This window comes from Streptomyces sp. NBC_00523 (assembly GCF_036346615.1).
Lineage (GTDB): Bacteria > Actinomycetota > Actinomycetes > Streptomycetales > Streptomycetaceae > Streptomyces.
This window is the reverse complement of record NZ_CP107836.1, coordinates 4203598-4318940: the sequence shown is the minus strand read 5'-3', so window position 1 is coordinate 4318940 and position 115343 is coordinate 4203598. Positions and strand designations below refer to the sequence as shown.

The 115343-nt window shown below is 72.3% G+C and carries 102 protein-coding genes and 1 pseudogene; 47 read left to right on the top strand and 56 right to left on the bottom strand.

What is annotated here, in order from left to right; translation table 11 throughout:
• Positions 1-44 precede the first annotated feature (44 nt).
• The 3 genes from OHS17_RS19640 to OHS17_RS19630 are packed head-to-tail and all read left to right on the top strand — an operon-like array spanning position 45 to position 1311.
• Positions 45-872 carry a helix-turn-helix domain-containing protein gene (locus tag OHS17_RS19640; protein ID WP_330313242.1) on the top strand — a complete coding sequence of 276 codons (828 nt, stop codon included), beginning with the start codon at positions 45-47 and terminating at the stop codon, positions 870-872.
• A complete protein-coding gene (locus OHS17_RS19635) occupies positions 869-1078 on the top strand; it encodes a DUF397 domain-containing protein (protein WP_330313241.1) in 210 nt (69 codons plus the stop codon). Before OHS17_RS19640 ends, OHS17_RS19635 begins: the two co-directional genes overlap by 4 nt.
• 23 nt (positions 1079-1101) lie before the next feature.
• Positions 1102-1311 carry a DUF397 domain-containing protein gene (locus OHS17_RS19630; protein ID WP_330313240.1) on the top strand — a complete coding sequence of 70 codons (210 nt, stop codon included), beginning with the start codon at positions 1102-1104 and terminating at the stop codon, positions 1309-1311.
• Here the strand turns inward: OHS17_RS19630 and OHS17_RS19625 are convergent.
• Complete coding sequence (locus OHS17_RS19625) at positions 1308-1772, bottom strand: MarR family winged helix-turn-helix transcriptional regulator (protein WP_330313239.1); 465 nt, start codon at positions 1770-1772, stop codon at positions 1308-1310. The two genes, OHS17_RS19630 and OHS17_RS19625, sit on opposite strands and share 4 nt — an antisense overlap.
• An 88-nt stretch (positions 1773-1860) precedes the next feature.
• Between OHS17_RS19625 and OHS17_RS19620 the strand changes: the two genes are divergently transcribed.
• From OHS17_RS19620 to OHS17_RS19595, 6 genes are all read left to right on the top strand, one after another.
• Positions 1861-2787 carry a quinone oxidoreductase family protein gene (locus tag OHS17_RS19620; RefSeq protein WP_330313238.1) on the top strand — a complete coding sequence of 309 codons (927 nt, stop codon included), beginning with the start codon at positions 1861-1863 and terminating at the stop codon, positions 2785-2787.
• Positions 2788-2860: 73 nt separating this feature from the next.
• Positions 2861-3667 (top strand): HAD family hydrolase, encoded by an 807-nt coding sequence (locus OHS17_RS19615; protein ID WP_330313237.1) that lies wholly within the window; start codon positions 2861-2863, stop codon positions 3665-3667.
• Between the two features lie 224 nt (positions 3668-3891).
• Positions 3892-4446: a hypothetical protein gene (locus OHS17_RS19610; protein ID WP_330313236.1), complete on the top strand. Its 555-nt coding sequence runs from the start codon at positions 3892-3894 to the stop codon at positions 4444-4446.
• Positions 4437-4979 (top strand): hypothetical protein, encoded by a 543-nt coding sequence (locus OHS17_RS19605; RefSeq protein ID WP_330313235.1) that lies wholly within the window; start codon positions 4437-4439, stop codon positions 4977-4979. The genes OHS17_RS19610 and OHS17_RS19605 overlap by 10 nt, the downstream gene beginning before the upstream one ends.
• 220 nt (positions 4980-5199) lie before the next feature.
• Positions 5200-9660, top strand: coding sequence for a golvesin C-terminal-like domain-containing protein (locus OHS17_RS19600; RefSeq protein WP_330313234.1), 4461 nt, complete (start codon positions 5200-5202; stop codon positions 9658-9660).
• Between the two features lie 83 nt (positions 9661-9743).
• A complete protein-coding gene (locus OHS17_RS19595; RefSeq protein ID WP_330313233.1) occupies positions 9744-10565 on the top strand; it encodes a hypothetical protein in 822 nt (273 codons plus the stop codon).
• A 16-nt stretch (positions 10566-10581) separates the two neighbouring features.
• On the opposite strand, the gene OHS17_RS19590 is transcribed toward OHS17_RS19595, so the two are convergent.
• From OHS17_RS19590 to OHS17_RS19570, 5 genes are all read right to left on the bottom strand, one after another.
• The gene (locus tag OHS17_RS19590; RefSeq protein ID WP_018101320.1) at positions 10582-11172 is read right to left on the bottom strand and encodes a TetR/AcrR family transcriptional regulator; all 591 of its coding nucleotides are present in this window, start codon (positions 11170-11172) and stop codon (positions 10582-10584) included.
• Between the two features lie 193 nt (positions 11173-11365).
• Positions 11366-12292 carry an ABC transporter permease gene (locus OHS17_RS19585; protein WP_330313232.1) on the bottom strand — a complete coding sequence of 309 codons (927 nt, stop codon included), beginning with the start codon at positions 12290-12292 and terminating at the stop codon, positions 11366-11368.
• Entirely contained in the window at positions 12279-13259 is a 981-nt protein-coding gene (locus tag OHS17_RS19580; protein WP_330313231.1) for an ABC transporter ATP-binding protein, read from the bottom strand. The genes OHS17_RS19585 and OHS17_RS19580 overlap by 14 nt, the downstream gene beginning before the upstream one ends.
• A 74-nt stretch (positions 13260-13333) precedes the next feature.
• A complete protein-coding gene (locus OHS17_RS19575) occupies positions 13334-14587 on the bottom strand; it encodes a LolA family protein (RefSeq protein WP_330313230.1) in 1254 nt (417 codons plus the stop codon).
• A gap of 227 nt (positions 14588-14814) precedes the next feature.
• On the bottom strand, positions 14815-15825 hold the full coding sequence (locus tag OHS17_RS19570; RefSeq protein WP_161206734.1) for a polyprenyl synthetase family protein: 1011 nt from the start codon (positions 15823-15825) through the stop codon (positions 14815-14817).
• 156 nt (positions 15826-15981) lie between these two features.
• Between OHS17_RS19570 and OHS17_RS19565 the strand changes: the two genes are divergently transcribed.
• The 10 genes from OHS17_RS19565 to OHS17_RS19520 all read left to right on the top strand — a co-directional run bounded on the left by OHS17_RS19565 (position 15982) and on the right by OHS17_RS19520 (position 28627).
• Positions 15982-17481, top strand: coding sequence for a peptide MFS transporter (locus OHS17_RS19565; protein ID WP_330313229.1), 1500 nt, complete (start codon positions 15982-15984; stop codon positions 17479-17481).
• Positions 17482-17490: 9 nt separating this feature from the next.
• A complete protein-coding gene (locus OHS17_RS19560) occupies positions 17491-19485 on the top strand; it encodes a CocE/NonD family hydrolase (protein ID WP_330313228.1) in 1995 nt (664 codons plus the stop codon).
• A 278-nt stretch (positions 19486-19763) separates the two neighbouring features.
• On the top strand, positions 19764-20996 hold the full coding sequence (gene fahA / locus OHS17_RS19555) for a fumarylacetoacetase (RefSeq protein ID WP_330313227.1): 1233 nt from the start codon (positions 19764-19766) through the stop codon (positions 20994-20996).
• Between the two features lie 165 nt (positions 20997-21161).
• Positions 21162-21932 (top strand): GntR family transcriptional regulator, encoded by a 771-nt coding sequence (locus tag OHS17_RS19550; protein ID WP_330313226.1) that lies wholly within the window; start codon positions 21162-21164, stop codon positions 21930-21932.
• Positions 21933-21974: 42 nt separating this feature from the next.
• The gene (locus OHS17_RS19545; RefSeq protein WP_018101329.1) at positions 21975-22202 is read left to right on the top strand and encodes a 4Fe-4S dicluster domain-containing protein; all 228 of its coding nucleotides are present in this window, start codon (positions 21975-21977) and stop codon (positions 22200-22202) included.
• Positions 22203-22217: 15 nt separating this feature from the next.
• Positions 22218-23585 carry an ABC transporter substrate-binding protein gene (locus tag OHS17_RS19540; protein ID WP_330313225.1) on the top strand — a complete coding sequence of 456 codons (1368 nt, stop codon included), beginning with the start codon at positions 22218-22220 and terminating at the stop codon, positions 23583-23585.
• Entirely contained in the window at positions 23582-24442 is an 861-nt protein-coding gene (locus OHS17_RS19535) for an ABC transporter permease (RefSeq protein WP_330313224.1), read from the top strand. The genes OHS17_RS19540 and OHS17_RS19535 overlap by 4 nt, the downstream gene beginning before the upstream one ends.
• Positions 24439-25182, top strand: a complete 744-nt coding sequence (locus OHS17_RS19530) for an ABC transporter ATP-binding protein (RefSeq protein WP_330313223.1) — start codon at positions 24439-24441, stop codon at positions 25180-25182. The genes OHS17_RS19535 and OHS17_RS19530 overlap by 4 nt, the downstream gene beginning before the upstream one ends.
• Before the next feature lie 36 nt (positions 25183-25218).
• The gene (locus tag OHS17_RS19525) at positions 25219-27933 is read left to right on the top strand and encodes a fumarate reductase/succinate dehydrogenase flavoprotein subunit (protein ID WP_330313222.1); all 2715 of its coding nucleotides are present in this window, start codon (positions 25219-25221) and stop codon (positions 27931-27933) included.
• 85 nt (positions 27934-28018) lie between these two features.
• Entirely contained in the window at positions 28019-28627 is a 609-nt protein-coding gene (locus tag OHS17_RS19520) for a Uma2 family endonuclease (RefSeq protein WP_330313221.1), read from the top strand.
• A gap of 21 nt (positions 28628-28648) precedes the next feature.
• Here OHS17_RS19520 and recQ read toward each other — a convergent pair whose 3' ends face one another.
• The 15 genes from recQ to OHS17_RS19445 form a co-directional block, all read right to left on the bottom strand.
• Positions 28649-30706, bottom strand: a complete 2058-nt coding sequence (gene recQ, locus OHS17_RS19515) for a DNA helicase RecQ (protein ID WP_443066142.1) — start codon at positions 30704-30706, stop codon at positions 28649-28651.
• 142 nt (positions 30707-30848) lie between these two features.
• Positions 30849-32513, bottom strand: a complete 1665-nt coding sequence (gene nuoN, locus OHS17_RS19510; RefSeq protein ID WP_086021880.1) for an NADH-quinone oxidoreductase subunit NuoN — start codon at positions 32511-32513, stop codon at positions 30849-30851.
• Positions 32510-34081, bottom strand: coding sequence for an NADH-quinone oxidoreductase subunit M (locus OHS17_RS19505; protein ID WP_161206674.1), 1572 nt, complete (start codon positions 34079-34081; stop codon positions 32510-32512). Before OHS17_RS19505 ends, nuoN begins: the two co-directional genes overlap by 4 nt.
• A gap of 4 nt (positions 34082-34085) precedes the next feature.
• Positions 34086-35981 (bottom strand): NADH-quinone oxidoreductase subunit L, encoded by a 1896-nt coding sequence (gene nuoL / locus OHS17_RS19500; RefSeq protein ID WP_330313220.1) that lies wholly within the window; start codon positions 35979-35981, stop codon positions 34086-34088.
• Between the two features lie 14 nt (positions 35982-35995).
• On the bottom strand, positions 35996-36295 hold the full coding sequence (gene nuoK / locus OHS17_RS19495) for an NADH-quinone oxidoreductase subunit NuoK (protein ID WP_018101339.1): 300 nt from the start codon (positions 36293-36295) through the stop codon (positions 35996-35998).
• Positions 36292-37119, bottom strand: a complete 828-nt coding sequence (locus OHS17_RS19490; protein ID WP_330313219.1) for an NADH-quinone oxidoreductase subunit J — start codon at positions 37117-37119, stop codon at positions 36292-36294. The genes nuoK and OHS17_RS19490 overlap by 4 nt, the downstream gene beginning before the upstream one ends.
• Positions 37116-37811: an NADH-quinone oxidoreductase subunit NuoI gene (gene nuoI, locus OHS17_RS19485; protein ID WP_330313218.1), complete on the bottom strand. Its 696-nt coding sequence runs from the start codon at positions 37809-37811 to the stop codon at positions 37116-37118. The genes OHS17_RS19490 and nuoI overlap by 4 nt, the downstream gene beginning before the upstream one ends.
• A complete protein-coding gene (gene nuoH / locus OHS17_RS19480; RefSeq protein ID WP_330313217.1) occupies positions 37804-39207 on the bottom strand; it encodes an NADH-quinone oxidoreductase subunit NuoH in 1404 nt (467 codons plus the stop codon). The genes nuoI and nuoH overlap by 8 nt, the downstream gene beginning before the upstream one ends.
• The gene (locus OHS17_RS19475; protein ID WP_330313216.1) at positions 39204-41711 is read right to left on the bottom strand and encodes an NADH-quinone oxidoreductase subunit G; all 2508 of its coding nucleotides are present in this window, start codon (positions 41709-41711) and stop codon (positions 39204-39206) included. Before OHS17_RS19475 ends, nuoH begins: the two co-directional genes overlap by 4 nt.
• Complete coding sequence (nuoF, locus tag OHS17_RS19470) at positions 41708-43072, bottom strand: NADH-quinone oxidoreductase subunit NuoF (RefSeq protein ID WP_383167719.1); 1365 nt, start codon at positions 43070-43072, stop codon at positions 41708-41710. Before nuoF ends, OHS17_RS19475 begins: the two co-directional genes overlap by 4 nt.
• Positions 43072-43887 carry an NADH-quinone oxidoreductase subunit NuoE gene (gene nuoE / locus OHS17_RS19465; protein ID WP_330315300.1) on the bottom strand — a complete coding sequence of 272 codons (816 nt, stop codon included), beginning with the start codon at positions 43885-43887 and terminating at the stop codon, positions 43072-43074. The genes nuoF and nuoE overlap by 1 nt, the downstream gene beginning before the upstream one ends.
• Positions 43888-43916: 29 nt before the next feature.
• Positions 43917-45239, bottom strand: coding sequence for an NADH-quinone oxidoreductase subunit D (locus tag OHS17_RS19460; protein WP_018101346.1), 1323 nt, complete (start codon positions 45237-45239; stop codon positions 43917-43919).
• On the bottom strand, positions 45239-45949 hold the full coding sequence (locus tag OHS17_RS19455) for an NADH-quinone oxidoreductase subunit C (protein ID WP_330313214.1): 711 nt from the start codon (positions 45947-45949) through the stop codon (positions 45239-45241). Before OHS17_RS19455 ends, OHS17_RS19460 begins: the two co-directional genes overlap by 1 nt.
• Positions 45946-46500 carry a NuoB/complex I 20 kDa subunit family protein gene (locus OHS17_RS19450; protein ID WP_018101348.1) on the bottom strand — a complete coding sequence of 185 codons (555 nt, stop codon included), beginning with the start codon at positions 46498-46500 and terminating at the stop codon, positions 45946-45948. The genes OHS17_RS19455 and OHS17_RS19450 overlap by 4 nt, the downstream gene beginning before the upstream one ends.
• 18 nt (positions 46501-46518) lie before the next feature.
• On the bottom strand, positions 46519-46878 hold the full coding sequence (locus OHS17_RS19445; protein WP_003967084.1) for an NADH-quinone oxidoreductase subunit A: 360 nt from the start codon (positions 46876-46878) through the stop codon (positions 46519-46521).
• A gap of 761 nt (positions 46879-47639) precedes the next feature.
• On the opposite strand from OHS17_RS19445, the gene OHS17_RS19440 reads away from it, so the two are divergent.
• On the top strand, positions 47640-48473 hold the full coding sequence (locus OHS17_RS19440; RefSeq protein WP_330313213.1) for a C40 family peptidase: 834 nt from the start codon (positions 47640-47642) through the stop codon (positions 48471-48473).
• A 108-nt stretch (positions 48474-48581) separates the two neighbouring features.
• Here OHS17_RS19440 and OHS17_RS19435 read toward each other — a convergent pair whose 3' ends face one another.
• On the bottom strand, positions 48582-49865 hold the full coding sequence (locus OHS17_RS19435) for a geranylgeranyl reductase family protein (RefSeq protein WP_073862554.1): 1284 nt from the start codon (positions 49863-49865) through the stop codon (positions 48582-48584).
• A gap of 97 nt (positions 49866-49962) precedes the next feature.
• Here OHS17_RS19435 and OHS17_RS19430 point away from each other — a divergent pair, with 97 nt between their 5' ends.
• Complete coding sequence (locus tag OHS17_RS19430) at positions 49963-50481, top strand: GNAT family N-acetyltransferase (RefSeq protein ID WP_330313212.1); 519 nt, start codon at positions 49963-49965, stop codon at positions 50479-50481.
• A gap of 9 nt (positions 50482-50490) precedes the next feature.
• Here OHS17_RS19430 and OHS17_RS19425 read toward each other — a convergent pair whose 3' ends face one another.
• Together OHS17_RS19425 and OHS17_RS33905 are read right to left on the bottom strand one after the other, a co-directional pair.
• Positions 50491-52797 (bottom strand): hypothetical protein, encoded by a 2307-nt coding sequence (locus tag OHS17_RS19425; protein WP_330313211.1) that lies wholly within the window; start codon positions 52795-52797, stop codon positions 50491-50493.
• 99 nt (positions 52798-52896) lie between these two features.
• Positions 52897-52965, bottom strand: a pseudogene (locus OHS17_RS33905) (zinc-ribbon domain-containing protein); the annotation flags it as partial.
• A 191-nt stretch (positions 52966-53156) separates the two neighbouring features.
• Here OHS17_RS33905 and OHS17_RS19420 point away from each other — a divergent pair.
• On the top strand, positions 53157-53897 hold the full coding sequence (locus OHS17_RS19420; RefSeq protein WP_330313210.1) for a peptidase inhibitor family I36 protein: 741 nt from the start codon (positions 53157-53159) through the stop codon (positions 53895-53897).
• Positions 53898-53899: 2 nt separating this feature from the next.
• Entirely contained in the window at positions 53900-55351 is a 1452-nt protein-coding gene (locus OHS17_RS19415) for a phosphodiester glycosidase family protein (RefSeq protein ID WP_330313209.1), read from the top strand.
• A gap of 2 nt (positions 55352-55353) precedes the next feature.
• Here the strand turns inward: OHS17_RS19415 and OHS17_RS19410 are convergent, their stop codons facing one another.
• Positions 55354-56049, bottom strand: coding sequence for a demethylmenaquinone methyltransferase (locus tag OHS17_RS19410; RefSeq protein ID WP_330313208.1), 696 nt, complete (start codon positions 56047-56049; stop codon positions 55354-55356).
• Between the two features lie 134 nt (positions 56050-56183).
• Here OHS17_RS19410 and OHS17_RS19405 point away from each other — a divergent pair, with 134 nt between their 5' ends.
• The 4 genes from OHS17_RS19405 (at position 56184) to OHS17_RS19390 (ending at position 59238) form a co-directional block, all read left to right on the top strand.
• Positions 56184-56693: a SigE family RNA polymerase sigma factor gene (locus tag OHS17_RS19405; protein WP_330313207.1), complete on the top strand. Its 510-nt coding sequence runs from the start codon at positions 56184-56186 to the stop codon at positions 56691-56693.
• 11 nt (positions 56694-56704) lie between these two features.
• Positions 56705-57601 carry a hypothetical protein gene (locus OHS17_RS19400; protein WP_330313206.1) on the top strand — a complete coding sequence of 299 codons (897 nt, stop codon included), beginning with the start codon at positions 56705-56707 and terminating at the stop codon, positions 57599-57601.
• A gap of 121 nt (positions 57602-57722) precedes the next feature.
• A complete protein-coding gene (locus OHS17_RS19395) occupies positions 57723-58439 on the top strand; it encodes a DUF3152 domain-containing protein (protein ID WP_443066174.1) in 717 nt (238 codons plus the stop codon).
• Between the two features lie 124 nt (positions 58440-58563).
• On the top strand, positions 58564-59238 hold the full coding sequence (locus OHS17_RS19390; RefSeq protein WP_330313204.1) for a DUF3152 domain-containing protein: 675 nt from the start codon (positions 58564-58566) through the stop codon (positions 59236-59238).
• A 3-nt stretch (positions 59239-59241) separates the two neighbouring features.
• Here the strand turns inward: OHS17_RS19390 and OHS17_RS19385 are convergent, their stop codons facing one another.
• The 4 genes from OHS17_RS19385 to OHS17_RS19370 all read right to left on the bottom strand — a co-directional run bounded on the left by OHS17_RS19385 (position 59242) and on the right by OHS17_RS19370 (position 64048).
• Positions 59242-59886: a hypothetical protein gene (locus OHS17_RS19385; protein WP_330313203.1), complete on the bottom strand. Its 645-nt coding sequence runs from the start codon at positions 59884-59886 to the stop codon at positions 59242-59244.
• Positions 59887-59893: 7 nt separating this feature from the next.
• Complete coding sequence (mqnC, locus tag OHS17_RS19380; protein ID WP_018101360.1) at positions 59894-61093, bottom strand: cyclic dehypoxanthinyl futalosine synthase; 1200 nt, start codon at positions 61091-61093, stop codon at positions 59894-59896.
• 72 nt (positions 61094-61165) lie between these two features.
• On the bottom strand, positions 61166-62929 hold the full coding sequence (locus tag OHS17_RS19375) for a serine/threonine-protein kinase (protein WP_330313202.1): 1764 nt from the start codon (positions 62927-62929) through the stop codon (positions 61166-61168).
• Positions 62930-63169: 240 nt separating this feature from the next.
• The gene (locus tag OHS17_RS19370; protein WP_018101362.1) at positions 63170-64048 is read right to left on the bottom strand and encodes a menaquinone biosynthetic enzyme MqnA/MqnD family protein; all 879 of its coding nucleotides are present in this window, start codon (positions 64046-64048) and stop codon (positions 63170-63172) included.
• Positions 64049-64332: 284 nt separating this feature from the next.
• On the opposite strand from OHS17_RS19370, the gene OHS17_RS19365 reads away from it, so the two are divergent.
• From OHS17_RS19365 to OHS17_RS19355, 3 genes are all read left to right on the top strand, one after another.
• Positions 64333-64536: a cold-shock protein gene (locus tag OHS17_RS19365; protein ID WP_003967102.1), complete on the top strand. Its 204-nt coding sequence runs from the start codon at positions 64333-64335 to the stop codon at positions 64534-64536.
• Positions 64537-64811: 275 nt separating this feature from the next.
• On the top strand, positions 64812-67778 hold the full coding sequence (locus OHS17_RS19360) for an AfsR/SARP family transcriptional regulator (protein ID WP_330313201.1): 2967 nt from the start codon (positions 64812-64814) through the stop codon (positions 67776-67778).
• A 195-nt stretch (positions 67779-67973) separates the two neighbouring features.
• Positions 67974-68153 (top strand): hypothetical protein, encoded by a 180-nt coding sequence (locus tag OHS17_RS19355; protein ID WP_330313200.1) that lies wholly within the window; start codon positions 67974-67976, stop codon positions 68151-68153.
• Between the two features lie 90 nt (positions 68154-68243).
• Here the strand turns inward: OHS17_RS19355 and OHS17_RS19350 are convergent, their stop codons facing one another.
• Positions 68244-68780, bottom strand: coding sequence for a hypothetical protein (locus OHS17_RS19350; RefSeq protein ID WP_330313199.1), 537 nt, complete (start codon positions 68778-68780; stop codon positions 68244-68246).
• 195 nt (positions 68781-68975) lie between these two features.
• Between OHS17_RS19350 and OHS17_RS19345 the strand changes: the two genes are divergently transcribed.
• Complete coding sequence (locus tag OHS17_RS19345) at positions 68976-69593, top strand: hypothetical protein (RefSeq protein ID WP_330313198.1); 618 nt, start codon at positions 68976-68978, stop codon at positions 69591-69593.
• A 126-nt stretch (positions 69594-69719) separates the two neighbouring features.
• Here the strand turns inward: OHS17_RS19345 and OHS17_RS19340 are convergent, their stop codons facing one another.
• Positions 69720-72104: an outer membrane protein assembly factor BamB family protein gene (locus OHS17_RS19340; RefSeq protein ID WP_330313197.1), complete on the bottom strand. Its 2385-nt coding sequence runs from the start codon at positions 72102-72104 to the stop codon at positions 69720-69722.
• A gap of 174 nt (positions 72105-72278) precedes the next feature.
• The gene (locus OHS17_RS19335; protein ID WP_330313196.1) at positions 72279-73079 is read right to left on the bottom strand and encodes a VOC family protein; all 801 of its coding nucleotides are present in this window, start codon (positions 73077-73079) and stop codon (positions 72279-72281) included.
• A gap of 240 nt (positions 73080-73319) precedes the next feature.
• Here OHS17_RS19335 and OHS17_RS19330 point away from each other — a divergent pair, with 240 nt between their 5' ends.
• Positions 73320-73967 (top strand): TetR family transcriptional regulator, encoded by a 648-nt coding sequence (locus OHS17_RS19330; RefSeq protein WP_330313195.1) that lies wholly within the window; start codon positions 73320-73322, stop codon positions 73965-73967.
• A 95-nt stretch (positions 73968-74062) separates the two neighbouring features.
• On the opposite strand, the gene OHS17_RS19325 is transcribed toward OHS17_RS19330, so the two are convergent.
• The 4 genes from OHS17_RS19325 to OHS17_RS19310 are packed head-to-tail and all read right to left on the bottom strand — an operon-like array spanning position 74063 to position 76214.
• Positions 74063-74467, bottom strand: coding sequence for a type II toxin-antitoxin system VapC family toxin (locus tag OHS17_RS19325; RefSeq protein ID WP_330313194.1), 405 nt, complete (start codon positions 74465-74467; stop codon positions 74063-74065).
• Positions 74460-74738 (bottom strand): type II toxin-antitoxin system Phd/YefM family antitoxin, encoded by a 279-nt coding sequence (locus tag OHS17_RS19320; protein WP_330313193.1) that lies wholly within the window; start codon positions 74736-74738, stop codon positions 74460-74462. Before OHS17_RS19320 ends, OHS17_RS19325 begins: the two co-directional genes overlap by 8 nt.
• A 46-nt stretch (positions 74739-74784) precedes the next feature.
• On the bottom strand, positions 74785-74979 hold the full coding sequence (locus tag OHS17_RS19315) for a ferredoxin (protein WP_330313192.1): 195 nt from the start codon (positions 74977-74979) through the stop codon (positions 74785-74787).
• Between the two features lie 14 nt (positions 74980-74993).
• Positions 74994-76214, bottom strand: coding sequence for a cytochrome P450 (locus tag OHS17_RS19310; RefSeq protein WP_330313191.1), 1221 nt, complete (start codon positions 76212-76214; stop codon positions 74994-74996).
• 173 nt (positions 76215-76387) lie between these two features.
• Here OHS17_RS19310 and htpX point away from each other — a divergent pair, with 173 nt between their 5' ends.
• From htpX to OHS17_RS19280, 6 genes are all read left to right on the top strand, one after another.
• A complete protein-coding gene (gene htpX, locus OHS17_RS19305; RefSeq protein ID WP_330313190.1) occupies positions 76388-77299 on the top strand; it encodes a zinc metalloprotease HtpX in 912 nt (303 codons plus the stop codon).
• A gap of 9 nt (positions 77300-77308) precedes the next feature.
• Positions 77309-77893: a PspA-associated protein PspAB gene (pspAB, locus tag OHS17_RS19300; RefSeq protein WP_330313189.1), complete on the top strand. Its 585-nt coding sequence runs from the start codon at positions 77309-77311 to the stop codon at positions 77891-77893.
• A 108-nt stretch (positions 77894-78001) separates the two neighbouring features.
• Positions 78002-78439 (top strand): hypothetical protein, encoded by a 438-nt coding sequence (locus OHS17_RS19295; protein ID WP_330313188.1) that lies wholly within the window; start codon positions 78002-78004, stop codon positions 78437-78439.
• 59 nt (positions 78440-78498) lie between these two features.
• Positions 78499-78852, top strand: a complete 354-nt coding sequence (locus tag OHS17_RS19290) for a hypothetical protein (RefSeq protein ID WP_330313187.1) — start codon at positions 78499-78501, stop codon at positions 78850-78852.
• Positions 78836-81265 (top strand): tetratricopeptide repeat protein, encoded by a 2430-nt coding sequence (locus OHS17_RS19285; protein WP_330313186.1) that lies wholly within the window; start codon positions 78836-78838, stop codon positions 81263-81265. Before OHS17_RS19290 ends, OHS17_RS19285 begins: the two co-directional genes overlap by 17 nt.
• A gap of 70 nt (positions 81266-81335) precedes the next feature.
• Positions 81336-81746: a GNAT family N-acetyltransferase gene (locus tag OHS17_RS19280; RefSeq protein WP_330313185.1), complete on the top strand. Its 411-nt coding sequence runs from the start codon at positions 81336-81338 to the stop codon at positions 81744-81746.
• A 12-nt stretch (positions 81747-81758) separates the two neighbouring features.
• Here OHS17_RS19280 and OHS17_RS19275 read toward each other — a convergent pair whose 3' ends face one another.
• The gene (locus tag OHS17_RS19275) at positions 81759-82619 is read right to left on the bottom strand and encodes a hypothetical protein (protein ID WP_330313184.1); all 861 of its coding nucleotides are present in this window, start codon (positions 82617-82619) and stop codon (positions 81759-81761) included.
• 65 nt (positions 82620-82684) lie between these two features.
• Between OHS17_RS19275 and glsA the strand changes: the two genes are divergently transcribed.
• Positions 82685-83713, top strand: a complete 1029-nt coding sequence (gene glsA / locus OHS17_RS19270; protein WP_330313183.1) for a glutaminase A — start codon at positions 82685-82687, stop codon at positions 83711-83713.
• 84 nt (positions 83714-83797) lie between these two features.
• Complete coding sequence (locus OHS17_RS19265; RefSeq protein WP_330313182.1) at positions 83798-84013, top strand: hypothetical protein; 216 nt, start codon at positions 83798-83800, stop codon at positions 84011-84013.
• Between the two features lie 19 nt (positions 84014-84032).
• Here the strand turns inward: OHS17_RS19265 and OHS17_RS19260 are convergent, their stop codons facing one another.
• The 14 genes from OHS17_RS19260 to OHS17_RS19195 all read right to left on the bottom strand — a co-directional run bounded on the left by OHS17_RS19260 (position 84033) and on the right by OHS17_RS19195 (position 98947).
• Positions 84033-85166: a zinc ribbon domain-containing protein gene (locus tag OHS17_RS19260; protein WP_330313181.1), complete on the bottom strand. Its 1134-nt coding sequence runs from the start codon at positions 85164-85166 to the stop codon at positions 84033-84035.
• On the bottom strand, positions 85163-85705 hold the full coding sequence (locus tag OHS17_RS19255; RefSeq protein ID WP_330313180.1) for a phage tail protein: 543 nt from the start codon (positions 85703-85705) through the stop codon (positions 85163-85165). The genes OHS17_RS19260 and OHS17_RS19255 overlap by 4 nt, the downstream gene beginning before the upstream one ends.
• Before the next feature lie 49 nt (positions 85706-85754).
• Positions 85755-87710 carry a putative baseplate assembly protein gene (locus OHS17_RS19250; protein WP_330313179.1) on the bottom strand — a complete coding sequence of 652 codons (1956 nt, stop codon included), beginning with the start codon at positions 87708-87710 and terminating at the stop codon, positions 85755-85757.
• On the bottom strand, positions 87710-88117 hold the full coding sequence (locus OHS17_RS19245) for a GPW/gp25 family protein (protein WP_018101386.1): 408 nt from the start codon (positions 88115-88117) through the stop codon (positions 87710-87712). Before OHS17_RS19245 ends, OHS17_RS19250 begins: the two co-directional genes overlap by 1 nt.
• Positions 88114-88428 (bottom strand): PAAR domain-containing protein, encoded by a 315-nt coding sequence (locus tag OHS17_RS19240; RefSeq protein WP_330313178.1) that lies wholly within the window; start codon positions 88426-88428, stop codon positions 88114-88116. The genes OHS17_RS19245 and OHS17_RS19240 overlap by 4 nt, the downstream gene beginning before the upstream one ends.
• Before the next feature lie 27 nt (positions 88429-88455).
• The gene (locus OHS17_RS19235; RefSeq protein WP_330313177.1) at positions 88456-90225 is read right to left on the bottom strand and encodes a VgrG-related protein; all 1770 of its coding nucleotides are present in this window, start codon (positions 90223-90225) and stop codon (positions 88456-88458) included.
• Positions 90222-90911, bottom strand: coding sequence for a CIS tube protein (locus tag OHS17_RS19230; protein ID WP_330315299.1), 690 nt, complete (start codon positions 90909-90911; stop codon positions 90222-90224). Before OHS17_RS19230 ends, OHS17_RS19235 begins: the two co-directional genes overlap by 4 nt.
• An 85-nt stretch (positions 90912-90996) precedes the next feature.
• Positions 90997-91422 carry a phage tail protein gene (locus OHS17_RS19225; protein WP_018101390.1) on the bottom strand — a complete coding sequence of 142 codons (426 nt, stop codon included), beginning with the start codon at positions 91420-91422 and terminating at the stop codon, positions 90997-90999.
• A 15-nt stretch (positions 91423-91437) separates the two neighbouring features.
• Positions 91438-94491 carry a hypothetical protein gene (locus OHS17_RS19220; RefSeq protein WP_330313176.1) on the bottom strand — a complete coding sequence of 1018 codons (3054 nt, stop codon included), beginning with the start codon at positions 94489-94491 and terminating at the stop codon, positions 91438-91440.
• A gap of 4 nt (positions 94492-94495) precedes the next feature.
• On the bottom strand, positions 94496-94654 hold the full coding sequence (locus OHS17_RS19215) for a DUF6760 family protein (protein WP_018101391.1): 159 nt from the start codon (positions 94652-94654) through the stop codon (positions 94496-94498).
• Entirely contained in the window at positions 94651-95145 is a 495-nt protein-coding gene (locus OHS17_RS19210) for a hypothetical protein (RefSeq protein ID WP_330313175.1), read from the bottom strand. The genes OHS17_RS19215 and OHS17_RS19210 overlap by 4 nt, the downstream gene beginning before the upstream one ends.
• Entirely contained in the window at positions 95142-95582 is a 441-nt protein-coding gene (locus OHS17_RS19205) for a phage tail protein (RefSeq protein ID WP_018101393.1), read from the bottom strand. The genes OHS17_RS19210 and OHS17_RS19205 overlap by 4 nt, the downstream gene beginning before the upstream one ends.
• A 65-nt stretch (positions 95583-95647) precedes the next feature.
• Positions 95648-97174, bottom strand: coding sequence for a phage tail sheath family protein (locus tag OHS17_RS19200; protein ID WP_161206926.1), 1527 nt, complete (start codon positions 97172-97174; stop codon positions 95648-95650).
• Between the two features lie 468 nt (positions 97175-97642).
• Positions 97643-98947, bottom strand: a complete 1305-nt coding sequence (locus OHS17_RS19195; protein WP_330315298.1) for a COG1470 family protein — start codon at positions 98945-98947, stop codon at positions 97643-97645.
• A gap of 224 nt (positions 98948-99171) precedes the next feature.
• On the opposite strand from OHS17_RS19195, the gene OHS17_RS19190 reads away from it, so the two are divergent.
• The 5 genes from OHS17_RS19190 to OHS17_RS19170 all read left to right on the top strand — a co-directional run bounded on the left by OHS17_RS19190 (position 99172) and on the right by OHS17_RS19170 (position 107549).
• Complete coding sequence (locus tag OHS17_RS19190; protein WP_330313174.1) at positions 99172-99894, top strand: helix-turn-helix transcriptional regulator; 723 nt, start codon at positions 99172-99174, stop codon at positions 99892-99894.
• A 162-nt stretch (positions 99895-100056) separates the two neighbouring features.
• Positions 100057-101457: an eCIS core domain-containing protein gene (locus OHS17_RS19185; RefSeq protein WP_443066141.1), complete on the top strand. Its 1401-nt coding sequence runs from the start codon at positions 100057-100059 to the stop codon at positions 101455-101457.
• Positions 101458-101629: 172 nt separating this feature from the next.
• Complete coding sequence (locus OHS17_RS19180; RefSeq protein WP_330315296.1) at positions 101630-104764, top strand: hypothetical protein; 3135 nt, start codon at positions 101630-101632, stop codon at positions 104762-104764.
• Positions 104761-105471: a DUF4255 domain-containing protein gene (locus tag OHS17_RS19175; RefSeq protein ID WP_330313173.1), complete on the top strand. Its 711-nt coding sequence runs from the start codon at positions 104761-104763 to the stop codon at positions 105469-105471. The genes OHS17_RS19180 and OHS17_RS19175 overlap by 4 nt, the downstream gene beginning before the upstream one ends.
• Positions 105468-107549, top strand: coding sequence for an ATP-binding protein (locus OHS17_RS19170; protein WP_330313172.1), 2082 nt, complete (start codon positions 105468-105470; stop codon positions 107547-107549). Before OHS17_RS19175 ends, OHS17_RS19170 begins: the two co-directional genes overlap by 4 nt.
• Before the next feature lie 6 nt (positions 107550-107555).
• Here OHS17_RS19170 and OHS17_RS19165 read toward each other — a convergent pair whose 3' ends face one another.
• Positions 107556-108338 carry a thioesterase family protein gene (locus tag OHS17_RS19165; RefSeq protein ID WP_330313171.1) on the bottom strand — a complete coding sequence of 261 codons (783 nt, stop codon included), beginning with the start codon at positions 108336-108338 and terminating at the stop codon, positions 107556-107558.
• A gap of 175 nt (positions 108339-108513) precedes the next feature.
• Between OHS17_RS19165 and OHS17_RS19160 the strand changes: the two genes are divergently transcribed.
• Positions 108514-109704 carry a flavin-containing monooxygenase gene (locus tag OHS17_RS19160; protein ID WP_330313170.1) on the top strand — a complete coding sequence of 397 codons (1191 nt, stop codon included), beginning with the start codon at positions 108514-108516 and terminating at the stop codon, positions 109702-109704.
• Between the two features lie 3 nt (positions 109705-109707).
• On the opposite strand, the gene OHS17_RS19155 is transcribed toward OHS17_RS19160, so the two are convergent.
• The 3 genes from OHS17_RS19155 to OHS17_RS19145 all read right to left on the bottom strand — a co-directional run bounded on the left by OHS17_RS19155 (position 109708) and on the right by OHS17_RS19145 (position 113495).
• Positions 109708-110685 (bottom strand): hypothetical protein, encoded by a 978-nt coding sequence (locus OHS17_RS19155; protein ID WP_330313169.1) that lies wholly within the window; start codon positions 110683-110685, stop codon positions 109708-109710.
• A 23-nt stretch (positions 110686-110708) separates the two neighbouring features.
• A complete protein-coding gene (locus OHS17_RS19150) occupies positions 110709-112025 on the bottom strand; it encodes an MFS transporter (protein ID WP_330313168.1) in 1317 nt (438 codons plus the stop codon).
• A gap of 189 nt (positions 112026-112214) precedes the next feature.
• Positions 112215-113495, bottom strand: coding sequence for an MFS transporter (locus OHS17_RS19145; protein ID WP_330313167.1), 1281 nt, complete (start codon positions 113493-113495; stop codon positions 112215-112217).
• A 103-nt stretch (positions 113496-113598) separates the two neighbouring features.
• Between OHS17_RS19145 and OHS17_RS19140 the strand changes: the two genes are divergently transcribed.
• Positions 113599-114591 carry a GlxA family transcriptional regulator gene (locus tag OHS17_RS19140; protein WP_330313166.1) on the top strand — a complete coding sequence of 331 codons (993 nt, stop codon included), beginning with the start codon at positions 113599-113601 and terminating at the stop codon, positions 114589-114591.
• Between the two features lie 3 nt (positions 114592-114594).
• Here the strand turns inward: OHS17_RS19140 and OHS17_RS19135 are convergent, their stop codons facing one another.
• Positions 114595-115065, bottom strand: coding sequence for an ATP-binding protein (locus OHS17_RS19135; protein ID WP_026171298.1), 471 nt, complete (start codon positions 115063-115065; stop codon positions 114595-114597).
• Between the last annotated feature and the right edge of the window lie 278 nt (positions 115066-115343).

The window sequence follows — 115343 nt, the reverse complement described above, 5'->3', positions numbered from 1 at the left end:
GTCCTCAACTTGCACGATTCGCACGGAGAGTTGGGCGGTGGGTCATGAACCGCAAGCAGCTGAATCCCGAGGATTCACCGGTCGCCGCCTTCGGCGAGCGTCTTCGCAGGTTACGAGACGAGCGCGGGTGGACCCAGGATGAACTGGGGGAGATCATGGGGTACTCGGGGACCCATATTTCCGCCGCCGAAACTGGTCGCCGATCCCCAACTCCCCGCTTCGCGAACAGAGCTGACAGGGCCTTCGGGACCGGAGACATGTTCGAGCGCCACGCGCGCACGGCACGGGACACAGCCCTTCTGGAGGGCTTCCCGGAGTACATGGGGCACGAGGCCCGGGCCGCCGAGATCCGGCTCTACGAGGTGGGCGTCATGCCCGGCCTGCTTCAGACCCCGGAGTATGCGACGGCCCTGGCGGAGAGCGCCGTAAAGCGAGGCACGATCACACCCGACCAGGCGCTTCAGCGAGTGGAGCTCGTGGCGCAGAGGCAGGCATCCTTGCTGCGCCCAAATCCGCCACTGGTGCTGGTGGTTCTCGACGAGAGCTGCCTCCGACGCCCCGTCGGCGGACCAGACACCATGAACGCCCAGCTGGACCGCCTTCTGGAGTTCGCGGAGCTGCCGAACACCGTCTTCCAGATCGCCCCGTTCACCATGGGGGTCCGCCGCCCGTTCGACCTGCCGCTCTACATACTGACGATGCCTGATCGGTCACTGGTGTCCTACGCCGAGTCGGCGCAGCAGGGCCACCTTGAGCGGGAAAGCACGTTAGTGCTACCGCTGCTGACGGCCTACCATCAACTTCAGGCCGAGTCGGACTCTCAGTCAGCGTCCGTGGCCATGATCGAGCAGTTGCGAAAGGGCACTCCGTGACGACCGAATCACCCCGCTGGCACACCTCCTCGCACAGCAACAACGGCGGCGCCTGCGTCCAGGTCGCCACCAACCTGGTTCCGGCCACCGGCACCGTCCCGGTCCGGGACTCCAAGAACCCGACCGGCCCCGCCCTCGGCCTCAGCGCCGACGCATACGCGGCCTTCGTTACGGGCATCAAGGACGGCGGGTTCAACACCCTCTGATCCGCCCTACGAAGGGAAGCCCCGTGGCCGCCGAAACCCCCCGCTGGTACACCTCCTCGTACAGCGACAACGGCGGCGCGTGCGTCGCGGTCGCCACCAACCTCGTCGCCTCCACCGGCACCGTCCCCGTCCGGGACTCCAAACTCCCGGACGGGCCCGCCCTCGGGCCCCGGGCCGACGTCTTCGCCGCCTTCGTCGCGGGCGTCAAGCGCGACGCGTTCGGCACGGCCTAGTCGAGCCCGGCCCCGCTGATCCGGCGCAGCATGTCCAGGAACCGGACCCGCTCGTCGGGGCCCAGGCGGGCCAGCAGTTCCGCGTTGGCGCGGTCGCCCGCCGCCGTGCACTCCTCCAGGCGGCGGCGCCCCGCCGCCGTCACGCTCACCGCGTTCTTGCGGCGGTCGTTCGGGTCCGGGGCGCGGACGATCAGGGACTCTTCCTGAAGGTCGTTCAGGATGCCGACCAGGTCCTTCGGGTCGAGCGCGACCGCGCGGCCCAGGTCGGCCTGGGCGACCGGTTCCAGGTCCTCGGCCGCCGCGAGCACCACGTGGTGCCACATCTTCATGCCGTGCGCGGCCAGCGCATCCGCCACCAGGGACCGGCCCCGCGCCGCCGCCCGGCCCAGGAGCCAGCTCGGGAGCGGGCGGATGCGGCTCGGGGCCGTCGTCGCTGCTGCCTTGTCTGCCATGCCTCGCATCGTAGCGAGTAATCGTTGGACTTCCCTACGACTTTCCTCCTATCGTTGGTGCTCCCAATGAAAGCCCTCTCGGTCGGAGGTCCTCGCCATGCGGCGCATTCGGTACGAACACAGCGGCGGGCCCGAGGTGTTGTTCGAGGAGGACGTGCCCGTTCCCACGCCCGGCCCCGGCGAACTCCTCGTCAAGGTGGAGGCGGTCGGCGTCACCCTCCCGGTGGTGCGGAAGGTGCGCGAGAACCGGGAGCCCGTCCCACTCGGCGGCGAGGTCGCCGGGGAGGTGGTCGCGCTCGGGGACGGGGTGGACGCGCACGCCGTCGGCGACCGGGTCACCGGTCTCTGCTTCGGGCACGGGTACGCCGAATACGCCGTGCTCCACCAGGCCATGGCGTCGGCCGTCCCCGCCGGGGCCACCGCCCAGGACGCCGTCGCGCTCGTCCGCAGCGGGGTCGTCGCGCTGGGGGCGCTGGAGTCCGCGCGGCCGGAGAAGGGCGAGTCGGTCCTCGTCACAGCAGCCGCGAGCGGCGTCGGGCACCTGGCCCTCCAGCTCGCCCGGATCCGGGGCGCGCCCCGGGTCGTCGCGGCCGTGGGCGATCCGGCGAAGGCGGACTTCGTGCGGTCGCTCGGGGCCGACGAGGTGGTGACGTACAAGGACGAGAGCTGGGGCGAGCCCTGCGACATCGTGCTGGACGCGGTCGGCGGCGACCTCCTCCCCCGCGCCGTCCTCGCACTCACCCCCGGCGGCCGCCTCGTCGCGTACAGCTCGGGCGGCGGCACGATCGACGCGTACGACCTCCTCGTCGGCGGCAAGTCGGTCATCGGCTTCCAGGTGGCCCACATCGCCCGGACCCGGCCCGCGCGCTACGCCGCCTGGATCGCCGAGCTGTGGGCGCTGCACGCGGAGGGCACCCTGCGCCCCGCCGTTCACGCGGCCCACCCGCTGGCGGACGCGGCCCTCGCCCACGCGACGATCGAGAACCGCCTCAACCGCGGCAAGGTCGTCCTGACGGTCCCGTAGCCGCTCTACCCCACGCCCCCGCCCCGCCACAACTCCGCCGGGGCTCCGGAAGCGGGCGCCTACGCTTGCTGCCATGCCCATCCCACCCGCATATGCCCTCGTCGCGACCGACCTGGACGGCACCCTGCTGCGCGGCGACGACACCGTCAGCCCTCGCACCCGCGCCTCGCTCGCCCTGGCCCGCGCTGCGGGCGCCCGCCACCTCGTCGTCACCGGGCGGCCCGTGCCCGGCGTGCGGGAGCTGCTGGACGGACTCGGGTACGAGGGGCTGGCCGTCTGCGGTCAGGGGACGCAGGTGTACGACGCCGGGGCGCGGCGCACCGTGCGGGCCGTCACGCTCGACCGGGAGGCGGCCGGGGCCGCGCTCGGGAAGATCGAGGCCCAGGTGGGACAGGTCTTCGCCGCCGTCGACCAGGACGGGGCCGCGGGGCGCACGCTCATCGAGCCCGGCTACCGGCTGCCGCACGCCACGCTCCCCGCACAGCGCACCCGGCACCGGGACGAGCTGTGGGCCGAGCCCGTCATCAAGGTGCTCATCCGGCACCCCGAGCTGAGCGACGAGGCGCTGACCGCCGAGGCCCGCGCGGTCGTCGGAGACCTCGCCACGGTGACGCACTCGGGCCCCGGAACCGTCGAGCTCCAGCCGTACGGCATCGACAAGGGCGCCGGAATCGCGCTCGCCGCCGAGGAGCTGGGCGTCGACCCGCGCACCGCCATCGCCTTCGGCGACATGCCCAACGACCTGCCGATGTTCCGCAGCTGCGGCTACGGCGTCGCCATGGGCAACGCCCACCCGGAGCTCCGCGCGGCGGCCGACGAGGTGACGCTCTCCAACGAGGAGGACGGGATAGCGGTCGTCCTGGAACGCCTCTTCGGCTGAAGCGCCGGCCGGCCCCGGCGGCGACCCCGTCGCCTTCGTGGTGACCAACGTCCCCTTTGTCCTCCCATATGGCATCTTGCAATTGATATCCAACGGAATGTCAAATGCAATGCCAAATACCCATTCCTGCGCAGTGGCCGAAAGGAAAGGCCTGGCAAAGTGTGTACGGGTTGGGATACTCTCCACACGCCAAGGTCACTTGGTGCTTACACCTAGGGGGGGGAATGAAGATTTCCATAGGACTTGTCGGCGTCAGCGCCGCCCTTCTCGTCGCAACCGTGGCTGCGCCCACGGCATCGGCGAGCGAAGGAACCGCTTCGGCAGGCAGTGCGCCGGTCGCGACCGTGAACATTCAGGGGGTCACGGTCGACAAGCAGGCGAACGACGCGACAAAGGAAATCATTGCGGCCGACGCAAAGGTTGCCGCGGCTTCCGCCAATGTGTGCGGAGCGGGCTACACCATCTCCGTCAGCGCGGCCCGCTACGGAACGTACGGCACGACGTACACGTGGACGAACGGGAAGACCACGGGGAGCAGCTACTACGACAAGCCGATCTGTGCCGTGTTCTTCAACGACACCGGGGTCGCGCACTCGATGCGGCTCAAGCTGTCGGACAACTACACCGCCACTCCGGACGTCGAGGACTCGGGAACCTTCAGCAGCTACGCCGGTCCCCTCTATCAGGACCGTGGATACTGCGGGCAGACGTACTCCTACATGAAGGTCGGCACCAAGGTAGTGGTTGACAACTACCTCGGCATCGGCGCGTGCAACTGACGCCATTGCGCCGGGATCTGCTGCGCCCCGCAGTCTGGGGCGCAGCAGCGCTCGTTGCCGCGCTGACCACGGGGTGCTCGAATTCCAGTCCCCCCTCTGCCCCGCCGCCCTCCATGAGCCCGCCGGTTTCCGCCGGGCCGAGCGACGCGCAGAGCGCCCCAGTCGCGGAGGCGGGTCCGGAGGACGATCCGGAGCAGGACCCGCGGGAAAGCCCGGAGCCGTCGCCGGTTATCAGTCATGCGGGGAGGACGAAGGTCGTCACCGTTGGCGACGTGGAGGTCCGGGCCACTCGCAGCGAACTCGGATTCAACGTCGCCTGCAACATCACCAATCATCGAAGTTCGACACTCAATCTCAAGGTCACCGTCAGCATAGGCGATGGCAAGGAGTGGGTGAGGACCACGAATTTCGACTTCCCGAACCTGGCCCCCGGCCGGACGGGAAGAGAAACCACGACCGTCATGGGCGATTTCCCTGACGGCGAATCTCCGGACGACCCAAAGATTTACATCGATTCGGTCATAGGGTACTGACCCTGCCCACGCGGAGTCGGCCGGATTTCTATGCGGAGCAGATACGCGTTGCCCAGTGCACGCGCCGCTCCTTTTCGCGATGGAGATATGAGAATCCCTGGTCGGATAACCGGCCGGGTCGGTGCGGGGACCCCATTCGGGGCCCCGCGAGCGCGACGGCCCGGCGGTGTCACTGAGGTCGTCGCGCAGAATCAGTGATGAGGAATCCTTGACGGTGCGCATGAAACGCCGAAAAAGCGTGGTGGTGATAGCGGCGGCGACGGCGATGTTCGGCTCGTTGCTGTCCGCCTCCGCGCAGGCCCAGGGGCCCAAGGTCCCCGCCGACGCCGTACAGGGGGGTGAGAGCCTGCCGAAGGCCGGTCATCAGCCCCGCGAGGTGAGCGGGAAGGACCGTGCCGCGGTCCTGGGCGACGCCTACGCCTCCTCCAAGGACGTGGCCCTGTCCACCTCCGGTGACGGCACCGGCTTCCATCTCCTGGCCGGAAAGGAGAAGGACGGCTACGCGTTCACCACGGTGGCCACGCTGCGTGAGACCGGATTCGATTCGGACACCTGGATAGGCAACACGTGTGTCACCGGGTCCGGTGCGTACGCGGCCGTCGCCTACGCGCCCCGGACGTTCACGAACAACCCGGAACTGATGGTGCGCGGCGCGTTCACCGCCGTCGTCGACCTGGGCAGCGGCAAGGTCACCAAGCTGCCGTTCACGGCGTCGCTCGCCTACTTCTCCCCGGGCTGCGGTACGGGGGACGACGTGGTGTTCACCCAGCTGAGCCACGACGGGGACACCGCGCAGCGGACCCGCCTGATCACCGTGGACGCGGCGACCGGCAAGCAGTCCGCGCCGGTGGCCTTCCCGGGGCAGGTCACCTCCGCCGTCCCGACCCGGCACGGCATCGTGGCGGGTCACGGAAACAAGCTCGTCCGGATCAACGGGCGGAAGGAAACCGTCCTCGCCACGACGAAGCACGTGCCGTTCCAGATCGCGGCCGACAGCGGCGACGGCGTGACCTTCATCGACCGGGAAGCCGACGCCGGGAAGAAGGCGACGGCGAAGTCCTGGGCCAAGCACCTGGACTCCGGACAGGTCAAGGGCGGCCGGACCAGCCCCAGGACGGTGGCCGAAGGAAAGCTGGCCGACTGGGACCTGTCGGCCACCCCCGGCGGCACGGTCTTCCTCACCGGGAAGGCCAAGAGCAAGGGGAAGCTCCCCCGCTCGGTGCGGAACCCGGGGCAACTCGCCAAGGGCGCCCGCATGTCGAGCCTCGGCCACGCGGGCGTCTCCACGTCCTGGGCCGACGGCAGAACCAGCATGATCACGCCCGACGAGGCCCAGCAGGCCCGCGACGCGCGCATCACCCTGGACGTCGTCGCCACCGGCAAGCACACCGAACTGGACGCCACCCCCCGGCTATCGGCGGAGAAGGCAGCGGCCGGCGCCGAGCCCTCCCCGGCCCTCGGCGTCCCCTCCGGGAAGAAGCCGTCGGCCGGTCCCGGCAACGACGGCATGTCCGCCCAGAGCTTCCGTACGCAAGCACTGGCCGCGTCGCCGACCGGGCCCAGCGAGGGCACCGATGAGCGCTACTGCGCGGTGGCCCGCAACGACGTACGCAAGCAGGCGTTCCAGCCGACCCCGCGCCAGGTGGAATGGGCCGTGGACCAGGCCGTCGTCGGTGAGCTGCACGTGAACCGGCCGGCGAACTGGAAGAACACCGGCATGGACAGCTACACCCCGCAGGGGCTGTTCCCGCCGATCACCCTGGCCGGCGACCCCAACGGCACCCTCGACAACGAGGACCCGGACGTCACCGACCGGTGGCACATACCCTCGCAGGTGATGCTCGGCGTCACCGCGCAGGAATCCAACATGTGGCAGGCGACCCGCTTCGCCGTCCCCGGCGTCACCTCCAACAGCCTCATCGGCAACTACTACGGCACCCAGTACACCGCCGACGGCGACCAGGCCGACCCCTGGCGCATCAACTTCTCCGAGGCGGACTGCGGTTACGGCATCACCCAGGCCACCGACGGCATGCGGCTCGCGGGCAAGACCAAGGAGGGCGAGACCGCCCTGCCGCCGGCCACGCAGGAAGCGGTCGCTCTGGACTACGCCGCGAACATCGCCTACGGCGTGACCATCCTCTCCCGCAAGTGGAACGATCTCCACGGCCAGGAGATGGCGGTCAACGACGGCCACCCGCAGTGGATCGAGAACTGGTTCTTCGCGCTGTGGGCGTACAACTCCGGCTTCTACCCGGCCGCCGACTCCGGCGGCCACAAGGGCCTCGGCTGGACCAACAACCCCGCCAACCCGCTGTGGAAGGCCAACCGGGTCCCCTTCCTCCAGCACGCGGTGGACCCGCACCTGGACGACTACTCCCACGCCGCGCACCCGCAGGACTGGCCGTACGAGGAGAAGGTGCTCGGCTGGGCCGCGCGTCCGATCTCCGCGATGTTCGGACCCGGTGACTTCAAGCCCGGCTATCTGGCCGCCTGGTGGAACAGCGACCTCCAGCGCGCGGCCGTGAAGCCGCCGCTGGACACCTTCTGCGACGCGTCCAACTCCTGCGATCCGTCGAAGATCTCCGACGGCGACTCCAACGACCCCGGCATGGGCGCCTGCTCTCTGGACGCCGGTGACAGCGACACCAACCCGCACTGGCTGCACTGCTGGTGGGCCAAGTCCGCCGAGTGGAAGGACTGCGACAAGCAGGCCGAGTGCGGCCACCAGGTGCACCGGTTCAACACCAGCTACCCGGAGCAGCCCGACGCCGCCTCGTACCCGCCGAAGTGCAGTAGCGGCCTGCCGTCGAACGCACTGGTGGTGGACGACATCCCGAACGGCACCACGCCGGCGGGCTCGGCCTCACGCGGCTGCGGAGCCGCGCAATCGGACGGCACCTTCACGCTCACGTACCAGGGCTCCGACATCATCGACTCGGAGACCGGGCAGACCGTCACCACCTACCCCGGCAAGATCGACACCCACCAGATCGGCGCGGGCTACGGCAACCACTTCTGGTTCACCCACACCCGGTCCCCCGAGTCGTACCCGCCGCCGGGCGACCGGATGAAGGTGACCGGGACCTGGAAACTGGGCAAGAAGATCACCGCCTACAGCGGCCAGGCCAAGGTCTATGCCTTCATCCCCGACCACGGGGCGCAGACCTCCAAGGCCGAGTACCGCATCAAGCACTCCGCCGGCGAGACCGTGAAGGCGATCGACCAGAGCTCCAACCAGTCCAACAAGTGGGTGGATCTCGGCGCGTACTTCTTCAACGACATGACCCCCGAGGTCAGCCTGCACAACTTCAACGGGGGTGACGGTTCCGCGGACATCGCCTTCGACGCCCTCGCGTTCGTGCCCGGCGACTACTCCGGCATCCCCGAGGACCTGACCTTCGGCGACCCGGACATCACGGCCCCGGACCCGGCCCCGGTCGAGCCGCCCCAGAGCATCTCGGGCGACTACTTCAGTGTGCTTCCCACCGTCTCCGGTCTCCCCGGCGCGGCGCGCTCCGTGACCGGCTCGGAGGGGCTGCACCTGTCGTCCACGCCGGCGACGGACCTCAAGTCCGCCAAGACGTCGAGCGGTTCGGCGTCCACCCTGTCCGCTCTGAGCTGCTCCATCGGTACGAGGTCCCTGGACTACACCCGCACCGACGCGTGCCTCGGGGACGACCTGCAGTTCAGGGGGACCACGACCGGCACGCCGAAGGCGAGCTTCGACCTCCGGCACGAGTTCACGCTCGACCCGGACAGCGACACCTTCACCCAGACCGTGTCGGTCAAGCTGACGTCGATGTCCATTCCCACGCTGACCCTGGACATCGACTTCGGCTGCCGCGGCTACTGCGAGAAGCAGTCTCCGGTGTGGAGCGGTTCGCCCACCTTCGTCGCGGGCGACCTCCACACGGCCACGGTCACCCAGAAGATCAAGTGGAACAACACCACCGATGACCAGGGCCGGATCAGCCCGTACCTGACGGTCAAGGGAACCGCGGCCGGTGACACCAGCAACCCGATGACGGCTGAGAAGTCGGAGCTGGACGTCCGGTGCGACCGTGACGTGAAGGCCACTCCGGGCTGCGTCTTCAGCGCGTACAAGCCGACGTACGTCATGAACGAGAAGAAGTTCCCGGCGGCGGCCGCGCACGCCTGGCTGATCCAGAACAAGCTGCCCGGCCACTACGGGCTGCGGGGCAACAACCCGTTGACCTTCCTGACCGACGACGTCCTCGTGCCCGATCCGCCGACGAGCAAGAAGAGCATCGTCAGCCACAACCGCGACGTGATCTGCCCGACGGCATGGGAGCGCAACAAACTGGCGACGCTGTCACCCGAACTCGGCGCGAACGACAAGCCCAGTTGCGACGAGTTCCCCTTCGCGGCGAGCTGGCAGAGCGCCGCGACACCGAAGAACTGGGGCGGGAAGAACCTGAAGCAGGTCACCTCGGGCGAGGAGTGCCTGAACACGATCGCCATCCGCGGTACGGACGGACGGTGGAGGCTCCAGCCCGACCCGCGGTCCCACGTGCCGACCTGGACCGAGCCCTGTGGACGTTCCAGCATGTCGAACAACCAGAACACCCAGTCCATGAGCTACATGCCGGGCTGGCGCAAGCAGAACCGAGTCCTCGAAGGAGACAACTACTGGCTGGAGGCCAAGCGCCCCTCGTGACCGCTTGACCCGGACCGAAGCAGGGGCCCGGCCGCCATGGCCGGGCCCCTGTGGCGTACGAACGCCAGGCTAGGGTGCCAGCCATGGACGATGGAATCGCGTGGCTGGACGACGAACTGGGCCGGGACGGCTACTCCCTCACCCTGGTGAAGGGTGTCACCCCCGAAACTCTCGCGGGGTACCTGGGCGCACGGCCGGGCACGCTCCTCGATCCGGACTCCACCCCGGGGGTCCTGGAGTTCTTCCACGGAGCCGGGTCCTCGAAGCTGCCGGACTGGGCGATGGTGGGCGAGGCGGCGGGCGCCTGGTCGTTCGCCCTGGAGACACCCGAGGCGGGGCACCGCGACGACCGGCTGGCCCCCGGCCGGGACCTCAGGGCCCGCCACACGGTCGTGGACATCCTGGACACCACCATGGACCCCCCGGCCGTCACGGTGACCGTGAACGGCGAGACCGAGTGGATGATGCGGGAGTACGGCACGGACGACATCGATCATCCGGTGAGCCGGCGCCTGGTCGCGGAGGCCGGTTTCCTCGCCCACCCGCACGGCGTCTTCCGGGACGACGCGTCCGAGGACACCGGAATGCCGGACGTCTACCGCATCCTGGGCGACCACTACGGCCTGTCCCTGCCCCGGGCCGCCGTGACGCGGAACCGCCTGCCTCACGTCTTCACGGAGCCCAGGACCCTCCTCCACACGGACGCCCGCTGCCCGGCCTGCGGCGAGACCCGGATGCTCCCCTACGGCGACGGTACGGAGGAGCCCCGGCTGGTCTGCGTCTACTACAAGGTCCGCGACGTCCCCGGCCACCCGCCGCAGGGGTGCCCGGGCGAGGTCACGGGCGCGGTGCGCGGGGAGCCCAACCCGAAGTACGAGAACCTTCGCCTGCCCGGAGCCTCCTGAGGAACCGCCGCCCGCCTCAGTCCGCCGTCGCCCCCAGCGCCCGCAGCACGTGGTCCACCAGCTTCCCCACGTCCTCCGCGTCCTGCATCGGCTTGCGGAGCACATGGCGGTAGTACAGCGGGCCGTAGAGCATCTCGACCGCGAGATCCAGGTCCGCGTCCGGGGGGATCTGGCCCCGTTCCTGGGCGCTCCGCAGCCGGCCGACCGCCTCCTGGAAGCGGGGGTCGATGAGCTGCGTGCGAACCGTTTCGGCCAGCTGGTCGTCGTGGTGGAGCTCCGAGAGGATGCCCGCGTAGGCCGGGCCGAAGGGGGGTACGGCGAGGACGTTCACCGCGCCCGTGAGGTGGGTGCGCAGGTCCTTCGCGATGTCGCCGGTGTCCACGAACGGGGTCGCCGAGACCAGCATCTCCGTAAAGGCTTCCAACAGGACCGCGCTCTTCGACGGCCACCAGCGGTAGATCGTCTTCTTGCTCACGCCCGCCCGCGCCGCGATCGCCTCGACCGTGACCCGCCCGTAGCCCCTCTCCGTACAGAGGTCGAGGGCGGCTTGCAGGGTCGCCCTGCGTGAGCTCTCGCTCCTGCGCAGTGAACTCGGCGATGTGTTCATTCGGTGAGCATAGGACTGTTTGAGCCAAACCTTATTGACAGTGCGTCGCTACAAGTCGAACAATGCTCTGGCGGAAACGGAACGTACCGTGTCGGCTCGTTCCCTCTGTTTTCCGCGCCGTTCGTGCCGTTCGTGCCGCGACGAGCCGATCGGGGGACGGCTCGCCGGCCGACGGTACGGGCGCCGGTCCCCGTCACGCCGTGATGTCCTTCGTGGTGAACCGGGCCCAGGCCGCAGAGCCGAACACCGCCACGTACAGGCCCTGGAGTTCGAGGTTCTTCAGCAGCTCGTCCCAGTAGACGGGCTCCCGCAGCAGGTCCGCGAAGGACAGCCAGTAGTGCGGGAAGAGGTAGGGGTGCACCCCGCTCAGCTGGGGGATGGTGTCCACGATCTGGACGGTGATCAGCACGCCGACCGTCGCCGCCATCGCCGCGATGCCACTGTTCGTGAGCGTCGAGACGAACAGTCCGAGCGCCGCGAAGCCGGTCAGGGACGCCGCCACGAAAACCGCGACGACCCCCGCCCGCACCAGGCCCTCACCGAAGCCGATCGTCGTCCCCGAGATCGTCGTGACGTCGCCCACCGGGAACAGCAGCGCGCCCACCGCCAGCGCCGACGCGGCCACCACGAGGGTCGCGACCAGGCAGAAGCCGAGTGTCGCGGCGTACTTCGCGAGCAGCAGCCGTGTCCGGCCGGCCGGGGCGACCAGCAGATAGCGCAGGGTCCCCGCGTTGGCCTCGCCCGCGATCGCGTCGCCCGCGATGACGCCGACCGCCATCGGCAGGAAGACGGGGAGCGTCGCGGCGAGCGCGGCGAAGACCAGGAAGAGCCCGTTGTTGGTCACCTGGGACAGGAAAGCCGGTCCGCCGCCGCCTCCCCCGGCCCCCGCCGATGAGCCGTCCGCCGTCTCGATGCGCACGGCGATCCCGATCAGGACGGGAACGGCCGCCAGCACACCGACCAGCGCGAGGGTGCGCCAGCGGCGCAGGGTGGTGACCAGCTCGGAGCGGAGGATGCCGAGGGTCCGGAGGGGGTTTCGGGCGGCGTCCGCGCGGACGGGGCTCTCGGCCTCCGCGTCCGGCTCCTCGGCAGCCCCGGCCGCCCCCTCAGCTTGCGACATCGAATCCCTCTCCCGTCAGGGCCACGAACGCGTCCTCCAGCGAAGCCCGCTCCACGCCGAACGCGCGCACCCGGACGCCCGCCCGCACCAGCGCCGCGTTGAGATCGGCCGGATCGACCGTGCCCGGCGGGGCGTCGGCGCGGATCCGGTCGCCGTCCACCGTGATGCCCGTGACGCCCTGCTCCTTCAGCACCCGCGCCGCGTCCGCCGGGTCCGGCGTGGTGACCGCCAGGCGGCCGCCCGTGGCCAGGCCCGCGACCGGCCCCTGCGTGAGGAGGCGGCCCCGGGCCATCACCGCCGCGTGCGTGCAGACCTGCTCGATCTCGTCCAGGAGATGGGAGGACAGGAAGACCGTGGTGCCGTCCGCCGCCAGCTCCCGGACCAGGGCGCGGATCTCGCGCATGCCCTGCGGGTCCAGGCCGTTGGTCGGCTCGTCCAGCACGAGGAGCCGGCGCGGCCGGAGCAGGGCGGCGGCGAGGCCGAGGCGCTGCTTCATGCCCAGCGAGTACGCGCGCGCCTTCTTGCCGGCCGCCGGGGCGAGCCCGACCCGGTCCAGCGCGTCCCCGACCCGGGCGGCGCGGGTGCGCGGGTCGGCGGTGGGGTCGGCCCGGTCGAACCGCAGGAGGTTGTCCCGGCCGCTCAGGAACCCGTACAGCGCCGGGCCCTCGATCAGCGCGCCGACCTCGGGGAGCACGGTGCGCGCGGCGGCCGGCATGGGGCGGCCGAGGACGCTCGCGGTGCCGGAGGTCGGGGCGATCAGGCCCATGAGTATCCGGATGGTGGTGGTCTTGCCGGAGCCGTTGGGCCCGAGGAAGCCGAAGACGCTGCCGCCGGGCACGGTGAGGTCCAGCCCGTCCACGGCGAGCTGGCCGCCCCGGTAGCGCTTGGTCAGGCCGCGCGTCTCGATGACGGGTGCGGTGCCGGGCGCCCCGGGCTGCCCGAGGGGCTCGGCGTCGGACCCTGCCATGCGTGCTCCCCACTGGTCGTACGGTCGCGCCCGCCCCGCCGCGCGGCACGCACGGCGGGGCGGGCGCAGGAGCGTCAGCCCGCGTTGGCGGCGGCGACCAGCGCGTCCTTGGTGACCGCGCCCACGTAGACGCGGCCGTCGTCCGTCATCAGCGCGTTGATCAGGCGGGTCTTGAAGACCGTGCCCGAGCCGAACTTCCCGCTGACCTTGTCGCCGAACGCGTCCAGGAACTGCTGGGCCTCGGCCGGGACGCCCTTCGACGCCTTGGACGGCAGCGCCGCGCCGCCGGGCGTCTTGAACTCGGCGATGCTGTTCCAGCCCTTGCCGATGATCTTCGGGGCGCCCTCGCCCTCGAACTTGCCCAGGTCGCCCTGGGCCTTCTCGGCGGCCTTGCGGGCCTCCTTCTGGTGGCCCTCGGCCTTGGCGTCGTCGGCCTCGGTGACCTTCGCGCCCTTGGGCGGGGTGAAGGCGAACGAGGACGCGGCGGGCTTCCCGAAGTCGACGGAGGTGAACCCGGCGTCCACGACCGCCTTGCCGCCGCTGCTGGGCTGCAGCGTGAACTTCAGCGGCACGCCGTTCTCCGCATCCACTGCGACGGTGATGGAGCCGACCGTGGAGCCCTTCTGCTCGGGCTTGAGGACCAGGCGGTACGCGTCGCGCCCGGCGACCCGCGCGGTGCCGTCGACCGAGACGGACGTGGTGCCGTCGGCGGCCTTCAGCGCCTCCTCGGCGAGCGCCTTCGGGGTGGTCGGGACGCCCTCGGGGGCGGCCTGCTCCTTGCCGTGCGGCGCCTTGCCCTTGCCCTTGCCGTCCGCGTGGTAGACCTCGTTGGAGCCGCTGTCGTAGGCCCAGACGTCGTCGCCGTTGTGGATGAGGCTGTACTCGGACGCCTGGTCCAGGACGGACAGGCGCTGCTTGTCGGGGCCGTCGGCGGCCACCCGGAGGGTGTGCGTACCGGAGGCCAGCTCGGTGAGCTTGGACTGCGGGTCGGCGCTCGATCCGCCCTTGCCGCCGTCGCCGCCCTCGGCCGCGCCGGACAGGAAGGAGCCGGCCAGGCCGCCCATGGAGGGGATGCCCAGGTCCGTGCTGATCTTCACCGTGCCGGAGAACCGCTCGGTGTCCGAGGCGGCGATCTTCTCGATGAGTTCCTGAGCGGTGATCTTCGGCAGATCGGGGTCGCCCGAGCTGGCGAGCGCCGGGACCAGGCCGATCGTCGCGGCCGCCACCCCCGCCACCGCTACGGGGACGATGTAACGCGCGGCCTTGCGGCGGCCGGCGGGCCTCCGGGCGGCCGTGCCGTTGGTCTCCGCGCTGTCGTTCGGTGCCATGTGTGCCCTACCTCCGTGGTCGGCGGCTTCCGTCGGGATGCACTCGTCCACTCCGTGCCGCCATTCTCACCCGTTTTGGTCAGGAGTGGTTGTTCTCCATCTGACCAAATCGGGCGGCCCGAAGCGTCAGCCCCCGGGAGCAACCTCGCGTACCTCTTCGGTATGACGGTGGAGGGCCATTTCTCCGCCGTCCAGTAGGGGTTGGGCGGTCACCGGCTCCGGGTCCGTCAGCCGGCGCGGTGGACCACCGCGTCGCACATCTCTTCCAGGGCGAGCTTCGCGTAGCACTCGGGCAGCGGCTTCAGCGCGGCCCGCGCCTCCTGGGCGTACCGGACGGTGTCCTGCCGGGCCCGGGCCAGCGCCGGGTGGGCGCGCAGCAGGCGCAGCGCCTCCGCGAGCCGGTCCGGGTCGCCGAGGTCGCCGTCGAGCAGCTCCACGAGGGCCAGGTCGTCGGGCTTGCCGTCCGCCGCGGCCTGCGCCCGGAGGTGGAGGACGGGGAGGGTCGGAATGCCCTCCAGGAGGTCCGTGCCGGGGGTCTTGCCGGACTCGTGGGAGTCCGACGCGATGTCCAGGACGTCGTCGGCGAGCTGGAAGGCCACGCCGAGCCGTTCACCGTACTGGGTGAGGATGTCCACCGCGGAGTCGTCGGCGCCGGACATCAGCGCGCCGAAGCGGCAGGCGACGGCGATCAGGGAGCCGGTCTTGCCGCGCATCACTTCGAGGTAGTGGTCGACCGGGTCGCGGCCGTCGCGCGGGCCCGCGGTCTCCAGGATCTGGCCGGTGACCAGGCGCTCGAACGCCTCCGCCTGGATGCGGACGGCCTCCGGGCCGAGGTCGGCCAGGATGTGCGAGGCGCGGGCGAAGAGGAAGTCGCCGGTCAGCACGGCGACCGAGTTGCCCCAGCGGGAATTGGCGCTGTCGACCCCGCGCCGTACATCTGCCTCGTCCATGACGTCGTCGTGGTACAGCGTCGCGAGGTGGGTCAGCTCGACCACGACGGCCGCGGGCACCACGCCCGGCGCCTCGGCGTCGCCGAACTGGGCGGCGAGCATCGCGAGGAGCGGCCGGAACCGCTTGCCGCCCGCGCGCACCAGGTGCTGGGCGGCTTCGGTGATGAAGGGCACGTCGCTCTTGGTGGCATCGAGCAGGCCCGACTCGACAGCAGCCAAACCGGCCTGGACACCGGCTTCAAGAGCCTGGTCCCGCACGCTCAGTCCGAACGGCCCGACGACGGTCACGAGGGGATCTCCTGTCTGCTGACGATCACACGGAATGTCGATGTGTCGTTGTCACCACTCAAGTCAGCGTATCCGGTCCCCTTTGGATCACCGTGGGCGCCTTCCCGCCACCGCCGGTATGTTCGGGATCAGCTCATACGATCAGGAGTTGCCGCTTTGTCCCACACAGCAGCAGACACCGAACCGGCGCAGCCGCCCCCGGCCGACGACCACGCCTTCTTCGGCCAGCCACGGGGTCTGATGACCCTGTCCGGCCTGGAGGTATGGGAGCGGTTCTCGTTCCTCGGCATGCAGGCGATCCTGGTCCTCTACTTCGCGGACACGGTCGCCAACGGCGGCATGGGCATGGAGGCCGGTACCGCCGCCTCCGTCTCGGCCGCGTACGGCACGCTCGTCTATCTGGTCTCGGTGGCGGGCGGCTGGCTGGCCGACCGCATCCTCGGCTCGTACCGGGCGGTGCTGTACGGCGGCATCCTGATCGCCTGCGGGCACTACGCCATGGCGGTGCCCACCGACGCGATGACCTGGGTCGGCCTCGGCCTGATCAGCGCCGGTACGGGGCTGCTGAAGCCCAATGTGGCGACGATGGTCGGCAAGCTCTACCGCACGGACGACGAGCGCCGGGACGCGGGCTTCGCCCTCTATTACATGGGCATCAACATCGGCGCGCTCCTCGGTCCGCTGATCACCGGCTGGCTCGGTGACCACGCCAGCTGGCACTGGGGCTTCTCGGCCGCCGCCTTCGGCATGACGCTGGGCCTCATCCAGTACGTGGCGGGCCGCCGTCACCTGGCCGGGCGAAAGCACGCCGCCGAATACGCGCTGGCCCCCGGACCCATGCGCCGGGCGGTCCTGCTCATCGCCGTCGGGGCGGTCGTGGTGGCGGCCGTGGCGACCGCGCTGGCCCTGGCGGGCTGGCTGACCATGGACCGCTTCGTGGACCTGCTCACCCTGATCTCCGTGATCGCACCCGTCGTCTACTTCGTGGTGATGTTCCGCAGCCCCCGGGTCACCGCCGAGGAGCGCGGCAGGCTGCGCCCGTACGTGGTGCTGTTCCTGGCGTCCGTGGTGTTCAACTTCATCCTCTTCCAGGCGTACTCGACGATGATGCTGCTCGCGTCGACCAACGCCCGTACGGAGATCTTCGGCTTCCACTTCCCGGCGAGCTGGTACGCCTCCGCGCTCGGCGCCTTCGAGGTGCTGCTCGCCCCGGTGGTCGCGGCCGTCTGGGCGAGGATGGGGCCGCGCCAGCCGCACGCGTCCAACAAGATCGCGATCGGGGTCATCCTCGGCGGTCTCTCCTTTCTGCTGATGGTCCTGCCCACCTCCGGGCACTCCGGCGACACCTACAAGATGGCCGCCTGGTGGATCGTCGGCTCCTATCTGCTGCTCGGGCTCGGCGACATCCTGCTGGAGACCTCCGGCATGTCGGCGACCACCAAGCTCGCCCCGAAGGCGTTCGCCAGCCAGACCATGGCCCTCTGGTTCCTCTCGCTGGCCCTCGCCAACGGCATCCAGGCCCAGATCGTGAAGCTGTACGGCGAGGTGTCCAACCCCGCCTACTTCGGTGTCAACGGCGCCGTCGCGGTGGTGGCCGGCGTGGCCGTCATCGCCGCCGCACCCTGGCTCAGGCGCACGATGCACCCCGTCCACTGAGGTACGCCCATGCACATCCAGACCGCGTTCCCGTACGAGACGACCCACGAGGACCTCTACATCCCGCTGCCGGACGGCACCCAGCTGTACGCCCGGATCTGGCGGCCGGTCACGGACGAACCCGTGCCCGCGCTGCTGGAGTACCTGCCGTACCGGCTGAGCGACTGGACCGCGCCGCGCGACTGGCAGCGCCACCCCTGGTACGCCGGACACGGCTACGCCTCCGTCCGGGTGGACGTGCGCGGGCACGGCAACAGCGAGGGCATGCCGGGCGACGAGTACGACGCGACGGAGCTGGCCGACGGGGTCGCGGTCGTCCACTGGCTGGCCCGGCAGGAGTGGTGCTCGGGCCGGGTCGGCATGTTCGGGATCTCCTGGGGCGGCTTCAACTCGCTCCAGATCGCCGCGCTGGCCCCGGAACCGCTGAAGGCGATCGTCACGGTGTGCTCGGCGGACGACCGCTACGACAACGACGTCCACTACATGGGCGGCTCGGTCCTCGCCGTGGACATGCACGCCTGGGCAGCCACCATGCTGGCCTTCGTCTGCCGCCCGCCCGACCCGGCGGACGTCGGCGACGACTGGCGGCAGATGTGGCTGGACCGGCTCGAAGCGGTGGACCCCTTCATCCACACCTGGCTCTCGCACCAGACCCGGGACGCCTACTGGAAGCACGGCAGCGTCTGCGAGGACTACTCCGCGATCAAGGCGAACGTCCTCGCGGTCGGCGGCTGGCACGACCCGTACCGCGACACCGTCCTGCGGCTGGTCGAGCACCTGGACCCGGCGAAGGTGCGCGGGATCATCGGCCCCTGGTCGCACCAGTACCCCGACCGGGGGCTGCCGCCCGGACCGGGTATCGGCTTCCTCCAGGAGACCCTGCGCTGGTGGGACCAGCACCTGAAGGACGAGGACACCGGGGTGATGGAGGAGCCGCTGCTGCGGTCCTGGATCAGCGAGTCGCACCCGCCCGCCACGGTGTACGAGACGCTGCCCGGCCGCTGGGTCGGCGAGACCAGCTGGCCCTCGGAGAACGTCACCCCGGTGGCGTACGCCCTCCAGGGCGGGCCGCAGATCGTCCACTCGCCGCAGCAGACCGGGCTGGACGCCGGGCGGTTCTTCCCCTTCGGCAACGACGCCGACCTGCCGCCGGACCAGCGCGACGAGGACGCCAAGTCGGTCTGCTTCGAATTCCCGGTGGCCGAGGCGCCGATCGAGATCCTGGGCCGCCCCCGGGTGAGCCTCCGCATCACAATGGACGCGCCGCGCGGCCAGGCCGTCGCCCGGCTCTGCGACGTCGCCCCCGACGGCTCCTCCACCCTCGTCACCCGCGGCGCGCTCAACCTCGCCGCCCGGAAGGGCCGGGACCGCACCGAGGACTGGACGCCCGGCGCCACCGAGGACGTCACCTTCGAGCTGAACGGCATCGGGCACACCTTCCCACCCGGCCACCGCATCCGGCTCGCCGTCTCGTCCTCGTACTGGCCCTGGATCTGGCCGCAGGCGGGCTCGGCGGGCTTCACCCTGGAGGCGGACGGCAGCCTGGTCGAGCTCCCGGTGCGGCGGCACACCGAGGACCCCGCCATCCGCTTCGAGGAGCCCGAGCAGTCCGAGCCGCTGGGCGTGGTCTACCCGGAGACACTGGACGAGCCGCGCCCCGAACGGCTCGTCGTCCGCGATGTCGCCAAGGGCGAGTGGCGGATGGAGGTGGACCCCCGCTACGGCGGCACGCGGGTCTACCCGGACGGGCTGGAGTTCACCGAGAACGCGGTGGAGAAGTACACCATCCAGGAGGGCGACCCGCTCTCCGCACGGACCCGGTCCGACTGGACGATCCGGCTGCACCGGCCCGAAATGGCCTGGGACGTGCAGATCGACACCCGCTCCGAGATCACCGCCGACGCGGACGACTTCCACACCGTCAACGAGGTCGTCTGCACCGAGGGCGGCGAGGTCGTCTTCCACCGGACCTGGGAGAAGAGCATCCCGCGCACGTCCGGGTGACGTCGCATGTGAGGCGTACTTTCCGGGGCATTGGGGATGGTTGGGGAGCTGCCGTACGGCAGTCGTCCCGACGTAACGACCTCACCCGCGATTGTCAGCGGGAGAAGGAGCGGCGCCTGGGGCCTTCGAATCCAAGGCGGAGGAGGGAGTGATGGCGGAGCCATCGCGACCGACGACAACGCCGGAGGCGGAGGTCCCAGGCGCCGCGACGCCGCTGACAATCGCGGGTGAGGTCGTAACGTTGTTCCTAAGCGACCCGGAAAGCGAGGCAGCGAACGATGCCCGAGCAGAGCAGTCCGCTCGATGTGCCCGAGGGCGACCCCTTCGGCCCGCACAACCTGCCGTACGGCGTGTTCTCCACCCCCGACCGCCCGGGCGAGCGGCGCGTCGGCGTCCGCATCGGCGACCACGTCCTGGACGCCGGGGCCGCCGCGCTCGCCCTCGGTTCGCCGTACGCCCAACTCCTGGCCCAGCCGGACCTGATGGCCCTGCTCGCGGCCGGGCGCACCGCCTGGCGCGATGTGCGCCGGGCGCTGACCGCGTGGGTCACGGTCCCGGCGCACCGCGCCGACATGGAGCCGCTGCTGCACCCGCTGGACGCGGTGACGCTGCATCTGCCGTACCAGGTCGCGGACTACGTGGACTTCTACGCGAGCGAGCACCACGCCACCAACGTGGGCCAGATCTTCCGGCCCGACGCGGACGCGCCGCTCACGCCCAACTGGAAGCACCTGCCGATCGGTTACCACGGCCGCGCCGGGACCGTCGTGGTCTCCGGCACCGATGTGGTCCGCCCGGCGGGCCAGCGCAAGGCACCGGCCGACCCGGCGCCCGTCTTCGGCCCCTCCGTGAAGCTCGACATCGAGGCGGAGGTCGGCTTCGTCGTCGGCACCCCGTCCGAGCAGGGGAAGCCCGTGGCCCTCACGGACTTCCGCGAGCACGTCTTCGGGCTCTCGCTGCTCAACGACTGGTCGGCGCGCGACATCCAGGCCTGGGAGTACGTCCCGCTCGGCCCGTTCCTCGGCAAGTCCTTCGCGACCTCCGTCTCCGCCTGGGTCACCCCGCTGGAGGCGCTGGACGCCGCCCGCACCGCACCGCCCGCCCGCGACCTCCCGCTGCTCCCCTATCTGGAGGACGCGGAGGAGGACGAGCCCGGCGGCTACGACCTGCGGATCTCCGTCGCGGTCAACGGGCACGTCGTCGCGGAGCCGCCGTTCTCCACGATGTACTGGACGGCCGCCCAGCAGCTCGCCCAGATGACGGTCAACGGCGCCTCGCTGCGCACCGGCGACCTCTTCGGCTCCGGCACCGTCAGCGGCCCCGAGCCGTCCCAGCGCGGCTGCCTCCTGGAGCTGACCTGGAACGGCCGCGACCCGCTGGAACTGCCCGACGGCAAGCGCACGTTCCTGGAGGACGGCGACACGGTGACCCTCACCGCCTGGGCCCCGGGGCCGGACGGCACCCGGGTGGGCCTGGGCGAGGTCTCGGGGCGGGTCGTGCCCGCGGAGTGAGCGCGGCGGACCGGGCGGGGACGGTCCGGATGCCGGACCGGCGGGTGGCGGATCTCGCCCCGGCCGGTCCCGTCACCGCAGGTCAGAAGCGTACCGCCGGGGTCCGTTGATGGCGCAACACTGCGGCAACACCAACTCCCGCACCCCGCCGCTATGGTCCACCGCATGCCAGCCGAACGCACCCGCGAGCACACCGTGCCCGTCGCCGCCGCCCGCCGGCGCCGGCTGCGTGCGGACGGCGCCCGGCTCCTCGCCGACCTGCTGCGCCACCAGGTGCGCACGGGTGCGTTCCCCGGCGGCGTCCTGCCGTACGAGGACACCATCGGGCGCGACTACCGCGTCTCCCGCAACACCGTCCGCCAGGCCCTCGACCTGCTGCGCGGCGAGGGGGTGGTCGAGCGGCAGCCGGGCGTCGGCACGGTCGTCGTCGCCGAGAAGTACCCGCACGCGCTCGACCGGCTCCAGGGCCTGGCGGAGACCCTGCGCGAGCACGGCCGGGTCACCAACGAGGTCCGTACCGTCGGACCCGTCCCCGCCCCGGCCCCGGTCGCCCGGCGGCTCGGGCTCGCCGAGCACACCGACGTGCTCTACATCGAGCGCCGCCGCCTGCTGAACGGGCTGCCGCTCTCCCTCGACCTCACCTACGTCCCGATGGACCTCGGCACCGGGCTGCTCGGCGCCGACCTGGAGAACACCGACGTCTTCCGGCTGCTGGAGTCCCTGACCGGGCAGCGGCTCGGCGACGCCGACATCACTCTGGAGGCCGTCAACGCCGACGCGCACTCCGCCGCCGTCCTGGAGGTCCCGCACGGATCCGCGGTCCTGATGCTGGAACGGCTGACCCGGCTCGCCGACGGCCGGCCCGTGGACCTGGAGTTCATCCGCTTCCGCGGCGACCGCATCAGCATGAACGGCGTGCTGCACCGCGCCTGTTGAGCCCCATACCCCTTCTTTCGACACCCTCCCTGGAGCCCCGCCATGCCTCTGGCGCCCCAGCGGGCCGACGTGCCCGTGACCATCGACGAGTCGAAGTGCATCGACGGATGCACCCTGTGCGTCGACATGTGCCCGCTCGACTCCCTGGCCATCCACCAGGACAGCGGCAAGGCCTACATGCACGTGGACGAGTGCTGGTACTGCGGCCCCTGCGCCGCCCGCTGCCCCACCGGGGCGGTCACCGTCAACATGCCCTATCTCCTGCGCTGAAAGGCCCCGACTCCCATGCGACGCACAGCACCCGGCGCCCTGGCCGGCGCCGCGCTGCTCCTCACGCTCACCACGGGCTGCGGCGGCGGGGCGAGCGCGGACGACAGCGGTACGGTCACGGTGACCGTCGGCTACCAGTCCCGGACCATCAACACCGTCACCGCCGGCACCCTGCTGCGGTCCCTCGGCTACTTCGAGGACGAGCTGCGCAAGCGCGGCGAGCGGGACGGTGTCACGTACAAGGTGGAGTGGCAGGACTACGCCACCGGGGCCCCGATCACCGCCCAGATGACCGCCGGGAAGATCGACATCGGCTCGATGGGCGACTTCCCGCTGCTGATCAACGCGGCCCGGGGCGTCCAGCTGAAGCGCCCCACCCGGCTCGTCTCGGTCACCGGCTACAACTTGTCCGGCGGCCTCAACACCGTCGTCACCGGGCCGGATTCGCCACTCCGCACGCTCACCGACCTGCGCGGCAAGAAGGTGTCCACGAGCGTCGGCTCCGCCGCCGACGGCACCCTCGTACGCGCTCTGCAACAGGCCGGGCTCGACCCGGAGAAGGACATCCGCAAGCTCAACCAGCAGCCTGCCGTGGGGGCTTCGGCGCTTCAGGCGGGCAGCGCGGACGCGTTGTCGCAGTTCGTGGCCTGGCCGGGGCTGCTCGCCTTCCAGGGCCGGGCCAAGGCGCTGTACGACGGCGCCGAGCTGAACCTGCCGACTTTCCACGGCGTCACGGTCAATGAGGAGTTCGCGGAGAAGCGGTCCGCCGTGGTGGAGGACTTCTTGCGCGCCCAGGGCCGGGCAACCGCCTATCTCCACGAACACCCCGTCACCGCCTCGGAGTCCGTCGCGAAGGCCACCGGCCTCCCGGCGGAGGTCGTCCACCTCTACAACGGCGCCCAGGGCATCGCCACCTTCGACCCCACGCTGAAGCCCGCGCTCATCGCCGCCCTGAAGAAGGACGTCCCGGTGCTGGCCTCGGCGAAGCTCGTCGGCGACGTCGACGTGGACGCCTTCGTGGACGACCGCTACATCAAGCGGGTGTACGGCTCCGGCTATGCGAAGGCCCTCGCCGCCGGACCGCCCGCCCGGCGCGGCGGAGAGGTGTGGCTGAAGGGCAAGGACGCCACCACGGCCTTCGCCACCTCCGCCGAAGTGCTGCGGTACGTGGCCGCGCGCCGGGACGCCGTCCGGGCGGCGTACGTCCCCGACGCGAAGACCGGGACGCTGTGGTTCGCGGACCGCGCGGTGTGGGTCGCGGACGGCCCGGAACTGCGGCCGTACGTCACCGGGTCGGCCGCCCGCGCCGATGTGGCGGCGCACCCCGGCGCCCGGACCGTCTCCTACGCCGACGCGCTGAAACGCGCCGGGTCCGCGTCATGAGCGGGCGGTGGTCGCCCGTGCGGCGGGTGCTCTCGCTGGCGGCGGTGCTCGGACTGTGGCAGGCGCTGACCACGTACGACGTCAATCTGTGGCTGCGCTTCGAGCAGTTCCCGACGGTCGGCGAGATCGCGCGCGCGTTCGCGGACCGGGTCGCGGGCGACACGTACTGGCAGGACCTGACCGACAGCCTGACCCGGATCGTCACCGGCTTCGCGCTGGCCGCCGTCCTCGGGGTCACCGTCGGCACCGCCGTCGCCCGCTCCCGGATCGCCGCCGATCTGCTGGGCCCGGTCCTCGAAGTGCTGCGGCCCGTCCCGGCGATCGCGCTGGTCCCCGTCGCGATCCTGCTCTTCCCGAGCAACGAGCAGGGCATCGTCTTCATCACGTGCACGGCCGCGTTCTTCCCGGTCATGGTCTCCACCCGGCACGCGGTGCGCGCGCTGACCCCGGTCTGGGAGGAGGCCGTCCTGACCATGGGCGGCGGGCGGCGGCGCGTGCTGTGGTCCGTGGTGCTGCCCGGCGCGCTCCCCGGCATCCTCGGCGGCCTGTCCGTCGGGATCGGCGTCTCGTGGATCTGCGTGATCTCCGCCGAGATGATCTCCGGCGAGTACGGGGTCGGCTACCGGACGTGGCAGGACTACACGGTGGTCGACTACCCCGGGGTCTTCGTCGGCATGGCCACCATCGGCCTGCTCGGCTGGCTCACCTCCACGGCGGTGGAGCTCCTTGGCCGCCGGCTGACGCGCTGGCTGCCGCGCACGGAGAGCCGCCCGGCCTCCCCCGCGCGCCGCCGCCCCGCCCCGGCGGCCCCCGCCGCCCCCTCGGTCCGTACGGCACAGGAACGGGTGCGCTCATGACGGCTGACACGACTTACGGGCTGCGCCTCACGCTGCGCGGCGCCACGCTCGGCCGGACCGGCGCGCCCGTCCTGGACGGCATCGACCTCGACGTCGTGCCCGGCGAGATCCTGGCCGTCGTCGGCCCCTCCGGCTGCGGCAAGTCCACGCTGCTGCGGACCCTGGCCGGGCTGCTGCCCCCGCTCGGCGGCGAGGTCACGGAGGACGGCGCGCCCGTCACCGGGCCCCGCGCCGAACGCGCCCTCGTCTTCCAGGACGACGCGCTGCTGCCCTGGCGCACCGTCCGGGCCAACGTCGAACTGCCCCTGGCCATCCGGGGCGTGGGGCGCGCCGAGCGGCGGGCCCGCGCCGGGGAGTGGCTGTCCCGGGTCGGGCTCGCCGAACACGCGGGAAAGCTGCCGCACCGGATCTCCGGCGGGCAGCGCCAGCGCGTCCAGCTGGCCCGGGCGCTCGCGGCGGGGCCCCGGGCGGTCCTGATGGACGAGCCGTTCGGGGCGCTGGACGCCCAGACCAGGGCCGGTATGCAGCAGCTCCTGGTCGAAGTGCTCCGGGGCAGCGGCGCCACGGTGGTGTTCGTGACGCACGACGTGGACGAGGCGCTGTTCCTCGGCGACCGGGTGGCGCTGCTGCCGGGCGGCCGGGTGCTGCCGGTGCCGCGTCCGCGCGAACGGGCCGCGCACACCGATCCGGCGACGGTCGCGCTGCGCCGCGAGGTCCTGGAATCCCTCACCACCCTCTGAACTCTCCTCGAACTTCCCTTCCCGAAAGGCTTTCCCGTGCAGATCCCCGCCCTCGCGGACGCCGAGGAACTCTCCTGCGACGTGCTGGTGGTCGGCGGCGGTACGGCCGGCACGATGGCGGCCCTCACCGCCGCCGAGCACGGCGCCTCCGTCCTCCTCCTGGAGAAGGCGCACGTCCGCCACTCCGGCGCGCTCGCCATGGGCATGGACGGCGTGAACAACGCGGTGATCCCGGGCCGCGCCGAACCCGACGACTACGTCGCGGAGATCACCCGCGCCAACGACGGCATCGTGGACCAGTCGACCGTCCGGCAGACCGCGACGCGCGGCTTCGGCATGGTGCGGCGCCTGGAGTCGTACGGGGTGAAGTTCGAGAAGGACGAGCACGGCGAGTACGCGGTCCGGCAGGTCCACCGCTCCGGCTCGTACGTCCTGCCGATGCCCGAGGGCAAGGACGTGAAGAAGGTCCTCTACCGGCAGCTGCGGCGGCGCGAGATGCGGGAGCGCATCCGCATCGAGAACCGGGTCATGCCCGTGCGCGTGCTCACCGGTGACGACGGCCGGGCGATCGGCGCGGCCGGCTTCAACACCCGCACCGGGCAGTTCGTCACGGTCCGCGCGGGCGCCGTCATCCTCGCCACGGGCGCCTGCGGCCGCCTCGGCCTGCCGGCCTCCGGCTATCTCTACGGTACGTACGAGAACCCGACCAACGCGGGCGACGGCTACGCCATGGCGTACCACGCGGGCGCCGATCTGACCGGCATCGAGTGCTTCCAGATCAACCCGCTGATCAAGGACTACAACGGCCCGGCCTGCGCGTACGTCGCCAATCCGTTCGGCGGCTACCAGGTCAACCGGCACGGCGAGCGGTTCGTCGACTCCGACTACTGGTCGGGGCAGATGATGGCGGAGTTCGCGGCGGAGGTGGCCTCCGACCGGGGCCCCGTCTACCTCAAGCTGAGCCATCTGCCGGAGGAGTCCGTCAGCGCGCTGGAGACGATCCTGCACTCCACGGAGCGCCCGACGCGCGGCACGTTCCACGCGGGGCGCGGTCACGACTACCGCACCCATGACATCGAGATGCACATCTCCGAGATCGGCCTCTGCGGCGGCCACTCGGCGTCCGGCGTCCGCGTGGACGACCACGCCCGCACCACGGTGGACCGCCTCTACGCGGCCGGTGACCTGGCCTGCGTCCCGCACAACTACATGATCGGCGCGTTCGTCTTCGGCGACCTGGCGGGCGCGGACGCGGCCCGTTTCACGGCGTACGAGGGCGAGTTGCCGGCCGACCAGCTGCGGGCGGCGCACGAGCTGGTCTACCGGCCGCTGCGCAACCCGGACGGGCCGCCGCAGCCCCAGGTCGAGTACAAGCTGCGCCGCTTCGTGAACGACTACGTGGCTCCGCCGAAGTCCGGGGCGCGGCTGTCGATCGCCCTGGAATCCTTCGAGCGGATGCGGACGGACCTCGCGGAGATGGGCGCGAAGACCCCGCACGAGCTGATGCGGTGCGCGGAGGTGTCGTTCATCCGCGACTGCGCGGAGATGGCCGCGCGATCCTCGCTCGCCCGCACGGAATCCCGCTGGGGGCTCTACCACGAGCGCACGGACCATCCGGAGCGGGACGACGCGGACTGGTTCCACCACCTGGACCTGTACAAGTCGGCGTCCGGGGCGATGGAGTTCACCGCGCGTCCGGTGGCGCCGTACCTGGTCCCGGTGGAGGGGTTCGCCCCGGCCGGGGGGCCGGTGCGGCGGATCGGCGCGGTGGAGCCGGTGGGGGTGGGGACGGCGGGGGCGCGGGAGGCGGCTCCGGTGTCGGTGCGTCCTCCCGTGGAGACGGCCTCCGAACCGGCCGTCTCCACCTCGCCGCGCATCCTGGAGCTGCTGGCACTGAGCGAGGGCGCACCGGACCTGGCGTCGCTGACCCCGTACCTGGACGACCCGGACCCCGCCGTCCGCCGGGCCGCCGTCGCCGCGCTCACGGAGTCCACCCCGCCGGGCGCGGGCCCGGCGCTGGCCACGGCCCTGGGCGACCCGTCGGCCGCCGTGCGCGCGGCCGTCGCGGCGTCCCTGCGCGAACTGGTCGAGGTCCTGCCCCCGTCCCTGGAGCTCCGCACCCCGCTGGTCGCCGCGCTCTCCTCGGCCGACGCGGTGGTCCGCGCCGCCGCCCTGGACACCCTGCGGGCGCTGCGGCTGGGCGACGCGGAGCTGTACGCGGGCACGCTGGGCGATCCGGACCTCGGCGTCCGGGTGGAGACCGTGCGGGCGCTTGTCTCGGTGGACGCGGTGGAGGGCCTGTCCCGCGCGGCGGACGACCCGGCCCGCGAGGTCCGCGTCGCGGTGGCGAAGGGCCTGGCCGCCGTCCACTCCCCCGCCCCGGCCCCGCTCGCCCCGCTCCTGGACGACCCGGACGCGCTGGTCCGCGCGGCGGCCCTGGGCGCGCTGGCGGACACGGGCTGCCCGGGCGCGTACGCCGCCCGCGCGACCGCCGCCCTGACAGACCCGGCCTGGCAGGTCCGCGCGGGCGCGGCGAGGGGGCTGACCTCGGCGGATCCGGGGCGCGCGGTGGGCCCGCTGGCCGGGGCGCTGGACGACCCGAACGCAGACGTCCGCAAGGCGGCGGTCCTGGCGCTGCTCCGTCACCGGGACGCCCCGGGGGCCGGGGAGGCGCTGGCGGGAGCGGTTTCGGACCCGGACGCGGACGTGCGGGCGTATGCGGGGCGGGGGGTGGCGGTCAAGGGCGCGTGAGTCGTCCACACGTTCAGGGGAGCCGCTTCCGGTTCCCGGCGGATACGCTGAAAGCTCCCGCGAGACTCCGTCCATGGGAGCACTGATGAGCGTCGAACCCGAGGTCCCGGAACCGCGGTGGGCGGTCCCGCCCGAGGGCGGCTGGACCGCCGATGACCTGGACACGCTTCCGAATCTGCCTCCGCATACGGAGCTGATCGACGGGAGCCTTGTCTTCGTGAGTCCGCGGAGCCTGTTCCATTCTCGGGCGGTTGACTTCTTCAACTGGCAGTTGCAGTCGCTGGCGCCGCCCGACCTGGAGGTCGTGCGTGAGTTCACGATCGACATCGACCGCTACAACCGGCCCGAGCCCGACGTGATCGTGGTGGACGGCGAGATCGTCCAGGACCCGAGTCAGACCCGCTTCCCCGCCGAAGCCGTCCAGCTGGCCATCGAGGTCGTGTCGCCGGAGTCAAGGTCGCGGGACCGGGAGACCAAGCCGGTGAAGTACGCCCGGGTGAAGATCCCGCACTTCTGGCGGGTGGAGAACCACGACGGCCGTGCCGTGGTCCATGTCTTCGAGCTGGAGCCCGCCACCGGCGCCTACACCTCGACGGGGATCTTCCACGACCGGATGAAGGTGTCCGTCCCCTTCCCGGTCGACCTCGACCTCGGCGCCATCACGCCGCGCCGCCGGGCGGCGGACCCGCAGTAGGCCCGCCGCACCCGACCCCGCTCACTCAAACTCCGGGGGCTCCTCGTCCCAGCCGAATTCGGCGTCGTCGTGGGGGGCGGCGGGCGCGGGCATTGCCCGGGCGGCCGGGGCGGGCCTTTGGGCGGGGGTCGGAGCCGGGGCGGACGGGGATTCCGCAGCCGGCGGGGTCGGGGCGGTGGTTTCGAGGCCGGCCAGGACCTCCAGGACCCCCTCGCCGTACGTCGCGAGCTTCTTCTCGCCCAGGCCGCTGATGCCGCCCAGCTCACCCAGGGTCGTCGGGTGGATCGTGGCGATCTCGCGGAGGGTGGCGTCGTGGAAGATCACGTAGGCGGGGAGGCCCAGTTCCTTGGCCTGGGCGGCCCGCCAGGCGCGCAGGGCCTCGAAGACGGGGACGGCCGTCTCGGGGAGATCGGCGGCGGCCGCCTTCGGCTTGCGCTCGCCGCGGGCGGACGAGGACGACCGGGAGGCCGTCGGCTTCTTCGGCTCCTTGCGGAGCTGGACCTCGCGCTCCCGGTTGAGGACCGCGCCGCTCGCCTCCGTGAGGACCAGCGTGCCGTACTCGCCCTCGACGGCGATCAGGCCCTGGGCCAGGAGCTGGCGGACCACGCCGCGCCACTCCGCCTCGGACAGGTCCTCGCCGATGCCGAAGACCGACAGCTGGTCGTGGTCGAACTGGATGACCTTGGCCGTGCGGCGGCCGAGCAGGATGTCGATGATCTGGCCCGCGCCGAACTTCTGGCCGCGCTCCCGCTTCAGCCGTACCACCGTGGACAGCAGCTTCTGGGCGGAGACCGTGCCGTCCCAGGTCTCCGGCGGGGTGAGGCAGGTGTCGCAGTTGCCGCAGGACGTGGCCGCCGGCTCCTGGCCGAAGTACGTGAGGAGCTGGGCGCGGCGGCACTGGGCCGTCTCGCACAGGGCGAGCATCGAGCCCAGGTGCGCGGCGGCCCGGCGGCGGAACGCCTCGTCGCCCTCGCCGCCCTGGATGAGCTTGCGCTGCTGGACGACGTCCTGGAGGCCGTACGCCATCCATGCCGTGGACGGGGCGCCGTCGCGGCCCGCCCGGCCGGTCTCCTGGTAGTAGCCCTCGACGGACTTCGGGAGGTCCAGGTGGGCGACGAAGCGGACGTCCGGCTTGTCGATGCCCATGCCGAAGGCGATCGTCGCGACGACGACCAGGCCCTCCTCGCGCAGGAAGCGGGACTGGTGGGCCGCGCGCGTCCCGGCGTCGAGCCCCGCGTGGTACGGGACGGCCTCGATGCCGTTGCGGCAGAGGAATTCGGCGGTCTTCTCCGTGGACGCGCGGGAGAGGCAGTAGATGATGCCCGCGTCCCCGGCATGCTCCTCCTTGAGGAAGGCGAGCAGTTGCTTCTTCGGGTCGGCCTTGCCCACGATCCGGTACTGGATGTTGGGCCGGTCGAAGCTGGCGACGAAGTGCTTGGCGTCGGGCATGCCGAGCCGCTGGGTGATCTCCCGGTGCGTGGCGTCCGTCGCGGTGGCCGTCAGGGCGATGCGCGGCACGTCCGGCCAGCGCTCGCCGAGCACCGACAGGGCCAGGTAGTCGGGACGGAAGTCGTGGCCCCACTGGGCGACGCAGTGCGCCTCGTCGATGGCGAAGACGGAGACCTCGCCCCGGGCCAGCAGCGCCAGCGTGGAGTCCAGCCGCAGCCGCTCCGGGGCCAGGTAGAGGAGGTCCAGCTCGCCCGCGACGAACTGGGCCTCCATCGAGCGGCGCTCGTCGAAGTCCTGCGTGGAGTTGATGAACCCGGCCCGCACGCCGAGCGCCCGCAGCGCGTCGACCTGGTCCTGCATGAGGGCGATCAGCGGGGAGATCACGACGCCGGTGCCCCGGCGGACCAGGGCCGGGATCTGGTAGCAGAGGGACTTGCCGCCACCGGTGGGCATGAGCACGACGGCGTCCCCGCCGGCCACCACGTGGTCGACGATCGCCTCCTGCTCGCCGCGGAACGCCTCGTAACCGAAGACGCGGTGCAGGGTGCGCCGCGCCTCGCTCTCGGCCGTGGCGGCGGCCCCGCCCGTGCTCACATCCGTGGTCATGCCCGTCACGCCCGTCCCGCTCATCGCTCTGTCCCCCGATACCGGTCCCGCTGCGTCCCAGCGCTCTCCCCTGCCACGATAGGCGCCCCCTCCGACAACGCCGGACGGGCTTGACTTCCCGAGGGAAGGCCAAGCCCGTCCGGCGTTGCCGTACAGCCGTTTCCGGCTACCTCACGAACGTCCCCGCCTGGCCCGCCAGGTCCAGGAAGTACTGCGGGGCCACACCCAGGACCACGGTCACGGCCACGCCGATCGCGATGGTGGTCATCGTCAGCGGGGACGGGACGGCGACCGTGGGGCCGTCCGCCTTCGGCTCGCTGAAGAACATCAGCACGATGACCCGGATGTAGAAGAACGCGGCGATCGCCGAGGAGATCACACCGACCACCACCAGGCCGCCCGCGCCGCCGTCCGCCGCCGCCTTGAACACCGCGAACTTCCCGGAGAAGCCCGAGGTCAGCGGGATACCGGCGAAGGCCAGCAGGAACACCGCGAAGACCGCGGCGACCAGCGGTGAGCGGCGGCCGAGCCCGGCCCACTTCGACAGGTGCGTCGCCTCGCCGCCCGCGTCCCGCACCAGCGTGACGACGGCGAAGGCGCCGACCGTCACGAAGGAGTACGTGCCGAGGTAGAAGAGGACGGACGAGATGCCCTCGGGGGTGGCCGCGATCACACCGGCCAGGATGAACCCGGCGTGCGCGATCGAGGAGTAGGCCAGCAGCCGCTTGATGTCGGTCTGCGTGATCGCGACGACCGCGCCGCCCACCATCGTGACGATCGCGACGCCCCACATGACCGGCCGCAGGTCCCAGGTGAGCCCGGGCAGCACCACGTACAGCAGGCGGAGCAGCGCGCCGAACGCGGCGACCTTCGTGGCGGCGGCCATGAAGCCGGTGACCGGCGTCGGGGCGCCCTGGTAGACGTCCGGGGTCCACATGTGGAACGGGACGGCGCCGACCTTGAAGAGCAGACCGGTCAGGATCATCGCGCCGCCGATGAGCAGCAGCGCGTCGTTGCCCATGGTGTCGGCGAGCGCCGGGTCGATCTTCTGGATCGACCCGTCGACCACGGTCGCGATCTGGGCGTACGAGACGGAGCCCGCGTACCCGTAGAGGAGGGCGATCCCGAACAGCAGGAACGCCGAGGAGAACGCGCCGAGCAGGAAGTACTTCACGGCCGACTCCTGCGACATCAGCCGCTTGCGGCGGGCGACGGCGCACAGGAGGTACAGCGGGAGGGAGAAGACCTCCAGGGCCACGAACAGCGTCAGCAGGTCGTTGGCCGCCGGGAAGACCAGCATGCCCGCCACCGAGAAGAGGACGAGCGGGAAGACCTCGGTGGTGGTGAACCCGGCCCTGACCGCGGCCTTCTCGCTGTCGCTGCCGGGCACCGACGCGGCCTGCGCCGCGAAGGAGTCCACGCGGTTGCCGTGCGACTCGGGGTCGAGCCGCCGTTCGGCGAACGTGAAGACCGCGACCAGGGACGTCAGCAGGATGACGCCCTGGAGGAACAGGGCCGGTCCGTCGACCGCGATGGCGCCCATCGCGGCGATGTGCGCCTTGGTCGTCCCGTAACCGCCGGCCGCGAGGCCGACCACCGCGGCGAACGCGGCGACCAGCGCGACGACGGTCAGGAAGACCTGGGTGTGATACCGGGCCCGGCGCGGCACGAATGCCTCGACCAGGACGCCGATGACGGCGACGCCGATCACGATCAGGACCGGGGTCAGCTGGGTGTACTCGATGACCGGGGCCGTGAACTTCTCGTCCGGTGCGGCGGATGTCACCCCGCCCGCCGTCGTCCACAGGCTGTGGACAGCTGTTGCGCTCACTTGGCGGCCTCCACCTCGGGCTGGGGGTCCTTCTTCTGTACGTCCGACATGGTGTGCTGCACCGCCGGGTTGACGATGTCCGTCAGCGGCTTCGGGTAGACACCGAGGAAGAGCAGCAGCGCGATCAGCGGGACGACCACCACGAGCTCACGGGCCTTGAGGTCCGCCATGCCCTGCACCTCGGCCTTGACCGGGCCGGTCATGGTGCGCTGGTAGAGGACCAGGACGTAGATCGCGGCGAGCACGATGCCGGTGGTGGCGATGATGCCGACCGCCGGATACGCGGCGAACGCGCCGACCAGGACCAGGAACTCGCTGACGAACGGGGCGAGCCCCGGCAGCGACAGCGTGGCCAGGCCGCCGATCAGGAAGGTGCCGGCCAGGACCGGGGCCACCTTCTGCACCCCGCCGTAGTCGGCGATGAGGCGCGAGCCGCGCCGGCTGATCAGGAAGCCCGCGACCAGCATCAGCGCGGCCGTCGAGATGCCGTGGTTGACCATGTACAGCGTCGCGCCCGACTGGCCCTGGCTGGTCATCGCGAAGATGCCCAGGATGATGAAGCCGAAGTGCGAGATGGACGCGTAGGCGATCAGCCGCTTGATGTCGCGCTGGCCGACCGCGAGCAGCGCTCCGTACACGATGCTGATCAGCGCCAGGACCAGGATCACCGGCGTCGCCCACTTGCTGGCCTCCGGGAAGAGCTGGAGGCAGAAGCGGAGCATCGCGAAGGTGCCGACCTTGTCGACCACGGCGGTGATCAGCACGGCGACCGGGGCGGTCGCCTCACCCATGGCGTTGGGCAGCCAGGTGTGCAGCGGCCACAGCGGGGCCTTCACCGCGAAGGCGAAGAAGAACCCGAGGAACAGCCACCGCTCGGTGCCGGTCGCCATGGAGAACGTGCCGTTGGCCCGGGCCTCGGCGATCTCGGAGAGCGAGAACGAGCCCGCCACCACGTACAGGCCGATCACCGCGGCCAGCATGATGAGGCCGCCGACCAGGTTGTAGAGGAGGAACTTCACCGCCGCGTAAGAGCGCTGCGCCGCCGCGTTCTCGTCGCTGCCGGTGTGCGCCCGGTCCCCGAAGCCGCCGATGAGGAAGTACATCGGGATGAGCATGGCTTCGAACAGGATGTAGAAGAGGAAGACGTCGGTGGCCTCGAAGGAGAGGATCACCATCGCTTCGACCATCAGGATCAGGGCGAAGAAGCCCTGAGTGGGGCGCCAGCGCGAGGAGTTCGTCTCCAGGGGGTCGGCGTCGTGCCAGCCGGCCAGGATGACGAACGGGATCAGCAGGGCGGTGAGCGCCATGAGCGCCACGCCGATGCCGTCGACGCCCAGCTCGTAGCGGACACCGAAGTCCTTGATCCAGGCGTGCGATTCGGTGAGCTGGAAGCGGTCGCCGCCGGGCTCGAAGCGGGCGAGCGCGATGCCCGCCAGGACGAGCGTGGCCAGCGAGAAGAGCAGCGCCAGCCATTTGGCGGCGGTGCGCCGGGCGGCCGGGACGGCGGCGGTCGCCACCGCGCCGATCGCCGGAAGCGCCGCCGTCGCTGTCAGGAGGGGAAAGGACATGTGATCAGACCGCCCTCATCAGCAGGGTCGCGGCGATGAGAACCGCCGTACCGCCGAACATCGAGACCGCGTAGGAGCGGGCGTAGCCGTTCTGCAGCTTGCGCAGCCGGCCGGAGAGCCCGCCCATGGACGCGGCCGTGCCGTTGACGACGCCGTCGACCAGGGTGTGGTCCACGTAGACCAGGGAGCGGGTCAGGTGCTCGCCGCCCCGGACCAGGACCACGTGGTTGAAGTCGTCCTGGAGGAGATCGCGGCGCGCGGCGCGGGTGAGCAGCGAGCCGCGCGGGGCGGCCACCGGAACCGGCTTGCGGCCGTACATCGCCCAGGCGATGGCGACCCCGATGACGAGCGCCACCATGGTGGCCGCGGTGACGGTGGACGCGCCGATCGGGGCGTCGCCGTGGTCGTGGCCGGTCACCGGCTCCAGCCAGTGCAGGAAGCGGTCGCCGATCGAGAAGAAGCCACCGGCGAAGACCGAGCCGAAGGCCAGCACGATCATCGGGATCGTCATGGACTTCGGGGACTCGTGCGGGTGCGGCTCGTGGCCTTCGGCGTCCGGCTGCCAGCGCTTCTCGCCGAAGAAGGTCATGATCATCACGCGCGTCATGTAGAACGCGGTGATCGCGGCGCCGAGCAGGGCCACGGAGCCGAGGATCCAGCCCTCGGTGCCGCCCTTGGCGAACGCCGCCTCGATGATCTTGTCCTTGGAGAAGAAGCCGGAGAGGCCGGGGAAGCCGATGATCGCGAGGTAGCCGAGGCCGAAGGTGATGAAGGTGACCGGCATGTACTTCCGCAGGCCGCCGAACTTCCGCATGTCCACCTCGTCGTTCATGCCGTGCATGACCGAACCGGCGCCGAGGAAGAGCCCGGCCTTGAAGAAGCCGTGCGTCACCAGGTGCATGATCGCGAAGACGTAGCCGATGGGGCCGAGCCCGGCGGCCAGGATCATGTAGCCGATCTGCGACATCGTGGAGCCGGCGAGGGCCTTCTTGATGTCGTCCTTCGCGCAACCGACGATCGCACCGAACAGCAGCGTGACCGCGCCGACCACCACGACGACCATCTGGGCGTCCGGGGCGGCGTTGAAGATCGCGCCGGAGCGGACGATGAGATAGACACCGGCGGTGACCATGGTCGCGGCGTGGATGAGGGCGGAGACCGGGGTCGGGCCCTCCATCGCGTCACCGAGCCAGGACTGCAGCGGCACCTGGGCGGACTTGCCGCAGGCGGCGAGCAGCAGCATCAGGCCGATCGCCGTCAGCTTGCCCTCGCTGGTCTCGCCGGTCGCCTCCAGGACGGGTCCGTACGCGAACGTGCCGAAGGTGGTGAACATCAGCATGATCGCGATCGACAGACCCATGTCGCCGACGCGGTTGACCAGGAACGCCTTCTTCGCGGCGGTCGCCGCGCTGGGCTTGTGCTGCCAGAAGCCGATGAGCAGGTACGAGGCGAGGCCGACGCCCTCCCAGCCGACGTACAGCAGCAGGTAGTTGTCGGCGATGACCAGGATCAGCATCGCCGCCAGGAACAGGTTCAGATAGCCGAAGAAGCGGCGCCGGCGCTCGTCGTGCTCCATGTAGCCGATCGAGTAGATGTGGATCAGCGTGCCCACACCGGTGATCAGCAGGACGAAGGTCATCGACAGCTGGTCGAGCTGGAAGGCCACATCGGCCTGGAAGCCCTCGACCGGAATCCAGCTGAACAGCTTCTGGTGCAGTGCCCGGTCCTCGGCGCCCTTCCCGAGCATGTCGGTGAAGAGCACGACGGCCACGACGAACGAGGCGGCGGCGAGCAGGGTGCCGAGCCAGTGCCCGGCGCGATCGAGGCGACGGCCGCCGCACAGCAGCACCGCCGCTCCGAGCAGGGGCGCCGCGACGAGCAGCGCAATCAGGTTCTCCACAGTGCAAACGCCCCTTACAGCTTCATCAGGCTGGCGTCATCGACCGAGGCCGAGTGGCGGGAACGGAACAGCGACACGATGATCGCGAGCCCGACCACGACCTCCGCGGCGGCGACGACCATCGTGAAGAAGGCGATGATCTGGCCGTCGAGATTGCCGTGCATCCGGGAGAAGGTCACGAACGCGAGGTTGCAGGCGTTGAGCATCAGCTCCACGCACATGAACACCACGATCGCGTTCCGCCGGATCAGGACCCCGGCCGCGCCGATGGTGAACAGCAGGGCTGCGAGATAGAGGTAGTTGACCGGATTCACTTGGCGACCTCCTCTTCTTCGGTGTCCCGGCCCAGCCGCTCACCGGAGCGCTGCTCCAGTGCCTTGAGGCCGGCCAGTGATTCCTGGGACACGTCGCGCATCTGGCCGCGCTTGCGCAGCGTGTTCATGACGGTCAGCTCGGACGGGGTGCCGTCGGGGAGCAGGCCCGCGATGTCCACCGCGTTGTGCCGGGCGTAGACGCCGGGGGCGGGCAGCGGCGGGAGGTGGTTGCTCCGCACGCGCTCCTCGGACATCTCCCGCTGGGTCTTGGCCCGTTCGGTGCGCTCGCGGTGCGTGAGCACCATCGCGCCGACGGTCGCGGTGATCAGCAGGGCGCCGGTGATCTCGAAGGCGAAGACGTACTTGGTGAAGATGAGGCTGGCGAGCCCCTCCACGTTTCCGCCGTGCACGGTGTTCGCGGTGCCCAGGCCGTTGAAGCTCTTCAGCGAGGCGTTGCCGATACCGGCGATCAGCAGGACGCCGAAGCCGATGCCGCAGCCGGCGGCCAGCAAGCGCTGGCCCTTGATGGTCTCCTTCAGCGAGTCCGCCGCCGTGACGCCGACGAGCATGACCACGAAGAGGAACAGCATCATGATCGCGCCGGTGTAGACGACGATCTGGACGATGCCGAGGAAGTACGCGCCGTTGGCGAGGTAGAACACCGCGAGGATGATCATCGTCCCGGCGAGGCTCAGCGCGCTGTGCACGGCCTTCTTCATGAGCACGGTGGACAGGGCGCCGATCACGGCGACCGTGCCCAGCACCCAGAACTGGACGGCCTCACCGGTCGAGGTCTGCGAGGCCGCAGCGGCCAGGCCGGTCATGCGTCCACCTCCTGTGAGGCGCCGTTGCTCTGCGCCTCGTCGTCCGGCTTCTCGCCCTTGGAGACGGCGAGCTGACGCTCCGTACCGGGGGCGGCCTCGGTGACCAGGCCCCGGTAGTAGTCCTGCTCGTCCGTGCCCGGGAAGATCGCGTGCGGGCTGTCGACCATGCCTTCCTCCAGGCCCGCGAGCAGCTCGTCCTTGGTGTAGATGAGGCTCTCGCGGGTGGTGTTGGCGAGCTCGAACTCGTTGGTCATCGTGAGCGCCCGGGTCGGGCACGCCTCGATGCACAGTCCGCAGAGGATGCAGCGCGCGTAGTTGATCTGGTAGACGCGGCCGTAGCGCTCACCCGGGGAGTAGCGCTCCTCGTCGGTGTTGTCCGCGCCCTCCACGTAGATCGCGTCGGCCGGACAGGCCCAGGCGCACAGCTCGCAGCCGACGCACTTCTCCAGCCCGTCCGGATGGCGGTTGAGCTGGTGGCGGCCGTGGAAGCGGGGCGCCGTCACCTTCGGCGTCTCCGGATACTGCTCGGTGAGCCGCTTCTTGAACATGGCCTTGAAGGTCACGCCGAAGCCGGCCACCGGGTTGAGGAACTTGTCCTCCGAGGACTGGGAGGACTGCGACGCCGTCGACCCCGTCGCGCCGGTCGATGTCGCCGGCCTCCTGGACCCCGGCGCATCAGGCAGTTCAGACACCGTCGGCCTCCTTTCCGTCACTCGGATTTCCGTCACTCTGAGTATCCACCCCGCCACTGACAACGAGCTCCCGCTCGCGTCGCGGCCTGCGCCGGGGCACCGGCGGCAGGGTCTGTCCGGGCAGCGGCGGCACCGGGAATCCGCCCGCCATCGGGTCGAACGCCGGCTCGGGCCCGGCCTGTTCGGCGGCGGCCTTGTCCTTCTTGTCGCGGAAGATGTCGGCGACGAAGGAGATCAGCAGCACCGCGATCACGGCGCCCGCCACGTAGAGCAGGATCTTCGAGAAGTCGTAGCCCTCGTTGCGCAGCGCCCGTACGGTCGCGACCAGCATCAGCCAGACGACGGAGACCGGGATCAGGACCTTCCAGCCGAGCTTCATCAGCTGGTCGTAGCGGACACGGGGCAGCGTGCCGCGCAGCCAGATGAAGAAGAACAGCAGCAGCTGGACCTTGACGACGAACCAGAGCATCGGCCACCAGCCGTGGTTCGCGCCCTCCCAGAAGGTGCTGATCGGCCACGGGGCCCGCCAGCCGCCCAGGAACAGGGTCGTGGAGACGGCGGAGACGGTCACCATGTTGACGTACTCGGCGAGCATGAACATCGCGAACTTGATCGACGAGTACTCGGTGTTGAAGCCGCCGACGAGGTCGCCCTCGGACTCCGGCATGTCGAACGGGGCGCGGTTGGTCTCGCCGACCATCGTGACGATGTAGATGATGAACGAGACCGGCAGCAGGATGATGAACCAGCGGTCCTGCTGCGCCTCCACGATCTTCGATGTCGACATCGACCCGGAGTAGAGGAACACCGAGGCGAACGCGGCACCCATCGCGATCTCGTACGAGATCATCTGCGCGCAGGACCGGAGCCCGCCGAGCAGCGGGTACGTCGACCCGGACGACCAGCCGGCCAGCACGATGCCGTAGATCCCGACCGAGGCGACCGCGAGGATGTACAGCATCGCGATCGGCAGGTCGGTGAGCTGCATCGCCGTACGGTGACCGAAGATCGAGACCTCGTTGTCCGAGGGCCCGAAGGGGATCACCGCGATGGCCATGAACGCGGGGATGGCGGCGACGATCGGCGCGAGGACGTAGACGACCTTGTCCGCCCGCTTGACGATGACGTCTTCCTTCAGCATCAGCTTGATGCCGTCGGCGAGCGACTGGAGCATGCCCCAGGGACCGTGCCGGTTGGGGCCGATACGCAGCTGCATCCAGGCGACGACCTTGCGCTCCCACACGATGGAGAAGAGCACGGTCACCATCAGGAACGCGAAGCAGAAGACGGCCTTGATGACGACGAGCCACCAGGGGTCGTTGCCGAACATCGACAGGTCCTCGGCGGCGAGCACCGAACCGTGCGGTGCCGCGGCCAGTTGAGCGAAGGCGGTCACGCCCGCACCTCCGGTGTGACGTCGGGAGTACCGGCAGCGGCGGGGCCGATCCGGACCAGGCCGCCGGGGAGGGCCCCGGTCGTGGCCGGCACGCCCCGCCCGGCCGAGTTCAGCGGCACCCAGACCACGCGGTCCGGCATGTCGGTGACCCGGAGCGGGAGTTCGACGCTGCCCGCCGGGCCGGACACCGCGAGCAGGTCGCCGTCCTTGACCCCGGTCTCCGCGGCCGTGGCGGCCGACAGCCGGGCCACCGCCTCGTGCCGGGTCCCGGCGAGCGCGGTGTCGCCCTCCTGGAGGCGGCCCAGGTCGAGCAGCATCCGGTGGCCGGCCAGGATCGCCTCGCCGTCGCCGGGCCGGGGCAGCGGCTGCGCGGAGACGCGCGGCTCGTCCGCGTACCCGCCCTGCCAGCCGCCGAGGCGGTCCAGCTCGCGGCGGGCGGACTTCAGGTCCGGCAGCGCGAAGTGGACGTCCATGGCGTCGGCCAGCATGTGCAGGACGCGGGCGTCGCCCGGGGCGAGGTTCCGCGTCATCTGGTCGGGCTTCAGCGCGGCCTCGAACATCCGCGCCCGGCCCTCCCAGTTGAGGAAGGTCCCGGACTTCTCGGCGACCGCGGCCACCGGGAACACCACGTCGGCGCGGTCGGTGACCTCGCTCGGGCGGAGCTCGAAGGAGACCAGGAAGCCGGCCCGGTCCAGGGCCTCCAGGGCCCGCGCCGGTTCCGGCAGGTCCTCGGTCCCGACCCCGGCGACGACCAGCGCGCCCAGCTCACCGGTGGCCGCGGCCTCGATGATCTGGCCGGTGTCGCGGCCGAAGCGGGACGGGAGTTCGGCGACGCCCCACACGGAGGCGACCTCGTCCCGGGCACGCGGGTCGGTGGCCGGGCGGCCGCCGGGCAGCAGCGACGGGAGCGCGCCCGCCTCCACCGCGCCGCGTTCGCCCGCCCGGCGCGGGATCCACACCAGCCGGGCCCCGGTCGCGGTCGCGGCCCGGACCGCGGCGGTCAGCCCGCCGGGCACCCCGGCCAGCCGCTCGCCGACCACGATCAGCGCGCCCTCACCGCGCAGCGCCTCGGCCGCGGCGGCGCCTTCGCCCTCCAGGCCGACCCCGCCCGCGATGGCGTCCAGCCACTCGGTCTCGGTGCCGGGCGCGGCGGGGAGCAGCGCGCCCCCGGCCTTGGCCAGGCCCCGGGTGGCGTGCGAGGCGACGGAGAAGGTGCGCTGCCCGTGCTTGCGGTGGGCCTTGCGCAGCCGCAGGAAGACCCCGGGGGCCTCCTCCTCCGACTCGAACCCGACCAGCAGCACGGCCGGCGCCTTCTCCAGCGAGGTGTACGTGACACCGGAGCCGTCCAGGTCCTTGCCGCGCCCCGCGACGCGCGAGGCCAGGAAGTCGGCCTCCTCGTCGCTGTGCACCCGGGCCCGGAAGTCGATGTCGTTGGTGTCCAGGGCGACCCGGGCGAACTTGCTGTACGCGTACGCGTCCTCGACGGTCAGCCGGCCGCCGGTGAGGACGCCGGTCCGGCCGCGCGCGGCGGACAGCCCCTCGGCCGCGGCGGCCAGGGCCTCGGGCCAGCTCGCCGGCTCCAGCTCGCCGGACTCACCGCGCACCAGCGGGGTGGTGAGCCGGTCGCGCTGCTGGGCGTAGCGGAAGCCGAAGCGGCCCTTGTCGCAGAGCCACTCCTCGTTGACCTCGGGCTCGTTGGCCGCGAGGCGGCGCATGACCTTGCCGCGCCGGTGGTCGGTGCGGGTGGCGCAGCCCCCGGCGCAGTGCTCGCACACGGAGGGCGTCGACACCAGGTCGAAGGGGCGCGAGCGGAATCGGTACGCCGCCGAGGTGAGCGCCCCGACCGGGCAGATCTGGATGGTGTTCCCGGAGAAGTACGACTGGAACGGGTCGCCCTCGCCGGTGCCGACCTGCTGGAGCGCGCCGCGCTCGATCAGCTCGATCATCGGGTCGCCGGCCACCTGGTTGGAGAACCGGGTGCAGCGCGCGCAGAGCACGCAGCGCTCGCGGTCCAGCAGCACCTGGGTGGAGATCGGCACGGGCTTCTCGTACGTCCGCTTCTTGCCGTCGAAGCGGGAGTCCGCGTCGCCGTGCGACATCGCCTGGTTCTGCAGGGGGCACTCGCCGCCCTTGTCGCAGACCGGGCAGTCCAGCGGGTGGTTGATGAGCAGCAGCTCCATCACACCGCGCTGCGCCTTGTCGGCGACGGGCGAGGTGATCTGCGACTTGACGACCATGCCGTCGGTGCAGGTGATGGTGCAGGACGCCATCGGCTTGCGCTGGCCCTCGACCTCGACGATGCACTGGCGGCAGGCGCCGGCCGGGTCGAGGAGGGGGTGGTCGCAGAACCGGGGGATCTCGATGCCGAGGAGTTCGGCGGCGCGGATGACCAGGGTGCCCTTGGGCACGCTGATCTCGATGCCGTCGATGGTCAGCGTGACCAGGTCCTCGGGCGGGATCGCCGCTTCGCCGCCCCCGGAGGGCGCACTCGTGGTGACTGTCATGCGTTCACCCCCTGGTGAGCGTTCTTGTCGTCGGCCCAGAGGGTCGATTTGGCGGGATCGAAGGGGCAGCCCTTGCCGGTGATGTGCTGCTCGTACTCCTCGCGGAAGTACTTCAGCGAGGAGAAGATCGGCGAGGCGGCGCCGTCGCCGAGGGCGCAGAACGACTTGCCGTTGATGTTGTCGGCGATGTCGTTGAGCTTGTCCAGGTCGGACATCTGGCCCTTGCCCGCCTCGATGTCGCGCAGCAGCTGGACGAGCCAGTACGTGCCCTCACGGCAGGGAGTGCACTTGCCGCAGGACTCGTGGGCGTAGAACTCGGTCCAGCGGGTGACGGCCCGCACCACGCAGGTCGTCTCGTCGAAGCACTGGAGCGCCTTGGTGCCGAGCATGGACCCGGCCGCGCCGACGCCCTCGTAGTCGAGGGGCACGTCGAGGTGTTCGTCGGTGAACATCGGCGTGGAGGAGCCGCCGGGGGTCCAGAACTTGAGGCGGTGGCCGGGGCGCATCCCGCCGCTCATGTCGAGGAGCTGGCGCAGCGTGATGCCGAGCGGGGCCTCGTACTGGCCGGGGCCGGCGACATGGCCGCTGAGCGAGTAGAGCGTGAAGCCCGGGGACTTCTCGCTGCCCATCGACTTGAACCAGTCCTTGCCCTTGTTCAGGATCGCGGGAACCGAGGCGATGGACTCGACGTTGTTCACCACGGTGGGGCAGGCGTACAGACCGGCGACCGCGGGGAAGGGCGGACGCAGCCGGGGCTGGCCGCGCCGTCCTTCGAGCGAGTCGAGCAGCGCGGTCTCCTCACCGCAGATGTACGCACCGGCGCCCGCGTGCACGGTGAGTTCGAGGTCGAGCCCGGAGCCCAGGATGTTGGTGCCGAGGTAGCCCGCCTCGTACGCCTCGCGCACGGCCTCGTGCAGCCTGCGCAGGACGGGGACGACCTCGCCGCGCAGGTAGATGAAGGCGTGCGACGACCGGATCGCGTAACAAGCGATCACGATGCCCTCGATGAGGCTGTGCGGGTTGGCGAAGAGGAGCGGGATGTCCTTGCAGGTCCCCGGCTCCGACTCGTCGGCGTTGACGACGAGGTAGTGCGGCTTGCCGTCGCCCTGCGGGATGAACTGCCACTTCATGCCGGTGGGGAAGCCGGCGCCGCCGCGTCCGCGCAGACCGGAGTCCTTGACGTACGCGATGAGGTCGTCCGGGGACATGGTGAGGGCCTTGCGCAGTCCCTCGTACCCCTCGTGACGGCGGTAGGTGTCCAGGGTCCAGGACTCCGGCTGGTCCCAGAAGGCGGACAGGACGGGCGCGAGCAGCTTCTCGGGGCTGGTCCCGTTGTGATCGAGCTCGGTGGCCAACGTCATCACTCCCCCTCCTCGGCCGCGGGTCCGGCCGGGTGGTCCGGGTCGGATGCCGAGGTCTCCTGCGGCGCGTCGTGGGAGCTGAGGTGCTCGGCGCCCTTCTGCGGCTGGTCGCTGGGCGCCTCGCCGCGCGGGCTCACCACGCGGGCCTTCGGCGCGGCCTCGCCCTTGGCCAGCTTGAGGCCGATGAGCGAGGCGTGGCCGGCGCCGCCGGTGGCCTCGACGGCGCCGGGGCGCTCGTCGGGGAATCCGGCGAGGATGCGCGCGGTCTCCTTGTACGTGCACAGGGGCGCGCCGCGGGTGGGTTCGACGGTGCGGCCGGCGATGAGGTCGTCCACCAGCCGGGTGGCGCTCTCCGGGGTCTGGTTGTCGAAGAACTCCCAGTTGACCATCACGACGGGCGCGAAGTCGCAGGCGGCGTTGCACTCGATGTGTTCGAGGGTGACCTTGCCGTCCTCGGTCGTCTCGTCGTTGCCGACGCCGAGATGCTCCTTCAGCCGGTCGAAGATCGCGTCGCCGCCCATCACCGCGCAGAGCGTGTTGGTGCAGACGCCGACCTGGTAGTCGCCGCTCGGCTTGCGCCGGTACATCGTGTAGAAGGTGGCGACCGCGGTGACCTCGGCGGTGGTGAGGTCGAGCATCTCGGCGCAGAAGGCCATGCCCGTACGCGAGACGTACCCCTCCTCGGACTGCACGAGGTGCAGCAGCGGCAGCAGCGCGGAGCGGCTGTCGGGGTAGCGGGCGATCACCTCCTTCGCATCCGCTTCGAGCCTGGCGCGCGCCTCGGCCGGGTAGGCGGGGGCGGGGAGCTGCGGCATCCCCAGACTGACTTCCTGACGTGCTTCGGTCACCGGTCGACGCCTCCCATCACGGGGTCGATGGATGCGACGGCGACGATGACGTCGGCGACCTGGCCGCCCTCGCACATCGCCGCCATGGCCTGGAGGTTGGTGAAGGACGGGTCGCGGAAGTGGACCCGGTAGGGGCGGGTTCCGCCGTCCGAGACGACGTGCACGCCGAGTTCGCCCTTGGGGGACTCGACGGCGGTGTACGCCTGCCCGACGGGGACCCGGAAGCCCTCGGTCACCAGCTTGAAGTGGTGGATCAGGGCCTCCATGGAGGTGCCCATGATCTTCTTGATGTGGTCCAGCGAGTTGCCCAGGCCGTCCGGGCCGAGCGCGAGCTGCGCGGGCCAGGCGATCTTCTTGTCGGCGACCATGACCGGTCCGGGTTCGAGCCGGTCGATGCACTGCTCGATGATCCGCAGCGACTGGCGCATCTCCTCCAGGCGGATGAGGAAGCGGCCGTAGGCGTCGCAGCTGTCGGCGGTGGGAACCTCGAAGTCGTAGGTCTCGTAGCCGCAGTACGGGTCGGTCTTGCGCAGGTCGTGCGGGAGGCCCGCCGAGCGCAGGATCGGTCCGGTGGCGCCGAGGGCCATGCAGCCGGTGAGGTCGAGGTAGCCGACGTCCTGCATGCGGGCCTTGAAGATGGGGTTGCCGGTGGCGAGCGCGTCGTACTCCGGCAGGTTCTTCTTCATGGTCTTCACGAACTCGCGCAGCTGGTCGACCGCGCCCGGGGGCAGGTCCTGGGCGAGGCCGCCGGGGCGGATGAACGCGTGGTTCATACGGAGCCCGGTGATCAGCTCGAAGAGGTCGAGCACCAGCTCCCGGTCACGGAAGCCGTAGATCATGATCGTGGTGGCGCCGAGCTCCATGCCGCCGGTGGCGATGCACACCAGGTGCGAGGAGAGCCGGTTGAGCTCCATCAGGAGCACGCGCAGGACGGTGGCCCGGTCGGGGATCTGGTCCTCGATGCCGAGCAGCTTCTCGACGCCCAGGCAGTAGGCCGTCTCGTTGAAGAACGGCGTCAGGTAGTCCATGCGCGTGACGAAGGTGGTGCCCTGCGTCCAGCTGCGGAATTCGAGGTTCTTCTCGATGCCGGTGTGGAGGTAGCCGATGCCGCAGCGGGCCTCGGTGACGGTCTCGCCGTCGATCTCCAGGATGAGCCGGAGCACGCCGTGCGTGGACGGGTGCTGCGGGCCCATGTTGACGATGATGCGCTCGTCGTCGGAGGCGGCGGCGTTCTCGACGATCTCGTCCCAGTCGCCGCCGGTGACTGTATATACAGTCCCCTCGGTGGTGGCGCGGGGCGTTGCATGGGGAGTGGTCATCAGGAGTACGACCTCCGCTGGTCCGGAGCCGGGATCTGGGCGCCCTTGTACTCGACGGGGATGCCGCCGAGCGGGTAGTCCTTGCGCTGCGGGAAGCCCTGCCAGTCGTCCGGCATCATGATCCGGGTGAGGGCGGGGTGCCCGTCGAAGACGAGCCCGAAGAAGTCGTACGCCTCGCGCTCGTGCCAGTCGTTGGTCGGGTAGACCGGGACCAGCGAGGGCAGGTGCCGGTCGTCGTCCGGGGTGGAGACCTCGACGCGGATCAGCCGGCCGTGGGTGATCGAGCGCAGGTGGTAGACCGCGTGCAGCTCGCGGCCCTTGTCGCCGGGGAAGTGGACGCCGCTGACGCCGGTGCACAGCTCGAAGCGGAGCGCCGGGTCGTCGCGCAGGGTCCTGGCGACGGTGACCAGGTGCTCGCGGGCGATGTGGAAGGTGAGCTCGTCCCGGTCGACCACCGTCTTCTCGATGACGTTCTCCGGGAGGAGGTCCTGCTCCTCCAGGGCGCCTTCGAGCTCGTCGGCGACCTCGTCGAACCAGCCGCCGTAGGGGCGGGAGGAGGCGCCGGGGAGGGCGACGGTGCGGACGAGGCCGCCGTAGCCGGAGGTGTCGCCGCCGTTGTTGGCGCCGAACATGCCCTTCCGTACGCCGATGACCTCGCCGTGCTCGTCGCGCGGGGCGGGGACCGCGGAGCCGTTGTGCTCGTCGCTCATCGCATGAGCCCCTTCATCTCGATGAGGGGCAGGGCGTTGAGCGCCGCTTCCTCCGCCTCGCGGGCGGCTTCCTCGGCGTTGACCCCGAGCTTGGAGCCCTGGATCTTCTGGTGCAGCTTGAGGATCGCGTCCATCAGCATCTCGGGCCGCGGCGGGCAGCCCGGCAAATAAATATCAACCGGGACAATGTGATCAACACCCTGAACAATGGCGTAATTGTTGAACATTCCGCCCGATGATGCGCAAACCCCCATGGAGATGACCCACTTGGGGTTCGGCATCTGGTCGTAGACCTGCCGCAGGACGGGCGCCATCTTCTGGCTCACCCGCCCGGCCACGATCATCAGGTCCGCCTGCCGCGGCGAGCCGCGGAAGACCTCCATGCCGAACCGGGCCAGGTCGTAACGGCCTGCCCCGGTGGTCATCATCTCGATGGCGCAACAGGCGAGGCCGAAGGTCGCCGGGAAGACGGAGGACTTCCGCACCCAGCCGGCCGCCTGCTCGACGGTGGTCAGAACGAAGCCGCTCGGCAGCTTCTCTTCGAGTCCCATGGTGTGCCCCTCAGCCCCTCAGTCCCATTCCAGACCGCCGCGCCGCCACACATACGCGTAGGCGACGAAGACGGTGAGCACGAAGAGCAGCATCTCCACGAGCCCGAAGATCCCCAGGGCGTCGAAGCTGACCGCCCAGGGATAGAGGAAGACGATCTCGATGTCGAAGACGATGAAGAGCATCGCCGTCAGGTAGTACTTGATGGGAAAGCGGCCGCCTCCGGCCGGCGTGGGTGTGGGTTCGATACCGCACTCGTACGCTTCGAGCTTTGCCCGGTTGTACCGCTTGGGGCCGATAAGCGTGGCCATGACCACGGAGAAGATCGCAAACCCTGCCCCGAGGGCGCCGAGCACGAGGATGGGCGCGTAGGCATTCACGCTCCTCGCTCCTTCCAGTCGTCCTTGACCGTTGGACCGCATCGGGCGAACCGGCTCCCCGCCTCACCAAGATCGTGCACATGTGAGGCAGTTCACAAGCCCGACTGCCCCGCATCCTACGCCCGCCGTCCTGTGATCTGCGACACGGGGGTCACCAACGTCTTTGTGATCTCCACCACCTGACGAACGATCATGAAGTCGGATGAGCGGTGATCTTCGTACACGAAGCGGCCGAGTGATCACGAGAGGTGACATCTCCCACCGTTGTCGCTGGTCAAAGCGGTGTCGCACTATCAAGCCACGGCAGTGCGCGCAAAATTGGCGATGGACACGATGGGGTGATAAAGGGATCTGCCCCACTCTGGGGCCGTGCGGGCCGGGATGGGGTGACCGGAGGCGGGGGCGCCTGACAGGGGTCACTCGCGCGAGGGTTCACACGGAACGAAGTGGACGCGGACGGCCGCTTTCCGCGCCGGGTCCTCGTATGCCCGTCACGGCAGAACCATACTGTGAGCTGCGTCACTCCACATCAGCCGTTACAGAAGCGGGCTTGGCCAACAGTGTGAACGGGTGGTAAGTGACGGGCAATTCGGGCGTATTGCAGAAAACCCGTGATCACAGCCATGATCGCGACTGCCCGATTTGCCCGTTACGGCGTCAATAAAGGCCGCCAGAAAGCGGATTCACAGATTCCGGACGTAACTGTGTCGCAACACACGTTTCTTGATGGGACCCCGCGCGCCCTGATAGCGCTAGTACCCATGTCCCACACCGCTCACATACCCAGCCACCGGAAGCCCCGCCGAAACGCCTCGACGTCGGCGCTGCGGGCCGGAGTTGCCGGTGGCGTCCTCAGCACCATCGCGGTCGCGGGTGCCGCCGGCCCGGCCCAGGCCGAACCGGTGACCCAGACGATCGAGATGCCCACCATCACGGCGGGACTCTCCACCACCGTCGCCGCCTCCGCCGAGGCGACGCAGCAGGTCGCCCTGGACCTGGAGACGCAGGCCCAGGAGGACGCCGCGGCCACCAGCGCCGCCAAGGACGCCAAGAAGGCCAAGGCCGAGGCCGTCCGCAAGGCCGAGGCCAAGAAGAAGGCCGAGGCGGCCGCCAAGGCCAAGGCGGAGGCCGCCGAGCGCGCCTCCCGCGACGCCGCGCGCACCACGCTGCAGAAGACCACCGGCTCCTCGTCGTCCGGCTCCACCAACGCCGCCACGACCTCGTACTCCTCCAACGCCTCCGGCTCCGCGGCCTCCGTCGTCGCGTTCGCCCAGGCGCAGGTCGGCGACGCGTACGTGTCCGGCGGCACCGGCCCCAACTCGTGGGACTGCTCGGGCTTGGTCCAGGCCGCCTTCCGCACGGTGGGCGTCGACCTGCCGCGCGTCTCGCAGAGCCAGTCCACCGCCGGCACCCAGGTCTCGCTGAGCAACCTCCAGCCGGGCGACATCCTGTACTGGGGCAGCGCGGGCAGCGCGTACCACGTCGGGATCTACGTGGGCGGCGGCCAGTTCGTCGGTGCGCAGAACTCCTCCACCGGTGTGGTGCAGCGCCCGCTGGACTACGACATGCCGACCGGCGCGGTCCGCGTCCTCTGAGACATCCCCGTGTTCACGGATTCACAAGCCTGATCCGCACGTGAGGCACACGAAGGAGCCGTCACTCCCCCGCTCGGGAGTGACGGCTCCTTCGTTTGTGAACGGGCGCTACGAGCGCGGCGCGACCTTCGCCAGGCCGTTGATGATGCGGTCCATCGCGTCGCCGCCGGTCGGGTCGGTGAGGTTGGCGAGCATCTTCAGCGTGAACTTCATCAGCAGCGGGTGCGTCAGGCCGCGCTGGGTCGCGACCTTCATGACCTTCGGGTTGCCGATCAGCTTCACGAAGGCGCGGCCCATCGTGTAGTAGCCGCCGTAGGTCTCCTTGAGCACCTTCGGGTAGTTGTTCAGCGCCAGCTCCCGCTGGGCGGGGGTCGCGCGGGCGTGCGCCTGGACGATGACGTCGGCCGCGATCTGGCCGGACTCCATGGCGTACGCGATGCCCTCGCCGTTGAACGGGTTGACCATGCCGCCCGCGTCACCGACGAGCAGCAGGCCCTTGGTGTAGTGCGGCTGGCGGTTGAAGGCCATCGGGAGGGCGGCGCCCCGGATGGGCATCGTCATGTTCTCCGGGGTGTAGCCCCAGTCCTCCGGCATGGAGGCGCACCACGCCTTCAGGACCTCGCGCCAGTCCAGCTCCTTGAAGGCGGACGAGGAGTTGAGGATGCCGAGGCCGACGTTGGACGTGCCGTCGCCCATGCCGAAGATCCAGCCGTAGCCGGGCAGCAGCTTCTCCTGGGGGCCGCGCCGGTCCCACAGCTCCAGCCAGGACTCCAGATAGTCGTCGTCGTGCCGGGGCGAGGTGAAGTACGTCCGCACGGCGACGCCCATCGGGCGGTCGTCGCGGCGGTGCAGGCCCATCGCGAGGGAGAGCCGGGTGGAGTTGCCGTCGGCCGCGACGACGAGCGGGGCGTGGAAGGTGACCGGGGTCTTCTCCTCGCCGAGCTTCGCGTGCACCCCGGTGATCCGGCCGGTGCGCTCGTCGGTGATCGGGGCGCCCACGTTGCACCGCTCGTACAGCCGGGCGCCCGCCTTCTGCGCGTTCCGGGCCAGCTGCTCGTCGAAGTCGTCGCGCTTGCGGACGAGTCCGTAGTCCGGGTAGGAGGCCAGATCCGGCCAGTCCAGCTGGAGCCGGACGCCGCCGCCGATGATGCGCAGGCCCTTGTTGCGGAGCCAGCCCGCCTCTTCGGAGATGTCGATGCCCATGGACACGAGCTGCTTGGTGGCGCGCGGGGTGAGGCCGTCGCCGCAGACCTTCTCGCGCGGGAACGCGGTCTTCTCCAGGAGGAGGACGTCGAGTCCGGCCTTGGCCAGGTAGTACGCGGTCGTGGAGCCGGCGGGGCCCGCCCCGACGACGATGACGTCCGCGCTGTGTTCGGACAGGGGTTCGGTCACGGTCGGTTCTCCCGAAGACTCGAATTCGCGTGCCGCGCGGCACAGGTCCAAGGCAGTCTATGGGGGCCTGCCGACCAACCCTCCGAAGGGCTGCCTCATGTCAATCGCGCCTGCCGCTCCGCCCGTCGTACAGCTGCGTGTCCCGACCGACGAGGACGCCGTCGCCTGGCACCGGGCCTTCGCGGACCCGGAGGTGATGCGGTTCTTCGGCGGGCGGGCCGAGGAGCTGTCGATGTACGAGGAGTGGACCGCGCGGCAGCGCAGACACGACGCCGAACTCGGGTACTGCCTGTGGACCGTGCTCGACGGCAAGGGGCAGGTCGTCGGCTTCACGGGGGCGCAGCCGTGGGGGCCGACCGCGTACGGCCCGGTGGGCGAGACCGAGATCGGCTGGCGGCTGGCCCGCTCGGCCTGGGGGCTCGGTTACGCGACGACCGCCGCCCGCCTCACGCTGGAGCGGCTGCGCGCGGCGGGCGTGGAACGGGTGGTGGCGGCGGTCGACGTGCTCAACGAACGCTCGGCCGCGGTGGCCCTGCGCCTCGGCATGGAACCGGCCGAGACCTTCACGACCGGGCGGCCCGGCCAGGAGGTGCGGGCCTTCCGACTGGAGCTGTGACGGCCGGGTTCAGTCGACGTCGTTGAGCATCCAGGTGGACAGGGCGGTGTCGAAGACCTCGCGGGCGGCGACCCAGTCCACGTCCCGCTCGGTGACGTAGACGGCGTACTCGGTGCCGTCCTCGGCGATGTAGCTCTGGTCGATCGCGTGGACCGTCTGTCCGCTCTTGTCCTCGTAGGTGTACTCCCACCGGGCGCCCGGGCGGCCCTGGAAGGTGTTGGCCGACAGCTGGACCTGCTGGTAGTTCCGCTGGTTGGCGGAGGCGGTCTTCTCCAGGGCCTGGAAGTTCTCGTACGAGGTGTAGGGGGCGTCCGCGATGACGCCGACCTTCAGCAGGGCGGTGTCGCCCGGGGCCGCGGCGTAGGTGACCTGGTGGTTCTTCTCGCCCTGGCGCTCCCAGTTGTCCGGCAGCGCGAACGAGAAGCCCGCGGTGTCGGCGACGACGCTGTAGCCCTCCGGGAAGACGAGCTCGGCCGGGTCGGTGGTGGCGCTCGCCTCCGTGGAGGGAGCTTCCTCGGAGGGGGCCTCGCTCGTCCGGTCCTCGGCGGGCGTCGCCCGGTCGCTCTTCTTGCCCTTGTCGTTCTCCGAGGTGCCCGGGTCGTCGTCGTGGCGGTCCATCAGGGCGAGGGTGCCCGCGGTGGCCCCGCCGCCGAAGATCAGCGCCGCGACGAGCGTGGCCCCCCAGACGAGGACGGCCCGCCGACGCCGGGGCGCGGGGGGCTGCGCGGGGTCCGGGGCGGGGACGTACGGGGCGTGCAGGGTGCTGGTGGGCGGCTCGGCGCCGGGCACGGCGGCCTCGGGTGCGGCGGCTTCGGCGGCCGTGGTCTGGGCAGGCGGGGTGTGCGGCGCCTGGCCGGGGCCGGGGGTCTGACCCGTCTGACCCGGAGCCGGGGTCTGACCCGTCTGACCCGGAGCCGGGGTCTGACCCGGAGCCGGGGGCTGGCCGGGCGCGGGGGCGTACGGCCCGGGGGCCGGGGTGTACGGACCCGGAATGTGCGGGCCCGGGTTCGGCGGGCCGTACGGGCTCGGCGGGGCCGGGTACGCCGGGGAGCCGCCGCCCGGGCCGCCGCCGCCCGTCATCCGCGCGAGGTACGGCGCGACGAGGATCGCGCCGCCCACCCACAGCAGCCCGAACAGCAGCGCGTCGGCGACGCTGGGCGAGACGTCCAGGGTGCCCGAGCCACCGATGTCCGCGACGTTGCCGGAGAACTCGGCGGACAGGCCGCTCATCGCGGTCAGCGCGAGGAACCCGAGCAGGAACAGCCCGCCCGCGGTGACCTGTTCGCGCCGGTCGGCGGAGCGGCGCCCGGCGAGCAGCGCGACGACGAGCGCGCAGACGAGGCCCGCGGCGAGCGCGCCGACGAGGGCCCAGTCGTTGGCGGCGTCGCTCAGCTCACCGAGCCCGAACGAGCCGTGTTCCGTACCGGCGCCGATGATGTCCGCCTGTCCCCGCGCGTCGTACTCGACGGAGCCGCCCCAGCTGACCGAGAGCACCATCAGCGCGATGTTGGGCAGCAGCGGCAGGGCCATCAGCAGGGCCGTGCCGTTGACGTCGTCCAGGGTGGCGTACGTGATGTAGCCGATCAGGCCGCACAGCAGGAGGACGGCGCCGAGCGCGCGGACGGCGGTTCCGGCGGCGCGTACGAAGCTCTGCGCGCCCGGCCGCTGGGCCAGCCAGGCGGCCGCGACGTCGCGTTGCAGCACGGCGCAGGTGGTGACGAGCGCGAGGGCGAGGGCGCCGAGGGCCGCGAGGACCGGCGAGGAGTGGAGCGAGTAGCCCTGGACCTCCGGCTGGGCGTAGAGCCCGAGGACCAGGACCGCGGCGGTGGCCACGACGCTGATCCGGACCGCCGCGTCGAGCCCGCCGCCCTGCCGGCGGACGCCCCGGGCGCCGAGGATGAGGGCGCCGATCCACAGCACGGTGACGGTGAGCGGGATCAGCGCGAGCGTCGTCTGGCTCTGCCCGCCCGGATCGAAGTCGCCGTACGTGTCCCCGTACGGCGAAGCGCCCCCGTATCCGCCGCCGCCACCGGGCACGACGGCCCGGACCTCGAACCCCCCGCCGAACGCCTGGAGCAGCATCGCGAGCGCGATCCGGAGCCGGTCGCTCCACCCGACGACGACGTCGTCCCCCTGCCCGTAGTCCGGGATGGCGAGCGCCACGGCGAGCCCGATGATCAGCCCGGTCGGCCAGACGGCCGCCTTCAGCGAGCCGGCCCAGTCCCCGCGCATCACCCGCCCGAAGAAGATCCCGACGGGCGAGGGCCCGGCCGGTACGGGCGCGTACCCGGGCGGCGGCGCGGCGGGCCGAGTCATGTAGGCGGGCATCGCGGGCGGTTCGACGGCCGGCGCCCCGCTCGGCGGCGGCGGAGCGGCGGGCTGAGGAGGCGCGGCGGGCGCGGCGGGCCTCTCCCGCCCGCACTTCATGCAGAAGCGCGCCTCGTCGGGCGCCTGGGTTCCACAGAACGGGCAGTACGAGGGCATGAGAGCTCCGCAGCGGGCCGGGGACGGGCGAGACGGTGACACACGGAAACAGGGACGACGCGTGCCGTATCAACGGACACATCTTCCCCGCCCACCGGTTCCCGTCAACTCGGAATCCCACCCGCCGCTTTCGCGCGTTCACCGGTCCGTCCCGTGCCCCGGCCATTCGTGGGGTGGTGCGATGATTTGTCGTGACCATCAAGAAGATCATCACGGTGCGCGGCTCCCTGATAGCCGCCGCCCTCGCCCTGTTGTGCTCCACCTTCTTCGTACTCCCGGCGAGCGCCCAGGCGTTCGACGACTGCCCGGCCGGACAGCTCTGCCTGTACAGCGCTTCGGGCGGCGGCGGCACGCAGCGGACGTTCGCCGTGCGGGACGACGGGACGCGTTACGACGCCTCCTGGGACGACGCGACGCTCTCCGCCAAGAACAACACCCCCTACTGGGCCTGCGTGTACGTGGACACCGACTTCGGCGGGCTGCTCCAGACGATCAAGCCCGGCAATTCCGACGAATACGGCAGCGACCCCCGGTTCGCCGGGAAGATCAGCTCCCACAAGCTGGTCCCGTCCCGGGCCCACTGCTTCACCGGGTACGAGCGCTGCCCCGACAACCGCGTCTGCACCTTCAGCGAGGCGGCGGGGCGCGGCCGGATGACGGTGCACATGCCCGTGACCGATCCGGCCACGAAGAACTACGGCAACGCGTACGGCGCCGAGGTGGCGCCCGTCTCCGTGTGGAACCGCACCGCACGCCATGTCTGCTTCTACCCGACCGAGAAGTTCACCGGCACCTGGACCGACCCGGCCGCTCCGGCCACCAAGTACGGCGCCTACGTCGTGCTGAAGGGCGACAGCACCACCGTCCCGGCACCCTTCGCCGGGACCTTCCGCTCGCACGAGCTCGTCAACGGAACCTCGGAGTGCCAGTAATCATGAGCAGATCCCTCACCCGCACCTGGGCGACCGTGGCGGCGGCGCTGAGCGCCCTCGTCCTCACCGCCCCCGCGGCCCCGGCCGCCGACGCACCGGCGAGCCCGCTGGCCGCCAACTGGGATCAGCAGACGCCGTCGAAGCCGGCGACCGGAGTCACCCTGACCCGGTACACCGAGCGCGTGCCCGAGAACCGGACCCGGGGCCGTGTCCTGAACGTGGTCGACATCGACCCGACCGCCTCCGCGCTCACCCTGGAAAGTGTCGTCGGCAAGGCCGACGGACTGACCGAGACGGTCGCCGACCAGCTCGCCGGAGTCTCGACGGTCGCCGCCCGCCACCCCTACGCGGGCGTCAACGGCGGCCTGTTCAAGTCCGAGCCCAAGCACCCCGACCACGTCCTCCCGGCCGGCGCCGACGGCACCACGGTCATGCACATGGGCGTCTCGGTCACCGACGGCGTCCTGCACAGCTCCAGCTGCTGGATGAACGGGGCCGGCAGCAACGGGGTGGTCCTGCAGTACGGCATCCCGTACATCACCAAGCTCCGTACGGACATGAAGCTGACCACCGCTTCGGGCGCGACCGTACGCATAGACGACGTCAACCGCGATCCCGGCCGCAGCCGGGGCTGCGCCCGGGACGCCGAGGACACGGCGGTGAAGGGCCAGACGGCGCTGTACACCGACCCGGACGAGATCGTCCTGTTCACCGACGACTACGGCTTCCCCGTGCCGAAGCCGGGGATCGACCCGACGGTCACGACGGACGACGACCCCGGCTTCGAGGTCGTCCTCGACGCGCACGGCGTCGTCACCGACGCCCGGGAACGCCGGGGCGGGCAGACGGCGGCCGAGCAGGTCCACGTCCCCGCCGGTGGCCGGATCCTCCAGGGTGTGGGCACCGGGGCGGACTGGCTGCGCACCCACCTGACCCGCGACGACCACCCGGCCGTCGACCTGAGACTCCATGACGTGACGCTCGACCGGGACATCCCGCTGGACGACTCGGTGGACGTCGTGAGCTCCTTCCACCGGCTCCTGAGCGCGAGCGGCGTACCCGCGGAGCTGCCCGACTCGTGCAACGGCCACGTCACGGGCGCCGACGGGACCAACCTGATCTGCACCGATTCCCGCACGGCCGTCGGCACCAATGTCAAGGGCCACCCGGTGTTCATCACGCTCACCGGGCAGACGCAGGCCACCGCGTCGACCACGCACGAGGACGGGGACTCGCTCCGGGCGTTCGCGAACCTGCTGGACTCGCCGGAACTGGCGCTGGTCGACGTGCTCAACCTCGACGGCGGCGGGTCCACGACGCTCCTCACGGGCACGGACGTGCGGACGCCGCCGACCGATGCGGGCAAGGACCCCGCCGGGCCGAAGTACGTCCACCGGCGGGTCGCCGACTCGGTGTACACCGGGGTCGGCGGCTACGGCATGTACGCCAAGTAGCGTCAGGCGGCCCTGACACCCCGGTGCAGGGCCACCACGCCGCCCGTCAGGTTGCGCCAGGCGACCTGGGACCAGCCGGCCTGCTGGAGCTTCTTCGCCAGGCCGGGCTGGTCGGGCCAGGCGCGGATGGATTCGGCGAGGTAGACGTAGGCGTCGGGGTTGGAGGAGACCGCGCGGGCGACCGGGGGGAGGGCGCGCATCAGGTACTCGATGTAGACCGTGCGGAACGGGGTCCAGACGGGCTGGGAGAACTCGCAGATGACGACCCGGCCGCCCGGCTTGGTGACCCGGTACAGCTCGCGCAGGGCCGCGTCCGTGTCCTGGACGTTGCGCAGGCCGAAGGAGATGGTCACCGCGTCGAAGCTCTCGTCGCGGAACGGGAGTTTCGTGGCGTCGCCGGCGGTGAAGGGCAGCCAGGCGTGACGCTTCTTGCCCTCGCGGAGCATGCCGGTGGAGAAGTCGCACGGCACGACGTACGCGCCGGTCGCGGCGAACGGCAGCGAGGACGTCGCCGTGCCGGCCGCCAGGTCGAGGACCTTCTCGGCGGGCCGCGCGTCCACCGCCTTGGCGACCGCCTTGCGCCACACCCGGTCCTGGCCGAGGGAGAGCACGTCGTTGGTCAGGTCGTAGTTCGCCGCCACGCCGTCGAACATCGAGGCGACTTCGTGCGGCTGCTTGTCCAGGGATGCTCGGGTCACGCTCCCCATTCAAGCAGTCCGGTCCGTGCGGCCTCGCGGCGGACGCCCCGGGCGAAATCCCGCTTCAACCTTTTCCGCCCCGCGGCACTCAGTAGTCACGAAGAGACCTTCGCCGAGAACAGGAAAGGGGGCAGATGTTCACGGGAGCCAGCCGGGGTGCCGACGGCTTCGAGGAGTTCGCCCGCGCCGGTCAGCACCGGCTCTACCGCACCGCGTACCTGCTCTGCGGCGACGCCGACGCCGCGCGCGATCTGACCCAGACGACGCTGGCCAAGCTGTTCCAGCACTGGCGCCGGGCGGGCGCCGCCGACCATCCGGACGCCTATGCCCGGACCGTGCTCACCCGCACCTACATCGCCGAGCGCCGCCGTCGGCTCCGCGACCTCCTCGCCCACACGCCGATCGCCGCGCCCGCCCCCGCGGTGGGCCCCGAGCTCACGGTCACGCTGCTCGCCGCCCTCGCCGAACTGCCGCCCCGCGCCCGGGCGATGGTCGTCCTGCGCTACTGGGAAGACCTGAGCGTGGAGACCGTCGCCGGGCTGCTGCGGTGCAGCCCGTCCACCGTCAGGAGCCAGTGCTCGCGCTCGCTGGCCACGCTGCGCGCCCGCCTGGGCGACGCGTACCTCTACACCGCCCGAAGCTGAGGAGTGAAGCCGTGTACGTGTTGATGGACCCCGCTCCGGGCGACGAGCCCGGCCGGGACGACGACGAACTGCTGGTGCGGACCGCCATGGAGCGGGCCACCGACGGGGCGCCCCCGCTGCCCGATCTGCTCCCCGGCGCCCTGGTCGAGGGCCGCCGCCGCCGGGCCCGGGCCCGCGCCGCGATCGGGGCGACGGCCACCGCGATCGTCGGCCTCGGCATCTTCGGCGCCGCGCTGCCGGTGTGGGGCGGGGACGGGGAGCCGGTACGCCAGTGGTCGGCGGCCTCGTCGACGACCGCCGCGCCCACGCCCCTGGACACCTCCGACCCATGGCTCCGGCTCCCCGTACACGTCGAGCCGAGCCCCGGCGAGAGCTCCATGGCGGACCTGCCGGAGGACGAGCTCTCCCGGCAGCAGGTCTTCCAGAACCAGGCGGCGGACGTGCTCGAATCGCTGCTGCCCAAGGCGCTCGCCCCGGTCCGTCCGGTCGACATCGCCGTCAACCGGTACCAGGGCGGGGTGGACAGCCCGGTCTTCCCCATCACCTTCTCCGTCCGCCCGCCGGCCACGGGCAAGGCCGCCCGGGCGAACACGCCCTGCCTCGACGTCGCGGTGAAGGGTCTCCAGTGCGATGAGGTGACGCTGCCGGGGGGCATCATGGCCCAGGCGATCACGGCGGCCGGGAACGCCAAGGGGGGCAAGACGATCACCGGCGTCACCGTGCGTTTCAGGTACGGGCACAGCCGCGTCACGCTCACCGTGGGGGGTGACTACGACGCCATGGTGTCGGCACCGGTCACCGCCGACCAACTGTCGGCCGTCGCCGGGGACCCGAAGTTCATCGAAATGGTTGCTTATGCGGACGCACGTCCGATGGAAGCGAAGGAGGGCTCTGTCCGTGGGGGCTGAGAGCACGCGGGGGCGGCACGGCGGAGCGGGTCGCGGACGAAGACGCGCGAGACGGGCGCGGCGCCGCAGCCGCATACGCATACTCACCGCCGTCGCCGTACCGGCGGCGCTGATCGGCCTCGTGGTCGTCCTCGCGCCCCGCTGGGCGGGCGGTGACGAGGCCCCGGCGGCCGCCGCACCGAAGCCGGTCGCCGCGCCCCACGCTCCCTCCCCCACACCCACACCCAGCCGCAGCCCGAAGCCCTCCCCGTCGCCCTCCGTGAAGCCGAGCCCCACCCGTATCCCCGCCTCCGGCCCCGGCACCTTCACGACCGCCCGCGCCGACACCTCGTCCTCCGGGCAGTACGCGTACCGCGTCGAGGTCGAGGACGGCTCCGGCGTCGATCCGGAGGAGGCCGCGGACCGGATCGCCGAGATCCTCGCCGCGCCGCGCGGCTGGGGGCAGGGCGGGAAGCGCACGTTCCACCGGGTGGCCTCCGGCCCGGCCGGGCTGGTCGTCCGCATCGCGACGGCGGGCACCACGGACCGGATCTGCGGACAGGGCGGGATGAACACGCACGGCGAGGTCAACTGCCGGATCAGCGAGAAGGTGATGGTCAACCTCAAGCGCTGGCAGACCGGTTCGCCCGAGTTCGACGGACCGCTGAACGACTACCGCGCGCTGATCATCAACCACGAGGTCGGCCACTGGCTCGGCCACGGCCACGAGACCTGCCCCGGCAAGGGCCGCCCCGCCCCCGCGATGATGCAGCAGATCTACGGACTCAAGGGCTGCGTCGCCAACGCCTGGCCGTACGACGAAAACGGGGCATACCTGGGCGGCCCCACGATGCCATAACGATTCTTCAGGCGCTCTCCCCGCGACCGCACCACGACCTCACATGGTTGTGGACTGAACCAATTTCCCCGATCACCGGTCCTACAGCGGGGGACGGAACGTCGATCGCTGGGGAGGGTTACGGATGCCCGGATGGAAAGGGCGCCGGGGGGAGAGCGGCCGGAGCAGGCTGCTCGCATGGGCTGTCGTCCCCGTCGTACTCGCGGCTGCCACCGTGGCTGGTCTGCGCTGGAACGACGCACGCGGGCCCGCACCCGCCGCCTTCACCGTGGCCCGCGCCACCGCGACCGACAGCGGCACGGGCAACGCCTACCGGGTGGAGGTGGAGGACGGCTCCGGGCTCGACGCGGACAAGGCGGCCTCCGTCGTCGCGCGCATCCTGGCCGCGCCCCGGGGCTGGACGCACCACGGGGAGCGCCGGTTCCGCCAGGTCGCGAAGGGTCCGGCGGGGCTGGTCATCCGGATCGCGACCCCGGAGACCACCGACCGCATCTGCGGGGCGAGCGGGCTCGACACACACGGCGAGGTCAACTGCCGCGTCGGTACGGTCGTGATGGTCAACCTGAAGCGCTGGCAGACGGGTTCGCCCGAGTTCAGCGGCCCGCTGGGCGAGTACCGGGCCCTGATCATCAACCACGAGGTCGGCCACTGGCTCGGCCACGGCCACGAGACCTGCCCCGGCAAGGGCCGCCCGGCGCCCGCGATGATGCAGCAGATCGACGGCCTGAAGGGCTGCGTCGCCAACGCCTGGCCGTACGACCCCGAGGGGCACTACCTGGGCGGGCCCTCGGTGCCGTAGGCCTCAACGCCCCCGGTACACCAGCCGCCCGCCCGCGATCGTCGCCACGCAGCTGACCGCGCCCGCCGCGAGGAGCGCCGCCTCGTCGGGGGCGTCGAAGGCGGCGAGGTCCGCGCGGCCCCCGGTGGCGAGCGGTGCCGCCGTCGCCTCCGCCACCGCGCCCGCCCCGGCCAGCGGGTCGAGCCGGGGGCCGTCGGCGGGGGAAGGGGACGCGCCGAGGACCGTCAGCCCGGACCGCCGGACCGCCGTGAGCAGCGCGGCCGGTGCCCCGGGGCCCGCGGTCACCGCCGTCGTGCCGTGCCGGAGCATCCGGTGCAGCCCGCGCCGCACGCTGCCCGCGCGCCAGGTCTCCTCGGGGCCCAGCGCGTCGAGCGCGGCGCCGGTCAGGGGCTCGGTGCCCCGCGCGTCCGCCTCGCGGGGGTCGGGGAAGTACCACTCCTCCAGGAGCCGGACCGCGTCCCGCTGCACCAGCCCCGGGGTGAGGACGCCCGGCCAGCGGCGGACCCGGGCGCCGGGGTGGGCGGCGGCCAGTTCCCCGTACGGCCCGAAGCCGGCGACCACCGCGTCCCGCACGGCCACCGCACCACCGGGCACGGGTGCGCGGCCGCCGCCCGGCAGAAGCAGGGCGGCGGCGTGAATCGTCAGCATGGAGAGATCAGTTGGCGCTCAGGAGCTTGAGCTCCGGGTGTGCCGTACCGCCCTCGATCGCGACGGACGAGATGTGCGAGACGACGCGCTCGTCGACCGGGTCGTTCGCCGGGTCGTCGTGCACGACCAGGTGCTCGTACGTGGTGGCGCGCTGGGCCGGGACCCGGTCCGCCTTGCGGATCAGGTCGATGATCTCCAGCCGGTTGGAGCGGTGCTTGGCACCGGCCGAGGAGACGACGTTCTCCTCCAGCATGATCGAGCCGAGGTCGTCCGCGCCGTAGTGCAGCGACAGCTGGCCGACCTCCTTGCCGGTGGTGAGCCAGGAGCCCTGGATGTGGGCGACGTTGTCCAGGAAGAGCCGGGCGATGGCGATCATCCGCAGGTACTCGAAGAGCGTGGCCTGCGTCTGCCCCTTCAGCTTGTTGTTCTCCGGCTGGTACGTGTACGGGATGAACGCCCGGAAGCCGCCGGTGCGGTCCTGCACGTCACGGATCATGCGCAGGTGCTCGATGCGCTCGGCGTTCGTCTCGCCCGTGCCCATCAGCATGGTCGAGGTGGACTCGACGCCCAGGCCGTGCGCGATCTCCATGATCTCCAGCCAGCGCTCGCCGGACTCCTTCAGCGGCGCGATGGCGGTGCGCGGCCGGGCCGGAAGCAGCTCGGCGCCCGCGCCCGCGAAGGAGTCGAGACCGGCGGCGTGGATCCGGCTGATGGCCTCCTCGGCGGAGACCTTCGAGATCCGGGCCATGTGCTCGATCTCGGAGGCGCCGAGCGAGTGGATCACCAGCTGCGGGAACGCCTTCTTGATGGCCGAGAAGTGCTCCTCGTAGTACTCCACGCCGTAGTCCGGGTGGTGCCCGCCCTGGAACATGATCTGCGTGCCGCCCAGCTCGACGGTCTCCGCGCAGCGGCGCAGAATGTCGTCCAGGTCCCGGGACCAGCCCTTGGCGGTGTCCTTCGGCGCGGCGTAGAACGCGCAGAACTTGCAGGCCGTGACGCACACGTTGGTGTAGTTGATGTTGCGCTCGATGATGTACGTCGCGATGTGCTCCGTACCGGCGTAACGGCGGCGGCGCACGGCGTCGGCCGCCGCGCCCAGCGCGTGCAGCGGCGCCGACCGGTAGAGGTCGAGCGCCTCCTCCGGGGTGATCCGGCCGCCTTCGGCGGCTCGGTCGAGGATGGGCTGAAGGTCGGCCTTCTCGGTCACCGGGCTGTCACCTTTCGGCGGTTTTTCAACGGATCTACGGACCGGTTCAGCGTACGCCAGGGGGGTTGGGCTTCAGCCGTCGGACCGGGTGAGCGTGCCGTACGGGAGTCCCGCGCCCCTCTCGTCGGAGCGGAAGCGGAGCGTGCCGTCGGAGGCGCGGGTGAAGTGGAGGTCGGCCGGGGTGGTGGTGCAGAGCCCCGCGGTGCTCGGGCGGTCCGGGTCGGCGCGCTCGCGCAGCTTCAACTCGTCGTCGGAGGCGGTGGTGAGGGTGGCGACGCTGTGGCAGGTGATCTCGAAGCCCATGGAGAGGGAGGTGGTCAGGCGGACCACGTCCGTGCCCTTGCGGCCCTTGGTGAAGACCGCGGTGAGCGTGCCGTGCGGTTCGCCCGTGGTCTTCTCGGTGAGCGGGCCCGTCCAGGTGCCGACGAACGCGTCGGGCAGTTCGGCGGCCCCGCCCGGGGGCGCCGGGCTCTTCGTCGGGCTGGCCGTCGGGCCCTTCGTCGCCGAGCCCGTGTCCGAGTCCTTCGGCGGCGAGGGCTCTCCGGAGGTGGCGGGCGGTGCCTGCCCGACGTTGCCGGTGTCGCCGCCCGTGCCCGGCATCAGGTCCAGCCAGAAGGCGCCGCCCATCGTCACCGCGGCCAGCGCCCCGGCCACCGCGAGCGCGAGCGTGCAGCTGACGCGCCGCCGTCCCGCCCCGTCGCCGCCCGCCGTCGCGCCCAGGGTCAGGCTCCGGCCCCCGGTCCGCTGCCCCGGCAGCCCGTCGGCCCCGGCGGTCGGGGGGTGCGGCGGGTCGACCGGCGGGCCGAAGACGCCGAGCGCTGCGGCGGGCGAGCCGTACGGGCCCCCGGAGGGTTCGCCCGCCCCGGACGCGGGCTCGCCGATCCCCGCCCCCAGCGACGGGTCGCTGAACGGCACCGGCCCCGACTGCACCGGGGCCTCCTGCGGTTCCAGGTCCAGCAGCGCCACCGCCGAGCTGCTGACCTCGCGGACCAGCGGACCGGGCAGCCAGCCCGCCGCGACCGCCGCCGCCGCGCCGCCGGGCAGCAGCCGGCGGGCCAGCTCGTCCGGGGTGGGCCGCCGCTCCGGGTCCTTGGCCAGGCAGGCGGCGATGGTCTCGCGCAGACCGCCCTCCAGATCGCCCAGCTCCGGTTCCTCGTGGACGACCTTGTAGAGGAGGACGGCCGAGGAGTCGCCGAGGAACGGTGCGGAGCCGGTCGCCGCGTAGGCCAGGACCGCGCCCAGCGAGAAGATGTCGGCCGCGCCGGAGAGGTCGGTGCCCCGGATCTGCTCCGGCGCCATGTAGCCCGGCGAGCCGACGGAGACCCCGGTGGAGGTGAGGGAGGCGGTCGCGTCGATGGCCCGGGCGATGCCGAAGTCGATCAGGCGGGGGCCGTCCAGGGCGAGCAGGACGTTGGACGGCTTCACGTCCCGGTGGATCAGGCCCCGCTCGTGCACCGCGGCCAGCGCCTCGCCGAGACCGGCGCCCAGCACCCGGACCGCGTGCTCGGGCAGCGGGCCGTGCTCGGTGACGGCCGCGGAGAGCGGCGGGCCCGCCACGTAACCGGTGGCGATCCAGGGGACGGGGGCGTCCGGGTCGGCGTCCAGGACGGGCGCGGTCCACTGGGCGCCGATCCGCCGGGCCGCCTCCACCTCGCGCCGGAAGCGGGCGCGGAACTGCTCGTCGAGCGCGAAGTGCGGGTGGACGACCTTGACGGCGACCGTACGGCCGCCCGCGCTGCGCCCGAGGTAGACCCGGCCCATGCCGCCGGCGCCGAGTCTGCCCAGCAGCCGGTAGGAGCCGATGCTGAGCGGTTCCCCGGCTTCCAGCGGCTGCATATCAAGAACTCCCCCTGTGAACCGGCCGGACCTCCGACCGAAGCCTAGTTCGTGTCCGCGAAGTCTCGTCCGGTCACGGGAGAAACCATCCGCCGATTTCGCCCCCAAGGGAACGAACGACGTCATTCACCGCGATAAAAGGCGTGAATGCGCCGGTCCCGCCGATGACCGATTGCGCAATCCACCATTCATCGCATGTTCAACAAATCGAAAATGCCATTCCCCGGCGGCGGGATGTTCTCATCCGCCGAGGAGCTCCACCTTCACGTCGGCCGGGAAGCCCGCCGCCTCGCCGGTGCGGCGGGCGAACTCCTGGACGCCCGCCAGCTGGTCCGGGCCGAAGCGGAAGTCGAGCGTCGTGAAGTAGCGCTCCAGGACCTCCGCGTCGAACGCCTCCCAGCGCGCCGCCTGCTCGGCGACCTTGGTGACCTCCTCCAGGGACAGGTCACGGGAGGCGAGGAACGCCTCGTGGACCTGCTTCACCGCGGTGGGCTCGGCCGCCAGGTAGTCCTTGCGCGCGGCCCAGACGGCGAAGACGAACGGCAGGCCCGTCCACTCCTTCCACATCGCGCCCAGGTCGTGGACCTGGAGCCCGAGGCGGGGGGCGTCGTGCAGGTTGGCGCGGAGGGCCGCGTCACCGATGAGGACGGCGGCGTCCGCCTCCTGCATCATCAGGCCCAGGTCGGGCGGGCAGGTGTAGTAGTCGGGGGTGACTCCGTACCGCTCGGCGAGCAGCAGCCGCGCCAGCCGTACGGAGGTGCGGGAGGTCGAGCCGAGGGCGACCCGGGCCCGGTCCAGGTCCTCCAGGGGGCGCTGCGAGACGATCACGCACGACATGACGGGGCCGTCGCAGCCGACCGCGATGTCGGGGAACGCGACCAGGTCGTCCGCGTTGCGCAGGAACTCGACGAGGGTGACGGGGGCGATGTCGAGCTCGCCCCTGACCAGTTGCTCGCTGAGCTTCTCGGGGGTGTCCTTCGACAGCTCCAGGTCGAGCAGGGTTCCGGTGCGTGCCAGCCCCCAGTAGAGGGGAAGGCAGTTGAGGAACTGGATGTGGCCGACGCGCGGCCGGGGGCGACGGTCGTCGCCCGCGACGTTTGAAACGGTTGAATTGTCCACATCGCGAGGCTAGACCCGTACCTTCGCGGCCGCCCCACCGGGGGCCGCGGCGCACGGGAAGGCCCTCTCGGATGGCTCATCCGGGCGGCCGTCAAACATCCGGGTGAAGTGATCTTTCCCTCTACCCCTACGCACACGCTGCGTGCTAGGCTCGACGGCAAGTTGCAGTTTGGTTTCCCTTGCAGTACAGAGCCTGCGGAGCATGTAACCCCGCAGGCTTTTGTAGTTTTCAGACTTCATTGCAGGTTCTGGAGCAGGGCAACCCTTTGGCCCAAGGAGGGCTTATGGCTACCGGAACCGTCAAGTGGTTCAACGCTGAAAAGGGCTTCGGCTTCATCGCCCAGGACGGCGGCGGCCCGGATGTCTTCGTCCACTACTCCGCGATCAACGCGTCCGGGTTCCGCTCCCTCGAGGAGAACCAGGTCGTGAACTTCGACGTCACTCAGGGCCCCAAGGGTCCGCAGGCTGAGAACGTCACCCCGGCCTAGTTGCCCGGGTCGGCCGATCGCGGCCGGTAAGAGCAGTACCCAAGGAGCCCCGCTCCTCCGCACCGGCGGAGGAGCGGGGCTCCTGCCCGTGCGCGGGCCGTTCCGAATCGTTGTCGAGGGCTTGTGCAGAGAGTCATCCGTTGCTGACGGGCCGACCCTTCACAAGGCAGACTGTTGACGGCGATATCAACGGTATGGAGCAATCCGGACGGCCTATGACCGATCCGGACACAGTGACCGTGCCGGGCCGTGCGCAGGCAGGACAGGAGGCAGCAATGGGCCGTGTCGACGGGCCACGGGTACGCGTTCCGCAGCAGCGGACCCCCGAGCGGGGCCCGGAGGACGAGGCCGTGCTGCACTTCTCCGTACTCGGCCCGGTCCGGGTCCACCGGGGCGGCGAGGCACTGGCGTCCGGTTCGCCGCAGCAGCGCGCGCTGCTGACCGCGCTGCTGCTGCGCGGCGGGCACACGGCGACGGCCGCCGAGCTCATCGACGGCATCTGGGGCGACGAGCCGCCCTCGCAGGCGCTGGCCGCCGTACGCACCTACGCCTCCCGGCTGCGCAAGGTCCTCGGCCCCGAGACGCTGGTCAGCGACTCCGGCGGCTACGCGATGCGCACCGGCGCCGACGCGCTGGACCTGACCGTGGCTCAGGAGCTGGCGTCCGGCGCGGAGAAGGCGCGGGCGGGCGGCGACCGGGACGCGGCGCGGGCCCTCCTCAACAAGGCGCTCGGGCTGTGGGACGGCGAGGCGCTGGCCTCCGTGCCCGGCCCGTACGCCGAGTACCAGCGCACCCGCCTGGAGGAGTGGCGGCTCCAGCTCACCGAGACCCGCCTCGATCTGGACCTGGAGGCCGGCTGCCACGCGGAGGCGGTCTCCGAACTGACCGCGCTCACCGCCGCGCACCCCCTGCGGGAGCGGCTGCGCGAGCTCCTGATGGTGGCCCTGTACCGCAGCGGCCGGCAGGCGGAGGCGCTGGCCGTCTACGCGGACACCCGGCGGCTGCTCGCCGAGGAGCTGGGGGTCGATCCGCGCGCGGAGCTGGCGCAGCTCCAGCAGCGCATCCTGCGCGCCGACGAGGAGCTGGCCCGTCCGGCCGACGAACCGGCCCCGGCCGCGGCGCCGGTCCGCCCGGCCCAGCTGCCCGCGACCGTCCCGGACTTCACCGGCCGGGACGCGTTCGTACGCGAGCTGGGCGACCGGCTCGCCACGGTGGAGGGGTCCGTGATGGCCGTCTCCGCGCTGGCCGGGATCGGGGGTGTCGGCAAGACCACGCTCGCCGTCCACGTCGCCCACCGGGCCCGCCGTCACTTCCCGGACGGGCAGCTGTACGTCGACCTCCAGGGCGCCGGGGCCCGGGCCGCCGAGCCGGAGACGGTGCTCGGCGCGTTCCTGCGGGCGCTCGGGACCGCGGACTCGGCCATTCCGGAGACGCTGGACGAGCGCGCCGCGCTCTACCGGTCCACGCTGGACGGGCGCCGGGTGCTGGTCCTCCTGGACAACGCCCACGACGCCGCCCAGATCCGCCCGTTGCTCCCCGGCACGGAGGGCTGCGCGGCGCTCGTGACGAGCCGGGTCCGGATGGTCGACCTGGCGGGGGCGCATCTGGTCGACCTGGACGTGATGTCGCCGGAGGAGGCGCTTCAGCTCTTCACCCGGATCGTCGGCGAGGAGCGGATCAGCTCGGAGCGGGAGGCCGCGCTCGACGTGGTCGCCGCCTGCGGCTTCCTCCCCCTCGCGATCCGGATCGCCGCGTCCCGGCTGGCCTCCCGCCGCACCTGGACCGTGTCGGTCCTCGCCGCCAAGCTGGCCGACGAGCGCCGCCGCCTGGACGAGCTCCAGGCGGGCGACCTCGCGGTGAAGGCCACCTTCGAACTCGGCTACGGCCAGCTGGAACCGGCCCAGGCCCGCGCCTTCCGCCTCCTCGGCCTCGCGGACGGCCCGGACATCTCGCTCGCCGCCGCGGCCGCTCTCCTCGACCGGGACCCGCACACGGCGGAGGACCTCCTGGAGGCCCTGGTCGACACGTCCCTGGTCGAGTCCGCCGCCCCCGGCCGCTACCGCTACCACGACCTGGTCCGCCTCTACGCGCGCTCCTGCGCGGAACGGGACGAACAGCGGCCCGGCGAACGCGAGGAGGCGCTGTCGCGCCTGCTGGACTTCTACCTGGCCACGGCGGCGGGGGTGTACGCGCTGGAGCGGCCGGGGGACCGCACCGTGGACCACCTGGAGCCCACGGCCCGCCCCGGGCTGTCGTTCTCCGATCACGGACGGGCCCTCGACTGGCTGTACGCGGAGGCGAGCCCGCTCCTCGCGTGCGTCCAGCAGAGCGGCGCCGCCGGAACCGTCCGGCGGGCGGTGGACCTCCTGCTCGCCGCCAAGGATCTCGCCGAATCCGGCGCCAACTCACGCCAGTTCGAATCGGCCGCCACGACCGTACGGGATGCCGCGACCGTGGCCGGTGACGCCCGCTCCGAGGCACGGGCGCGGACGACGCTCGCCCAGGTACACAGCACCGCGGGCCGCTTCGACAGGGCGGAGGACGAAGCCCGGCGGGCCATGGCCCTCGGAACCTCGGTCGATGACGTCTGGACCCACTGCAACGCACCGAACGAGCTCGGGATCATCGCCGCGTACCGCAATCAGCACGACGAGGCGGAAGTCCTCCTCCAGCAGACCATCGCCGCGTTCCGGGCCGACGGAAACCAGGCCGGCGAGGCCAGCGCCCTGTGCAATCTGTCCCGCGTCCATCTGGCCATCGGGCGGACGGCCAGCGCCGTCGAGCTGGCCGGCCGGGGCATCGACCTCTACGCCCGTCTCGGACTCACCCTGCGCCTGGCGAACGGCCGTTACGCACTGGGCCTCGCCCTCACCCGGGCGGGCCGGCAGAGCGAGGCCGAGGGGCGTCTCACCGAGGCCCTGTCCGTCTTCCGGGAGAGCCGCCAGCGGCTCTGGGAGGGGATGACCCTCTTCCGGCTGGCCGAGGTGCATCTGGCGGCCGAGCGTCCGGCCCGGGCCGCCGAGTACTCCGAGCAGGCGCTGACGGTGCTGCTCCACGTGGGAGGCGACTGGCGCCGGGCCAATGTGCTGACCGTGCTGGGGCAGGCACTGGACGGCATAGGACAGGCGGATCGTGCCAAGGTCTGCTGGCAGGAGGCGCTGGGGATCTTCGACCAGGCGAAGGCGCCCGAGAGCGACATGGTGCGCGGCCTGCTCGCCCGTACCTCGTCCCAGGCCCGCTGACTCCGCGTTCATCGTTCGTTTATCGCCGCCCGGCAGTCTCGTACCCGTCGAAACGTCGCGTCGGGGGGCAGGCGATTCGACAGGGGAACCGCGCACTAAGGTGAACGGCTCTGAACAGCCCGTCCGGCAGTCCACGGGGGAACAGCCGGACGGGCTTTGCCGACCAACCATGCACCCAGCAACGGAGTTCACAACATGAGCGACGACAAGAAGACCAAGCTGACCGCACCGAAGCCCGGCACCATCGGCGATGTCGAGCCGACGGACAGCCACATGACCGGCGAGCCCAAGGTCAAGCCGCTGGACAGCCACATGACCGGCGAGCCCGAGATCAAGCCGCTCGACAGCCACATGACGGGCCCGGATCCGCGTTGAGCCATCTGGCGGGACCACGGGGGTAGGGGGAACGGCCGCGGCGGCGCGGAGGGGATGCCGTCGCGGCCGTTACGTGTGTGCGCGGCGCGCTCAGTAGCCCGGCGTCGCCGTGACCGTGCACTTCGCGACCTGGGCGACCTTGTCCGGGTGGTCCATCGGCACGGACACGGTCTTCGTCTCGCCGCCGGACGCCTTCGCCGTCGCGCGGCCCGTGTCGATCGCGATGCCGGACGCGTCGAGGAAGGTCACGTCGACGTTGTACGTGCGGCTGCCGCTCGCGGTCGCGGTGAGGCGGACCGTGGAGGTGGTGACCGCCTTGGCCGCGCCCTTCGCGGGGGTGGCGCAGCGGAAGACGTACGCCTTCGGGGCGGCGGTGGCCGTGGGGGTCGGGGACGTACGGGTGGTGCCCGAGGTGCCGCCCGACGTGCGGTTGTAGCGGGTGCCGGAGTCGGTGTCGTGGTACGTGCCGTTGCTCTTCTTGTCGTTGGAGCAACCGCCACCGCTGCTGTGGCTGGAGCGGCTCTTGCCGCTCCTGCTCTTGCTGCCGTGGCTGCCGGTGGAGAAGCCGGTCAGCGCGAGTACCACCGCGACCAGGACCACCGTCAGCTTGACGTGCTGCCGTTTCATCGAATCCGCCCCCGATTGTGTGGTGTTCCGCCGTGACCGGCCGGATGGCCGGGCGACACGGAACCGTATCCCACAGCATGGCGCGGATGACCGGCGGGCCGGTCATGGCCCTGTCACGGTCTCGTCCCTGTCTGGTGGCGGGGGCAACCCGTGCGGCGTAGCGTCGGAGCGAGAGCGCGTCCTGGAGGTACGGACATGATCCGCAACGTCCTCGGTGCGGTCCTCGCTCTCGCCGGAGCGGCGGCCGCCGTGCTGAGCCCCTTCCGTGACTGGTACGACGGCCGCCTCGGGCGGCACTACCGGCTGGGCGACCTCTTCACCGGCACCGGTGCGACCGGTACGCAGTCCGGCGGCCTGTTCGGCTCGCTGTGGCTGCCGTTCCTGTGCGCGGCGGTCGTGACGGTGCTGGGGGTCGTGCTGCGCTCCCGTACGCTCGTCGCGCTCGCGGGCGTGGTGGTGCTCGGGTTCACCGTGCTGTGGATGGTCCGCGTCTTCCAGGTGACGGACAGCCTGGCCGTCGCGGGCGACGGCTCGGGCCTGGACGTGGGCGTCGCGCTCGCCGCGGGGGGTGGGGCGCTGATGCTTCTGGGCTCCGCCGCGATGTCGGGCCGCCACCGCCCTCCGCGGTACGCCGCCCCCGACTCGTCCGCCCCCGACACCTGGCCCCCGACCCGGGAGCCGGGCCCCTCGGTCCAGACGAGCCCGTGGCCGGAGCCGGAGGGGGACGACCCTTACGTGGGTCCTGACACCTCACGCCCGCCCACCGGCAGACCCAGCCCGCCTGGCGAACCTCCCAGCCCGTCCGGCGATTGAGGACGGAACCGGTCATCGGGCGGGCCCGAACCCTGGGTGCAACGCCCGCAAGGGCAACGGTTCCGTCCTCAAGCGCCGGACGGGCTGGGAATTACGGCTCGGCCCGGTTCCATCGGGGCGGCAGCCCTACGCTCGCGCCCGGGCGCCCGTCCCCGTGCCCTTCAGCGCGTCCAGCGCGTACACGCAGCGGTCCTTGCTGCACGCGTACACCACGCCGTTCCGGACCACGGGCGAGCCTGTGATCTCTCCGCCGGTGGCGAGCTTCCAGCGGAGCTGGCCGCCCGCCGCGTCGAGGGTGTACAGGACGTGGTCCGCGGAGCCGAAGTGGACGCGGCCGTCCGCGACGACCGGGGCGCCCACCACCTCGCCGCCCGCCGCGAACCGCCACTTCGGGGTGCCGGTGACCGCGTCGAGGGTGTAGAGCGCGCTGCCGCTGCCCACATGGACGTTGCCCGCGACGACGAGCACCGGTTCCGCCGACTGCCGGGCCTCCGTGGCGATGCGCCAGCGGTCCTTGCCGGTCGCGGCGTCCAGGGCGTACACCGTGCCGAGGTAGTCCGCGAGGTAGACCCCGCCGCCGGTGACGGCCGGGCCGGGGGCGAAGGCGGGCGGGGACAGGAAGACCGCCGGGCACTCGAAGTGCCAGCGGACGTGCCCGGCCGCGATGTCCACCGCGAGGACCCGCGTCCCGGCGGCGACGTACACGTAACCGTCCGGCGCGGGCGTCACCCGGACCGGCACGCCGCCGCAGGAGGCCGCGTCGCCGATGGGGTACGACCAGCGCTCGACGCCGGTCCGGGCGTCGAGGGCCTTGAGCCGGGCGTCCTGCCAGACGTACACCGTGCCGTCGTGGATGACCGGCCCGCCCTCCGGCGTCTCGAAGTCCGTCTGCGCGCCGCTCAGGTCCCACAGCTTCTCGCCGGTCGCCGCCTCCCACGCCTGGACGCCGCCGCCCCGGGTGGCCGTGACGACCGTGCCCCGGTCGGCCTTGAGCGCGTACACCCAGGCATCGGCGCCCACCCGCCACCGCTCGGCGCCGCTGGTGGCGTCCAGGGCGTAGAGGGAGGGGCCGTCCGAGGCGTGGATGCGGCCGCCGTCGACGGCCATCGCCCAGGCGACGTCCCGGGTCTTGAACTGGCGCCGCCCGTTGCCGGTGTCCAGCGCGTGGACCTCGAAGGACGTGACGTAGAGCAGGTCGCCGACGACGACCGGCGTGCCCCACACGTCGTTGGACATGCGGAACCGCCAGGGCCGCCACCGGGCGGGCCCGGACTGCGCGGATTCGGGCGCCTGCGCCGGAGGGGGCACGGGGACGGGCGTGGGCGTGCCGTTGACCCCGCCGGGCGGGCGGACCCAGCCGGTCGCGGGGCCCGCGTCGGCACCGGAGGCCGAGGCGCGGACGTCCTGGACCCGGGGCCCGGGCCCGATCGGCACCTGGACCCCGGTCAGCCGCACCGGCCCCCCGGCGTCGGGCACCGGCGGGGCCGTCGGGCGGGCGGGGGCGCCGCTGTGCCAGGGGCCTTCCCAGTCCGTGCCGGGCGGCGGGTGCGGCGCGGTCTCGGCGCGCTGCGGCGGCGCGACGGGCGGTGCGGGCGGGGCGGCCGGCGCCCGGCCACCGCCCCGGCGCCGCTCGATCAGCGCGGTCGCGGCGGCCGGCAGCCACGCGGAAGCCGTACCGCCGTCGTCGTCACCGCCGCCGGAGGCGAAGAGGTGCGGGGCGAGCTGGGCCTGGAGGTCGGCCGGGGAGGGCCGCAGGGCCGGGTCCGTCTGCATGCACGAGTCGATCAGCGGCCGCAGATCGTCCGGCAGGCCCGACAGGTCGGGGCTCTCGCGCAGCAGCATGAACACCGTCTCGACCGGGTTGGCCCCCCGGTACGGGGCGTGCCCGGTCGCGGCGAAGACCAGCGTCGAGCCGAGCGAGAAGATGTCGCTGGCCCCCGTCACGCTCCGCGAGTCCCGGGCCTGCTCCGGCGACATGTACGCGGGCGTGCCGACGGCCACGTTGGTCATGGTGAGCCGGGTGTTGGAGACCCCGGACGCGATGCCGAAGTCGATGACCCGGGGGCCGTCCTCCACGACGAGCACGTTCGACGGCTTCATGTCGCGGTGGACGAGCTGCGCCCCGTGGATGGACTGGAGCGCCTCCGCGATGCCCGCCGCCAGCCAGCGCACGGCCTGGGTGGGCATGGGCCCGCACTCGTTGACGATCTCTTCGAGCGAGGGGGCGGGCACGTACGCGGTGGCGAGCCACGGCACCGCGGCGCGCGGGTCGGCGTCCACGACGGCGGCCGTGTAGAAGCCGCTGACGGCCCGCGCGGCCTCCACCTCGCGCGTGAAGCGCACCCGGAACAGCTGGTCCTCGGCCAGTTCCGTACGGACGGTCTTGATCGCCACCCGGCGGCCCGACGCGGACCGGGCCAGATAGACCAGCCCCATGCCGCCGGCCCCGAGCCGTCCCAGCACCTCGAAGGGGCCGATCCGCCTCGGGTCGTGCTGCGTCAGCTGCTCCACTACTTGCCACCTCCCCGTACGGGCCTCTGTTCCCTGAGGCCCGCGAAAATCCCGCCGTGTGCAGCGTCTCATCCGTGGGCGCGGCCCGGCGGTGCGCACCCCGATTGTTCCTGGCCGGGGCCCCGGTTGCGAACCCGGGGGCGGATCGGGGTGTCCCGTGCCACTCCGCCCGTATCAGGACACAGGCTCCTGAAGTACGGCGAACTCGGCGCCCTGGTCGTCCTGGAGGACCGCCATCCTGCCGTACGGGATGTCCAGCGGGGGTTCGGTGACCCGGCCGCCGAGCCGCTGGACGGTACGGGCGGTGTCGTCGCAGTCCGCGACGTTGAAGTAGCTCAGGAAGTGGCTGGGCAGCTCGGCCGGGAACGCGGCCGTGATGACGCTCCGCCCGCCGACGGCCGTCTCGGGGCCCGGTTCGGTGCCGGGCGGGGACCACGTACGGAAGTCCACGCGGTGCTCGTCGGTGTCGGGGACGTCCAGGGGCGAGTCGTCCACGTCCGCGCAGCGGAAGCCGAAGACCTCCTCGTAGAAGGGGTCGACGCGCTCCTTGGACCGGGTGTGGACCTCGGTCCAGCAGAAGGAGCCGGGCTCGTTCTGCTTCTGGAAGCCCTCGCGGTCGCCGGCCTGCCAGAGGCCGAAGACCGCGCCGCCCGGGTCGGCGGCCTGGGCGAGCACGCCGTGGCGCCCGGCCGGGACGGGTTCGGTGATCACCTGGCCGCCGGCCGCGCGGATCCGGGTGACCGAGGCCTCGATGTCGTCGGTGGCGAAGTAGACGCCCCAGGCGGTCGGCATGCGGCCGTCCTTCTTGGCGGCCAGCGCGGCGACGAGCTTTCCGTCGCTCAGGGCGTCGGCGCGGCGGTCGCCCTCCGGGCGGAAGGTCCAGCCGAACAGCTCGCCGTAGAAGCGCTTGCCCGCTTCCAGGTCGGAAAGCTGCACATCCACCCAGCACGGTGCGGACTGCGCGAACGCGGCCATGGGCCCGGATCCTTCCGTCGTGGGGGTGACGCCCGTCACAGTCACGGTAGCTTTACGGTGCGTGCGGCGCGCCCCGGAGGCCTTGCGGCCGAACACAGGTTCGAAAGTTATCCACCGAAGTTATCCACAGGCTGTTAATAACATTCATCGCACTGTGGGCAACGAGGGGCCCGGGCGGGCCCCGTTCCCCATTTGCTTCGGCCGAATCGCGCTCCGATCACCCGTCGGTAAGCTGACGGCATGACAGGACAAGTACGCACCGTCGACGGCCGCGTGGCCGGTCGACGCGGTCAGGCGACGCGGCAGAAGCTGCTCGACTGCCTCAGCGAGATGCTCAGCTCCTCGCCGTACCGGGACGTCAAAGTCATCGACGTCGCCCGGAAGGCGGGGACTTCACCAGCGACCTTCTACCAGTACTTCCCCGACGTCGAGGGCGCCGTCCTCGAACTCGCCGAGGACGTCGCCAGGGAGGGTGCCGGGCTGACCGAACTGGTCTCCGGACGCTCCTGGGTCGGCAAGGCGGGCTGGCAGACCTCCGAACAACTCGTGGAGGGCTTCCTCGACTTCTGGCGGCGCAACGACGCGATCCTGCGCGTGATCGACCTCGGCGCGGCGGAGGGCGACAAGCGGTTCAACAAGATCCGCATGAAGGTCCTCAACTCCGTGACCGGCTCCCTCACGGAGTCCGTGAAGGAGCTCCAGTCGAAGGGCAAGGTCGACAAGGACATCAGCGCCGCCGCGATGGCGGGCTCCCTGGTCGTCATGCTGGCCGGCGTCGCCTCGCACCAGAAGGGCTTCACGGCCTGGGGCGTCAAGCAGGCCGAACTCAAGCCGAATCTGGCGCAGTTGGTGCACCTCGGCATCACGGGCAAGAAGCCGGCGAAGTAACGAACCCCCGCTGGGGCGACCCCGGCGCCCCCAGGTCCTGTCTCACCGACGGCGGACCACACCTGTGGTCCGCCGTCGGCGTATCCGGACGGGGGTCACACGGGGACGACCGTCAGCACCCCGTCGAGCCCCTTGAAGTCGTCCGCGTTGCGGGTGAACAACGGCAGCTCACCGACCGAGGCGATCGCGGCGATCATCAGGTCCATGCGTCGGGGTCGGGGGTCGCGACCTGCGGCAAGGGTCATGGAGACCAGGCTCCCGTAGCGCGCGGCCGCTTCTCCGTCGAAGGGGAGCGGCTCGAAATCGGCCACAGCGGCACCGAGCTTCTCCATTCGCGCAGCCCGCCCGGCGGCATCCTTGGCCATTGCCACGCCCTGCTGCAGCTCAGCCATGGTCACGGCGGTGAGCATGGGGAAAGCGGGAAGGTCTTCCGCCCGCAACAGGTCGAGGTCGATGTACGTGCAGGTGTCGAGCACGCCCGCCCGGTAGCGCTCAGCCACGTGCCCGCTCCCAGGGGTCGTCCTCCCCGGCACGGTCCTCGTCGCCGAAGAACTCGTCCGCCTCCTGTCGCAGGAGAGCGCTGTCCACATGGGGCAGACGCCTGTGCCTCGCCACCAGCTCTTCGGCGCTCAGCCGCCGCTTCCGCGTGAGCGGCCGGAGCTCCGCAACCTCTATCCCGTTACGGGTGATGTGGAAGACCTCACCCGCCTCCACCGCGTCCATGACATCGGCGGAGCTGTTGCGGAACTCCCGCTGCGTAATCGTCCTCATACATCCACCGTAGCGCGGCGCGCTACGGTGTGCTACGGAGTAGTGCTCAGGCGCCCCGCGCCCCCTCCGTCCTGATCGCCCCCACCGGGCACGCCCGGACCGCCTCCGCCACCATCGGGCCCGGCGCCGCCTCCGGCAGGAGTTCGCTGAGGCCGTCCTCGTCCTGGGTGAACACCTTCGGGGCCGCCAGGGCGCACTGGCCCGCGCCGATGCACACGTCCTTGTCGATGTCGATCCGCATGGGGCTCTCCTCCGTCACCAGGTCACCGGCAGTTCCAGCAGGCCCTGCACCGTGTCGCCCGGTTTGAACGGGATCTCCTCCGGGTCCACCGCGAGCCGGAGACCCGGCAGGCGGCGGAAGAGCGCGGGCAGGGCGATCTCCAGTTCGGCGCGGGCCAGGTTCTGGCCCAGGCACTGGTGGATGCCGAAGCCGAAGGCGACATGGCCCCGCGCCCCGCGCTCCAGGTCCAGCTCGTCCGGCGCAGCGAAGACCGACGCGTCCCGGTTGATCACCGCGGTGGACAGGAGCACGCCGTCCCCCGCCCGCAGCGTCTCCCCGCCGATCTCGATGTCCTCCACCGCGATCCGGGACAGCCCGTCCGCGATGGAGAGGAACCTCAGCAGCTCCTCCACGGCGGCCGGCACCGCCTCCGCCCCGCCGCCGGTCAGCCGGGCCAGCTGGTCCGGGTGCCGGAGCAGCGTGAACGTGCCGAGCGAGATCATGTTCGCGGTCGTCTCGTGCCCGGCCACGAGCAGGATCTGCGCCAGGCGCACCAGCTCGTCCCGCTCCACCTCCCCGGTCTCCAGCCGCTCGGCGATCAGCTCGTCCAGCAGCCCGTCGCCCGGATCGCGCCGCTTCCGGGCGATCAGCTCGCGGAAGTACGCGTCCAGGTCGTCCCGGGCCGCGACCACGTCCTCCGGCCCGGGTCCCCGGAGCAGCTTGCGCGAGCGGTCCTCGAAGAACTCGTGGTCCGCGTACGGCACCCCGAGCAGCGCGCAGATGACCATGGACGGCACCGGCAGCGCGAACGCCTCCACCAGCTCGGCCGGCGGCCCCTGCTCCACCATCGCGTCGAGCAGCCGGTCCACGGTCTCCTGGATGCGCGGCCGCAGCGCCGCCGCCCGCCGGACCGTGAAGCTCGGGATCAGCATCCGGCGCTGCGTGTTGTGCTCCGGGTCGTCCACGCCGATCAGCTCGACGCGGCGCTGCCTGGACGCGGTGAGCCGCGGCGCGAAGAGCGGAAAGTCCGGGTGCGTGCGGTCGGACGACAGCCGGGGGTCGGCCAGCAGCGCCCGTGCCTCGGCGTGCCCGGTCACCAGCCAGACCGTACGGCCGTCGAAGAGGCGGACCCGGGACACCGAGCGCTGCCCGCGGCTCTCGCTCGGGTAGCCGGCGGGCGGGTGGTAGGGACAGGTGCGGTCCTGCGGGAAGGCGGTGGTCTGCGTGGTCTGGGGCTCGGACTGGGTCTCTGTCATGACGGACCTCGCAACGAGGGGGGTGTGGTCGTCCTGCCGATCACCCTCACTAGATGCCTCAGGCATCTACCTGGCCTAGATGATGTTCGGCCATACCCGCCGAACGGAGCAGCGGCGTCCACTTTCGGCCGCCGAGGAGCACCATGGAGGGAGGCGAGGAGTGGAGGTCCACCATGGCCGGAACCCGTAGCCGGTACGCCACCGACCGTGGTCTGACCACGCGCATGGTGACCACCATGTTCCTGATCGGACTGCTGTACGTGGTGCTGGTCGGCGTGCTCCTGGCGGTGCTGCGCGGGGCCTGGCCGATCATCCTCGTCCTCACCGGGGTCATGTTCGTCGCCCAGTTCTGGTTCAGCGACCGGATCGCCGCGTTCAGCATGGGCGCCCGGGAGGTCTCCCCCGCCGAGGCGCCGGAACTGCACGGGGCGATCGACCGGATATGCGCCCTTGCCGATATGCCGAAACCGCGTGTGGCGATCGCGGAGAGCGATGTGCCGAACGCGTTCGCGACCGGGCGCAGCCAGAAGTCGTCGCTCGTCTGCGCGACGACGGGACTGCTGCGGAGACTGGAGCCGGAGGAGCTGGAGGGCGTCCTCGCGCACGAGATGTCGCATGTCGCGCACCGGGACGTGGCCGTGATGACCATCGCCTCGTTCCTGGGCGTCCTGGCCGGGATCATCACCCGGGTCGCTCTGTGGGGCGGCTTCGCCCGCAACAGCCGCGGCAACGACCCGATCGGCATCCTGGTCCTGCTCATCCCGCTGGTCAGCGCGGTCGTCTACGCGCTGAGCTTCCTGCTCACCCGGGTGCTCTCCCGCTACCGGGAACTGTCCGCCGACCGCACGGCCGCCCTGCTCACCGGCCGCCCCTCGGCCCTCGCCTCCGCCCTCACCAAGGTGAGCGGCCAGATGGCCCGGATTCCGACGGAGGACCTGCGGAAGGCGGAGCCGTACAACGCCTTCTACTTCGTCCCGGCCTTCGCCTCGAAGGAGAGCATCGGGCGACTGCTCTCCACGCACCCGACGCTGGAACAGCGCCTCGACCAGCTGGCCCGCATCTCGGCCGACCTGTCCCGCCCGTAAGGAGTCCCCGTGGGCCTGCTCGACACGATCCTGGGCCGCAGCAAGCCGGTCCGCCCCGACCTCGACCAGCTCTTCGCCGTCCCGTCCGCCGCGCTGACCCTCCAGGCCGCCACGGGCTTCACGCCGACGGGCCTCGGCTCGGTGTGCTTCGCGGGCGTGGAGGGCTCCGCCTTCGCCCGCGTCCAGCAGGACGTACGCGAACTGCTCGACGCGGACACGGGGCGCGGCGGCGTCCCGGTGGAGTTCAGCCGCGACCCGTACGGCTACACCTGGCTGCTGGCGCGCCGGCCGCCGGAGGACACCGCCGCGCTGGTCAACGACCTGCACGCGGTCAACACCCTGCTCCAGGACGGCGGCTTCGGCCCCCAGCTGCTGTGCTCGCTGGTCGCCTTCCGGGACGGGGAGGACCGCTCGCTGGCGCTGGTGTACCTGTACAAGCGCGGCACGTTCTATCCGTTCGCCCCGGTCCCGGGCGGCGCCGAGAAACGCGACAACCAGCTGGAACTGCAGGTCCGCGCGGCCCTGGGCGACGACCTCCGGGTGGAACAGGACCTGTCCCGGTGGTTTCCGGTGTGGGGGGCGCCGGGGGTCTGAACTCAAGCCCCATAAAGTTGAGTTGTGCACCGAACCCCCCGAAATGCGCCATGTCGGCGCTATGCTCTGCGGACTTCCGCGGCGCTGCGGAGAATTGGGGGGTCACCTGTGTTCAGCCTCACCATCGGCGCTCACGCGCACGGCACGCGCATCGAATCCCTTTACCGGATGGTCGACACCAGTGGGCTTGTCATCACCGTGCAGGGCCCCGGGGACCCGGCCGGTACGGCGGGGGCGGTCTTCGCGGCCGCTCCGCGCCTTTCGGACGATCACGAAGTCCGGGAGAACGGCATGATCGTGAGCACCCTGGCGCAGTTCCGCGTGCTCTGGGGGGTCGTCGGACATCCCGGGGGCAGCCTGGCGATCCTCACGCCCTTCTCCCTGTACGAGACCCAGGACCGGCGCGACTGGATCAGCCATTTCATTCGTGACGTGCTCGATCCCGTCAAAGCCCTCGACGGCCGCGGCTTCCGCGTGGGCGGGGGCGGCAACGGAACGGTGAGCGATTCCGCATTCGCCCACGCATTCGCACACGCGTACGTGTGATCTGCCCATCCGGGCGGCACGGATAACCGAGGAAACCACGGGGCATTCGAGGGGCGGAGATGTCACGGACCTGGAAGATCACGGTCATTGTCCTGGCGCTGGCCGGAATTGTTTCGACTCCGTTGATCTGGCTGCTCGACAGCCCCGACTCCGGGCAGCTCGTCGGGGCCTCGGTGCAGGGCGCCGCCGGCATCGCGGCCTTGGTCTGGGCGCTGTTCCAGAGCCCCGCGGGGCCGGTGGACGATGTCGCCGCGCACACCGGTGAGGCCGAGGCGGAGAACGGCGGCACCGCCCTCACCGGCGTCAAGCGCCCCAAGGGCAGGGGCAACGGTTCGGCGAAGGCACGGCGCACCGGCAAGGCGAAGGCCACCGGCAAGGGCAGCCGGGCGGTCAGCGGTGTCGACTACGAGTGAGCCGGCCCCGGCCGGTCCGCAGCCCGAGGTCACCGCGGCCGACACCGGCGCGGCGACCGCCGGGGGCGGCGGAAAGGCGGTGACCGGCTACGCGGGTCCCGTGCGGACGCCCGAGGGACCGGCGGCCGGTGCCGTGAGCGTGTCCGGGACCGGTGACGCGACGGCCCCCGCCGGGGGTGTGGCCAACACGGGCTACATCCACGAGCTGAACGTCAACACGCTCACGATGGTCGTGAAGCAGGGGCCCCGCGATCCGGCCCCCTGGCCGCACCAGGTCGGCCTGGTCCCGCCGCGGGCGCTGTCCTTCCAGCCCCGGGCCGAGCTGGACCGGCTGAAGGAGGCGGTCGCGTGCGGGGGCACCGCCGTGCTCACCGGCATGGGCGGCGTGGGCAAGACCCAGCTCGCCGCCGACTACGCCCACACCGCCTGGCTGAACGGGCGGCTGGACGTGGTGGTGTGGATCTCGGCGCGCAGCCGTTCCGCCGTGGTGGCGGGGTACGCGCAGGCGGGCGTCGAGCTGTGCCGGGCGGACGCCGCCGATCCGGAGCAGGCGGCGCGGGCGTTCCTGGCGTGGCTCCACCCCAAGGCGGGTGCCGCCCCGTGCCGGTGGCTCGTCGTCCTGGACGACGTGTCCGACCCGGCGGATCTGCGCGGCCTGTGGCCGCCCGCGAGTCCGTACGGGCAGACCATCGCCACCACCCGGCGCCGCGAGGCGGCCCTCGTGGGGCACGGCCGCCGCCGGATCGAGGTCGGCCTTTTCACGGAGGCGGACGCGCTCGCCCACCTCACCGCGTCCCTGGCGGCCCACGACCGCCACGAGCCCGCCGACGGGCTCGCCGCACTGGCGTCCGACCTGGGGCACCTGCCCCTCGCGCTCTCCCAGGCGACCGCGTATCTGGTCGACGCGGACCTCGACTGCGCCGCCTACCGCCGCCTGCTCGCGGACCGGGCGCGGACGCTGACCCAGGTGATGCCCGGGGCGGGCGCGCTGCCCGACGACCAGGAGGTCGCCCTGTCCGCCGCCTGGTCGCTGTCCGTCGAACGCGCGGACCTGCTCGACCCCGTCGGGCTCGCCCGCCCCATGCTGCAGCTCGCCTCCCTGCTCGACCCCAACGGTGTGCCGGGCGACGTCCTCGCCGGCCCGCACGCCCTCGCCCATCTCGCCGGGCACCGGCCCGAGGGCGCCGACCCCGTGGACGCGGTCCTCGCCCTCCGGGTCCTGCACCGGCTCAGCCTGATCCACCACACCCCGGACACCGAGCGGCAGGCGGTGCGCGTCCACCAGCTGGTCCAGCGGGCCACCCGTGAGGCCGTCCCGCCGGACGAGTACGAGGAGTTGGCCCGTACCGCCGGGGACGCCCTGCTCGACGCCTGGCCCGAGGTGGAGCGCGACAGCGCCCGCGCCCAGATCCTGCGGGCCAACACGGAGGCTCTTCGCGCCCATGCGGAGGGCCCGCTCCGCTCGCCCGGGGTGCACCCGGTGCTCTTCCGCGCCGGGAGAAGCCTGGGCGAGTCCGGACAGCTGGAGGCCGCGCAGGCGTACGGGCGCGATCTCCACGCCACCGCCGCACGCTTCCTGGGCCCCGACCACCCGGACACCCTCACCGCCCGCCACTACCCGGCCTTCTGGCAGGGCGAGGCGGGGGACGCCGCCGGGGCCGCCGCCTCCTTCGCCGCGCTCCTGGAGGACGGGCTGCGCGTCCTCGGCCCCGACCACCCGGACACCCTCAACGCCCGGGCGAACCTGGCCTATCAGCGCGGCGAGGCGGGGGACGCGGCCGGGGCGGCGGATGCCTTCGCCGAACTGCTGGAGGACCGACGGCGGGTCCTCGGCCCCGACCACCCGGACACCCTCATCACGCGGGGGGACGCCGCCGGGTGGCGCGGGATGACGGGCGACGTCGAGGGGGCCATCACCGGTTACGCGGAGCAGCTGGCGGACCGGCTGCGCGTCCTGGGCCCGGATCACCTCCACACCCTCAACACCCGGGGGAACCTGGCCTACTGGCGGGGCGAGGCGGGAGACTCCGCCGGGGCGCTGAGCGCGTACGAGGAGCTGCTGGCGGACCGGCTGCGCGTCCTCGGGCCGGACCACCCGCACACCCTCACGAGCCGGCACAACGTCGCGCGGTGGCGCGGGGAGACGGGGGACGCCGCGAGGGCCGCCGAGGAGTTCGCCGGACTCCTGGAGGACCGGCTGGAGATTCTGGGCCCCGACCACCCCAACACCTTCCTCACCCGGGCGAACCTGGCCCGCTGGCAGGGCGAGGCCGGAGACGCGGAGGGCGCCGTCCACGCGCTCACCGTCCTGCTCGCCGACGTACTGCGCGTCCTGGGGCCGGACCACCCCAGGACGCTCAAGGTCCGCTCCCTGCTCACGGAGTGGCAGGGCCGTCCGGGCGCCGCCCGCTAGGCCCTGTCTGACCATTCCCGTCTGCCGGGCGGACGACGGGAATGGTCAGACAGGGCCTAGCCTGCGCTCCATGGTGATCACGTACGAGTGGCGCGGCGACTTCGAGAACGGCGCCGTCGACGCGCTCCACGCGGAGGCGTTCGGGCACGCCCGGGAGGACACCGACTGGCGGACGCGGCTGCACCGGCACAGCCTGGGCTGGGTCTGCGCCCGGCGGGCCGGCCGGCTCGTGGGCTTCGTCAACGTCGCCTGGGACGGCGCCGTGCACGCGTTCGTCCTCGACACGATGGTCGCCCCGGACCTGCGCAACACCGGCACCGGCACCGAACTCGTGGCGACGGCGGCGCGCGGTGCCCGCGCGGCCGGCTGCGACTGGCTCCACGTCGACTTCGAGAAGCACCTGCGCCCCTTCTACTTCGACGCGTGCGGCTTCCGCCCGACGGACGCAGGGCTCATCGGCCTGCGCCCGGACACGGCGTAGAGGGATGTCCGGTCAAGGGTGCTCGAACCACTGGAGCACCCCCGTCGCGGCGAAGCACAGGGCGCCCGCGAGGGTGCCGATGTTGGAGATCGTCAGGCTCACCGGGACGTGGGCGCCCGGGGTGACCAGGTCCGCCAGGGCCGCGATCATGAAGAGGGCCGAGCCGGCCATGTTGACGGTGACGATCCACCAGCCGAGGTCGTGCGGGCGGACGCCCGTGGGGGCGTGGCACACCTCGGCGAGGGCGAGCTGGCCGGAGATCAGGAAGAGCACGCAGCCGATCACGTCCGGTGCCCACACCAGGCGGGCCGCCTGCTGGGTGCTGAGGCCCTGGAGGAACGAGTCCAGCAGGTTGAGCCCGAAGACCAGCGTGCCGGTGAAGAGCAGGAACGCGCTGAGCCAGTCGATGCGCATCGGCTCGTAGCTCCACCACCGCCATGCCTTCGTCTCCAGCCGGTACGCGCCGGGCGGGCGGCGCGGGGCGTTGACGGACTGGAGGAGGGACGCGTACCCCCCGAGGTTGAAGAAGAGGCCGCCGCCGAAGTACGTGGCCGATACGGCTGTCGCCGCCGCGCCGGTGAGCGCGAGCGCCGCCCCGGCCGCGAAGAGGAGGCCGCCGAGCGTGAACGTCACCGCGGCGACGGCGTTGAGCGTGCGCATCCGGGCGAGCGCCCGGGCGTCGGCGCGGTGGACGACCGGCGCGGTGCCGTCCGCCCGGCGCACCGTCAGCGACCCGCGTCTGCGGGCCCTGCGGGACTCCCACACGGCCTCGGCCCCGCCGCTCCCCCGCAGGGTCAGCCGGGTGGTGAACGGGCCCACGCCCTCGGCCAGTCTCCCGCCGTCCGGACGGTCCGGTTCCTCGTCTCGACGCACCCGCGCCAGTGTACTGTCCGAAATGTTCCAGAAGCCCGGAACGGACGGCACCAGGAGGTACGGACATGGCCGGCGTCATCCACAACACCGGGGACGTCCCGGACGCCCGGACGGCGCGGGCGGCCGTCTCGACCGGGCGGCTGCCGACGGCCGAAGCGGTCCGGTCGACGCTGGACCGCGTACGGCGGCGGTTCCAGGACGACCGCGAGGGGCAGGTCCCCGACTACATCCCGGAGCTCGCCGAGGTCGACCCCGAACTCTTCGGCATCGCCGTCGCCCACGTGAGCGGCAACGTGTACTCCGTGGGCGACGCGGAGCACCCGTTCTCGATCCAGTCCGTTTCGAAGCCGTTCCTCTTCGCGCTCGTCAACCACGAGCTCGGGCGCGACACGGTGCGCGAGCGGATCGGCGTCAACAGCACCGGGCTGCCGTTCAATTCGGTCCTGGCGGTCGAGCTGAACCACGGCAGCCCGATGAACCCCATGGTCAACGCGGGGGCCCTGGCCACCAACGCGCTGGTGCCGGGCGCGTCGACCGACGAACGCTGGGAGTTCATCCGGCGCGGCCTCTCCCGCTTCGCGGGCCGCGAACTGCACCTGGACGAGCGGGTGTACGCCTCCGAGTCGGGCACCAACCAGCGCAACGAGTCGATCGCCCGCCTCCTCGACAGCTACGGCGCCCTCGCCCGGGACCCCGTCGAGACCACCGACCTCTACACCCGCCAGTGCTCCCTGACCGTCTCCGCCCGCGACCTCGCGGTCATGGGCGCCACCCTCGCCAACGGCGGCGTCTGCCCCCTCACCGGCGAGCAGGTCGTGGACGCCGGGGTCTGCCGCGACACCCTCTCCGCACTGGCCACGGCGGGCCTGTACGAACGCAGCGGCGACTGGCTGTACGAGGTCGGCATGCCCGGCAAGAGCGGCGTCTCCGGCGGCATCATCACCGTCACCCCCGGCAAGGGCGGGCTCGCCGTGTTCTCCCCCCGCCTGGACGAGGCGGGCAACAGCGTGCGCGGGCAGCGCGTCGCCCACTTCCTGTCCGCGGCGCTGGGCATGGACCTGTTCGCGTCCACGCCTCACGAGGCGGCCGGGTAACGGCCGCCCTCGTGAATTCCCGCTCCCGGTCGGCCCTTGCCGCCGATTAACCTGCCCGTCGGACGACGAGTACGGGGGCGAGGCGTGTCGGGACAACAACTGGTCGCCGCAGTGCGGGCCGGGCGGGCGCATGCGGTGCGGGAGGCTCTGTGGGCGGGCGCGTGCCCGGAGGAGGACGCCGACGGCGTCCCCGTGCTGTGTCTCGCCGTCGCCGCGTTCGACGGGTACGTGGCGGAAGCGCTCCTGGAGGGCGGCGCCGATCCGCTCCGGCCGTTGCCGGACGGGCGGCACCGCCGCTGAGCCGGGTGTCCGTTGCCCCCTACGTCCGCTTGAAGTACTCGATCTCGCCCAGGGCGATCGGGTGGCCGTTGGTCTGGCCCGCGGCCTCGCGGATGGTGAAGCGGACCTTCACGACGTCGCTGATGCCCATGCGCAGGGTCTGTTCGCCCGGCTTGTCGGCCAGGGTCATCGTCTTCTCGTGGGTCTTGCCGTCCTTCGTCGTGATGGTCAGGTCCGCCCGGGTCGGCCGGGCGCCCTTCTGGAAGGTCTCCGCCTTCGTGGAGACGCCCGTGTGGACCGTGACGCCGACCAGCCGGAAGGGGTCCTCGAACTCCGCCGTCAGCGCGTCCCCCTTCTTCGGGGCGCCCCAGTACGTGTTCGTCACCCCGTCCGTCGCCGCCTTCGCCGGGTGGCCCGGGGCGGAGGCGTTCGCGGAGACGTGGAGCGGGCTGACCTCGCCCGTGCCGCCGAGCTTGTCGCGGACGTCCTCCACGACGTAACGGCCCGCCGGGACCAGCAGGAAGCCCGCGACCAGGAGGCCCGCGATCACGAGGGCGATGAGACAGCCCCGCAGCAGCCTCCCCGAACCCGCCCTCACCCGCCGGTTGAACGGCCACCGGGTCCGCCACCAGGGCAGCGGAGCCGCCTGGTCACGGGGCTTAAGGGGCTCGGCGCAGTTCCGGCAGAACGTACGGCCCGGGCGGTTGTTCGTCCCGCACGAGGGGCACGGCTCGCCATCCGGTTCCTCGTCCGCCGATGCGGTCCTGACGGTGGGCCGGGCGACGATCGGGACGCCGGGCAGGACCGCGCCCACGGGCTCCTCGGCCGGTTCCGGTTCCGGCTCCGGTGGTCTCGGCTGCGCCGGCTGTACGGGGGCGGGCGCGGGTTCCGGTTCCGGGGCCGGGTCGGGGGCCGGTTGCGGCACCGGCGCGGGGGCCGGCCGGGGTTCTGGTTCGGGCGCGGCGGGTGCGGGGGGCGCGGCGGGGATCGGGGCGGTGCGCCGCTCCGGGGCCGGCGCGGGGGCCGGGGCCGGTGTGTCCGGTGCCGCAGGCGGCTCCGGGGCCGGCGCCCCGGGCCGGGCCCGGCTCGACCAGCCCAGATACGTACCGCAGCTTCCGCAGAAGTCCTCGTCCTCCGCGTTCGCGGCGCCGCAGGACGGGCAGGGGCGGGTCATGTGGGGCTCCCGGTGATCTCGACCCGGCAGGCCAGGTGGGCCGGGCAGGAGGCGCGGGCCACGGCGAGGACGCGGGGCTCGTCCAGGGGGTGGTCCGTGTGGATGCGGATCAGGAGTTCGCCCGTCGGGGCGGGCGGCAGCGCGGAATCCGGCTCCGACGACCACGTGACGCCGCCGCCGTCCTGGATGTCCGCCTCCACGCCGAAGCACAGGCGCAGGAGGTCCGCCAGGCCCTGGCGGGTGCCCCGGCGGCGGTGGAGTTCGACGGCGCGGGCGACCGCGGCTCGGCGGCGGTCCTCCGGCCAGGCCGGGTCGATGCCCGCGCCGACCCAGGAGGAGAGCCAGGGGAGGAAGTCCGCGGGGGCCAGCGCCGGGTCGAAGTACGCCGGGAGGTTGTCGAGCGTGGACAGGACCGGGGCGAGGACCGTGTCCAGGCCCGCCGTGAAGCGCTGGGCCAGGTCGTCGTCCGCGTACAGGGCGGGCAGCAGCGCGCCGATCGGGTAGCGGCTGGGGAGGCCGGGGACGGCGGCCCTCGTCATGAGCGCTCCTCGGTGGCGGTGGCGGCGGACCTGGTGGCGGCGGACCTCGTCATGCGCGCTCCCCCGCAGCCGACACCGCGATCTGGTGCTGGTGGGAGAAGACGAGCGCGTTCGGCGCCACGTCGATGCGGTCCACCGCGCCGCCGCGCCTCCCGGTCAGGGGATCGGCCGGGAACAGGCGGACCTCCTCGACGAGGCGGACGCCGGGCACGTTCTGGAGGGCGGCGAACACCTCCCCGTACTGCACGGGCCTGCCGAACGGCCACCCCGTGCCGTCCGCGCCGCCCCGCAGCGGATCGAGGAGGCGGAAGAGCGCGTCGAGCGCGGCCGTCCGGACGCGGTCCGTCTCGCCCTCGTCCGCGACCAGGCCCGCGACGACGGTGACGCCCTGGTACGCGGGGGGTTCGACCACCAGGCGGGTGCCGACGAGACGCCGTTCGTCCAGGCGCCCGGCCACCGTGGCGAGCACCGAGTCCGGCGGGATCAGCTGCTCGAAGCGGAGCCGGCCGCCCTCGTCGGGGACCGCGTCCGGCACGACCAGGACGCGGACCGCGCCGCCCTCGCCGGGCGCGGCGGGCAGGCAGCGGACGCGGCGCAGCGAGGGTGCGGCCTCGCGGGCGATGGCCTCGTGGTCCTCGGCGGTGACGGCCCGCTCCTGGACGCGCAGGATCTGCGGCGCGCGCAGCTTCGCGTTCTCGACGGTCTCGCCGTCCACGCCGCCGCGCGCCGCCTCCCGGTTGTCGACCCCGGCGACGTACGGGACGGAGCTGCGCAGGACGCGGATCGCGCCGCGCGCCACGTTCCCGGCGGCGCCGCCGCCCGTGCGGTAGCGGGGAAGGCGGATGTGGGCGCCCTTCTCCGGCACCGCCCCGTACGCCCGTATCGTGCCGTCCTCCTCGCGCACCTCGGGCGGGAAGGCGAACCGGCCCCCGACGGCGTCGATCCGCACGTGCCGGTCGCCCGGACCGGACGCGCCGAAGTGCTCGACCGGGGTCCAGGTCTGCCAGCCGTCGGCCGAGGACACCTCCACGAGCGGCGGTTCCCCGTCGAGCAGGACGGGCGTCCGGGGCGCCGCGAACGTCTGGCCCGCGACCCCCTCGGAGGTGCCGAGCGGCACGTCGTACACGGTCTCCGCGTGCTCGACCCCGGCCGTGCCGCCGACGGTGAAGACCTCCGCCTCGCGGATCGTCGGGGACTCGGAGTAGAAGGGCTGGCCGGGGGCGGCCTCGGTGACCCGGCAGCGCAGCCAGCCCGCGCGGATGCCCGCGGTGACGGACGCGGTGTGCCCGGCGGGCACGAACACCGTGATCTCACCGGGCTTGTTGAGCCCGCCGGTGGAGTCGACGCCGGTCGCGCACGGCACCCAGCGGGCCCCGTCCCACGCCTCCCAGACCAGCGGCGGCTGCCGGGGGTCGACGCCGACGCCCTCGACCCGGCTGTCCAGGCGGACGGCGACGATGCAGCGCGGCACGGCGGTGGGCAGCCCGAACAGGAGGGCGTCGCCGGGCTGGGGCCGGGCCTGGAAGCAGGGGATGTCCCGGCCCTCGGCGAGTGGCGCCGTGCGGTCGGTCTGCTCGCCGGACGCCGGGACCGTGACCAGGCGGACCAGGGAGCTCGGCACGATCGCCAGGTCCTCGTCGGTCGAGAAGACGACCGCCTCCTCCGTCTCGCCGCGCGCGGTCGCCACCTCCGTACCGGCCGGGAGGCGCACCGTGTCCGGCTGCGGCGCGGACAGCCAGAAGTCGACGTCGGCGCGGGCGGCCGTCGGCGGGAAGAGCTGCACGCCGAGCAGGTCCAGGAAGGCGAAGTAGTTGCGGTCGGGCACCCGGTTCAGCCGGTAGAGCAGCTGGTCGACCATGTACGCGAACGTCTCGATCAGCGTGACCCCGGGGTCCGACACGTTGTGGTCGGTCCACTCGGGTGAGCGCTGCTGGACGTACCGCTTGGCCTCGTCCACGAGCTGCTGGAAGCGGCGGTCGTCCAGATTGGGCGGGGTCAGGGACATCAGCGGGCTCCCGCCTCGGGGATCGTATAGAAGGGGAAGACGAGGTTGCGCAGGTCGTTGGTGGACCGGACGGTGTAGTGCACGTCGATGTAGAGCGTGCCTTCCTCGACGGTGTCGTACGCGACGACCACGTCCCGGACCTCGATGCGCGGCTCCCAGCGCTCCAGGGACGTCCGCACCTCGTGGGCGATCCGCCCCGCCGTCGCGCCGTCGCCGGGGGCGAAGACGTACTCGTGGATGCCGCAGCCGAATTCGGGCCGCATGGGGCGTTCGCCGGGTGCGGTGCCGAGGATCAGGCCGATGGCCTCCTCGATCTCCTGCTCCCGCTCGACCATGCCGATGCCGCCCGTGGCGCCGACGCGCAGCGGGAAGCCCCAGCCGCGCCCGATGAACCCGTGCTCGCTCATATCGGGCCCCCGATCAGGACGTTGGGCGCGCCCATGAGGATCTTCGCGCCGCAGGTCGTGGTGTCGCCCATGCGGGCGGCGGGCAGCCCGCCGATCAGGACCGCGCCGCCGACGGCCGCCGGGTTCGGCATGATGACGTTCCCCGGGCCCAGCAGGGCGTGCGGGGGCACGACGCACACGTGGAGGCTTCCGGTGACGGCGGCGGGCTTGCCGCCGATCCACACGGTGGCGACGGCGGCCGCTCCCGGGGGCGGGGTGCCGATGACGCCCCCGTGGACGGTGGGGTCGCCCGTACGGGCTGCCTGGGGCATGGCTGGTGATCTCCTCGGTGGAACGCGTCAGTTGATGCGGACGAGTGCGGCCTTCAGGACGGCGAGCAGGCCGCCGTCGATGGTCACGCCGGTCTTGCCGTTGATGGTCACCGACGCGCCCTTCACCTCGACGTTCCCGGTGCCCGCGTCGAGCGTGATCCCGGTGCGGCCGAGCGACAGGGAGCTGAGGACCCGGCGGGTGCCGCGCGCGTACACCTTGAGCGCGATCTCGCCGCGCCGCTCGTCCAGCACGACCTCCAGCTGCTCGTCGCCGGTGGCCAGCCGGACGCCGGACGTGCCGCGCGGGGTGTCGAGCAGTTCGACGCGGTTGCCCGAACGGGACACCAGCGAGCGGCGGTTGAGCTTGCCGCTGGTCGGGTCCACGAGGGGGACGTCGTGCGGGGACGGTTTGTCGCGACCGTTGTAGAGCCCGCCGAGCACGTACGGGCTGTCGATCAGGCCCTGTTCGAAGCCGACCAGCACCTCGTCGTTGACCTCGGGGCTGAAGACCCCGCCGCCGCCCTGGCCGCCCCACTGCACGGTACGGACCCAGTCCGTGACGTAAAGGTCGTCCAGCCAGGGGAACTTGAGCTTCACCGAGCCGCTTTCCTTGCCCCGGCCCTCGCGGATGTCGGTGACGATGCCGATCGCCAGGCCCGGCATCCGGGCCCCGGGCACGGGCGCGCCCGGCCCGCCGGTGAGGCCGGTCAGCGAGCGGTCCGGGTCGGTGCTGACCAGGACGGTCGTACGGTAGCCGCTCTGCGGGTCCAGGGTGTGGTGGGCGGCGGTCGCGGTGTAGCGCCCGGCGAAGTCGGGGCCGACGTTGCCGAGGGCGACCGGTTCGCCCGCGCGGAGCTTCGGGTTGCCCTCCGCGACCGCCTCGATCTCGCCGAAGCCGGAGGAGACGCGTCCGGCGACGGCACCGGCGACCGCGCGGGCCTCGGCCTGGGTCCGGTACGGGGTGTCGGCGACGGTCATCCGGGCGTTCTTGCCGAACAGGGCGGCGGGCGTGGACGGGTTGGCGCCCGGGCTCACCGTCTCGGAACGGATCGACTGCTCGCGGGCCAGGACCCGGACCTTGTTCTGCACGTCCCAGCCGCGCACCTCCACGCTGTCCGCCCCGTCCGAGGCGGACAGCACGGCCCGCAGCGCCAGCAGGTTGCGGCCGTACTCCAGGACCATCGGGTGCTTGGACGCGGAGGTGGACGGGGACGGCGCCGAGGAGGCGGGCTTCGGCTTCACGAACTGGAGCACGCCCTTCTCGTCCACCCGGACATGCGCCCCGCACTCCCCCGCGAGGTACTGGAGGAAGTCCCAGTCCGAGATGTTCGGCTGGGTCAGCTGCTTGTACATCACCGGGGCCGCCTCGACCTTCCCGCACCGCAGCCCGGCGTCGGCGGCGACCTTGCGGACGATGTCGGCGGCCTTCATGTTCCGGTACGCGACGACCTTGCGGCCGCGCCGCAGCCGGTGCGCCTTGGAGAACGCGCGGACCACGGTGAACGATCCGGTGGTGTCGCTGTCCAGCTCCAGCGCGGTCACCTCGCCCGTGAACAGCCGCTCGCGCGCCCGCTCATGGACGGTGACCACGGAGATCTTCAGCTCGGTGCCGATCGTGATCCCGGTGGCGGTGAGCAGCGTGTGGTACGGGTCGCGGTAGGTCAGGACGGCGCTGTCGGGCAGCCCGATGTTCTCGTCCACCGCGCAGCTCACCAGCTGGGCCGCCCACGCCTGGGGCAGCTCGGCGGGCGCCTCCACGATGGGATCGGCGGCGAAGGAGCGGGCGGGGCCGGTCATCGGGCTGCCTCCGGTACGCCGTCCTCGGCCGCGCCGTCCTCCAGCGCGGGCACCAGGAGTTCGCTGCCCGGGGGCAGGTGCATGGGGTCGTCGATGCCGTTCGCCTCCGCGATCGTGCGCCAGGCCGTGGCATCGCCGTACTCCCGCCAGGCGAGCAGCGGCAGGCTGTCCCCGGCGACGACCGTGTGCGTACGCCGGGCCTCCCGCGAGCCGGACGTGGGGTTCTGCCCGGCCGGGTCGACGCTCGCCTCCTCGATGGACAGCGAGCAGGTGGCGCGCAGCGGCTTCCCGTCCACGTCGAAGAGCGTGTACGAGACGGAGAGGCTGGACAGTACGCCGTCGAACGATGTCGTCCGCGAGGTCCCCCAGTCGAAGCGCACCCACGGGCTCGACGGCTTCTTCCGGCCCAGGCTGCTGGGCGTCGGCACGCAGGCCGTCATCAGCTGCTCGACCGCCTTCTCCACGGAGTTGTCGTGCGTGGCGGTGGCGTCGAGAAACACGTCGAGGGACAGGGAGCGCGGCCCGCTGCCCACGAATTCGGGCAGCGCGGACTCGCCCGCCGTGCGGGACGGCGTGCGGCGCCACTCGGTGGACTTGCGCAGCGAGAGCGTCGCCGGGTTGAACTGGAGCGTCAGCCGGGCGAGGGTCCCGCCCGGCTTCGCGCCGACGTCGGACGGCGGCTCCATGATGGTCAGCTGTGCGCGGGCACGGCTCGTGCGGGCTGCGGCTGGCACGGTTTCCCTCCTTCCGGTGCGTGGTGGTGGCGGCGCATCAGGAGGGCACCAGCCCTTCGTGCGCGATCTCCAGCGTCTCGACGGCCGCCTGTGAGCTGGCCGGGTCGAAGGACGGCCCCTGCCAGCGGACCGGGACGATCCCCTGCACCTGCCAGCTGACGATCCGGCTGAGGTCGGGGCGCAGGGCGACGATCTCGCCGTCCTTGCGTTCGACGCGTTGCGTCGTCTCGTTCAGCCAGCGGGCGATCTTGAGGGTGTCGGCGGTGACGGGGCGGGTCAGCGTGATGTTGGTCCACGTGATCCGTCCCGGCAGCTGCCAGGTGTACCCGTTGTTGCCGCCCTCGGCGTACTGCTCGATCTCCACCTCGGCGCCGAGCCCCGAGCAGGTGTGGAACGCGCCGAGGTCGCTGCCGCCGATGGTGAGCTTGAAGAACACGCTCGTCGCGAAGATGTTGTCCGTCATCTGCTGCTTTCTCTCTCAGCGCCGGCCGTCGTACGGGCGTCCGGAACGTTCGCGGCCCCGCCGCAGGTCCGCCCGGAGGAGCCGGGCGACGGGGTCGATGAGGCGTCGGGCGAGGTCTTCGACGTCCACGTCCGGGGCGGGCTCGGCGGGCCGCTCGGGCGCGGGGGCCTGGGCGGGCTGCCGCTGGACGACGGTGACCGGCACGCCTGCGAGGCCGTGGTGGGCGACGGCCCGCTGAACCGCCTGCGCGTCGGCCTGCGGGGCCTTCGGCCGTACGGCGCGGGGCTGCGGTACGGAGGGCGCGCCCCCCTCCGGCTCGGGCCCCGCGGCGGGCGCACCGGGCTCCGCCGCGACCGGCATCGCGAGGCGCTGTACGGGGGTAGCGGGGCCGCCGGACGGGTGCGGGCGGACGACGGGGCCCCGGGGCGCGGGCCGCGGTTCGAGCCCGGCCGGTACGGGGGGCTCCTGCGGCGCGGCGGACCGGGCCGGGAGCGGCGCGTGCGGGCGGGGCGCGGCGACGGGGTCGGCGGCGACCCGCTGGACGACGGAGGCGGCCGGGGCGCCGGGAGCGGTCTCCGCGCGCGGGGTGTCGCGCCGCCAGGTGGCCGGTACGACGGGCCGGGACGCGGCGGCTTCGCGCGCGGTGAACCCTTCGGCGGCCCCGGTGCTCACGACGAGGGTCCGCGCGGCGAGGAGCGCGCGGGAGCGCTGGACGGGGGCGGGGCGCGGGGCGGGCCGGACGCGGACGGGGCCTTCCGGGGTGCGTTGGATGACGGGCGGCGCGGTGGGCGTCTCCGGGGTGCGTTGCCCCTCCGGGGTGCGTTGGACAACGGGTGGCGCGGCGGGGGCGGTGCGCAGGGGCATCGCGGAGGGCGCGGCGAGACCGGGCTGCGCCGGGCGCGCGGCATCCCTCGCGGTGCCCGCGGTCGGCGGGAGGGCGGACAGGGGCGCGCCGAGTCCGCCCCGGGAGCGGGCGTGGGAGCCGGGGGCGCTGGGCGGGGTGCGCGGGGCCGGGTGCGCGGGGCCCGCCTCGCGGGCGGACGGGGCGAAGGGGGCCGCTCCTGCGGGGAGTTCGCGCAGGGGCTTGCCCAGGGTGGGGCGGACCGGGGCGGCGGAGGCATCCGCCTGGCGCCGGACGGGGGCGGCCGGGGCCGCCACGGGAGGCCGCACGGGACCGTCCGCCGGACCGGCGGGCGCGTCCATGTGCCGCTGCACCACCGGGAGGAGGGGGGCGCTCGAAGCGTCCGCCTGGCGCTGGACCACGGGCAGGCCGGGGCCGCCCGGGGCCACCACGGGCGGCTGCGCGTCCAGCGTCGGACGCACGACGGGGTCGGCCGCCGGACCGCCAGACGCGGGTGCGTCCGCCTGACGCTGCACCACCGGCAGTTCGGGCCCGGCCGGAACTCCGGAGGCGCCCTCCTGACGCTGGACCACCGCCTGCGCGGGACCGCCCGGGGCCGCCACCGGCGGCTGCCCGTCCAGCGTCGGACGCACGACGGGGTCGGCCGCCGGACCGCCAGACGCGGGTGCGTCCGCCTGCCGCTGCACCACCGGCAGTTCGGGCCCGGCCGGAACTCCGGAGGCGTCCGCCTCACGCCGGACCTCCGGCAGGCCGGGGCTCCCCGGGGCCGCTACGGGCGACCGCCCATCCAGAGTCGGACGTACGACAGGACCGGCCGTCGAACCGTGGGACGCGGACGCGTCCACCTGCCGCTGCACCACCGGCGCGGCAGGACCACCCGGGCCCGCCACCGGCGGCTCCCCATCCAGAGTCGGACGTACAACGGGACCGGCCGCCGGACCGGCAGACGCGGGTGCGTCCGCCTGACGCTGCACCACCGGCAGTTCGGGCCCGGCCGGAACTCCGGAGGCGTCCGCCTCACGCCGGACCACCGGCACGGGAGGACCACCCGGCACCGCCACCGGCGGCTGCCCGTCCGGCGTCGGACGCACGGACGGACCGGCGGACGTGTCCGCCTGCCGTTGCACCACCGGCAGCTCAGGCCCGCCCGGCATGGGCTGCTCCGAGGCGCCGGAACGGTCCGCCTGGCGCTGGACCACGGGCACGGCAGGCCCGTGGTCCAGCGCCACCGGCGGCTGCCCGTCCAGGGTCGGGCGTACGGCGGACGCGTCCGCCCGGCGCTCCGGCCCGGCGGCGGGCGGGGCCGAGGGGGCGTCCACGGCGGGCCGGTCGCCCGAGGGCGCGCCCGGCGCAGGACGTGCCACAGGCCCGCCCGGGTCGGCGGCGGACGCGTCCGCCCGGCGCTGGACCACCGGCAGGTCGGGCCCGGAAGGCTGCGAGTCCGCAGCGGCGGGCGGGGCCGAGGGGGCGTCCATGGAGGGCAGTTCGGGCGAGGGCCCGCCCGGAGCAGGCCGTACCCCAGGTCCGGCCGGGGCCCCCGGTGCGTCCGTCCGGCGCTGGACCACCGGCGCGGGCACCCCGGACGACGGGACGGCCGACACCGTGCGCGGGGTGTCCTTCGCCGGGCGGCGCGCGACGATCAGCGGGGGCGCGGTGCGCCGGGCGCGTACCGGGGCGGGGTTCTCCACCGGCGGCACGGCGGGGCCGGAGGCGCGGGACGCCGAGCCGGAGACGGCCCGGACGACACGCCGGGGCGCCGGCGGGGCCTGCGTACCGGGGCCGGGGGGCGTGGGCCCCGGGTCCGTACCCGTATCGGCGCCCTCGGGCGCCGAAGGCGCAGCCGCGCGCAGCACCAACGGCGCCCCCGAGGGCGCGGTACGCGGGGTGCCCGGGGTCCGGGCCACGCCGTGCACGAGCCCCACCGGGGCGGACGGGAGCACCGCGTGGCCCAGGCCGCCGTCGCTGTAGGCCACGTTCTGCCAGGACGCGAGGCGGGAGCGGAAGCGGAGGCCGTCGCTGACGCCGATCGAGGACCGGGCGACGGTCACCGTCGGCGGCGCGACCCGGCGCCACCCGCCGTCCCAGTCAGCACCGGGACCACCGGGACGCGGGGAGGTCTCGGCCGCTCCCGGGTCCGGAGCGGCCGATGCCTCCCCGGACTCCGGCCCGCTCGCGGGCCCACGCCGGAACCAGCCCCTCAACTCCACGCCCTCACCCGCTCTCGTTCACGCGGGTGTTGATCCGCGCTATCTCCCTCACCCATTCCTGCCGCTCACCATGGGTGAGGTCGAGGATCTCCTCGCGCTGCCAGTGGAAGTGGTAGGCGATGTACGCGATCTCCTCCCGCAGCCGGGAAGGCGCGTACGTCACGATTCCCCCAGGCGCTCACCCGACAGGTCCACCTCGAACGAGCCCTGGCACAGCGGGCAGGTGACCGCCGCGTGGGTGTGGCCCTCGCTGTTGATGCGGCGGTAGAAGTCCTGGAGGAACGCCACGTCGGTCGCGTACATCCGCTCGACCACCCCGGCGTGCACGTCGGTGATCGTGCCGAGACGGGTGATGACCTGGCTGAGGAGGACCACGCTCAGGTACGCGGGGTTCTCCTTGACCCGGAGGTCGATCTGCGGACGCAGCTCGTCGCGGGCGGTGGCGAGCCGCATGGTGCCGGTCCGGTGGGTCCGGCCCTCGTCGTCCAGGTACCCGCGCGGCAGCTCGAAGTCGAACTCGTCGGGACGGCGCGCGGCGGCCGGGGCCGGGGTGGGTGCGGGGGCCGGGGCGGCCTCGGCCGGCGCCGGCGCGGCGGCGGCGAGGCTGTCCAGGACCTCTTCGAGGCCGCCGCCGGAAACGGTCCTGCGCCTCATTCGACCACGATCTCCTCGAAGGTGATGGTCACCGTCTCGGTCGCCGCGCTGGACTCGCCGGCCTTCAGCGAGGGGCCCTCCCAGCGGCTGGCCCAGCCCTGCATCAGCTGGATGCGGCGGACGGTGTCACCCTTCGAGTCCTTGATCTCGATGGTGAGGTTCTGCCGCGCGGTGTCGACGGCGCCGTTGTTCAGCGTCTCCTTGATCCACTTGGTGAACTCGCTGCTCTTATCGAGTCCCCGGGTGATCGTCACCTCGCCGGCCTGCCGCGCGCCGGGCTGCTTGCGGATGATCTGCTTGCCGGTGGAGGTCACCTGCCGGACCTCCACCACCTCCTCCTCGACGGTGAGGCCGCTGATCTCCTGGATGGACTCCACGAGATAGCCGCCGAGCTGCACGCCGAAGACGTGGGTGGAAAGAGCGTCGCCCTCTGCCATGACTGTGTGTCACCTGTTCCGTTCGCTGTCGTCGTCTGCTGAGTTGCTGCGGGAGAGGGCTGCGGTCACTCGTCCACGAGGCTCGTGCTGTCCGAGAACTGGGAGAGGCGGAAGACGACGAACTCCGCCGGCTTCACGGGCGCGACACCGATCTCGCAGACGACCTGGCCGAGGTCGATGGACTCCTGCGGGTTGTTGTCCCGGTCGCACTTGACGTAGAACGCCTCCTCCGCCGTACGGCCGAAGAGCGCGCCCCGGCGCCACTCCTCGGAGAGGAACGCGGTGACGTTGCGCCGGATGCTCGACCAGAGGCGGTCGTCGTTGGGCTCGAACACGACCCACTGGGTGCCCAGGAGGATGGACTCCTCCAGGTAGTTGAAGAGCCGGCGGACGTTGAGGTAGCGCCAGGCCGGGTCGGAGGAGAGGGTGCGGGCGCCCCAGATCCGGATGCCCCGGCCGGGGAACGCGCGCACGCAGTTGACGCCGATCGGGTTGAGGAGGTCCTGCTCGCCCCGGCTGAGGCGGAGTTCGAGGTCGAGCGCGCCCCGGATGACCTCGTTGGCGGGCGCCTTGTGCACCCCGCGCTCGCCGTCGCTGCGAGCCCAGACACCGGCGACGTGGCCGCTCGGGGGCATCAGGGTCTGGCGGCCGGTGGCCGGGTCGAGGACCTTGAGCCAGGGGTAGTACACGGTCGCGTAGCGCGAGTCGTAGCCGGCGTCGTCGTTGCGCCAGGTGCGGACGCGCTGGGCGTTCATGCCGGGCGGGGTGTCCAGGACGGCGACCCGGTCGCCCATCTGCTCGCAGTGCGCGATGAGGGCGAGCTGTACGGCGCGGACGCCCTCGTCGTCGATGTCGCCGCGCTGGTGGGCGCTCATCAGGTCGGGGACGGCGACCATGGTGATCTCGTCGATCGCCTCGAGGGCCGCGATGCCGGTACGCGCCGACGCGTCGCCCACGTACTCGGTGGGGCCGGTCCGGCCGGTGGTGGACGCGTCCGGGGTGGCGGGCGCGAGGGTGAGGCTCTGCTTCTCCGGGCGGGACTGCGCCGTGCCGGGCTGCTCGGTGACCTCGATGAGCTTCGACTGGCGGGCCTGGGTGACCAGGTAGCCCTTGACGTTCTTGCGTACGGAGGTGTCGAAGGTCTCCACGACCTTGCCGCCCTGACGGACCAGCAGGCGGAAGCGGTCCTCCGGCGGGTTCTCGCCCTCGGCGTCGGCGACCTCGATGGAGATCCCGTCGCCGGCGCCCGGCCGGGCCGAGACCAGGAAGCCGCCGACGGCCACGGAGGGGGCCGTCGCGGGAGCGTCGCCCTGCGGCGCGTCCTCGGCGGGGCCGCCGATGCGCACGATGTACGCGGCGCCGCCGCCGTTGCTGAAGAACCCGTGGACGGCGAGCGTCAGATACGTGTCCGGGGTGAAGGTGCCGAACGACGAAACGTACTGGTCCCAGCTGGTCACCAGCGTCGGCCGGTGGAAGGGACCGGTCTCCGCGAAGCCGACGAAGGCGGCGACCGCGGTGCCGACACCCTCGATGGGCCGTGCTCCGGACTGCACCTCCTCCACGTATACACCTGGGGTGAGGTACGACGGCATGCTCGCTCCTTCGGCTGGTCAGACGTTCGCCCGCCCAGTCTTGCCCGCACGTACGCACGGGCAGTAGGCCCCAAAGTCCTGGCCCGGGGGCAGGGCCACTGCCTTTCCGGGCCCGCCCGGGCACGTCTCACGCCGCCGATTAATTTCAGCCAGAAACTACCCGGGCTCCCAGCGGATTCGGCTGGATTTCCACGGTCGCCCGGGGCAACCCGAGGCGGCCCGATCCACTCCGCCCGGCCGGACCGGAAGTGGTCCAGTCCATTCGCCGTTTCCGGAAATGCCCGGGAATCACCCGGGTGTCACCCCGATTCACCGGCTGCCCGCACTCCGCACATTTACGCGTCCAGTCGCTCCGGGCGTGTCAAGGTGTGTGGAGGGACACATCCGAATGAACGCCAGGTGGCGCATCCACGCAGGTGGGAAACCCGTCTGTTCACACGTCCGGAATGAATGGAAGAGGACCCGGCGCTATCGTTCGTCCGGTGAGACATCGGTCAGCTCACCGCTGACATTGAGCACTTGGTGACATCCGGAAGCCTGCTTACCGGTGGCCGGAGTCCCAGGCTTTGCGCAGGTCACAGAAACGGTGACTGCGGCCTTCTCCTGAATCTGAATGGGGGTGACCCAGTGATAGTCCTGGTTCCTGAACGTCTCCAGGGCAATGGTGGTGATCTTCCGCTGCCCGAAGGAGATCGTCAGCAGCCCCTCGTCGCCCTGGAAATTCGCGACGACGATGTCCGTGACCCCGAAAGTCTTGCCTTCCGGAACCACATAGGTACCGGTCTTCCGGCCCCCGGGAGCGGTCTGCACGTCGATGGTCTCGGACATCTGCTGCGGGTTCCCGCCGCCGCCCGAGCCGCCGCCGCTGCCACCGGTCGAGCCGGAGCCGCCCGTCGCACCGCCGGACCCGTCGGCGCCGCCCGACGCCTCCCCCTTGCCCTGGGGGTCCTGCTGCCCGCCGCCCGAAGCCGAACCGCCCTGCCGGGGCTGCCGGTTCTCCTCCTGGGCGGCCTTGGCGCCCGCCTCCTTGGCGGTGGAGCGGACGGCCGGGCGCACCAGCGCGAACCAGGCGAGCAGCAGCGCGAGGATCGCCGCGAGCAGGATCAGCAGCCACTTCGGGAACACCGGGATCTGGGCGAACTCGCCCTGAAGCGGCTCCGGTCCGCCCTGCCGGGGGTTCTCGGCCCCGGCGTCCTCCGGCTCCCCGGCCACCACCTCGAACGGCCAGGCGGCCGGCGCGCCGAACCAGATCAGCTTGCGGGCCCGGACCTTGAGCCCCGCCTCGGCGGACTCGCCCGGCTCCAGCTTCCGGCGCTCCGGGGTGAACGCGAGGCGCAGTTCCTCGCCCTGCTGCCGGCCCGCGAGCGCGACCTCCGTGGGAGCGTTCCCCAGGTTCTGCACGACGGTACGGAAGCGGGCCCCCAGCCAGCCGCGGCGGCGCCCCGGTTCCAGGCGGGCGCGCAGCTCGTGGAACGGCTCGACCACCACCGTCATCTCGGGGACGGTCACCGACTCGGGGTGCTCGGCGGGCAACACCCGTATACCCAAAGGCTTCTCACCGGCGCGGACCTCGTGGGACCGGGGCGGCGCGAAGCGCACCGTGACGGTCTCGGAGGTGCCGGGGTAGAGGGAGACCCGGGCCGGCTCCACCGTGGTCCACGCCGCACAGTCGCCGACCACGTCGAGGGTGTACGCCTCGACGATGTCGCCGTCGTTGCGCACGGTGAGCGTGGTCGTCGCTTCGGCGCCGGGCGTCACCGTCACCGTGGGCATTGCGAGTTCGGCAGATGTGGTCACCCTGCGACGTTAGGCCGCACCGTGTCCCCGGCAGCAGGGGCGCGAGGGCAATGTGCGGGCAGGGGCGGTGCCCCGGGGGCACACCCGCGCCGGATGCCCGCACCGCATCCCCGGGCCAGGTCGCCCTGCCCGCGCGTGACGTACGCGTACGGCACCGGATGTTGCGGAATTCGGCGGAAGCGGCCCAGAAGGACGAGCACATGACCACGATCACGACAGACATGACGACGACGGGGGCGGCGGCACACCGCGCCCTCTCCCCGCCCGAGCAGCCCGCGCCGGGCATACCCGCCCCGGCGTCCGGCCGGGTCTCGGTGGCGGTGTACGCGGAGGACCTGATCCTCCGGACCGGGGTGGTGCAACAGCTGCGCCTGCGACCGGAGATCGACCTGATCCCGGAGGCGGAGGCGGACCGGGCCCAGGTCTCCCTGGTGGTGGTGGACATGGTGAACGAGCCCGCCGTCCAGCTCCTGCACCGCCTCCAGCGCAACACGGCGACCCGGACCGGCCTGGTCGTCGGCTACTTCGAGGCGGGCGCCCTCCAGACGCTCATCGAATACGGGGTGGCCGCCGTGCTGCGGCGCGGGGAGGCCGACCAGGACCGGCTGGTCCATCTGGTGACGGCCATCGCGAAGGGCGAGGGGGTCCTTCCCGGGGACCTCCTCGGCAAGCTCATCGACCACGTCAGCAGCCTGCACCGCTCGGTCCTGGACCCGCGGGGCCTCTCGCTGTCCACGCTCACGACCCGGGAGGCGGAGATGATCCGGCTGGTGTCGGAGGGCTACGGCACGGCGGAGATCGCGCAGAAGACCTCGTACTCCGAGCGCACCGTCAAGAACGTGCTGCACGAGGTCGCGACCCGCCTCAACCTGCGCAACCGGGCACACGCGGTGGGGTACGCGATGCGGCACGGCCTCATCTGACGCACCGTCCGGTACCGGGAGGGCAGCTGCGGTTGCCCCCTCGGTGCCTGGCGGCGGCCGTCCGGCCGGGGCCCCCGTCCCGGGGTCTGCCCCGGTGCCCCTTGCCCCGGACCGGGGCGGACCGGTCTGGTGGCGGTGAACCGTTCGTGGAAAGGCAGACCATTGTCCCAGCGTGAGCACCGTACCGACCGGACCGCCGAGACCAGGTCCGCCCCAGCGCGCGGCCCGGCGCCCGTCGAACGGGCCGAACTCCTGGAGGTCCAGCGGACCCTGGGCAACGCGGCCGCCCTGCACCTGCTGCGGCGGGCCGGACAGGCGCAGGGGGCGGCCCCGGAGCAGCCCGCCGTGCAGCGCTCGGCCGTCCACGACGTGCTGAACGGCAGCGGCAGGCCGCTGGAGGCCTCGCTGCGCGCGGAGATGGAGTCCCGGCTCGGCGCGGACTTCTCGGACGTACGCGTCCACGACGACGCGGCGGCCCGCGCGTCCGCCGCCGGGGTCGGGGCCCGCGCCTACACCAGCGGCCACCACGTCGTCATCGGCGAGGGCGGCGCCGACAAGCACACGCTGGCCCATGAGCTGACCCACGTCATCCAGCAGCGGCAGGGGCCCGTCTCCGGCAGCGACAACGGCTCCGGACTGCGGGTCTCCGACCCCTCCGACCGCTTCGAGCGGGCGGCCGAGGCCAACGCGCACCGGGTGATGCGGGGCGCGGCCCCGGCCGCGCACGAGGGCCACGCGCACGAGCACGCCCACACGGCCGGGGACGGCGTCGTCCAGCGGGCGCCGCAGCAGACCATGGGCCGGAACATCGCGGCGGGCCTCGGCCAGTACGGGGCGCAGATCGGTGAACTGGCCGCCAGGATCGGCACGACGAGCGAGAACGTGATCAACGCCCTGCTCGATCCCGCCTACGACCCGATGGGCGCGCACGACATCGCGCCCGAGATCCTGGACAGCAACCTCAAGGACCCGATCGAGTACGCGGCGTGCTTCCCCACCGCACACGATCTCTTCCCGGTGCTGACCGACCCCGCCGTGAACCCGCCCCGGCAGGGGCCCAACCCGGAGAAGGCCGCCGACATCCAGGAGTTCCAGGCGGCGGTGCACACCCTGACGGACTCGATCCGGGAGGCATGGTCGGAGGGCCTGCAGTCGGTGTTCCGCATCGAGTACGCGGGGCACGGATTCACCCTGGTCATCCGGATCGCCGAAGACGGGCAGCCGCACATCGAGCTCATCGAGAGCCTGGCCCACGCGGCCGGGATCACCACGTCGCTGAGCAACGCGCCGGGTATGACGGTGGAGCATGTCCTCGACGCCCTGACCGCGATGTCCTCCGGTGACGTCGCCGAGCGGGTGCGGGGTGCGCACATGCTCGGCTGGAACGCCCACGCGCTCTACCTCGGTGACCCCCAGCCGACCGAGCAGGAGCGTTTCCCGCAGACCCGGATGAAGTGGTGGCGGCAGCCGCTGTCCCCGCAGGCCGGCGACAACTGGTTCGCCCAGTTCAAGCTGCGCTTCAACTTCGTCGCCCAGACCTACGGCACGACGCAGCTGACCTGACGGGACCGCGGCAGCCCCAAAGGGCACCCGGGCTTCCCCGTTTCCGGTACTCCGGGCCCTGTCCGGGCGCGCCCTTCGGCGGGATGCTCGTGGTGGAGAGCCATCGACCCAGACTGTGAGGTGGACCGTGGGCGGTCCTGCTGGCCCGGCGAGGGGTGCCCGGCTGCGCCGGATGTGCGGTGCCGTGGTGCTGCTGACGCCGTTGCTGGTGGCGGGCTCCGTGTCCGCCCCGCAGGGCGCCCAGCCGGCCGCCGCCGCGTCGAAGGCGGTGACCGACACCGGGCGGATCGCCTTCGCCGGTACGGGGCACCGCAGCCTCGGCCGGGTCACGGCGCAGAATGCCACCGCGGACCTGTTCGGGGGCGGCCCGGCCCACTACGACCAGGACGCCTACGGGCGGGGCGACGCGCTCGTCTTCACCAGCCTCCGGGACGAGATCCGCCCCCAGGTGTACGTGCGCGGCGCGGACGGCACCGTACGGCGGCTGACCACCGGCATGGACGCCGCACATCCCGAACTCTCCCGGGACGGCCGGACCGTGGTCTTCGACGCGCCCGGGAACGGCGGCCGCCGGGACCTGTGGTCGGTGCCCGCCGACGGGTCCGCGAAGCCCCGGCAGCTGACGGACACCCCGGCGGACGAGACGCACCCGACGCTCTCCCCGGACGGCAAGCGCATCGCGTACGCGAGCGACGGCGGCCCCGAGCCCGGCACCCAGATCTACGCACGCGACCTGGACGGCGGTCCGGTGACCTGCCTCAGCGACAGCGCGGAGGGCGACGCGGACGAGCCCGAGTGGAACCCGGTGAACGACGACGTGCACCGGTCCCGCGTCTCGTACACGCTGCACGTCGAGCCCGCCTCCGACACGGACACCGGGCACCGGCTGCGGGTCACCGACGGACCCGGGACCGCCCGGCCCGTGCTGACCGCTCTCGGCAACGACTGGGGCTCCCGCTCCTCGGCCTGGCTGCCCGACGGCGAGGGCCTGCTCTTCCTCAGCCCCAACACGGACTGCGGCTGCTCCGTCTACGACCACGTCTACCGGATCCCGTCGCTCGCCGACCCGGCCCCGCAGATGGTGCTCGACGAGGACCGCGAGGTGGGGCCCCCGGCGGTGCTCGGCACCCCCGGCTCCTGGTCCGTGATCGTCACCCGCAGGACCACGAAGGACGCCGCCCTCGTCACGCTCCAGGACATGCGGCAGGACGGCTCCGACCCGCGCGACCTCCGGATCGACGTCCTGCGCGAGGACCCCGCGGCGAAGACCAACACCAGCGACGACCCCGCCGACGACCCGCTGTTCCACCCGGGCGAGGGCTACGACCCCTGGACCGAGCGGCAGACGTACACACCCGACGGGCGCCGGATCGCCGTGACCCGGTTCGAGACCATCGACGGGCAGCGGGTCCAGCGGATCTGGCTCGCCGACACCGACGGGACGCACCCGTCGGCCATGAAGCTGGACGGGCGCGGCCCCCGGGACCGCGACACCGACCCCTCGTTCTCGCCGGACGGCACGCAGCTCGCGTTCACCCGGTCCACGCCCGGCACGGACGGCTCCTGGAGCAGCCGGGTACTCGTCGCGGACGTGGCCTCCGGGCGCATCACCGGCGAGGTCGTCCCGCCCCAGGGCGAGGTCACCGGCGCCGACGCGCAGCCCGCCTGGTCCTCGGACGGCACCCTGCTGGCGTTCACCCGGGCCGAGGTCATCCGGGGCCTCGGCGGCATCAAGCACGTCTGGACCGCCCCGGTGAAGGCGCTGGAGCAGCAGCGGGACCTCAGCCGCGCCGGCGGCTGCCCGGGCGAGTGCAAGGTCATCGACGACAGCCCCGCCTTCTCGCCCGACGGCAGGTCGGTCGCCTTCAACCGCAAGGACCGCGCGGACCAGATCAACCAGCGCGCCAGCGTCGTCGTCGTCGCGCCGGACGGGACGGACTGCCGGGTCGTCCTGCCGGCCGGCCGGAGCAACGACCCCACCGCGTGCGCCGCGCCGATCCCGGACGTCGAGACGACCGGCCCGTACCAGCCGCGTGACGTGGCCTGGTCGCCGGACGCCTCCCGGCTGGTCCTCAGCCACCGCCGGGGCCGGGCGCCCAGCTCCCCGGAGCAGCTGTCCGAACTCGACCTGGCCACCGGCACCCTGACCCCGCTCACCGCGGAGCTGCCCGGCCGCCAGAAGGAGCCCGCGTTCCAGCAGAAGGTGGACCTGGCCGTCACCGCGCCGCCCACCGCGCCCACCGTCGAGACCGGCTCCTCGGTGACCGTCACGGTCACCGTCACCAACAACGGCCCGGCCTCCTCCCCCGGCACCACCCTGGTCGCCGACCTCCCGCCGGGCGTCCGGCTGGACGGCATGACCACGCCCGCGGGCCCGTGCGCCGAGGACTCCCCGGCCTGCGACCTCGGGGTGCTGGCGCCCGGCGACGAGGTGCCGGTCACCGTGCGGCTCATCGGCGTCACCAACGGCCCCTGGGAGCTCGGCTGGTCGGTCAACGGGGCGGTCGTGGACCCGAACCCCACGGACAACGCCACCGGCACCTCCATACGGGTGCGCACCCTGCCCGACCCGCCCAGCCCGCCGCCCTCCGGACCGGCGACCCCGCCCAAGCTGCCGCCCCCGGCCGCACAGCCGCCCGCGCAGCCGCCGGCGCCCGCGCCCGAGGCCGGTCCCGGTGTCGTCGTCCGCGCGCAGCCCAGCCCGGGCTATGTCGGCGGCCGGGTCGTGGTCACGTACACCGTCCGCAACGGCGAGAACGCCCTCGCCACCGGTCTCCGCCTGCGGCTCGGGCTGCCCTCCGGCATCCCCGTGGCGACGCTCCCGGCGGGCTGCACCGGCGAGGTGTGCGCGCTGCCCGACCTGGCACCGGGCGCCTCCTCGGTCCTGCGGGTCGTGCTCGCCCCCAACCACGCCGTCAGGACCCGGATCACCGCCACGCTGACGACCACCGGCACCGACGCGGACCGGGGCGACAACGTGTCGCGGATCCCGCTGCGCATCCTCCAGCCCCGGATCATCTCCGTGCCGGAGATCGGCAAGCCCGGGTTCGTCACCTCGGTGCGCGGCAAGGACTTCCCGCCCGGGGTGCCCGTGAAGCTGGCCTGGAAGCCCGGGATCACGGCCGCCGCCGCGCCCACCCTGCCGGGCCGTGACGGCACGTTCATCGCCCAGCTTTTGATCCTGGTCAAGGACCGGACCGGGCCGCGCACGATCACCGCGTCGGGCCCCGGCTTCTCGCCGGTGAAGACGGACTTCCTCGTGGTGACGGGCAACCTGGTCCCGCCGGACGAGATGGGGCGCCGGTGATCCACGAAGTGGACGAGGCGCTGCGGCTGTTGCTGGTGGACGCGGGCCTTGAGGACAGCGGCGTGGACCTGGTCTTCGACGCCCCGACGAAGGACTGGTCCGCCCGCCGCAACGCGCCCACGGTCAGCGTCTTCCTGTACGGCATCCGCGAGGACGCGACGCGCCGCCGCAGCGGCACGTCGGAGGAGTACGACGCGGAGGGCCTGGTCACCGGCCGCCGCGAGCCCCCGCGCTGGTTCGAGCTGACGTACCTGGTGACGGCGTGGACCAACCGCCCCCAGGACGAACACCGCCTGCTCTCCGAGGTGTTGCGCTGCCTGATCCGCACCCGCGCGCTGCCCGCGCGGATGCTCACGGGCAGCCTCGCCGACCTCGCCCTCACGGTCGAGATGGAGGCCGCGTCGGCGGGCTCGGGCGACCGCCCGTCCACGGTGGACGTCTGGTCCGCGCTGGGCGGCGAGCTGAAGGCCGCGATCGACGTACGCGTATGGGCCCCGCTATCCGGCGAGGTGGAGCCCGCCGGTCCGCCGGTCACGGAGGGCCTGCTCGTCCGCACGGCCGCCGCCGTGGACGGCAGAGCGACCGACCCGGGCCGCCGCCTGCGCTACGAAGGCCCCACGGACGCGTCCGGCGAGGGCTTCGCGGCGGAACGGGAGCGCCAACTGCCCCCGGGGCGGCGGAAGCGCGGGGGCGGGGTCGCCCGGTGACCACCGCTCAGCAGCTCCCCCTCGCCGAGCTCTGGGAACGGCTCGGGCACGTCGAGCGGCGGGTGCGGGTCGCCGTCGCGCTGCGGCACGAAGGGGACCCCGCGCCGGACGATCCGCTGCGGGGGCAGTACCTCACGCCCGCCGGTGTCGAGCGCGTCCTGGACTCGCGCGACGCGTTCCTCCCCGTACCGGACCTCGGGTCCGAACCACCCGCCGAGCAGGGGCGGATCGCGGAGCTGGCCGCCCGGTTCGGGCTGACCGGGCCCGACGTGGAGCTGCTGCTCGTCGCCATGGCGCCGGACGTCGACGCGCGGTTCGAGCGGCTGTACGGGTATCTCAACGACGACCTGACCCGGCGCCGCGCCACGATCGGGCTGGCCCTCGAACTGTGCGGGCTGCCCGGCGCGGGCCCCGGCCGGTTCCGGTTCGCCCCGTCCGCGCCGCTCGTCGCGGCCGGGCTCGTGGAGGTGCTGGAGCCCGAACGCCCCCTGCTCTCCCGGGTGCTGCGCGTCCCGGACCGGATCACCGCGCATCTCCTCGGCGACGACGGGGTGGACGCCCGGCTGCACGGGCTGGTCCGGGTGGCGGGCCCGGACGGGGAGCCGGACGACGGCCCGGTCACCCGGCGCGTCGCGGCGGCGGCCGGGACCGGGAGCGGGTTCACGCATCTGCTGGACCGGGGCGGCGACCCGGCCCGTCTCGCCGTCGGCGCGCTCGCCGCGTCCGGGCTGCGCCCGCTCGTCGTGGACCCGGCGGCCCTGGCGGCGGCGCCCGAACCGGCGCACGCCGCCCGGATGCTGGCCACCGAGGCCCGGCTGAGCGGCGGCGGGCTGGTCCTCGGCCCGCTGGAGACGCTGGCGCCGGAACAGCCCAAGGGCGCCGCGCTCCTCGGGGCGCTGTGCGCGGCGGTCGGCGGCGGCTCGCCGTTGCTCGTGTACGGGCGGAAGCACTGGGACCCGTTGTGGGCCGGGGAGAGCCCGGTGACGGTCGCGGTCCCGCCGCCGGACCCGGCGGACGCGGTACGGCGGTGGCGCGGCGCGCTCACCGGGGCCGGTGCCGCCGCCGGGCTCGCCGCCGGGACGGAGGAGGCCGACGCCCTGCTCGCGGACGCGACCCGGGCGTACCGGCTGGACTCCGGCCAGATCCGCCGGGCCGCCGACGTGGCCGCCCGGCTGGCCGCGCAGGAGGACCGCCCGGTGGCCGCCGCCGACCTGCGGACCGCCGTCCGGGCGCAGAACGGCGCGGGGCTCGCCCGCCTCGCCCGGCGCATCGAGCCCACCGTCGGCTGGGACGACCTGGTGCTGCCCCCGGCGACCCGCCGCCAGCTCTCCGACCTGGCCCTGCGCGCCCGCCACCGCGACCAGGTGCTCGGGCGGTGGCGGATGCGGCCGGGCGGCGGCCGGGGGCGGGGCATCGTCGCGCTGTTCGCCGGGGAGTCCGGGACGGGCAAGACCATGTCGGCCGAGGTCGTCGCGGCGGACCTGGGCATGGAGCTGTACGTGGTCGACCTGTCGTCCGTGGTCGACAAGTACGTCGGGGAGACCGAGAAGAACCTGGAACGGATCTTCGTGGAGGCGTCCGAGGTCAACGCGGTGCTGCTGTTCGACGAGGCGGACGCCGTCTTCGGGAAGCGCTCGCAGGTCAAGGACGCGCAGGACCGGCACGCGAACGTCGAGTCGGCGTACCTGCTCCAGCGCGTCGAGTCCTTCGACGGCATCGCCGTCCTCACGACCAATCTGCGGGCCAACCTGGACGAGGCGTTCACCCGCCGCCTGGACGTGGTCGCCGACTTCCCCGTACCGGACGCGCAGCAACGCCTGGCCCTCTGGGAACGCTGCCTCGGTACGGAGGTCCCCCGCGCCCCGGACCTCGACCTGCAGACGTGCGCGGACAGGTTCGAGCTGACCGGCGGCTCGATCCGCGCGTGCGCGGTGACCGCCGCGTACCAGGCGGCGGAATCGGGCCGCCCGCTGGACACCGGGCAGCTGGTGGGCGCGGTCCTAGCGGAGTACCGGAAGCTCGGACGCCTGGTCCTGGAGAGCGAGTTCGGCCCGTGGCTGGAGCGCAGGAAGCGCTGAGGGCCCTCAGAGCGGGCGGACCGTCAGGATCTGCTCCGCCCGGCCGACCGGGCCGTGGACGTCGTGCAGGACCGTGCTGGTCAGGCCCTGTCCGGTGGGGCCGAAGACGACCGTGGTGTCGAGCCCGGTCCAGCGGCCCTCGGGCTGGCGGTGCAGATGGATCGTCAGGTCCACGTTGGGGAACATCCACTCGGTGGGCTGCTCGCGTACGGCGATGCCGTTGGCGGTGTCCACGAGCGCCACGTACGAGGCCAGCGGCCCGGCGCTCTCGCCCGCGACCAGGTCGAGCGGGGTGGAGATCCAGGCGGTGGTGCGGCCGGGCAGCGGCGGGGCGAGCGGGCGGACGTCGAGCGAGGCGATGTAGCCGCCGGGCCAGAGATCGGCCATCGGCCAGGGGGCGAGCGCCTCGGGCGGGGTGAGCCGGTCGTCCTCGCCGTCGGCGACCTCGGTGGTGTCGACGGGGGCGAGCGACCAGGCCCTGGCCCGGACGACCGGGCGGCCCGCGATGAGGGCGACGGCCTCCACCAGCTCGATGGTGCGGCCGGGGCGGACGGTCTCGACGCGGATCTCGCACTCGTCCAGGGCGAGCCGCCCGAGGATGTCGAAGCTGATCCGGGACAGCAGCAGCCGCTCGCCGGGCCGCTCCGCGAGGTGCCGCTCGACGGCGTGGACCAGGAGCCCGCCGAACGGGCTGAAGTGCACCTCGTCCGTGCTCCACGCGCCGCTCGCGTGGGCGGTCGGCTTGTAGCGGTGGGCGTCGATGCGCTCGTAGTAGCTGCCGGTGTTCAACGGATCGCTTCCCTCACGGCCGTACGGATCGGGCACCCCCCAGCGTGCCACCGGGGGCGTTCCGGCCCGCGCGCGGGTGCCGCGCCCCGCACCCGCGTTCGAGCGTGATCAATTCGCAATCGATTCCGGTCTTGACCGAGACCCATCAAGCAGTCGCGCGATTACGCTCCGAAGCATGTCCGACAGCGCACCTACCGCCGGTAGCACCTCCCCGGCCCCCACCGACCTCACCGAGGACCGCCCCGTCTACGTCATCGGCGGCGGCCCGGGCGGACTGGCCGCGGCGGCCGCCCTGCGCGCGCGGGGCGTCCGGGCGGTCGTCCTGGAGAAGTCCGGGGCCGTCGGCGCGTCCTGGCGGGGCCACTACGACCGGCTGCACCTGCACACCACCCGGCGCTGGTCCGCGCTGCCGGGGCTCCCGATGCCGAGGAAGTTCGGCCGCTGGGTCGCCCGCGACAACGTCGTGCGGTACCTGGAGAAGTACGCCGAGCACCACGAGCTGGAAGTGATCACCGGCGTCGAGGTCTCCCGGATCGACCGCGCGGCGGACGGCACCGGCTGGCGGCTGAGCGCGAGCGGCGGCCGCGAGCTGACCGGCCGCGCCGTCGTCGTCGCCACCGGCTTCAACCACACCCCGCGGCTGCCGGACTGGCCGGGCCGCGAGACGTTCACCGGGGAGCTGCTGCACGCCTCGGACTACCGCTCCCCGGCCCCGTACGCGGGCAAGGACGTCCTGGTCGTCGGCGTCGGCAACACGGGCGCGGAGATCGCCGTCGACCTCGTGGAGGGCGGCGCCTCGCGCGTACGGCTCGCGGTGCGCACCGTTCCGCACATCGTGCGCCGCTCCACGGCGGGCTGGCCCGCGCAGGCCACCGGCATCCTGGTCCGCAGGCTGCCCGTCGCCCTGGTGGACCGGGCGGGCCGCCTGATGGCCCGCGCCGCCGTGCCGGACCTGTCGGAGCACGGGCTGCCCCGCCCCGACACGGGCCTGTACTCCCGCGTCAAGGAGGGCGCGATCCCGGTCCAGGACGTCGGCCTGATCGACGCGGTGAAGCGCGGCCGGGTGCAACCCGTGGCGGCCGTCGAGTCGTTCGACAAGGACGCGGTGGTCCTCGCGGACGGCACCCGGGCCACCCCGGACGTCGTGATCGCGGCCACCGGCTACGTCCGCGCCCTGGAACCCCTGCTCGGCCACCTCGACGTCCTGGACGACCGCGGCCGCCCGGTGACCCACGGCCCCCGCACCCCGAAGCAGGCCCCCGGCCTGTACTTCACCGGCTTCACGAACCCCATCAGCGGCATGCTCCGCGAACTGGCCCGGGACGCGGAACGGATCGCGAAGCGGGTTGCCCGCAAGGGGCGTTGAGGGTCAGCGGGTGAGGGTGTACACCCCCGGGGCGTCCAGGTCGCCGTACAGGCGGACCAGCTTCGGGTGCTCGGGCGTGCCGCTGATCAGCCAGCCGGAGTCGACGTACTCGTTGAAGTCGTCGAAGCCGCAGCGCTCGATGCTCACGTTCAGGCGCTGGTCCCAGGTCGTGGCATCCCCGGGTTCGTACACCCAGGCGCCCGGGCCCGTGCAGCGGTACTTCGCGCGGTCGGCGTCCGCGTTGTCCGCGTACGCGGATTCGTGGTCCGTCAGGCCCTCGGCGCGGGCCGAGCCGTCGGCGTCCAGCCGCAGGGTGCCACCGTGCCCGTCGGTCCAGGTACCCGCCAGGAGGGCCGCGTTGACCTGCGGCGGGCGGTACTCGGTGAGGAGCCCGATCCGGAACGCCGTCATGCCGATGCCGAACACGACCGCCACCGCCACCGCCCCGTAGCCGAAAATGCGCGGATGGAGCCGCCTCCCGTGCAGCCCTGCCTCCCGTGCCAGGAGGGCGGGCCCGGCGATCAGCGCTTCTCCCGCCAGGCAGGTCAGGGCCAGGGGGGCGGGCCCGGGGTGCAGCGTGACCGCGACGACGATCGTGATCAGGGCGGCCGGAACCACGGCGATCGCCGGCACCCACCACCAGGCGTCCCGCCCGTGCAGCCGGCCGCTCACCCGGCGGGCCGCCCAGACCACGGGCAGCACGACCGCCAGGTTCACCCACAGAGCGACCGGGACACCACAGCACAGGGAGAACGGCAGCATGAGCAAGCCACCCCCGATCCCCTCCGACGGCGCCCAGTTCTCGAAGGTGGCTTCCGCGAAGGCGTACACCTCGAAGGCGAGCATCAGGCCCACGTACAGCGCCGCCGCCCCCGCCACGACCAATCGCTCCGACCACACGGGCGGCGGCCCGACCGGCACCTTCGCCGGTCGCCAGTTCCCCCACGGCCTGCGCGTGTCCCACACGGTGTTCCTCGACATAAGAGCCCCCTCCGGGGCGATTGTCACACCAGCGCCGCAGACACCGGCCCCCGGACCCGCCGGATCACCAGCACCATCAGCGTCGCCACGGCGCACATCGCCCCCGCCGCGTACCAGACCACGTCATACGTACCGAAGTAGTCCCGCGCCACCCCGCCCAGGAAAGCGACCAGTGCCGCGCCCACCTGGTGCGACGCCAGGACCCAGCCGAAGACGATCGCGCTGTCGTCGCCGTACTGCTCGCGGCACAGGGCCAGGGTCGGGGGGACCGTGGCGACCCAGTCCAGGCCGTAGAAGACGATGAAGAAGACCATCGGCGGCTCCACCGTGGCCTGCATCAGGAGCGGCAGGAACAGCAGCGAGATCCCGCGCAGCCCGTAGTACACCGCCAGCAGGCGACGCGCGTCGAAGCGGTCGGTGAGCCAGCCGGAGAACACCGTGCCGATGATGTCGAAGATCCCGATGACCGCGAGGAGCGACGCCGCCGCGGTGATCGGCATGTGGTGGTCGTGCGCCGAGGGCACGAAGTGCGTACGGATCAGGCCGTTGGTGGAGGCGCCGCAGATCGCGAAGGACCCGGCCAGCAGCCAGAACGGCCCCGTGCGCGCCGCGTCGAACAGCACCCGCACGGTCCGGCCCGCCGCCCCCCGCGCGGGCGCCGGCTTCTCGGTGTACTCCCCGCCGTACGGGGCGAGCCCCACGTCGGCCGGGTGGTCGCGCATCAGGAGCCACACGAACGGGACGACGACCAGGGCCGCCAGCGCCACGGTCACCGACGCCGGGCGCCAGCCGTGCCGGTCCACGATCCACGCGCAGAGCGGGAGGAAGACCAGCTGGCCCGAGGCCCCGGCGGCGGTGAGGACACCGGTCACCAGACCGCGCCGGGCGGTGAACCAGCGGTTGGTGACCGTCGCGGAGAACGCCAGCGCCATCGAACCCGTGCCGAGCCCCACGAGGAGGCCCCAGTAGAGCATCAGCTGCCAGGCCGCCGTCATCCACACACTCGCCAGCGCCCCGGCCGCGACCATGGTCAGCGCCACGGCCACCACCCGCCGGATACCGAACCGGTCCATCAGCGCGGCGGCGAACGGCGCGGTGAGCCCGTACAGCGCCATGTCGATCGAGACGGCGAGCCCGATCTGCCCGCGCGACCAGCCGAACTCGTCCTGGAGCGGGTCGAAGAGGAGCCCGGGCAGGGAGTTGAAGGCGGCCCCGCCGATGATCGTCACGAAGGTGACGGCGGCGACGATCCAGGCACGGTGGATACGCCACCGGCCGGGCTTCCCGGGGGCGTTGGGCGCGGGGGCGACGGGAGCGACGCTCTCGGTTGTCGGATTCACCCGCCCAGCATCCGGGCCCGGCGCCCTCCCCCACGAGTGGCCCGATGGCCACGGTTCGCAGGGATCGGGCCACCCTCCAGCCCCGGACCCCGCGCCTCAAACGCCGGCGAGGCTGAAAGTGGCGGCGCGGCGCAATCAAGCCCCTCCGGCGATTGAGGAGCGGGGGCCCGGGGGCGGAGCCCCCGGACCTCAGCCGATCCGTTCCAGGCGGCGGATCGGGCGGGCCGCGAGCAGCACGCCCACCGCCAGGATGTTGACCACCGCACCGGCGAACAGCACCTCCGGCGCCCCCAGTTGGTCCGCGAGCGGGCCCGCAAGGGCACGGCCCGCCGCCACCATGAGCAGCGACCCGGCGACGTCGTACGCGTGCAGGCGGTTGAGGGATTCGGGCGGTACGTGGGTCTGGACCGTGGTGGACCACATCACCAGCCAGAACGCGGAGGCCGCGCCCGCCACGAACTGGCCCGCGCCCAGGGCCGGTACGGAGAGCCCGAGGCCCAGCACCACGAGGTTCGCGCAGACGCCGGTGAGCGCGACGGCGCCCGCCGCGAGGGGGCGGCGCGGGCGCAGGCGCAGGGCGAGCAGCCCGCCGACGACGCTGCCCGCGCCGTTCACCGCCATCATCGCGCCGTACGTCCCCGAGCCGTGCGCCTCGGTGACCCGGACGGCGGTGAGCGGGAGCATCGGGCCGAGCACGGCGAAGCCGTACACCGTCCAGACGGCGATCACGCCCCAGAGCCAGCTGCGCGCGGTGAACTCCCGCCAGCCGTCAACAAGCTCGGCGAGGAACGAACCGCGCGGCGCCTCGTCCGAGGGGGCCGGGGCCAGCCGGAGCAGGAAGAGGCACGCCCCGGAGACCAGGAAGGTCGAGGCGTTGGCGGCGTACACCGCGCCCGCGCTCGCCAGGCCGACGAGGACGCCCGCGAAGGCGGGGCCCGCCATGGTCATCAGCGCCTCGGACACGCGCAGCGTGGCGTTGGCGCGCTGCACGTCCGGGGCGACGCGCGGCACGGTGGACGCGACGCCCGGCTGGAACAGGGCGGCGCCGACACCGGCGACCGAGCTCAGCGCGTACACCGCCCAGAGCGGCGGGTTGCCGGCCGCGAAGGCCACGGCGAGCACGGAGGCGCCGGCGAACCGGAGCACGTCGGCGATGATCATCATGCGGCGCGGCGTGAACCGGTCCGCGAGGACCCCGCCGAAGAGGACGAACACGGCGAGCGGGCCCATCCAGCAGGCCAGCGCGTAACCGACCGAGGAGGCCGGGCGGCCGGCACCGAGGAGCCCCGCGGTGAGGGCGACGGGGATCATGCCGTCGCCGAAGACGGCGGCCGTGCGGGCGACGAAGAACAGCCTGAAGTTACGGTTCCAGAGCTGCCTGCCGGACTCCTCGAACAGAGGCGGCAGGGGCGGGAGAGGGGACGGGCCGCCGAGGGCGGCGGCCTGGGGGTCCGTGGCGGGAATGCACACGGAGTCTGCTGACTTTTCCTTCACACCGATGACATGTATCAGCTTATGGTCTATACCAGCTAGGGGCTTTTCGCGGGCCCTTGCCGGCCGAAGGGAGTCCGCTGTGCCGCACCGGGTCGTCGTTCTCGCCCTCGACGGGCTGCTCCCCTTCGAACTGGGCATCCCCCAGAGGATTTTCGGGCTCGCCCGCCCCGTGGAGCAGCGGGACCGGGCGCGGAAGCTGTACGACGTCGTGACGTGCTCGGTCCGGCCGCCGGGGCCGGTCCACACCGACGCGGACTTCTCGATCATGGTCGGGCACGGGCCCGAGGCGCTCGCCACGGCCGACACGGTCGTCATTCCGGCCAGTTACGAGCTGGGACCCGTCCACAGCGAGGGGCGACTGTCCGACGAGCTGGCCGCCGCGTTCGCGTACATCCGGCCGGGCACCCGGATGGTGTCCATCTGCACCGGCAGCTACGTCCTGGCCGCCGCCGGCTGTCTGGACGGGCGCCCCGCCACCACGCACTGGGCCTCCGCCGACCACTTCCAGCGGCTCTTCCCCCGCGTCCGCGTCGACCCGGACGTCCTGTTCATCGACGACGGGGACGTACTGACGTCCGCCGGAGTCGCCGCCGGGATCGACCTCTGCCTGCACATGGTGCGGCGCGACCACGGGACCGCCGTCGCCAATGACGTCGCCCGGCGCACGGTCGTGCCGCCGCACCGGGACGGGGGCCAGGCGCAGTACATCCAGCGGCCCGTGCCGGACACCCAGTTCGCCACGACGACGACCGCGCGGGCCTGGGCGCTGGCCCGGCTGGAGCAGCCGATCCTGCTGCGGGACATGGCCCAGCAGGAGGCGATGAGCGTACGGACGTTCACCCGGCGGTTCCGCGAGGAGGTCGGCGTCAGCCCCGTGCAGTGGCTCACCCAGCAGCGCGTGGAGCTGGCGCGCCGGCTCCTGGAGTCCACGGACCTGTCCATCGACCAGGTCGCCCGGGACGCCGGCTTCGGCACCTCCACGTCGCTGCGGCAGCACCTCCAGGCGGCGCTGGGCGTCTCACCGACGGTGTACCGCCGCACGTTCCGCTCGACGGCGGGGAACCGGGCCTAGGGCCTAGACCGCGTGGCTCGGCTCGGCGCCGTGCGCGCCGGGCTGGAGCCGGCCCTGGATCAGCGGGACGCTGCGGTCCACCTCGCACCAGATCCGCTTGCCCGCGCCCTCCGGCTGCCAGCCCCAGCGGTCGGCGAGGCCGTCAACCAGCTCCAGGCCCCGGCCGCCGGTGTCCTCACCCCGCGCGTGCCGCTGCTGCGGCGGGCGGCAGCTGGCGTCGGCCACCTCGACGCGCACGGTCCCGGCGCCGCCCGGGGCGCCCGTCGGGCCGAAGAGCATGCGCAGCACGGCCGGACAGCCGGTGTGCACGACCGCGTTGGTCACCAGCTCCGAGATGAGCAGGATGAGGGTCTCGGCCAGCGGCTCGTCGTCCCTCACACCGGAACCGGCGAGCCGTGAGCGCGCCCATCTGCGGGCCCGTCCGACCTCCGCGGGGTCGGGCCCGACCTCCAACTGAACCTGAAGCACCTGCACCGCTCACACCATCCGAACCGGCGGACACATCGCCTCGCGCCTCCAAAGGGTCACGGAACGTGATTCCCTTGCACGACAGCATGGTTGACGTACAGTCACCGCAACAAGCGCTTCGGGCATATTCCAGCGCGAAGGAGTACCCGTAGTGCATACTGTGCGACGCACATTGCGGGGAGTCGAACAGCACCTCACCCGGACCCGACGCGCCTCGGAGGCCGCGTCCGGACCGACAGGTTCCAGAACCACTCGCATCCCACGGAGGGTACCCGAGCCGGGCG

What these genes read in the sequence shown, in the direction of transcription:
- OHS17_RS19640 (WP_330313242.1), top strand. Translation starts at nt 45, where the DNA reads ATGAACCGCAAGCAGCTGAATCCCGAGGATTCACCGGTCGCCGCCTTC.
- OHS17_RS19625 (WP_330313239.1), bottom strand. Translation starts at nt 1,772, where the DNA reads ATGCGAGGCATGGCAGACAAGGCAGCAGCGACGACGGCCCCGAGCCGC.
- OHS17_RS19620 (WP_330313238.1), top strand. Translation starts at nt 1,861, where the DNA reads ATGCGGCGCATTCGGTACGAACACAGCGGCGGGCCCGAGGTGTTGTTC.
- OHS17_RS19615 (WP_330313237.1), top strand. Translation starts at nt 2,861, where the DNA reads ATGCCCATCCCACCCGCATATGCCCTCGTCGCGACCGACCTGGACGGC.
- OHS17_RS19610 (WP_330313236.1), top strand. Translation starts at nt 3,892, where the DNA reads ATGAAGATTTCCATAGGACTTGTCGGCGTCAGCGCCGCCCTTCTCGTC.
- OHS17_RS19600 (WP_330313234.1), top strand. Translation starts at nt 5,200, where the DNA reads ATGAAACGCCGAAAAAGCGTGGTGGTGATAGCGGCGGCGACGGCGATG.
- OHS17_RS19595 (WP_330313233.1), top strand. Translation starts at nt 9,744, where the DNA reads ATGGACGATGGAATCGCGTGGCTGGACGACGAACTGGGCCGGGACGGC.
- OHS17_RS19590 (WP_018101320.1), bottom strand. Translation starts at nt 11,172, where the DNA reads ATGAACACATCGCCGAGTTCACTGCGCAGGAGCGAGAGCTCACGCAGG.
- OHS17_RS19585 (WP_330313232.1), bottom strand. Translation starts at nt 12,292, where the DNA reads ATGTCGCAAGCTGAGGGGGCGGCCGGGGCTGCCGAGGAGCCGGACGCG.
- OHS17_RS19580 (WP_330313231.1), bottom strand. Translation starts at nt 13,259, where the DNA reads ATGGCAGGGTCCGACGCCGAGCCCCTCGGGCAGCCCGGGGCGCCCGGC.
- OHS17_RS19575 (WP_330313230.1), bottom strand. Translation starts at nt 14,587, where the DNA reads ATGGCACCGAACGACAGCGCGGAGACCAACGGCACGGCCGCCCGGAGG.
- OHS17_RS19560 (WP_330313228.1), top strand. Translation starts at nt 17,491, where the DNA reads ATGCACATCCAGACCGCGTTCCCGTACGAGACGACCCACGAGGACCTC.
- fahA (WP_330313227.1), top strand. Translation starts at nt 19,764, where the DNA reads ATGCCCGAGCAGAGCAGTCCGCTCGATGTGCCCGAGGGCGACCCCTTC.
- OHS17_RS19550 (WP_330313226.1), top strand. Translation starts at nt 21,162, where the DNA reads ATGCCAGCCGAACGCACCCGCGAGCACACCGTGCCCGTCGCCGCCGCC.
- OHS17_RS19545 (WP_018101329.1), top strand. Translation starts at nt 21,975, where the DNA reads ATGCCTCTGGCGCCCCAGCGGGCCGACGTGCCCGTGACCATCGACGAG.
- OHS17_RS19540 (WP_330313225.1), top strand. Translation starts at nt 22,218, where the DNA reads ATGCGACGCACAGCACCCGGCGCCCTGGCCGGCGCCGCGCTGCTCCTC.
- OHS17_RS19535 (WP_330313224.1), top strand. Translation starts at nt 23,582, where the DNA reads ATGAGCGGGCGGTGGTCGCCCGTGCGGCGGGTGCTCTCGCTGGCGGCG.
- OHS17_RS19530 (WP_330313223.1), top strand. Translation starts at nt 24,439, where the DNA reads ATGACGGCTGACACGACTTACGGGCTGCGCCTCACGCTGCGCGGCGCC.
- OHS17_RS19520 (WP_330313221.1), top strand. Translation starts at nt 28,019, where the DNA reads ATGAGCGTCGAACCCGAGGTCCCGGAACCGCGGTGGGCGGTCCCGCCC.
- recQ (WP_443066142.1), bottom strand. Translation starts at nt 30,706, where the DNA reads ATGAGCGGGACGGGCGTGACGGGCATGACCACGGATGTGAGCACGGGC.
- OHS17_RS19505 (WP_161206674.1), bottom strand. Translation starts at nt 34,081, where the DNA reads ATGTCCTTTCCCCTCCTGACAGCGACGGCGGCGCTTCCGGCGATCGGC.
- OHS17_RS19490 (WP_330313219.1), bottom strand. Translation starts at nt 37,119, where the DNA reads ATGACCGGCCTGGCCGCTGCGGCCTCGCAGACCTCGACCGGTGAGGCC.
- OHS17_RS19475 (WP_330313216.1), bottom strand. Translation starts at nt 41,711, where the DNA reads ATGACAGTCACCACGAGTGCGCCCTCCGGGGGCGGCGAAGCGGCGATC.
- nuoF (WP_383167719.1), bottom strand. Translation starts at nt 43,072, where the DNA reads ATGACGTTGGCCACCGAGCTCGATCACAACGGGACCAGCCCCGAGAAG.
- nuoE (WP_330315300.1), bottom strand. Translation starts at nt 43,887, where the DNA reads ATGCCGCAGCTCCCCGCCCCCGCCTACCCGGCCGAGGCGCGCGCCAGG.
- OHS17_RS19460 (WP_018101346.1), bottom strand. Translation starts at nt 45,239, where the DNA reads ATGACCACTCCCCATGCAACGCCCCGCGCCACCACCGAGGGGACTGTA.
- OHS17_RS19455 (WP_330313214.1), bottom strand. Translation starts at nt 45,949, where the DNA reads ATGAGCGACGAGCACAACGGCTCCGCGGTCCCCGCCCCGCGCGACGAG.
- OHS17_RS19450 (WP_018101348.1), bottom strand. Translation starts at nt 46,500, where the DNA reads ATGGGACTCGAAGAGAAGCTGCCGAGCGGCTTCGTTCTGACCACCGTC.
- OHS17_RS19440 (WP_330313213.1), top strand. Translation starts at nt 47,640, where the DNA reads ATGTCCCACACCGCTCACATACCCAGCCACCGGAAGCCCCGCCGAAAC.
- OHS17_RS19430 (WP_330313212.1), top strand. Translation starts at nt 49,963, where the DNA reads ATGTCAATCGCGCCTGCCGCTCCGCCCGTCGTACAGCTGCGTGTCCCG.
- OHS17_RS19425 (WP_330313211.1), bottom strand. Translation starts at nt 52,797, where the DNA reads ATGACTCGGCCCGCCGCGCCGCCGCCCGGGTACGCGCCCGTACCGGCC.
- OHS17_RS19415 (WP_330313209.1), top strand. Translation starts at nt 53,900, where the DNA reads ATGAGCAGATCCCTCACCCGCACCTGGGCGACCGTGGCGGCGGCGCTG.
- OHS17_RS19405 (WP_330313207.1), top strand. Translation starts at nt 56,184, where the DNA reads ATGTTCACGGGAGCCAGCCGGGGTGCCGACGGCTTCGAGGAGTTCGCC.
- OHS17_RS19390 (WP_330313204.1), top strand. Translation starts at nt 58,564, where the DNA reads ATGCCCGGATGGAAAGGGCGCCGGGGGGAGAGCGGCCGGAGCAGGCTG.
- OHS17_RS19385 (WP_330313203.1), bottom strand. Translation starts at nt 59,886, where the DNA reads ATGCTGACGATTCACGCCGCCGCCCTGCTTCTGCCGGGCGGCGGCCGC.
- OHS17_RS19375 (WP_330313202.1), bottom strand. Translation starts at nt 62,929, where the DNA reads ATGCAGCCGCTGGAAGCCGGGGAACCGCTCAGCATCGGCTCCTACCGG.
- OHS17_RS19365 (WP_003967102.1), top strand. Translation starts at nt 64,333, where the DNA reads ATGGCTACCGGAACCGTCAAGTGGTTCAACGCTGAAAAGGGCTTCGGC.
- OHS17_RS19360 (WP_330313201.1), top strand. Translation starts at nt 64,812, where the DNA reads ATGGGCCGTGTCGACGGGCCACGGGTACGCGTTCCGCAGCAGCGGACC.
- OHS17_RS19355 (WP_330313200.1), top strand. Translation starts at nt 67,974, where the DNA reads ATGAGCGACGACAAGAAGACCAAGCTGACCGCACCGAAGCCCGGCACC.
- OHS17_RS19350 (WP_330313199.1), bottom strand. Translation starts at nt 68,780, where the DNA reads ATGAAACGGCAGCACGTCAAGCTGACGGTGGTCCTGGTCGCGGTGGTA.
- OHS17_RS19345 (WP_330313198.1), top strand. Translation starts at nt 68,976, where the DNA reads ATGATCCGCAACGTCCTCGGTGCGGTCCTCGCTCTCGCCGGAGCGGCG.
- OHS17_RS19335 (WP_330313196.1), bottom strand. Translation starts at nt 73,079, where the DNA reads ATGGCCGCGTTCGCGCAGTCCGCACCGTGCTGGGTGGATGTGCAGCTT.
- OHS17_RS19330 (WP_330313195.1), top strand. Translation starts at nt 73,320, where the DNA reads ATGACAGGACAAGTACGCACCGTCGACGGCCGCGTGGCCGGTCGACGC.
- OHS17_RS19320 (WP_330313193.1), bottom strand. Translation starts at nt 74,738, where the DNA reads ATGAGGACGATTACGCAGCGGGAGTTCCGCAACAGCTCCGCCGATGTC.
- OHS17_RS19315 (WP_330313192.1), bottom strand. Translation starts at nt 74,979, where the DNA reads ATGCGGATCGACATCGACAAGGACGTGTGCATCGGCGCGGGCCAGTGC.
- OHS17_RS19310 (WP_330313191.1), bottom strand. Translation starts at nt 76,214, where the DNA reads ATGACAGAGACCCAGTCCGAGCCCCAGACCACGCAGACCACCGCCTTC.
- htpX (WP_330313190.1), top strand. Translation starts at nt 76,388, where the DNA reads ATGGCCGGAACCCGTAGCCGGTACGCCACCGACCGTGGTCTGACCACG.
- OHS17_RS19290 (WP_330313187.1), top strand. Translation starts at nt 78,499, where the DNA reads ATGTCACGGACCTGGAAGATCACGGTCATTGTCCTGGCGCTGGCCGGA.
- OHS17_RS19280 (WP_330313185.1), top strand. Translation starts at nt 81,336, where the DNA reads ATGGTGATCACGTACGAGTGGCGCGGCGACTTCGAGAACGGCGCCGTC.
- glsA (WP_330313183.1), top strand. Translation starts at nt 82,685, where the DNA reads ATGGCCGGCGTCATCCACAACACCGGGGACGTCCCGGACGCCCGGACG.
- OHS17_RS19260 (WP_330313181.1), bottom strand. Translation starts at nt 85,166, where the DNA reads ATGACCCGCCCCTGCCCGTCCTGCGGCGCCGCGAACGCGGAGGACGAG.
- OHS17_RS19255 (WP_330313180.1), bottom strand. Translation starts at nt 85,705, where the DNA reads ATGACGAGGGCCGCCGTCCCCGGCCTCCCCAGCCGCTACCCGATCGGC.
- OHS17_RS19250 (WP_330313179.1), bottom strand. Translation starts at nt 87,710, where the DNA reads ATGTCCCTGACCCCGCCCAATCTGGACGACCGCCGCTTCCAGCAGCTC.
- OHS17_RS19245 (WP_018101386.1), bottom strand. Translation starts at nt 88,117, where the DNA reads ATGAGCGAGCACGGGTTCATCGGGCGCGGCTGGGGCTTCCCGCTGCGC.
- OHS17_RS19240 (WP_330313178.1), bottom strand. Translation starts at nt 88,428, where the DNA reads ATGCCCCAGGCAGCCCGTACGGGCGACCCCACCGTCCACGGGGGCGTC.
- OHS17_RS19235 (WP_330313177.1), bottom strand. Translation starts at nt 90,225, where the DNA reads ATGACCGGCCCCGCCCGCTCCTTCGCCGCCGATCCCATCGTGGAGGCG.
- OHS17_RS19230 (WP_330315299.1), bottom strand. Translation starts at nt 90,911, where the DNA reads ATGGAGCCGCCGTCCGACGTCGGCGCGAAGCCGGGCGGGACCCTCGCC.
- OHS17_RS19225 (WP_018101390.1), bottom strand. Translation starts at nt 91,422, where the DNA reads ATGACGGACAACATCTTCGCGACGAGCGTGTTCTTCAAGCTCACCATC.
- OHS17_RS19210 (WP_330313175.1), bottom strand. Translation starts at nt 95,145, where the DNA reads ATGAGGCGCAGGACCGTTTCCGGCGGCGGCCTCGAAGAGGTCCTGGAC.
- OHS17_RS19205 (WP_018101393.1), bottom strand. Translation starts at nt 95,582, where the DNA reads ATGGCAGAGGGCGACGCTCTTTCCACCCACGTCTTCGGCGTGCAGCTC.
- OHS17_RS19200 (WP_161206926.1), bottom strand. Translation starts at nt 97,174, where the DNA reads ATGCCGTCGTACCTCACCCCAGGTGTATACGTGGAGGAGGTGCAGTCC.
- OHS17_RS19195 (WP_330315298.1), bottom strand. Translation starts at nt 98,947, where the DNA reads ATGCCCACGGTGACGGTGACGCCCGGCGCCGAAGCGACGACCACGCTC.
- OHS17_RS19190 (WP_330313174.1), top strand. Translation starts at nt 99,172, where the DNA reads ATGACCACGATCACGACAGACATGACGACGACGGGGGCGGCGGCACAC.
- OHS17_RS19180 (WP_330315296.1), top strand. Translation starts at nt 101,630, where the DNA reads ATGTGCGGTGCCGTGGTGCTGCTGACGCCGTTGCTGGTGGCGGGCTCC.
- OHS17_RS19160 (WP_330313170.1), top strand. Translation starts at nt 108,514, where the DNA reads ATGTCCGACAGCGCACCTACCGCCGGTAGCACCTCCCCGGCCCCCACC.
- OHS17_RS19155 (WP_330313169.1), bottom strand. Translation starts at nt 110,685, where the DNA reads ATGTCGAGGAACACCGTGTGGGACACGCGCAGGCCGTGGGGGAACTGG.